Origin of the sequence: Streptomyces sp. CB03238 (genome assembly GCF_002099185.1) — a bacterium.
Lineage (GTDB): Bacteria > Actinomycetota > Actinomycetes > Streptomycetales > Streptomycetaceae > Streptomyces.
In genome coordinates this window covers 288,224-403,566 of sequence record NZ_NBCN01000001.1, presented here as the reverse complement: position 1 = coordinate 403,566, position 115,343 = coordinate 288,224, and the positions used below count along the sequence as shown (strand labels likewise).

General features: G+C 71.8%; 95 protein-coding genes, 3 tRNA genes and 2 pseudogenes (1 of these 100 cut by a window edge). 46 read left to right on the top strand and 54 right to left on the bottom strand.

Features of this window, described 5'->3' with window-relative positions:
• The 11 genes from BKD26_RS01805 to BKD26_RS01755 all read right to left on the bottom strand — a co-directional run.
• A protein-coding gene (locus tag BKD26_RS01805; RefSeq protein ID WP_084894961.1) for a TIGR03960 family B12-binding radical SAM protein crosses the window boundary here: on the bottom strand, positions 1 to 498 show its beginning. The gene continues 1,425 nt to the left of window position 1, outside the view; the window shows 498 of its 1,923 coding nt (coding positions 1-498); it begins with the start codon at positions 496 to 498; its stop codon lies beyond the left edge, outside the window.
• A gap of 59 nt (positions 499 to 557) precedes the next feature.
• Positions 558 to 2,063, bottom strand: coding sequence for a CYTH and CHAD domain-containing protein (locus tag BKD26_RS01800; RefSeq protein WP_084895329.1), 1,506 nt, complete (start codon positions 2,061 to 2,063; stop codon positions 558 to 560).
• 32 nt (positions 2,064 to 2,095) lie between these two features.
• Positions 2,096 to 3,295: a rod shape-determining protein RodA gene (gene rodA, locus BKD26_RS01795; protein ID WP_084894959.1), complete on the bottom strand. Its 1,200-nt coding sequence runs from the start codon at positions 3,293 to 3,295 to the stop codon at positions 2,096 to 2,098.
• Between the two features lie 6 nt (positions 3,296 to 3,301).
• Positions 3,302 to 5,491, bottom strand: coding sequence for a penicillin-binding protein 2 (gene mrdA, locus BKD26_RS01790; protein WP_084894957.1), 2,190 nt, complete (start codon positions 5,489 to 5,491; stop codon positions 3,302 to 3,304).
• 19 nt (positions 5,492 to 5,510) lie between these two features.
• On the bottom strand, positions 5,511 to 6,176 hold the full coding sequence (gene mreD / locus BKD26_RS01785) for a rod shape-determining protein MreD (protein ID WP_084894955.1): 666 nt from the start codon (positions 6,174 to 6,176) through the stop codon (positions 5,511 to 5,513).
• Positions 6,177 to 6,180: 4 nt separating this feature from the next.
• The gene (gene mreC, locus BKD26_RS01780; RefSeq protein ID WP_084894953.1) at positions 6,181 to 7,152 is read right to left on the bottom strand and encodes a rod shape-determining protein MreC; all 972 of its coding nucleotides are present in this window, start codon (positions 7,150 to 7,152) and stop codon (positions 6,181 to 6,183) included.
• 120 nt (positions 7,153 to 7,272) lie between these two features.
• Positions 7,273 to 8,292, bottom strand: coding sequence for a rod shape-determining protein (locus tag BKD26_RS01775; RefSeq protein WP_073751217.1), 1,020 nt, complete (start codon positions 8,290 to 8,292; stop codon positions 7,273 to 7,275).
• A 266-nt stretch (positions 8,293 to 8,558) separates the two neighbouring features.
• Positions 8,559 to 8,972, bottom strand: coding sequence for a nucleoside-diphosphate kinase (gene ndk, locus BKD26_RS01770; protein WP_084894951.1), 414 nt, complete (start codon positions 8,970 to 8,972; stop codon positions 8,559 to 8,561).
• Between the two features lie 619 nt (positions 8,973 to 9,591).
• Complete coding sequence (locus BKD26_RS01765; RefSeq protein ID WP_084894949.1) at positions 9,592 to 9,927, bottom strand: DUF4233 domain-containing protein; 336 nt, start codon at positions 9,925 to 9,927, stop codon at positions 9,592 to 9,594.
• Between the two features lie 8 nt (positions 9,928 to 9,935).
• Entirely contained in the window at positions 9,936 to 11,444 is a 1,509-nt protein-coding gene (locus BKD26_RS01760) for a folylpolyglutamate synthase/dihydrofolate synthase family protein (RefSeq protein ID WP_084894948.1), read from the bottom strand.
• A gap of 92 nt (positions 11,445 to 11,536) precedes the next feature.
• Entirely contained in the window at positions 11,537 to 14,158 is a 2,622-nt protein-coding gene (locus BKD26_RS01755; RefSeq protein ID WP_084894946.1) for a valine--tRNA ligase, read from the bottom strand.
• Positions 14,159 to 14,297: 139 nt separating this feature from the next.
• Between BKD26_RS01755 and BKD26_RS01750 the strand changes: the two genes are divergently transcribed.
• Complete coding sequence (locus BKD26_RS01750; protein ID WP_084894944.1) at positions 14,298 to 15,227, top strand: hypothetical protein; 930 nt, start codon at positions 14,298 to 14,300, stop codon at positions 15,225 to 15,227.
• A gap of 616 nt (positions 15,228 to 15,843) precedes the next feature.
• On the opposite strand, the gene clpX is transcribed toward BKD26_RS01750, so the two are convergent.
• The 5 genes from clpX to BKD26_RS01720 all read right to left on the bottom strand — a co-directional run bounded on the left by clpX (position 15,844) and on the right by BKD26_RS01720 (position 20,530).
• Complete coding sequence (gene clpX, locus BKD26_RS01740; RefSeq protein ID WP_073751205.1) at positions 15,844 to 17,127, bottom strand: ATP-dependent Clp protease ATP-binding subunit ClpX; 1,284 nt, start codon at positions 17,125 to 17,127, stop codon at positions 15,844 to 15,846.
• A 136-nt stretch (positions 17,128 to 17,263) separates the two neighbouring features.
• Positions 17,264 to 17,938, bottom strand: a complete 675-nt coding sequence (locus tag BKD26_RS01735) for an ATP-dependent Clp protease proteolytic subunit (RefSeq protein WP_031070475.1) — start codon at positions 17,936 to 17,938, stop codon at positions 17,264 to 17,266.
• A gap of 48 nt (positions 17,939 to 17,986) precedes the next feature.
• Positions 17,987 to 18,592 carry an ATP-dependent Clp protease proteolytic subunit gene (locus BKD26_RS01730; RefSeq protein WP_179166380.1) on the bottom strand — a complete coding sequence of 202 codons (606 nt, stop codon included), beginning with the start codon at positions 18,590 to 18,592 and terminating at the stop codon, positions 17,987 to 17,989.
• Between the two features lie 291 nt (positions 18,593 to 18,883).
• Entirely contained in the window at positions 18,884 to 20,278 is a 1,395-nt protein-coding gene (tig, locus tag BKD26_RS01725) for a trigger factor (protein ID WP_179166368.1), read from the bottom strand.
• Positions 20,279 to 20,453: 175 nt separating this feature from the next.
• Positions 20,454 to 20,530 (bottom strand) — tRNA-Pro (locus BKD26_RS01720).
• Between the two features lie 133 nt (positions 20,531 to 20,663).
• Between BKD26_RS01720 and BKD26_RS01715 the strand changes: the two genes are divergently transcribed.
• Positions 20,664 to 20,737, top strand: a tRNA-Gly gene (locus tag BKD26_RS01715).
• 86 nt (positions 20,738 to 20,823) lie between these two features.
• Here BKD26_RS01715 and BKD26_RS01710 read toward each other — a convergent pair.
• Positions 20,824 to 21,018 (bottom strand): hypothetical protein, encoded by a 195-nt coding sequence (locus BKD26_RS01710; protein ID WP_073751199.1) that lies wholly within the window; start codon positions 21,016 to 21,018, stop codon positions 20,824 to 20,826.
• Between the two features lie 399 nt (positions 21,019 to 21,417).
• Between BKD26_RS01710 and BKD26_RS01705 the strand changes: the two genes are divergently transcribed.
• The gene (locus BKD26_RS01705; protein ID WP_084894938.1) at positions 21,418 to 22,530 is read left to right on the top strand and encodes an acyltransferase family protein; all 1,113 of its coding nucleotides are present in this window, start codon (positions 21,418 to 21,420) and stop codon (positions 22,528 to 22,530) included.
• Here the strand turns inward: BKD26_RS01705 and BKD26_RS01700 are convergent.
• Positions 22,517 to 22,957: an HD domain-containing protein gene (locus tag BKD26_RS01700; RefSeq protein WP_084894936.1), complete on the bottom strand. Its 441-nt coding sequence runs from the start codon at positions 22,955 to 22,957 to the stop codon at positions 22,517 to 22,519. The two genes, BKD26_RS01705 and BKD26_RS01700, sit on opposite strands and share 14 nt — an antisense overlap.
• Before the next feature lie 13 nt (positions 22,958 to 22,970).
• The gene (locus tag BKD26_RS01695) at positions 22,971 to 24,116 is read right to left on the bottom strand and encodes a PP2C family protein-serine/threonine phosphatase (protein ID WP_084894934.1); all 1,146 of its coding nucleotides are present in this window, start codon (positions 24,114 to 24,116) and stop codon (positions 22,971 to 22,973) included.
• 106 nt (positions 24,117 to 24,222) lie between these two features.
• Between BKD26_RS01695 and BKD26_RS01690 the strand changes: the two genes are divergently transcribed.
• The gene (locus BKD26_RS01690; protein ID WP_084894932.1) at positions 24,223 to 25,452 is read left to right on the top strand and encodes a GNAT family N-acetyltransferase; all 1,230 of its coding nucleotides are present in this window, start codon (positions 24,223 to 24,225) and stop codon (positions 25,450 to 25,452) included.
• Here the strand turns inward: BKD26_RS01690 and BKD26_RS01685 are convergent.
• The gene (locus BKD26_RS01685; RefSeq protein ID WP_084894930.1) at positions 25,440 to 26,249 is read right to left on the bottom strand and encodes a DNA-formamidopyrimidine glycosylase family protein; all 810 of its coding nucleotides are present in this window, start codon (positions 26,247 to 26,249) and stop codon (positions 25,440 to 25,442) included. The genes BKD26_RS01690 and BKD26_RS01685 overlap by 13 nt on opposite strands.
• A 408-nt stretch (positions 26,250 to 26,657) precedes the next feature.
• Entirely contained in the window at positions 26,658 to 27,146 is a 489-nt protein-coding gene (locus BKD26_RS01680; RefSeq protein ID WP_084894928.1) for a ribose-5-phosphate isomerase, read from the bottom strand.
• 149 nt (positions 27,147 to 27,295) lie between these two features.
• On the opposite strand from BKD26_RS01680, the gene BKD26_RS01675 reads away from it, so the two are divergent.
• On the top strand, positions 27,296 to 28,729 hold the full coding sequence (locus BKD26_RS01675) for an amino acid permease (RefSeq protein WP_084894926.1): 1,434 nt from the start codon (positions 27,296 to 27,298) through the stop codon (positions 28,727 to 28,729).
• A gap of 65 nt (positions 28,730 to 28,794) precedes the next feature.
• Positions 28,795 to 30,105 carry an FAD-binding oxidoreductase gene (locus tag BKD26_RS01670; RefSeq protein ID WP_084894924.1) on the top strand — a complete coding sequence of 437 codons (1,311 nt, stop codon included), beginning with the start codon at positions 28,795 to 28,797 and terminating at the stop codon, positions 30,103 to 30,105.
• Here the strand turns inward: BKD26_RS01670 and BKD26_RS01665 are convergent.
• Positions 30,086 to 30,670 (bottom strand): biotin transporter BioY, encoded by a 585-nt coding sequence (locus BKD26_RS01665; RefSeq protein ID WP_084894922.1) that lies wholly within the window; start codon positions 30,668 to 30,670, stop codon positions 30,086 to 30,088. The genes BKD26_RS01670 and BKD26_RS01665 overlap by 20 nt on opposite strands.
• A gap of 251 nt (positions 30,671 to 30,921) precedes the next feature.
• Here BKD26_RS01665 and BKD26_RS01660 point away from each other — a divergent pair, with 251 nt between their 5' ends.
• From BKD26_RS01660 to BKD26_RS01645, 4 genes are all read left to right on the top strand, one after another.
• The gene (locus BKD26_RS01660; protein ID WP_084894920.1) at positions 30,922 to 32,307 is read left to right on the top strand and encodes an amino acid permease; all 1,386 of its coding nucleotides are present in this window, start codon (positions 30,922 to 30,924) and stop codon (positions 32,305 to 32,307) included.
• Positions 32,308 to 32,469: 162 nt separating this feature from the next.
• Positions 32,470 to 33,879 (top strand): amino acid permease, encoded by a 1,410-nt coding sequence (locus tag BKD26_RS01655; protein WP_084895327.1) that lies wholly within the window; start codon positions 32,470 to 32,472, stop codon positions 33,877 to 33,879.
• Between the two features lie 146 nt (positions 33,880 to 34,025).
• Entirely contained in the window at positions 34,026 to 35,099 is a 1,074-nt protein-coding gene (locus BKD26_RS01650) for a glycerophosphodiester phosphodiesterase family protein (protein WP_084894918.1), read from the top strand.
• 78 nt (positions 35,100 to 35,177) lie between these two features.
• Positions 35,178 to 35,822: a superoxide dismutase gene (locus BKD26_RS01645; protein ID WP_084894916.1), complete on the top strand. Its 645-nt coding sequence runs from the start codon at positions 35,178 to 35,180 to the stop codon at positions 35,820 to 35,822.
• 128 nt (positions 35,823 to 35,950) lie between these two features.
• On the opposite strand, the gene BKD26_RS01640 is transcribed toward BKD26_RS01645, so the two are convergent.
• Entirely contained in the window at positions 35,951 to 36,586 is a 636-nt protein-coding gene (locus BKD26_RS01640) for a DsbA family protein (protein ID WP_084894914.1), read from the bottom strand.
• Between the two features lie 146 nt (positions 36,587 to 36,732).
• Here BKD26_RS01640 and pepN (BKD26_RS01635) point away from each other — a divergent pair, with 146 nt between their 5' ends.
• Together pepN (BKD26_RS01635) and BKD26_RS01630 are read left to right on the top strand one after the other, a co-directional pair.
• Positions 36,733 to 39,285, top strand: a complete 2,553-nt coding sequence (pepN, locus tag BKD26_RS01635) for an aminopeptidase N (RefSeq protein WP_084894912.1) — start codon at positions 36,733 to 36,735, stop codon at positions 39,283 to 39,285.
• 330 nt (positions 39,286 to 39,615) lie between these two features.
• Positions 39,616 to 40,596, top strand: a complete 981-nt coding sequence (locus BKD26_RS01630; RefSeq protein ID WP_084894910.1) for a hypothetical protein — start codon at positions 39,616 to 39,618, stop codon at positions 40,594 to 40,596.
• 19 nt (positions 40,597 to 40,615) lie between these two features.
• Here the strand turns inward: BKD26_RS01630 and BKD26_RS01625 are convergent, their stop codons facing one another.
• The 3 genes and pseudogenes from BKD26_RS01625 to BKD26_RS41000 form a co-directional block, all read right to left on the bottom strand.
• Positions 40,616 to 41,758 carry a serine hydrolase domain-containing protein gene (locus tag BKD26_RS01625; RefSeq protein ID WP_084894908.1) on the bottom strand — a complete coding sequence of 381 codons (1,143 nt, stop codon included), beginning with the start codon at positions 41,756 to 41,758 and terminating at the stop codon, positions 40,616 to 40,618.
• Between the two features lie 88 nt (positions 41,759 to 41,846).
• The gene (locus BKD26_RS01620; RefSeq protein ID WP_084894906.1) at positions 41,847 to 42,302 is read right to left on the bottom strand and encodes an NUDIX hydrolase; all 456 of its coding nucleotides are present in this window, start codon (positions 42,300 to 42,302) and stop codon (positions 41,847 to 41,849) included.
• A gap of 199 nt (positions 42,303 to 42,501) precedes the next feature.
• Positions 42,502 to 42,678: pseudogene (locus tag BKD26_RS41000) on the bottom strand (pyridoxamine 5'-phosphate oxidase family protein); the annotation flags it as partial.
• Here BKD26_RS41000 and BKD26_RS40995 point away from each other — a divergent pair.
• From BKD26_RS40995 to BKD26_RS01605, 3 genes and pseudogenes are all read left to right on the top strand, one after another.
• Positions 42,670 to 42,948, top strand: a pseudogene (locus BKD26_RS40995) (CGNR zinc finger domain-containing protein); the annotation flags it as partial. The pseudogenes BKD26_RS41000 and BKD26_RS40995 sit on opposite strands and share 9 nt — an antisense overlap.
• A gap of 196 nt (positions 42,949 to 43,144) precedes the next feature.
• Positions 43,145 to 46,462, top strand: coding sequence for a S8 family serine peptidase (locus BKD26_RS01610; protein WP_107417735.1), 3,318 nt, complete (start codon positions 43,145 to 43,147; stop codon positions 46,460 to 46,462).
• Between the two features lie 177 nt (positions 46,463 to 46,639).
• A complete protein-coding gene (locus BKD26_RS01605) occupies positions 46,640 to 47,656 on the top strand; it encodes an aspartate-semialdehyde dehydrogenase (protein WP_084894900.1) in 1,017 nt (338 codons plus the stop codon).
• Positions 47,657 to 47,687: 31 nt separating this feature from the next.
• Here the strand turns inward: BKD26_RS01605 and BKD26_RS38880 are convergent, their stop codons facing one another.
• The 3 genes from BKD26_RS38880 to BKD26_RS01595 are packed head-to-tail and all read right to left on the bottom strand — an operon-like array spanning position 47,688 to position 48,315.
• Complete coding sequence (locus BKD26_RS38880) at positions 47,688 to 47,837, bottom strand: hypothetical protein (protein ID WP_206603673.1); 150 nt, start codon at positions 47,835 to 47,837, stop codon at positions 47,688 to 47,690.
• Positions 47,834 to 48,163: a helix-turn-helix domain-containing protein gene (locus BKD26_RS01600; protein WP_084894897.1), complete on the bottom strand. Its 330-nt coding sequence runs from the start codon at positions 48,161 to 48,163 to the stop codon at positions 47,834 to 47,836. Before BKD26_RS01600 ends, BKD26_RS38880 begins: the two co-directional genes overlap by 4 nt.
• 11 nt (positions 48,164 to 48,174) lie before the next feature.
• On the bottom strand, positions 48,175 to 48,315 hold the full coding sequence (locus BKD26_RS01595; RefSeq protein WP_084894896.1) for a type II toxin-antitoxin system RelE/ParE family toxin: 141 nt from the start codon (positions 48,313 to 48,315) through the stop codon (positions 48,175 to 48,177).
• 144 nt (positions 48,316 to 48,459) lie between these two features.
• Between BKD26_RS01595 and pepN (BKD26_RS01590) the strand changes: the two genes are divergently transcribed.
• The 6 genes from pepN (BKD26_RS01590) to BKD26_RS01565 all read left to right on the top strand — a co-directional run bounded on the left by pepN (BKD26_RS01590) (position 48,460) and on the right by BKD26_RS01565 (position 55,598).
• Positions 48,460 to 51,018, top strand: a complete 2,559-nt coding sequence (pepN, locus tag BKD26_RS01590; RefSeq protein ID WP_084894894.1) for an aminopeptidase N — start codon at positions 48,460 to 48,462, stop codon at positions 51,016 to 51,018.
• Between the two features lie 178 nt (positions 51,019 to 51,196).
• Positions 51,197 to 52,843, top strand: a complete 1,647-nt coding sequence (locus BKD26_RS01585) for an ATP-binding protein (protein ID WP_084894892.1) — start codon at positions 51,197 to 51,199, stop codon at positions 52,841 to 52,843.
• A complete protein-coding gene (locus BKD26_RS01580) occupies positions 52,840 to 53,247 on the top strand; it encodes a roadblock/LC7 domain-containing protein (protein WP_073751149.1) in 408 nt (135 codons plus the stop codon). Before BKD26_RS01585 ends, BKD26_RS01580 begins: the two co-directional genes overlap by 4 nt.
• On the top strand, positions 53,244 to 53,621 hold the full coding sequence (locus BKD26_RS01575) for a DUF742 domain-containing protein (RefSeq protein WP_084894890.1): 378 nt from the start codon (positions 53,244 to 53,246) through the stop codon (positions 53,619 to 53,621). Before BKD26_RS01580 ends, BKD26_RS01575 begins: the two co-directional genes overlap by 4 nt.
• Positions 53,602 to 54,222: an ATP/GTP-binding protein gene (locus BKD26_RS01570; RefSeq protein ID WP_084894888.1), complete on the top strand. Its 621-nt coding sequence runs from the start codon at positions 53,602 to 53,604 to the stop codon at positions 54,220 to 54,222. The genes BKD26_RS01575 and BKD26_RS01570 overlap by 20 nt, the downstream gene beginning before the upstream one ends.
• The gene (locus tag BKD26_RS01565) at positions 54,219 to 55,598 is read left to right on the top strand and encodes a cytochrome P450 (RefSeq protein WP_084894886.1); all 1,380 of its coding nucleotides are present in this window, start codon (positions 54,219 to 54,221) and stop codon (positions 55,596 to 55,598) included. Before BKD26_RS01570 ends, BKD26_RS01565 begins: the two co-directional genes overlap by 4 nt.
• 13 nt (positions 55,599 to 55,611) lie before the next feature.
• On the opposite strand, the gene BKD26_RS01560 is transcribed toward BKD26_RS01565, so the two are convergent.
• From BKD26_RS01560 to wrbA, 4 genes are all read right to left on the bottom strand, one after another.
• The gene (locus BKD26_RS01560) at positions 55,612 to 56,721 is read right to left on the bottom strand and encodes a hypothetical protein (RefSeq protein WP_084894884.1); all 1,110 of its coding nucleotides are present in this window, start codon (positions 56,719 to 56,721) and stop codon (positions 55,612 to 55,614) included.
• Positions 56,722 to 56,723: 2 nt separating this feature from the next.
• Positions 56,724 to 57,653: a methyltransferase domain-containing protein gene (locus BKD26_RS01555; RefSeq protein ID WP_084894882.1), complete on the bottom strand. Its 930-nt coding sequence runs from the start codon at positions 57,651 to 57,653 to the stop codon at positions 56,724 to 56,726.
• A 260-nt stretch (positions 57,654 to 57,913) separates the two neighbouring features.
• Positions 57,914 to 59,056: an allantoicase gene (alc, locus tag BKD26_RS01550; protein ID WP_084894880.1), complete on the bottom strand. Its 1,143-nt coding sequence runs from the start codon at positions 59,054 to 59,056 to the stop codon at positions 57,914 to 57,916.
• Between the two features lie 48 nt (positions 59,057 to 59,104).
• Entirely contained in the window at positions 59,105 to 59,719 is a 615-nt protein-coding gene (gene wrbA, locus BKD26_RS01545) for an NAD(P)H:quinone oxidoreductase (RefSeq protein ID WP_084894879.1), read from the bottom strand.
• Between the two features lie 140 nt (positions 59,720 to 59,859).
• On the opposite strand from wrbA, the gene BKD26_RS01540 reads away from it, so the two are divergent.
• Positions 59,860 to 60,507 carry a TetR/AcrR family transcriptional regulator gene (locus tag BKD26_RS01540; RefSeq protein ID WP_084894877.1) on the top strand — a complete coding sequence of 216 codons (648 nt, stop codon included), beginning with the start codon at positions 59,860 to 59,862 and terminating at the stop codon, positions 60,505 to 60,507.
• 452 nt (positions 60,508 to 60,959) lie between these two features.
• On the opposite strand, the gene BKD26_RS01535 is transcribed toward BKD26_RS01540, so the two are convergent.
• The gene (locus BKD26_RS01535; RefSeq protein ID WP_084894875.1) at positions 60,960 to 61,862 is read right to left on the bottom strand and encodes a LysR family transcriptional regulator; all 903 of its coding nucleotides are present in this window, start codon (positions 61,860 to 61,862) and stop codon (positions 60,960 to 60,962) included.
• A 179-nt stretch (positions 61,863 to 62,041) separates the two neighbouring features.
• On the opposite strand from BKD26_RS01535, the gene BKD26_RS01530 reads away from it, so the two are divergent.
• Entirely contained in the window at positions 62,042 to 62,515 is a 474-nt protein-coding gene (locus BKD26_RS01530; RefSeq protein ID WP_084894873.1) for a peptidase inhibitor family I36 protein, read from the top strand.
• Between the two features lie 75 nt (positions 62,516 to 62,590).
• Here BKD26_RS01530 and BKD26_RS01525 read toward each other — a convergent pair whose 3' ends face one another.
• On the bottom strand, positions 62,591 to 63,469 hold the full coding sequence (locus tag BKD26_RS01525; RefSeq protein WP_241518519.1) for a DMT family transporter: 879 nt from the start codon (positions 63,467 to 63,469) through the stop codon (positions 62,591 to 62,593).
• A 120-nt stretch (positions 63,470 to 63,589) separates the two neighbouring features.
• Positions 63,590 to 64,516, bottom strand: coding sequence for an EamA family transporter (locus BKD26_RS01520; protein ID WP_084894869.1), 927 nt, complete (start codon positions 64,514 to 64,516; stop codon positions 63,590 to 63,592).
• A gap of 107 nt (positions 64,517 to 64,623) precedes the next feature.
• Here BKD26_RS01520 and BKD26_RS01515 point away from each other — a divergent pair, with 107 nt between their 5' ends.
• Entirely contained in the window at positions 64,624 to 65,139 is a 516-nt protein-coding gene (locus BKD26_RS01515; RefSeq protein ID WP_084894867.1) for a MarR family winged helix-turn-helix transcriptional regulator, read from the top strand.
• 67 nt (positions 65,140 to 65,206) lie between these two features.
• On the opposite strand, the gene BKD26_RS01510 is transcribed toward BKD26_RS01515, so the two are convergent.
• Genes BKD26_RS01510 through BKD26_RS01500 form a run of 3 tightly spaced genes read right to left on the bottom strand, consistent with a single transcriptional unit; the run spans position 65,207 to position 67,908 of the window.
• Positions 65,207 to 65,434: a hypothetical protein gene (locus BKD26_RS01510; RefSeq protein WP_084894865.1), complete on the bottom strand. Its 228-nt coding sequence runs from the start codon at positions 65,432 to 65,434 to the stop codon at positions 65,207 to 65,209.
• A gap of 20 nt (positions 65,435 to 65,454) precedes the next feature.
• Entirely contained in the window at positions 65,455 to 67,638 is a 2,184-nt protein-coding gene (gene malQ, locus BKD26_RS01505) for a 4-alpha-glucanotransferase (protein WP_084894863.1), read from the bottom strand.
• Complete coding sequence (locus BKD26_RS01500; protein WP_084894861.1) at positions 67,639 to 67,908, bottom strand: hypothetical protein; 270 nt, start codon at positions 67,906 to 67,908, stop codon at positions 67,639 to 67,641. It lies immediately after the preceding gene.
• Between the two features lie 280 nt (positions 67,909 to 68,188).
• On the opposite strand from BKD26_RS01500, the gene BKD26_RS01495 reads away from it, so the two are divergent.
• On the top strand, positions 68,189 to 71,125 hold the full coding sequence (locus tag BKD26_RS01495; RefSeq protein WP_084894859.1) for a beta-N-acetylglucosaminidase domain-containing protein: 2,937 nt from the start codon (positions 68,189 to 68,191) through the stop codon (positions 71,123 to 71,125).
• Between the two features lie 202 nt (positions 71,126 to 71,327).
• On the opposite strand, the gene BKD26_RS01490 is transcribed toward BKD26_RS01495, so the two are convergent.
• Positions 71,328 to 71,861 (bottom strand): HNH endonuclease, encoded by a 534-nt coding sequence (locus BKD26_RS01490; protein WP_073751115.1) that lies wholly within the window; start codon positions 71,859 to 71,861, stop codon positions 71,328 to 71,330.
• 219 nt (positions 71,862 to 72,080) lie between these two features.
• Here BKD26_RS01490 and BKD26_RS01485 point away from each other — a divergent pair, with 219 nt between their 5' ends.
• On the top strand, positions 72,081 to 73,160 hold the full coding sequence (locus BKD26_RS01485) for a mechanosensitive ion channel family protein (protein ID WP_241518518.1): 1,080 nt from the start codon (positions 72,081 to 72,083) through the stop codon (positions 73,158 to 73,160).
• Between the two features lie 27 nt (positions 73,161 to 73,187).
• Here BKD26_RS01485 and BKD26_RS01480 read toward each other — a convergent pair whose 3' ends face one another.
• Complete coding sequence (locus BKD26_RS01480) at positions 73,188 to 74,675, bottom strand: UDP-N-acetylmuramoyl-L-alanyl-D-glutamate--2,6-diaminopimelate ligase (protein ID WP_084894857.1); 1,488 nt, start codon at positions 74,673 to 74,675, stop codon at positions 73,188 to 73,190.
• Between the two features lie 412 nt (positions 74,676 to 75,087).
• Here BKD26_RS01480 and BKD26_RS01475 point away from each other — a divergent pair, with 412 nt between their 5' ends.
• The 14 genes from BKD26_RS01475 (at position 75,088) to BKD26_RS01410 (ending at position 93,622) form a co-directional block, all read left to right on the top strand.
• Complete coding sequence (locus BKD26_RS01475; RefSeq protein ID WP_084895323.1) at positions 75,088 to 76,299, top strand: ROK family transcriptional regulator; 1,212 nt, start codon at positions 75,088 to 75,090, stop codon at positions 76,297 to 76,299.
• A 22-nt stretch (positions 76,300 to 76,321) separates the two neighbouring features.
• Positions 76,322 to 77,653 (top strand): ABC transporter substrate-binding protein, encoded by a 1,332-nt coding sequence (locus BKD26_RS01470; protein WP_084894855.1) that lies wholly within the window; start codon positions 76,322 to 76,324, stop codon positions 77,651 to 77,653.
• Complete coding sequence (locus tag BKD26_RS01465) at positions 77,650 to 78,600, top strand: sugar ABC transporter permease (RefSeq protein ID WP_084894853.1); 951 nt, start codon at positions 77,650 to 77,652, stop codon at positions 78,598 to 78,600. Before BKD26_RS01470 ends, BKD26_RS01465 begins: the two co-directional genes overlap by 4 nt.
• Positions 78,601 to 78,605: 5 nt before the next feature.
• Positions 78,606 to 79,487: a carbohydrate ABC transporter permease gene (locus BKD26_RS01460; protein ID WP_084894851.1), complete on the top strand. Its 882-nt coding sequence runs from the start codon at positions 78,606 to 78,608 to the stop codon at positions 79,485 to 79,487.
• Between the two features lie 6 nt (positions 79,488 to 79,493).
• Complete coding sequence (locus BKD26_RS01455; RefSeq protein WP_084894849.1) at positions 79,494 to 80,759, top strand: 6-phospho-beta-glucosidase; 1,266 nt, start codon at positions 79,494 to 79,496, stop codon at positions 80,757 to 80,759.
• Positions 80,750 to 81,724, top strand: coding sequence for a BadF/BadG/BcrA/BcrD ATPase family protein (locus BKD26_RS01450; protein ID WP_084894847.1), 975 nt, complete (start codon positions 80,750 to 80,752; stop codon positions 81,722 to 81,724). Before BKD26_RS01455 ends, BKD26_RS01450 begins: the two co-directional genes overlap by 10 nt.
• Before the next feature lie 51 nt (positions 81,725 to 81,775).
• Positions 81,776 to 82,477, top strand: coding sequence for a phytanoyl-CoA dioxygenase family protein (locus BKD26_RS01445; protein WP_107417718.1), 702 nt, complete (start codon positions 81,776 to 81,778; stop codon positions 82,475 to 82,477).
• A gap of 323 nt (positions 82,478 to 82,800) precedes the next feature.
• On the top strand, positions 82,801 to 84,084 hold the full coding sequence (locus tag BKD26_RS01440) for a hypothetical protein (RefSeq protein ID WP_241518487.1): 1,284 nt from the start codon (positions 82,801 to 82,803) through the stop codon (positions 84,082 to 84,084).
• 17 nt (positions 84,085 to 84,101) lie between these two features.
• Positions 84,102 to 85,130 (top strand): glutamate ABC transporter substrate-binding protein, encoded by a 1,029-nt coding sequence (locus BKD26_RS01435; protein WP_084894843.1) that lies wholly within the window; start codon positions 84,102 to 84,104, stop codon positions 85,128 to 85,130.
• 37 nt (positions 85,131 to 85,167) lie between these two features.
• Complete coding sequence (locus BKD26_RS01430) at positions 85,168 to 86,466, top strand: hypothetical protein (protein WP_084894841.1); 1,299 nt, start codon at positions 85,168 to 85,170, stop codon at positions 86,464 to 86,466.
• Positions 86,463 to 89,135 (top strand): serine/threonine-protein kinase, encoded by a 2,673-nt coding sequence (locus BKD26_RS01425; RefSeq protein WP_084894839.1) that lies wholly within the window; start codon positions 86,463 to 86,465, stop codon positions 89,133 to 89,135. The genes BKD26_RS01430 and BKD26_RS01425 overlap by 4 nt, the downstream gene beginning before the upstream one ends.
• A gap of 3 nt (positions 89,136 to 89,138) precedes the next feature.
• A complete protein-coding gene (locus tag BKD26_RS01420; protein WP_241518479.1) occupies positions 89,139 to 90,779 on the top strand; it encodes a PP2C family serine/threonine-protein phosphatase in 1,641 nt (546 codons plus the stop codon).
• Positions 90,780 to 90,897: 118 nt separating this feature from the next.
• Complete coding sequence (locus BKD26_RS01415) at positions 90,898 to 92,265, top strand: VWA domain-containing protein (protein ID WP_084894835.1); 1,368 nt, start codon at positions 90,898 to 90,900, stop codon at positions 92,263 to 92,265.
• 52 nt (positions 92,266 to 92,317) lie between these two features.
• Positions 92,318 to 93,622: an FHA domain-containing protein gene (locus BKD26_RS01410; RefSeq protein ID WP_084894833.1), complete on the top strand. Its 1,305-nt coding sequence runs from the start codon at positions 92,318 to 92,320 to the stop codon at positions 93,620 to 93,622.
• On the opposite strand, the gene BKD26_RS01405 is transcribed toward BKD26_RS01410, so the two are convergent.
• Positions 93,619 to 94,647, bottom strand: coding sequence for a methyltransferase domain-containing protein (locus BKD26_RS01405; RefSeq protein ID WP_084894831.1), 1,029 nt, complete (start codon positions 94,645 to 94,647; stop codon positions 93,619 to 93,621). The genes BKD26_RS01410 and BKD26_RS01405 overlap by 4 nt on opposite strands.
• 94 nt (positions 94,648 to 94,741) lie before the next feature.
• Between BKD26_RS01405 and BKD26_RS01400 the strand changes: the two genes are divergently transcribed.
• The 3 genes from BKD26_RS01400 to BKD26_RS01390 all read left to right on the top strand — a co-directional run bounded on the left by BKD26_RS01400 (position 94,742) and on the right by BKD26_RS01390 (position 97,924).
• Positions 94,742 to 95,146, top strand: coding sequence for a globin (locus BKD26_RS01400; RefSeq protein ID WP_084894829.1), 405 nt, complete (start codon positions 94,742 to 94,744; stop codon positions 95,144 to 95,146).
• 161 nt (positions 95,147 to 95,307) lie between these two features.
• Positions 95,308 to 95,655: a hypothetical protein gene (locus BKD26_RS01395; protein WP_143608428.1), complete on the top strand. Its 348-nt coding sequence runs from the start codon at positions 95,308 to 95,310 to the stop codon at positions 95,653 to 95,655.
• A gap of 4 nt (positions 95,656 to 95,659) precedes the next feature.
• Positions 95,660 to 97,924 carry a hypothetical protein gene (locus BKD26_RS01390; protein ID WP_143662594.1) on the top strand — a complete coding sequence of 755 codons (2,265 nt, stop codon included), beginning with the start codon at positions 95,660 to 95,662 and terminating at the stop codon, positions 97,922 to 97,924.
• Between the two features lie 364 nt (positions 97,925 to 98,288).
• Here the strand turns inward: BKD26_RS01390 and BKD26_RS01385 are convergent, their stop codons facing one another.
• The 7 genes from BKD26_RS01385 to BKD26_RS01350 all read right to left on the bottom strand — a co-directional run bounded on the left by BKD26_RS01385 (position 98,289) and on the right by BKD26_RS01350 (position 107,217).
• The gene (locus tag BKD26_RS01385) at positions 98,289 to 98,948 is read right to left on the bottom strand and encodes a hypothetical protein (protein WP_084894825.1); all 660 of its coding nucleotides are present in this window, start codon (positions 98,946 to 98,948) and stop codon (positions 98,289 to 98,291) included.
• Positions 98,945 to 99,388: a thioesterase family protein gene (locus BKD26_RS01380; RefSeq protein WP_084894823.1), complete on the bottom strand. Its 444-nt coding sequence runs from the start codon at positions 99,386 to 99,388 to the stop codon at positions 98,945 to 98,947. Before BKD26_RS01380 ends, BKD26_RS01385 begins: the two co-directional genes overlap by 4 nt.
• Before the next feature lie 10 nt (positions 99,389 to 99,398).
• Positions 99,399 to 101,063 carry an energy-dependent translational throttle protein EttA gene (gene ettA, locus BKD26_RS01375; RefSeq protein WP_084894821.1) on the bottom strand — a complete coding sequence of 555 codons (1,665 nt, stop codon included), beginning with the start codon at positions 101,061 to 101,063 and terminating at the stop codon, positions 99,399 to 99,401.
• 480 nt (positions 101,064 to 101,543) lie between these two features.
• Positions 101,544 to 102,974: an LAETG motif-containing sortase-dependent surface protein gene (locus tag BKD26_RS01365; RefSeq protein WP_179166367.1), complete on the bottom strand. Its 1,431-nt coding sequence runs from the start codon at positions 102,972 to 102,974 to the stop codon at positions 101,544 to 101,546.
• A 241-nt stretch (positions 102,975 to 103,215) separates the two neighbouring features.
• Complete coding sequence (locus BKD26_RS01360) at positions 103,216 to 103,689, bottom strand: single-stranded DNA-binding protein (RefSeq protein ID WP_084895321.1); 474 nt, start codon at positions 103,687 to 103,689, stop codon at positions 103,216 to 103,218.
• Between the two features lie 133 nt (positions 103,690 to 103,822).
• Positions 103,823 to 105,622 (bottom strand): YfjP family GTPase, encoded by a 1,800-nt coding sequence (locus BKD26_RS01355; RefSeq protein WP_084894818.1) that lies wholly within the window; start codon positions 105,620 to 105,622, stop codon positions 103,823 to 103,825.
• Positions 105,619 to 107,217 carry a GTPase domain-containing protein gene (locus BKD26_RS01350; RefSeq protein ID WP_084895319.1) on the bottom strand — a complete coding sequence of 533 codons (1,599 nt, stop codon included), beginning with the start codon at positions 107,215 to 107,217 and terminating at the stop codon, positions 105,619 to 105,621. Before BKD26_RS01350 ends, BKD26_RS01355 begins: the two co-directional genes overlap by 4 nt.
• Before the next feature lie 314 nt (positions 107,218 to 107,531).
• Between BKD26_RS01350 and BKD26_RS01345 the strand changes: the two genes are divergently transcribed.
• Together BKD26_RS01345 and BKD26_RS01335 are read left to right on the top strand one after the other, a co-directional pair.
• Positions 107,532 to 107,604 (top strand) — tRNA-Arg (locus tag BKD26_RS01345).
• Positions 107,605 to 108,487: 883 nt separating this feature from the next.
• On the top strand, positions 108,488 to 109,312 hold the full coding sequence (locus BKD26_RS01335; protein WP_241518477.1) for a metallophosphoesterase: 825 nt from the start codon (positions 108,488 to 108,490) through the stop codon (positions 109,310 to 109,312).
• A gap of 17 nt (positions 109,313 to 109,329) precedes the next feature.
• Here BKD26_RS01335 and BKD26_RS01330 read toward each other — a convergent pair whose 3' ends face one another.
• From BKD26_RS01330 to BKD26_RS01320, 3 genes are all read right to left on the bottom strand, one after another.
• The gene (locus BKD26_RS01330) at positions 109,330 to 109,968 is read right to left on the bottom strand and encodes a class F sortase (protein ID WP_084894812.1); all 639 of its coding nucleotides are present in this window, start codon (positions 109,966 to 109,968) and stop codon (positions 109,330 to 109,332) included.
• A 5-nt stretch (positions 109,969 to 109,973) separates the two neighbouring features.
• Positions 109,974 to 110,678 carry a DUF4142 domain-containing protein gene (locus BKD26_RS01325; protein WP_241518475.1) on the bottom strand — a complete coding sequence of 235 codons (705 nt, stop codon included), beginning with the start codon at positions 110,676 to 110,678 and terminating at the stop codon, positions 109,974 to 109,976.
• A 129-nt stretch (positions 110,679 to 110,807) separates the two neighbouring features.
• Positions 110,808 to 111,269: an anthrone oxygenase family protein gene (locus BKD26_RS01320; RefSeq protein ID WP_084894810.1), complete on the bottom strand. Its 462-nt coding sequence runs from the start codon at positions 111,267 to 111,269 to the stop codon at positions 110,808 to 110,810.
• Between the two features lie 371 nt (positions 111,270 to 111,640).
• Here BKD26_RS01320 and BKD26_RS01315 point away from each other — a divergent pair, with 371 nt between their 5' ends.
• Positions 111,641 to 112,279 (top strand): DNA-binding response regulator, encoded by a 639-nt coding sequence (locus BKD26_RS01315; protein ID WP_241518473.1) that lies wholly within the window; start codon positions 111,641 to 111,643, stop codon positions 112,277 to 112,279.
• An 18-nt stretch (positions 112,280 to 112,297) separates the two neighbouring features.
• Here the strand turns inward: BKD26_RS01315 and BKD26_RS01310 are convergent, their stop codons facing one another.
• Together BKD26_RS01310 and BKD26_RS01305 are read right to left on the bottom strand one after the other, a co-directional pair.
• Positions 112,298 to 113,155, bottom strand: a complete 858-nt coding sequence (locus BKD26_RS01310; RefSeq protein WP_179166365.1) for an ABC transporter permease — start codon at positions 113,153 to 113,155, stop codon at positions 112,298 to 112,300.
• Positions 113,152 to 115,343, bottom strand: a 2,192-nt coding sequence (locus BKD26_RS01305) for an ATP-binding cassette domain-containing protein (RefSeq protein ID WP_107417732.1), incomplete at its 5' end; no start/stop codon positions are given. The genes BKD26_RS01305 and BKD26_RS01310, both read right to left, overlap by 4 nt.

The window sequence follows — 115,343 nt, the reverse complement described above, 5'->3', positions numbered from 1 at the left end:
GATCGCGGCGTCGATGAAGTCGGCGATCGGCTCGGGGTTGAAGGCCGCGTGGCCGCCCGCGAGCACGATCGGGTCGTCGAGCGTGCGGTCCGCCGCGTTCAGCGGGATGCCCGCCAGGTCGAGGGCCGTGAGCATGTTGGTGTAGCCCAGCTCGGTGGAGAAGCTCAGCCCGAAGACGTCGAAGGCCTTCACGGGCCGGTGGCTGTCCACGGTGAACTGCGGCACGCCGTGCTCGCGCATCAGCGCTTCGAGGTCGGGCCACACGCTGTACGTACGCTCCGCGAGCACACCCTCGCGCTCGTTGAGTACCTCGTACAGGATCATGACGCCCTGGTTGGGGAGCCCCACCTCGTAGGCGTCGGGGTACATCAGCGCCCAGCGGACGTCGCAGGACTCCCAGGGCTTGACCGTGGAGTTCAGCTCACCGCCGACGTACTGAATGGGCTTCTGCACGTGCGGGAGCAGAGCTTCGAGCTGTGGGAAGACCGACTCGGACATCAGAGACCTTCATGAGCTGGCAGGGGGCGACTCTCAAGCGTACCCCGGTGCGTCGGCGGTCAGAGCCGACGCAGTTTCCCGGGGACCGCCTTCGCCCAGACCTTCGGCAGCTCCCGTTCGCGCTCGGCCGCCCGCGCCTCCTCCTGGCCGTACAGCAGGCCCCAGGTGAAGGCGGTCTCCCCTGCCGCGTAGGCCTTGATGGCGAGGTCGCGGAGGGTGTCGCGGGCGACGACGCTGTCCTGGTGGTCGCCGAGGACCTGCTGTACGGCCTTCACCCGCTTGACGAACCGTTTCGCGGGCTTGCCGAGCACGGGCGCGGCGGCCTCGGCCGCGTACCGGGCGCGTTTGGCGGCCTTGCGGGCCTCGTGCATGGCCACGTCACGGTCGTGGCCGGCGGGCAGGGCGAGCGCGCGGTCGATACGGACCGCGAGCCGCTCGTAGTCCTTCAGGATCGCCCGGGGCAGCACGGCGGTGGCGTCCTTTCCGGCGGCGGGGCGCAGCGGCGGGTCGGCGAGCAGGGCGTCGAGGGAGTCCAGGAGGGCGGTGTAGCGCTCGCTGTCGAGGACGGCGAGGGTGCGGCCGCGTGATCCGGCGCGGCCGGCGCCGGCCCAGGCGCGGAGGCGGCCTCGGACCGGGCCGAGGAGCAGCGTGACGGGCAGGGCGTCGATGCGGGCGGTGAGCCGTTCGGCGAGGACCTCCTGGTCGCGGTCGACGCCGAGTTCGCGGGCCAGCCATTTCAGCTCGTCGGCGACGGGGCCGGTGGCGGCCGGATCCAGGATCTTCCGGTACGTACGGAAGGCGCTGCGCAGGCGGCGGGTGGCGACGCGCATCCGGTGGACGGAGTCGGGCAGGTCGCGGCGTACGGCGGCGTCGTAGGTGACCAGCTCGTCGGCCTGTTCGCGCAGGTGGGCGAGGATGCGGGCGCCGGCGGTGCCGTCCGGCTCCGGGGCCGCCGCCGGTCGCCATCCGGTGTCGGTGAGCGCCTTGGCCAGCTTGGACGCCGAACCGGAGGGCTTCAGGCCCTTCTTGCGGAGCCGTTTGTGCACGGTGTCGAGGAACGCGGGGTCGCCGCCGTCGGCGAGCTCGACCTCGATCTCGGTCCACTCGACGGTGCCGCCGTCCCCGCCCGCGAGGCGCTCCGCGCGGACCGTGTCGGTGCTCGCCTCGGCGAGCAGGGCGCCCTCGGCGTCGACGAGGTGGCGTACGTCGCGGTGGGAGCGGAGCCGTACCAGCGGGACGAGCGCGGCGCCCCGGGTCCTGGCGTGGACCAGCGCCGCCAGGGAACGCGGCACGTCGTCCTCCAGCGGGGCACGGATCTCGTCGCGTGTCCCGGGCGAGACGGGCAGCTTCAGGTGCCAGCCGGCGTCGTCGCCTCCGGTGCGGCGGCGCAGCGTGATGGACGCGGCGGCCAGGCGGAGGTCCTCGGTGTCGTAGTAGACGGCGTCCAGCTCGGCGACGCCCTGGTCGACGACGGCCGCGACGCCCCGTACTCCGGTGAGGTCCGGGAGCCGGGTCTCGGGGCCGGCTTCGTACTTCCGCTCGATCTCGCGCTTCGTGTCCGCCATCATTCGCATCCAGATACCCCGTCGCACCCGGTCTATGCGGCGAGTGGCCGTTGCACTCTGATCGACTGGAGCAGTCCGATCGCCACCCAGACCGCGAACATCGACGATCCTCCGTACGACACGAACGGCAGCGGCAGGCCCGCGACGGGCATGATGCCGAGCGTCATGCCGATGTTCTCGAAGGACTGGAACGCGAACCAGGCGATGATCCCGGCGGCGACGATCGTGCCGTACAGCTCGGTCGTCTCGCGGGCGATCCGGCAGGCGCGCCACAGCACGACGCCCAGCAGCGCGATGATCGTGGCCCCGCCGATGAAGCCGAGTTCCTCGCCGGCGACGGTGTAGATGAAGTCGGTCTGCTGCTCGGGGACGAACTGCCCGGTGGTCTGGTGGCCGTTGAACAGCCCCGCCCCGTACAGCCCGCCGGAACCGATGGCGATGCGCGCCTGGTTGGTGTTGTAGCCGGCGCCCGCCGGGTCGAGTTCGGGGTTGGCGAAGGCGGCGAACCGGTTGATCTGGTACTGGTCGAGCACGCCCAGCGCGGCGACGGCCACCGCGCCGATGACGCCCGCGCCGATGAGCCCGAAGATCCACCGGTTGGAGGCTCCGGAGGCGAGCAGCACGCCCAGCACGATGACGACCATGACCATCACCGAGCCGAGGTCGGGCATCAGCATGACGATGACCATCGGTACGACGGCGATGACGAGGGACTTGGCGACCGTGCGGTGGTCGGGGTGGACCTGGTCGCCGGCGTCGACCTTGGCGGCCAGCAGCATCGCCATGCCCAGGATGATCGTGATCTTCACGAACTCGGAGGGCTGGAGCGAGAACCCGCCGCCGATCACGATCCACGCGTGCGCGCCGTTGATGGTCGCGCCGAGCGGGGTGAGGACGAGCAGGACGAGCACCACCGACAGTCCGTACAGCACCGGCACCGCGCCGCGCAGGGTGCGGTGGCCGAGCCAGATGGTGCCGACCATCAGGGCGATGCCGATGCCGGTGTTGAGGACGTGACGGAAGAGGAAGTAGTACGGGTCGCCCTGGTTGAGCTCGGTGCGGTTGCGGGTGGCGGACCAGACCAGGAGCGAGCCGAGGAAGGACAGCGCGATCGAGGAGAACAGCAGCGGCCAGTCGAGCCGGCGCACCATCGAGTCGCGGGCGGTGAGCCTGCCCCAGGCGCCGCGGTCGGGCGCGTAGCGGGAGACGGAGAAGTTGTTGGTTCCGGCCATCGTGGGTCAGTCCCTCCAGACCGGGGGCGGGCCCGCGAGCTGCTGCTCCCCGTCGCCATGCTGGGCCGGGTCGACCTTCTGGGAGTTGGGGTCGTACGGCTTGACGACCGGCGCGTCGATGGTGCCGTCCGGCTGGATCTTGGGCAGCTCCTTCTGCGGCTGGGGCAGCAGAGCACGCTTGAGGTCCTGGTTGCCCTCGTCGTCGAGGCCGTAGAGGGCGTCGTAGATGTTGCGTACGGCGGGGCCGGAGGCGCCGGAGCCCGTACCGCCCTGGGAGATCGTCATGACGATCGTGTAGTCGTCGGTGTAGGTCGCGAACCACGAGGTGGTCTGCTTGCCGTAGACCTGGGCGGTGCCGGTCTTCGCCCGCATCGGGATCTTGTCCTGCGGCCAGCCGCCGAACCGCCAGGCGGCGGTGCCGCCGGGCTCGACGACGGAGCGCAGGCCCTTGTCGAGGTCGCTGATGGTCTCGGCGTCGACCGGCAGCCTGCCGTGGGACCTGGGCTTGATCTCCTCGATCCTCTTGCCGTCGGGGCTGATCACGGCCTTGCCGATGGTGGGGTTGTGGAGGGTGCCGCCGTTGCTGATGGCGGCGTAGGCGGTGGCCAGCTGGACGGGGGTGATGAGCACGTCTCCCTGGCCGATGGCGAAGTTGATGCTGTCGAAGGCCTTCAGCTGGTTGCCTTCGAGGCAGCTCTCATAGGCGATCTGCTCGACGTAGCTGCCGCCCTTCTTGCCCTGCTTGCACCAGGAGTCCTTGTTGGCTTCCCAGAAGGACTGCTTCCAGTGGCGGTCGGGGATGCGGCCCTTGACCTCGTTCGGCAGGTCGATGCCGGTCTCGGAGCCGAAGCCGAAGTCGTGCGCGGTCCGGTAGAACCAGTCGTTGGCGTTCTTCTTCGGCTTGAGGCCGCCGTCGCGCTGCCACTCCTCGTGGCCGAGACGGTAGAAGACGGTGTTGCAGGAGAACTTCAGGGCGTCGCCGAGGGAGATGGGGCCGTGCCCCTTGGACTCGAAGTTCGCGAAGCTCCGGCCGCCGAGGCTGTAGGAGCTGCTGCAGTTGTAGCGGCCGTCGAAGGGGTTGCCGGCCCGCACGGCCGCGCTCGCCGACACCACCTTGAACACGGAGCCGGCCGGTGCCTGGCCCTGGATGGCCCGGTTGAGCAGCGGGTAGTTGGACTTCTTGTCGGTGAGCTGGGCGTATTCCTTGCCGGAGATGCCGCCGATCCAGACGTTGGGGTCGTAGTCGGGCTGGGAGGCCATCGCGACGACGCGGCCGGTCTTGGACTCCATGACGACGACGGCGCCCGCGTCGGCCTTGTACGGGCGGCCGGTGATCTTGTCGGTCTCCTTCCGGACGGTCTTCATCGCCTGGTGGAGCTCGTACTCGGCGACCGCCTGCACGCGCGCGTCGATGGACGTGACGACGTTGGAGCCGGGCCTGCCCGGGTCGCTCTCCGCCTCGCCGAGGACCCGGCCCAGGTTGTCGACCTCGTAGCGGGTCACCCCGGCCTTGCCGCGCAGCGCCTTGTCGTACGTACGCTCCAGGCCGGAGCGGCCGACCATGTCGGAGCGGAGGAACGGCGAGTCGCTGTCCTTGGCCTCCTCGATCTCCTCGTCGGTGACGGGTGAGAGGTAGCCGAGGACCTGCGCGGTGCGGGCGCCGCCGGGCGCGGTGTAGCGGCGTACGGCGGTGGGTTCGGCGGTGATGCCGGGGAAGTCCTCGGCGCGCTCACGGATCTGGAGGGCCTGCTGGGTGGTGGCCTCGTCGGTGACGGGGATCGGCTGGAAGGGCGAGCCGTTCCAGCAGGGCTGGGGCGTCTCGGAGTCGCAGAGGCGGACCTTGTCCATGACGTCCCTGGGCTTCATGCCCAGGACGCCGGCCAGCCGGGTCAGGACGCCCTTGCCGTCGTCCTTCATCTTCAGCAGCTCGGTACGGGAGGCGGAGACCACGAGGCGGGTCTCGTTGTCGGCGAGGGGGACGCCCCGGGCGTCGAGGATGGAGCCGCGCACGGCGGGCTGGACGACCTGCTGGACGTGGTTGTTCTTCGCCTCGTCGGTGTACTCCTTGCCCTGCCGGATCTGGAGGTACCAGAGGCGGCCGCCGAGGGTGAGGAGCAGGGAGAAGACCAGGACCTGGATGACGATGAGCCGGATCTGGACCCTGGGGGTCCGGCCGGTCTCGGGGATGTTGCTCATGACGCGGTGGCCCCCTCGGTCACAGTCGCTTGACGCCCTTGATGCGCCCGGCCCGTGCCGCCCGGTTGCGGGCGGCCTTCATGCGCAGTACGCCGCGCTGCTCGCCGATCCTGAGGCCGGTGCCGTTCGCCATGAACCCCGAGGCGACGTCGGTGCCGGCGCTCGTGGACTCGGCGAGGGGATCGTTCTCGGCGCGTCTGGCGAGGGCCATGATCAGCGGGACGGTGAACGGCGCGAGGAGCAGGTCGTAGATCACGGCGGTGATCAGCAGGGAGACCAGGCCGACGTGGCGGGCGGCGGTGTCGCCGACGAGGGCGCCGACACCCGCGTACAGCAGCGTCGAGCCGACGGCCGCGACGACCACCATGACCATGGGGCCGGTGGCGGAGCGCAGCTGGCCGTTCTCCGGCTTGGCGAGGCCGACGAGGTAGCCGATGACGCACAGGACCAGGGCGTACCGCCCGGCGGCGTGGTCGGCGGGCGGGGCGAGGTCGGCGAGGAGGCCGGCGCCGAAGCCGATGAGGGCGCCGCTGACGTGCCCGTACACCAGGGCGAGGCCGACGACGACGAGCAGGAGGATGTCCGGGACGGCGCCGGGCAGCTGGAGGCGGGCCAGGATCGAGACCTGGACGACGAGGGCGACGACGACGAGGGTCGTGGACAGCAGGATCCGGTTGAAGCGCATGGTCTTACTCCACCCCCGGTTCGTCGGCCGGTCCGCTCGGCGGGCCACTGGGCGAGCCGCTCGGCGCCCCGGTCGGGGACGGGGTCACCGTGACGGTGACGGTCGGCTCCGGCGTGGGCTTGGGCGGCAGGACGGTGTCGCGGGGGTCGGTGCGCGGAGCCTGGACGACGACGCCGACGATGTCGAGCTTGCTGAAGCCGACATACGGGCGTACGAAGATGTTCCGCGTGAGGTTGCCGGTGGAGGGGTCCACGCGGATGACCTCGCCGACCGGGACGCCCGGCACGAACGGCTTGTCGGCCCGCGAGCCGAAGGTGACCAGCCGGTCGCCGGGCTTGACCTTGGCCTTGCCGTTGAGGAGCTGCACGGACAGCGGGCGGTCGCCCTGACCGGTGGCGAAGCCCAGCTCGTCGGATTTCTCCATGCGGGTGCCGACGGTGAAGTCCGGGTCGCTGGCCAGGAGCACGGTGGCGGTGCTGGGGCCGACGGTGGTGACGCGGCCGACGAGCCCGTCCCCGTTGATCACCGTCATGTCCCGCTTGATGCCGTCGTTGGAGCCGGCGTCGATGGTGACCGTCCAGGAGAAGCCCTGGGCGGCTCCTATGGCGATGACCTCGGCCGCCTTGATGCCGTACTGGCCGGCGCCGGCCTTCTTCAGCAGGTTGTCGAGTTCGCGTACACGGCTGCGGTTGCGGTCGTCGCTGCCGAGTTTCGCCTTGAGCGCGGCGTTCTCCCGCTCCAGCTGCGCGATGCGGTTGTGGCGGTCGCCCGAGTCCCGTACGGCCGCGATGGCGTTGCCGACCGGGTTGACGGCGGACGCGACGCTGTTCTCCACCGGGCCGAAGACAGTGGCGGCTGCCCGTCGGGCGCCGTCGACGGGTGACTCCTCACCGCCGCGGATGTCCACCGTGATCAGCGCGAACGCGATGGCTACCAGCAGCACCAGGAGCAGCCGGCTCTCTCGTGTGTCCCTCACGTGGGGCGGCCGTGCCTTCCTCGTAGGAATGATTGTGCCGTTATACCAACCGGGTCGACCGGATCAACGATCAGCCGTACGGGTCTGGCAGCACCCGTACGGCTGACCTCTGGGGTTGTGCTATCTGCGCGGCTGGGCGTCCAGCACCTGCTGGAGCGCCTCGAACTCCTCGACGCACTTGCCGGAGCCGAGCGCCACCGAGTCCAGCGGGTCCTCGGCGATGTGGATCGGCATACCGGTCTCCCGGCGCAACCGCTCGTCGAGGCCGCGCAGCAGGGCGCCGCCGCCGGTGAGGACGATGCCCCGGTCCATCACGTCGCCGGACAGCTCCGGCGGGCACTTGTCGAGGGTCGTCTTCACCGCGTCGACGATCGCGTTCACCGGCTCCTCGATGGCCTTGCGGACCTCGGCGGCCGAGATGACGACCGTCTTGGGCAGCCCGGAGACCAGGTCCCGGCCGCGGATCTCGGTGTGCTCGTCGGTGTCGAGGTCGTACGCCGAACCGATGGTGATCTTGATCTGTTCGGCGGTCCGCTCACCGAGGAGGAGGCTGTACTCCTTCTTGATGTGCTGGATGATCGCATTGTCCAGCTCGTCGCCGGCCACCCGGATGGACTGTGCCGTGACGATTCCGCCGAGCGAGATGACGGCGACCTCGGTGGTACCGCCACCGATGTCGACGACCATGTTGCCGGTGGCCTCGTGGACCGGGAGGCCGGAGCCGATGGCGGCGGCCATGGGCTCCTCGATGATGTGCACCTGGCGGGCACCCGCCTGAGTGGACGCCTCGATGACCGCGCGGCGCTCGACGCCGGTGATGCCGGACGGCACACAGACGACGACCCGCGGGCGGGCGAGGTAGCGGCGCTTGTGGATCTTGAGGATGAAGTAGCGGAGCATCCGCTCCGTGATCTCGAAGTCGGCGATCACGCCGTCCTTCAGCGGCCGGACGGCCACGATGTTGCCGGGAGTCCGGCCGATCATCTTCTTCGCTTCGGCGCCGACCGCCAGGATGCCGCCGGTGTTGGTGTTGATCGCGACGACGGACGGCTCGTTGAGGACGATGCCGCGACCCCTCACGTACACCAGCGTGTTGGCGGTCCCGAGGTCGACAGCCATGTCACGGCCGATGAACGACATTGAGTTCCCCTTGTTTCCCATGAGGATGCGTCGGGCCTTCCCAATTAGAGCGTTGACGGCTTCTCAGGTCGGCGAGGTGGGTGGTGTGGCGAGGAGATTCACATCGTAGTCCCGCCTGCGCGGACACGGCGCGGTGGCCCGCCTCTGTATGAGTGATGACGAAGTGTCGGAGCGATGCGTTCCCGCTCATGGCGTTCATATGCCGAAGGGCGACCGAAATTCCATCGGTCGCCCCAGGTCATGAGCGCTGTATGGCTGACAGCCGGTCAGGAAATGCCGGGGAAGAAAATCTTCAGTTCCCGAATGGCGGACTCTTCGGAGTCCGAGGCGTGGATCAGGTTCTCCCGGACGATGGTGCCGAAATCACCACGGATGGACCCAGGCGCTGCGGCGATCGGGTCGGTCGGTCCCGCCAGCTGGCGTACACCCTCGATGACCCGCTCACCCTCGACCACCAGCGCGACGACCGGCCCGGACGACATGAACGCGACCAGCGGCTCGTAGAACGGCTTGCCCTTGTGCTCGCCGTAGTGCTGCTCCAGCGTGTCCTGGTCCAGGTGGCGCAGCTCCAGCGCGGTGATGGCCCAGCCGGCCTTGCGCTCGATACGACCGATGATCTCGCCGATCAGGCCACGGCGTACGGCGTCGGGCTTGAGAAGGACGAGCGTGCGCTGGCTCATGTGTAACGGCTCCTTGCAGGCATACGTGTGCGGTGAGCTGAGGCTACAGGGGCCATACGCCGGTACGGCACCGGGTCCCGCGTTCCCCGGTGCGGTGCACCCGCGCGGGGCGAGCCCGTGCCGGGCGAGCCCGTCGGGGGCGGCCCCGCGCCCCGGAACGCCCGTGCAGCCCGTGCCGGGGTGCCCCGGGGGTGGGCCCGGCGCGGGGGCGTGCCGTTGGGGTCCGCTCCGGGGGTCGTGTCCTGGGCTCTCCTTCGCAAGCTCAGTCGTTTTACGCCCAGAACACGACCCACTGCGCGTCCCCCCTCCGGGGCCAGCCCGCGCCCGCTGGGGAGGCGCCCCCCAGGGCGCGAACGCCAGCCGGTGCCCACGAACGGTCGTCGGCCCGCGCGGCGCGAAGCTGCCGTGCCCCGGGGGCGTGGGGGCGCCAGCCCCCACGTATAACCCCCCTCCCGCGCCAGGGGGCCCGGGGCGGAGCCCCGGTTTCGGGAAGGGGCGGGGTGGGGGACACAACACCGGCACCAGCCACCCACGCGGCGCGAAGCCGCCGCGCCCCGGTGGGCGTGGGGGCGTCAGCCCCCGCCTACCCCCACCGGGGGTCCGGGGGCACAGCCACCGGTTACTGCGGCTGGGCCGCCCATTCGGCCTTGGCTTCGTCGATCTTGCGGCCGAAGTGGACCGACGCCCACCACAGCCCCGCGAACACCGCGCCCAGGAAGAACATCACCGGCACGATGAAGCCGCTCACGATCAGCGCCACCTGCAGCGCCCAGCCGAGCTGTATCCCACCCGGTCGGGTGATCATGCCGCAGAGCAGCACGCTCAGGGCCATGAGGACACCGCACACCGTCCAGACCGTGCCCATCGTCAGGCTGTCGTCCTTCATGGCCACCAGCCCGGCGAAGCCGATCACGAAGAACTCGCCGATCAGCGTGGACGCGCAGAGCGTACGCATCAGAAACCTCAGCCCTTCCCCAGCAGCAGCCGGGCCTCGCCGACCGTGATCACCGAACCCGTCACGAGGACGCCCGCGCCCGCGAACTCGTCCTCCTCCTCCGCCAGCGTGATCGCCGCCTCCAGCGCGTCGTCCAGGCGCGGCTCGACCACCACCCGGTCGTCGCCGAAGACCTCGACGGCGATCGCCGCCAGCTCGTCCGCGTCCATCGCGCGGTGGCTGGAGTTACGCGTGACGACGACCTCCGCGAAGATCGGCTCGAACGCCTCCAGCAGGCCCCGGACGTCCTTGTCGCCGCTCGTGCCGACGACCCCGACCAGCCGTGAGAAGCCGAACGCCTCGCTGATGGCCTCGGCCGCGGCACGCGCGCCCGCCGGGTTGTGCGCCGCGTCCAGCACCACGGTCGGGCTGCGCCGCACCACCTCCAGGCGGCCCGGCGAGACCACCGAGGCGAACGCCTGGCGGATCCGGTCCACGTCCAGCGTGCGGGCCTCCTGGGCACCCACGCCGAAGAACGCCTCCACCGCCGCCAGCGCCACCGCCGCGTTGTGCGCCTGGTGCGCGCCGTACAGCGGCAGGAAGATCTCCTCGTACTCGCCGCCCAGCCCGCGCAGCGTCAGCAGCTGCCCGCCCACCGCGACCTCGCGTGAGACGACGCCGAACTCCATCCCCTCGCGGGCCACCGTCGCGTCGGCCTCGACGGCCTTCTTCAGCATCACCTGCGCCGCGTCCACCGGCTGCTGCGCCAGGATGACGGTGGCGCCCTGCTTGATGATCCCGGCCTTCTCACCGGCGATCTCGCCGGGCGTCGTGCCGAGGCGGTCCGTGTGGTCCAGGTCGATGGGGGTGACGACGGCGACGTCGCCGTCGATCACGTTCGTCGCGTCCCAGCTGCCGCCCATGCCGACCTCGACGACCGCCACGTCGACGGGCGCGTCGGCGAACGCCGCGTACGCCATACCGGTGAGGACCTCGAAGAAGGACAGCCGGTACTCCTGGGAGGTGTCGACCATCTCCACGTACGGCTTGATGTCCTGGTACGTCTCGATGAACCGCTCGGCGCTGATCGGCGCGCCGTCCAGGCTGATCCGCTCGGTGATCGACTGCACGTGCGGCGAGGTGTACCGCCCGGTGCGCAGGTCGAACGCGCTCAGCAGCGCCTCGATCATCCGGGCCGTGGACGTCTTGCCGTTGGTGCCCGTGATGTGGATCGAGGGGTACGCGCGCTGCGGCTCTCCCAGCACGTCCATCAGCGCCGCGATCCGCGTCACCGACGGCTCCAGCTTGGTCTCGCCCCAGCGGGTGGCGAGCTCCTGCTCCACCTCCCGCAGCGCCTTGTCCACCTCCGGGTCGGCGGGCCGCGCGGGCACGGCCTCGGTGGCCGGGGGCGGGCCGGCCTGCGCACGCAACGTACGGCTGCCGGCCTCGATCACCGCCAGGTCGGGGTCTCGGTCGGTCTCGGCTTCCACGATCTCGTCGAAGTCGTCGCTGTCGCTGGACGGGGGCTGCTCACTCACAGGGCCAGTCTACGGAGCACCACCGACAGCGGCCGGACCGGTGCCGTACGGCGGGGGTGCGGGGCACGCGCCCCACGCCCCCGCCGTACGGCTCACGCCTCGGGGAGGTTCGCCAGCTGGTTCTCGATACGGGCGATGTCCTCGTCCGCCTTCGCCAGGCGCTTACGGATCTTCTCGACGACCTGGTCCGGCGCCTTGGCGAGGAACGCCTCGTTGCCGAGCTTGGCGTGGGCCTGCTGGCGCTCCTTCTCGGCGGCGGCCAGGTCCTTCGCGAGGCGCTTGCGCTCCGCCGCCACGTCGATGGTGCCCGACAGGTCGAGCGCGACCGTGGCGCCCGCGACCGGCAGGGAGGCGGTGGCGTGGAAGCCCTCGCCCTCCGGCTGGAGGCGCAGCAGCTGGCGGATGGCCGCCTCGTGCGGCGCCAGCGCCGTACCGTCCAGGTCCAGGCGGGCCGGGACCTTCTGGCCGGGCTGGAGGCCCTGGTCGGAGCGGAAGCGGCGGACCTCGGTGACGACCCGCTGGACCAGCTCGATTTCGCGCTCGGCGGCCTCGTCACGGAAGCCGCTGTCCTTGGGCCAGTCGGCGACGACGAGGGACTCCCCGCCCGTGAGCGAGGTCCACAGCGTCTCGGTGACGAACGGGACCACCGGGTGCAGCAGCCGCAGCGTCACGTCCAGGACCTCGCCCAGGACGCGGGCTGAGACCTCGGCGGGCTCGCCGCCGCCGAAGAACGTGGTCTTCGACAGCTCGACGTACCAGTCGAAGACCTCGTCCCACGCGAAGTGGTAGAGCGTGTCCGAGAGCTTCGCGAACTCGAAGTCGTCGTAGTACGCGTCGACTTCGGCGACCGTGGCGTTGAGGCGCGACAGGATCCACCGGTCCGTGGCGGACATCTGGGACGGCTCGGGCAACGGGCCGTCCACCGTCGCGCCGTTCATCAGCGCGAAGCGGGTGGCGTTCCAGATCTTGTTGGCGAAGTTGCGGGACGCCTGGACCCAGTCCTCGCCGATCGGGACGTCGGTGCCGGGGTTGGCGCCGCGGGCGAGGGTGAAGCGGACGGCGTCGGAGCCGTACGCGTCCATCCAGTCCAGCGGGTCGACGACGTTGCCGAAGGACTTCGACATCTTCTTGCCGCGCTCGTCACGGACCAGGCCGGTCAGGGCGATGGTCTTGAACGGGACTTCGCCGTCCATCGCGTACAGGCCGAACATCATCATCCGGGCGACCCAGAAGAAGATGATGTCGTGGCCGGTGAGGAGGACGTCGGTGGAGTAGAACTTCTCCAGGTCCGGCGTCCGCTCCGGCCAGCCCAGCGTGGAGAACGGCCACAGGCCGGAGGAGAACCAGGTGTCCAGGACGTCGGTGTCCTGCGTCCAGCCCTCGCCGGTGGGTGCCTCGTCGTCCGGTCCGACGCAGACGACCTCGCCGTGCGGCCCGTACCAGACGGGGATGCGGTGGCCCCACCACAGCTGGCGCGAGATGCACCAGTCGTGCATGTTGTCGACCCAGTCGAAGTACCGCTTCGACATGTCCTCCGGGTGGATCTTCACCCGGCCGTCGCGGACCGCGTCACCGGCGGCCTGGGCGAGCGGGCCGACCTTGACCCACCACTGCATCGACAGGCGCGGCTCGATGGTGGTCTTGCAGCGCGAGCAGTGGCCGACGGAGTGGACGTACGGCCGCTTCTCGGCGACGATCCGGCCCTGCGAACGCAGCGCGCCGACGACGGCGCTGCGCGCCTCGAACCGGTCCAGGCCCTGGAAGGGGCCGTGGACGGTGATGACGCCGCGCTCGTCCATGATGGTCAGGGACTCCAGGCCGTGGCGCTGGCCGATCGCGAAGTCGTTCGGGTCGTGCGCGGGCGTCACCTTGACCGCGCCGGTGCCGAACTCGGGGTCGACGTGCGTGTCGGCGACGACGGGGATCCTACGGTCGGTCAGCGGCAGCTTGATGCGCTTGCCGACGAGGTGCTTGTACCGCTCGTCGTCCGGGTGGACGGCGACCGCGGTGTCACCGAGCATCGTCTCGGCGCGGGTCGTCGCGACGACGAGGGTCTCGTCGCCCTCGCCGTACTGGATGGAGACGAGCTCGCCGTCGTCCTCCTGGTACTCCACCTCGATGTCCGAGATGGCGGTCAGGCAGCGCGGGCACCAGTTGATGATGCGCTCGGCGCGGTAGATCAGCTCGTCGTCGTAGAGCTTCTTGAAGATGGTCTGGACGGCCTTGGACAGGCCCTCGTCCATGGTGAACCGCTCACGCGACCAGTCGACGCCGTCGCCCAGGCGGCGCATCTGGCCGAGGATCTTGCCGCCGTACTCCTCCTTCCACTGCCAGACGCGCTCGACGAACTCCTCGCGGCCCAGGTCGTGGCGGGATTTGCCCTCCTCGGCGAGCTGCTGCTCGACCTTGTTCTGGGTGGCGATGCCGGCGTGGTCCATGCCGGGCAGCCACAGCGACTCGTAGCCCTGCATCCGCTTGCGGCGGGTGAGGGCGTCCATGAGCGTGTGCTGGAAGGCGTGGCCCAGGTGGAGGCTGCCGGTGACGTTCGGCGGCGGGATGACGATGGTGTACGGAGGCTTCTCGCTCTTCGCGTCGGCCGTGAAGTAACCGCGCTCTACCCAGCGCTCGTACAGCTTCCCCTCTACCTCGGCCGGCGCGTACTGGGTCGGCAGTTCGGGGACGGATGCTGGCTGCTGCTGAGTGTTCTCGGTCACGGGCCCAGTTTAGAGGTGTCACAGGCCCGTACTGAAACGGGATTGTTCGGTAACGGTTGTGCCCCCCGCCGTCCCGCGCGGCATGGGTTTCGGCCAGGATGTGAGGAACGCATAAGCATTCGGATGGGGGAACCCCTTAATGAGTTACAACCAGCCGGGCCCGTACGGCGGACAGCCCCAGCAGCCCGGACCGTACGGTCAGCCGGGCCCTTACGGCCAGCAACCGCAGGCGCCCCAGCCCGGCTACGGCTACCCCCAGCAGGCCCCGCCCCCGCAGGGCGTGCCGCAGCAGGGTTACGGCTACCCGCAGCAGCCCGGCCCCTACGGCCAGCCCCCGCAGCAGCCCCCCTACGGCGCCGGCCCCGGCGCCTACCCCCCGCCCCCGCCGCCGGCCCCGAAGAAGAAGACGGGCTGGATCATCGGCGCGGTCGCGGTGGTCGCGGCGATCGGCGTGGGCGCGTACTTCGTGTTCGGGGGCGGCGCGGGCGCCGACATCGCGGACGACGGCCCGCACAAGCTGGTGACGCCGGAGACGGTGCTCGGCGAGTACAAGAAGGACCCGAACAACACGGGTGACGGTATGACCAAGGACGACCTCAAGGACGCTGAGAAGTGGGGCGTCAAGAACGCCAAGTCCGTCGGCGCCGCGTGGCAGGTCAAGAACGAAAGCAACCCGCTCGCGGGCAAGATGCTCAACTTCCAGGGCGTGTACGGAGAGATCGCGGACCCGGAGAAGGTCATCGACGCGATGTTCGCTTACATGCAGGAGGAGTCCAAGAAGGAAGCCGACGGACCGCAGATGGTCGGCAGCCCGAAGGCCTACGAGCCCGCCGAGCTGTCGGGCGCCGTCTTGAAGTGCCAGGAGGCAGTGGTCAAGGCCGAGGAGGGGTCCACCGACCCCGGGCCGAAGGAGATGCGCATGCAGATGTGCGTCTGGGGTGACCACAGCACGCTCGGCTGGACGTTGCCGATGAACATGTCGGACATCATGACCGGCAAGGCCACGTCGGCGGACGAGGCTGCGAGCCTCACCGCCAAGCTCCGCAAGGAAGTCCGCGTCAAGGCCTGACCCTGACAACACGGAAGGGTGCCGAGTAGGTTGCGGAAAGTGCTCGGCACCCTTCAGTCATGCCGTCGGCCCCACAGACCGCCATGGCTCATGTGGTACGGCACTGCGTCCTCTGCACCACTTCGGACGCTGCTAGGGCAAACAGGCAGCGGTCGCGTCTGTCGGCCTGACACCGATCCCGACAAGCTTCGCCTGGCAGATGACATGGCTACCAAATCTGGAGTAGCTGCACCCAGCCTTGATCTGGGGCCCGATCACGTAGCGGCCGGTGCTCCGCAAGTAGCTCTCGCAGGAAGCCGGGCTGGCCTGCGCAGGTGCGGCCGCCACCAGAGGGATAAAGCCCGCCGCCACGGTCACACACACGGCCATCGAGATTCGTTTCAATCTCACGCGTTTCTCTCTTTCGCCATATGACCTGGTCATTCCCTACCTGGACGCAAGTAGATCACCTGCGACATGGCTGTCCTAGAGAAGATCGTGAACATGGCTCGTTCCCTACTCACTGGCTCACCAACGCGGCCAGAAGAGCCGGGCGTCGGCTAGACCACGGTGACCACCAAAAAGGGGTGCCCCGGCCAACTCGATTGGCGAGGCACCCCTTTCGCGTGCGTATGCGCTACGCGGACTTCTCGTGGCGGCCGGGGTCCTTGACGACCCTGGGGACCAGCGTGGGGTTGACGTTGTTGTGGACGACGTCCTCGGTGATGACGACGCGGGCCACGTCCTTGCGGGAGGGGACCTCGTACATCACGGACATGAGGACCTCTTCCATGATGGCGCGCAGGCCGCGCGCGCCCGTACCGCGGAGGATGGCCTGGTCGGCGATGGCTTCCAGGGCGGGGCGGTCGAAGTCCAGTTCCACGCCGTCGAGTTCGAAGAGGCGCTGGTACTGCTTGACCAGCGCGTTGCGGGGCTCGACGAGGATCTTCAGCAGGGCCTCGCGGTCCAGGTTGTGGACCGAGGTGATGACCGGGAGGCGGCCGATGAACTCGGGGATCATCCCGAACTTCACCAGGTCCTCCGGCATGACCTCCTGGAACTGGTCGCTCGCCTCGATCTCCCGCTTCGAGCGGATCGTCGCGCCGAAGCCGATGCCCTTGGCGCCCGCCCGGGATTCGATGATCTTCTCCAGGCCGGCGAAGGCACCGCCCACGATGAACAGCACGTTCGTCGTGTCGATCTGGATGAACTCCTGGTGCGGGTGCTTGCGGCCGCCCTGCGGGGGGACCGAGGCGGTGGTGCCCTCGAGGATTTTGAGGAGGGCCTGCTGGACGCCCTCGCCCGACACATCCCGTGTGATCGACGGGTTTTCGCTCTTACGGGCGACCTTGTCGATCTCGTCGATGTAGATGATGCCCGTCTCGGCCTTCTTGACGTCGTAGTCGGCGGCCTGGATGAGCTTCAGCAGGATGTTCTCGACGTCCTCGCCCACATACCCGGCCTCCGTCAGCGCCGTCGCGTCGGCGATGGCGAAGGGGACGTTGAGCATCCGGGCCAGGGTCTGGGCCAGCAGCGTCTTACCTGAGCCCGTGGGGCCCAGCAACAGGATGTTGGACTTGGCGAGTTCGATCGCGTCGTCCCGGCCCGCACCGCCGCCGTTCTCGCCGGCCTGGACGCGCTTGTAGTGGTTGTACACCGCCACGGAGAGGGCCTTCTTGGCCGGCTCCTGGCCGACGACGTACCCCTCCAGGAACTCGTAGATCTCGCGCGGCTTGGGGAGTTCCTCCCAGCGGACCTCGCTCGTCTCCGCGAGCTCCTCTTCGATGATCTCGTTGCAGAGGTCGATGCACTCGTCGCAGATGTACACACCGGGGCCTGCGATGAGCTTCTTCACCTGCTTCTGGCTCTTTCCGCAGAACGAGCACTTGAGCAGGTCGCCGCCATCACCGATGCGTGCCACGAGGTGCTTCCCCTTCGCCTGGGAGCGGCTTGGTTCAGCCGGCTCCTGGTGCCTCATATCCGACGGTACCTTGCCGGGGCCCTCGTTCGGGCCCCCCTTGGCACGGTTCACACCGTGCCAAGGGAAGGTGGGGCCGTCAGGCTGCCGCCGCGGCGGTGCTCTTGCGGGTGGAGACGATCTGGTCCACCAGGCCGTACGCCAGGGCGTCCTCGGCCGTGAGGATCTTGTCGCGCTCGATGTCGTCGCGGATCTTCTCGATCGGCTGGGTGGAGTGCTTGGCCAGCATCTCCTCCAGCTGCGTACGCATACGCAGGATCTCGTTGGCCGCGATCTCCAGGTCGGAGAGCTGCTCGCGGCCCGTACCGCCGGACGGCTGGTGGATCAGCACGCGCGCGTTGGGCAGGGCCATCCGCTTGCCGGGGGTGCCGGCGGCCAGCAGCACGGCCGCGGCGGACGCCGCCTGGCCCATGCAGACCGTCTGGATGTCCGGCTTCACGAACTGCATCGTGTCGTAGATGGCGGTCAGCGCGGTGAAGGAGCCACCGGGGCTGTTGATGTAGATGGAGATGTCGCGGTCCGGGTCCATCGACTCCAGGCACAGCAGCTGCGCCATGACGTCGTTGGCGGAGGCGTCGTCGATCTGCACGCCGAGGAAGATCACGCGCTCCTCGAAGAGCTTCGCGTACGGGTCGTACTCGCGCACGCCCTGGGAGGTGCGCTCGACGAAGCGGGGGACGACGTACCGGTTGTCCACCTGCGGGCCGGTGTAGAGGCCGCTCGCGGAGAAGTTGCTCATGTGGGTGTTCACCATCCTGGTGGCGTTCGGCGGGCTGGGGGTGGGGGCGTACGGCGCGTCGGCTCAGGCGCCGGTGCCGCCACCGCCCGGAACGCCCGCGGCGGCAGACATGATGTCGTCGATCAGGCCGTACTCCTTGGCCTCCTCGGCGGTGAACCAGCGGTCGCGGTCACCGTCGCGGATGATCGTCTCGACGGTCTGGCCGGAGTGGCGCGCGGTGATCTCGGCCATGCGCTTCTTCGTGCGGAGAAGGTACTCGGCCTGGATCTTGATGTCCGATGCGGTACCGCCGATGCCGGCGGAGCCCTGGTGCATCAGGATGTCGGTGTTCGGCAGCGCGAAGCGCTTGCCGGCGCTGCCGCCGGTGAGCAGGAACTGGCCCATGGAGGCCGCCATGCCCATACCGATGGTGACGACGTCGTTCGGGATGTACTGCATGGTGTCGTAGATCGCCATGCCGGCCGTCACCGAGCCGCCCGGGCTGTTGATGTAGAGGTAGATGTCCTTGTCCGGGTCGGCGGCAAGGAGCAGCATCTGCGAAGTGATCTTGTTCGCGATCTCGTCGTCGACCTGCTGGCCGAGGAAGATGATCCGCTCGCCGAGCAGCCGGTTGTAGACATGGTCGCCGAGGCCACCACCGATGGACGGCTCACCCGCGGCGTAAGGCATCAGATTCGTCACGTATCCACCTGCTCGTCTCTGACGGCTCCGGCCGTCTCAGCGTGTTGCGTACTGGGGGCGGGTAATGGCCTGCCCTCGTATTCATGGACCCTAACGCGCAGGTCGGACAACGCCATCCCGGTTCCCGAACTGTTCGCTGGGAGCGCAAGGTAGTTGGGCCGACAAGGGCAGGGCGGGGCCGGGCCGGGCCCGCTCCGGGCCCGTACGGCGACGGGCCCGACCGCACGGGGGTGCGGATCGGGCCCGTCGGACCGTTCATGCCGGGGTCGGGGCCGGGGCTCAGGCCTCGGTCTTGCCCTCGCCCTTGTCCTCGGACTCCTCGGCGGAGGCCTCGACCTTCTCGGCGGTCTCGTCGGCCTCGTCCTCGTCGTCCAGCTCGACCGGCTCACCGTTGGTGTCGACGACCTTGGCGGCCTCGACGACGACCGCGAGGGCCTTGCCGCGGGCGACCTCGCCGACGAGCATCGGCACCTGGCCGCCCTCGACGACGGCCTTGGCGAACTGGTCGGGGCTCATGCCGGAGGAGGCCGCGCGCCGCATGAGGTGCTCGGTGAGCTCCTCCTGGTTGACGTTGAGCTTCTCCTTGTTGACCAGCTCGTCCAGGATGAACTGGGTCTTGATGCCCTTGACCGCCTGCTCGCGGGTCTCGGCCTCGAACTCCTCGAGGGTCTTGCCCTGGAGCTCCAGGTACTTCTCGATGGACAGACCCATCTGGCCGAGCTGGTGGTGCTCGAGGTTGTGCTTGCGGGTGTTGACCTCGTCCTCGAGGAGCTTCTCGGGGATCGGCACCTCGGCCAGCTTCAGCAGCTCGTCCAGGACGCGCTCCTGGGCCTGGGTGGCCTGGTCGTACTGCTTCATGTTCTCGAGGCGCTTGCGGCTGTCGGCCTTCAGCTCCTCGAGGGTGTCGAACTCGGACGCCATCTGGGCGAAGTCGTCGTCGAGCTCGGGCAGCTCACGGGCGGCGACCTGGGTGACCTTGACGGTGACCTCGGCCTCCTTGCCCTCGGCGGAGCCGCCCTTCAGCTCCGAGGTGAAGGTGGCCTCGCCGCCGGCCTCCAGGCCGGTCACGGCCTCGTCGATGCCGTCGAGGAGCTCACCGGAGCCGATCGTGTACTGCACGCCACTGGCGACACCGTCCGGGAGGACCTCGCCGTCGACCTTGGCCTCCAGGTCGATCGTGACGACGTCGCCCTCGGCGGCGGCGCGCTCGACCGGGTTGGTGGAGGCGAAGCGCTCCCGCAGCTGCTCCACGGACTTCTCGACGTCCTCGTCGGTGACCTCGACGGCGTCGACGGTGACCTCGATGCCGGAGTAGTCCGGGATCTCGATGGTCGGGCGGATGTCGACCTCGGCGGTGAAGGCCAGCAGCTCGCCGTCCTTCAGCTCGGTGATGTCGACCTCGGGCTGGCCCAGCGGGTTGACGTCGGCCTCGTTGACGGCCTCGGTGTAGAACTTCGGGAGGGCGTCGTTGACGGCCTCCTCCAGCACCGCACCACGGCCGAACCGCTGGTCGATGACACGAGCCGGGATCTTGCCCTTGCGGAAGCCCTTGACCGTGACCTGCTGGTTGATCTTCTTGTACGCCGCGTCGAGGCTGTCCTTGAGCTCCTCGAAGGGCACCTCGACAGTGAGCCGAACCCGGGTCGGGTTCAGGGTCTCCACGGCGCTCTTCACGGTTCGGTCTCCTTGGTGGCTGATTCTTGGATTCTGCCGGTGCCGCTTGCAGGCGGTTCCGGCCGATTCGGCCCGGTCAGAGAGACACACGGGCACGCAGCTTGCATAGTAACCGCAAGCGGGATGAGGCCCACAATGTGATCTTGGTTGCGCACGTGATCCGGCGCTTGTGGTGTGGTCGGGGTGGCGGGATTTGAACCCACGGCCTTCCGCTCCCAAAGCGGACGCGCTACCAAGCTGCGCCACACCCCGTCGGTGCGACACGTAGGGTACATGCCCCACGGCGGTGCGTCGGCACGTTTAAGGGGTGTGCGACGACCGGGCGCGACCCGCTACGATGACGATGCGTTCGTGCCGCGGTCCTGTGACCCGCGGTGCGTTGCTTGCGGGCGTAGCTCAATGGTAGAGCCCTAGTCTTCCAAACTAGCTACGCGGGTTCGATTCCCGTCGCCCGCTCCATCCGGCCACGGCCCGGTGGGAGGCTCGGTGAGCTTCCCCCGGGCCGTTGTCGCGTTCTCAGCCCATCCGCGCCTGTCGGCAAAGGATCAGAAACTGATCTGGTTGATGGTGGCCGCGATCGAGTCGAGGAAGCGCTGTATCGACGGCGCCATGCCGGACGAGGCGAGGAAGAAGCCGAAGAGGACGGCGACTATCGCGGGGCCCGCTTTGAGGGAGCCGCCGCGGATCAACACCACGAGGATGATCGCCAACAGCAGCACCACAGACAGTGAAATGGCCACAACTGATCACACACCCTCGGTCGGTCCGCCTTGCCGGCCCCGGGGTGCGCGGCCCGGCGCCCCCCGTTCGCTCCATCGTGCCACCAACATCCCCACGTGTGAGGGCCGCTGACACATCGTTCACACAAGCACGCGCCGCGGCGATGACCGGCCGGGGCGGCGGACGGAAAAGCAGACTACGAATTCAATGCGATCGTTTCGCGTCACACACAGAGTGGTCACAGGAAATTCGCAGCGTGTCCGGTGAGTAATTCTCCGTCAAAGACAGCGTGGCGATATGCCCCATTTAAGGGGGATTAATTGGGGCATAGGTGGCGGTTGCGGGTGGTGTCAGATACGAATACGGGGGCCGCACAGCGGGTTTTACGAATTGCCGGAGGCGTCGCTAGGGTGCCTCAAATGTTCCAGGCTCCGCATGGAAATCAGCAGGCCCTGCTCCCGCCGGTCCGGGAGCCCGAGACCACCACGAGCACCCGCGAGCGCGGGACGGACAGACCCGGCCGGGACGCGTTCTTCGACAACGCCAAGTACCTGGCGATCGTGCTCGTGGCCGTGGCGCACGCGTGGGAGCCGGTCATGGACGGCAGCCGGGCGACGCGGGCGCTCTACATGTTCGTCTACACCTTCCACATGCCGGCGTTCATCGTGATCTCCGGCTACTTCTCGCGGAGCTTCACCGGACGGCCCGACCAGCTGAAGCGCCTGGTCACCGGTCTCGTCGTGCCGTACCTGGTCTTCGAGGTGGCGTACTCGCTCTACCGGCGCTGGTACGGCGGCACCCCGGACCAGGCCATCAGCCTGACCGACCCGATCTACCTCACCTGGTTCCTCATCGCGCTGTTCGTCTGGCGGCTGTCCACGCCCCTGTGGCGCACCATCCGCCACCCGCTGCCCGTCGCCCTGGTCATCGCCGCGCTCGGCTCGCTCACCCCCGGCATCGGCCAGGACCTGGACCTCCAGCGGGTGCTGCAGTTCCTGCCGTTCTTCGTCCTGGGCCTGTCGCTGAAGCCCGAGCACTTCCAGCTCCTGAGGCGCCGGGCGGCACGGCTGCTCGCCGTACCGGTCGCGCTGGGCGCGCTGGCGTTCACGTACTGGATCGCGCCGGACATCCGGATGAGCTGGTTCTACCGCTCCACCAGCGCCGAGGAGCTGGACGCGCCCTGGTGGGCGGGGCCGGTCATGACGGTCTCGCTGTTCGGCTGCGCCCTGGTGCTCACCGCGGCGTTCCTCGCCTGGGTGCCGCGCCGGCGGACCTGGTTCACCGTCCTCGGGGCGGGCACCATCTGCGGCTACCTGCTGCACGGGTTCCTGGTGAAGGGCATGGAGTACTGGGCGCTCGTCCCGGCGTACGACCTCGACACGCCCCTCGGGCGGGTCGTCGTCACGGTGGTGTTCGCCGCCGCGGTGACCGCGATGTGCACCCCGCCGGTGCGGCGGGCGCTGCGGTGGGTGACCGAGCCGAAGATGGAGTGGGCGTTCCGGCGGGACCCCGCCGAACTCACGCGTCGCTGAGGCCCAGCAGGGCGCGGGTCCTCGCGTACTTGGCCGTCAGCCGGGCCCGGGTCGCCTCGTTCAGGACGGCGAGGCGGTCCGGGTCGGCGTTGTGCGCCAGGTCGGCCTCCTTGACGAGGCGGGCGCCCGGCACGGCCAGGACGCGGGCGGTGTACGCCTCCAGGTCCTCGCCCGGCCGCTTGGTGAGCGCCAGCACCATGTCCTTGACCGCCTGCGGCAGCGCCGCGCCCCGGAGCCACTCCTCGGACAGCCGGTCGTCCTCCACGGCGTCGTGCAGCCACGCCGCGGCGACCTGCTCGTCGCTGCCGCCCCGGGCCCGTACCCCGTCCGCGACCGCCTGGAGGTGCTCGGCGTAGGGGCGGCCCGCCTTGTCGGTCTGGCCCGCGTGGGCCTCGCGGGCGATCGCCTCGGTCTCGGCGAGAGTCAACAAGAGCTACCCCTTACGCGTCACGGGTGATGAGCAGCAGCGCCCGGTCGTCGTTGACGTCCTTCGCGCACGCCTCGATCAGGTGCCAGGCCGCGCCCTCGAAGCCGGTGGAGACATAGCGGTCGGCCTCGCCGGTGAGCCGGTCGATACCCTCGGCGATGTCCCGGTCCGCCGCCTCGACCAGGCCGTCGGTGAACAGCATCAGGACGTCACCGGGCCGCAGCGAGCCCTTGACCGGGTGGAACTCGGCACGGTCGTACACACCCAGCAGCGGGCCCTCGCCGGACTTCTCCTCCCACCGGCCGCTGCCCGCGTGCAGCTGGAGCGCCGGGAGGTGGCCCGCCGACAGCAGCTCGTAGTCGCCCGATTCGAGGTCGAGGACCAGGTGGATGGAGGTCGCGAAGCCCTCGTCCCAGTCCTGGCGCAGCAGGTAGCCGTTGGCGGCCGGCAGGAAGCCGTGCGGCGGCAGCGAGCCGAGCAGCCCGCCGAAGGCGCCGGACAGCAGCAGGGCGCGGGATCCCGCGTCCATGCCCTTGCCGGACACGTCGGTCAGGACGACCTCCAGGGTGCGGCCGCCGTTGGTGCGGGCCGCGACGACGAAGTCGCCCGAGAAGGACTGACCGCCCGCCGGGCGCAGCGCCATCTCGTGGTGCCAGCCCTTGGGCAGCCCGGGCAGGGCGCTCTGCACCCGGATGCGTTCGCGCAGGTCGAACAGCATGGTGCCGCCGCGCCGCCACGGCACGCCCACCCGCGCCCGGAACTGGGCTATCAGCAGCCCGAACAGCCCGCACGCGGCCACCACCAGGACGGTGCCGGGCGTGACGCGGGCCGCGCCCTCGGTGTACGGGCCGAGGATGGCGGACTCGACGATCAGGGCGCCGGCGGCCGCCGCGTACAGGCCGAGCAGGCTGGCCGGGCGCAGCAGCAGGCCGCCCGCCACGATGGGCAGGACGAGCGCGGCGGGCGCGGCCCACACGGGGGTGGCGACGGTGAGGAGCGTGATCGCCGGGATGGTGAGCAGCAGGCCCACCAGGGCGATCCAGTCGGAGCCGTCGCCGCGGAAGTAGTCGACGCCGGATTTGCGCAGGCCGACTTTGACCCGGCGTGCGTTCTTCCGCATCCGGGCCAGGTACGCGTCCATTCGTGCGCTGCGGGCCATTGGCCTGGACCCTATCCACCCGGTGGGGCCCCGTGCAGGGGGACCCCTGTGACATTGCGTTCGGAATTGGGTCGCCGCGGTGGCTCGTGCCTGATACGCATGGCATATGACGACAGACTTACGGGTGCTCCGGTCGGCCGAATGGGACCACTGGTACGGGCAGTTGGAGCTGGCTTTCGGCGGCGTGGCGGAGGCCCCGCAGGAGCGGGAGCTGTGGGACGCCCTCACCGAGCGTGAGCGCTCGATCGGCGTCTGGGACGGGGACGTGTGCGTCGGTACGGCCGGGGCGTTCTCGTTCCGGCTGTCCGTGCCGGGCGGCGCTGTGGTGCCGGCGGCGGGCGTGACGATGGTGAGCGTGGCGTCGACGCACCGGCGGCGCGGGATCCTCACGTCGATGATGCGGCGCCAGCTCGACGACGTATTCGCGTGGGGTGAGCCGCTGGCCGTGCTGACGGCGTCGGAACCGGCCATTTACGGGCGGTTCGGTTACGGCATCGCCACCAGGCAGCTGCGCGCGGAGATCGATACGTCCCGGGTGCGGCTGTCCGTACCGGAGGGGACGGATGACGTAGCGCTGCGGCTCGTGGCGCCCGCGGAGGCGAGCGCCGCGTGCGAGGCGGTGTACGCGCGGCTGGTCCCCGGCCGGCCGGGGATGCTGGCCCGCCGGCCGGGCTGGGAGCGGCTGCCGCTGCTGGACCCTCCGGAGGAGCGGGGCGGCGGGTCGCCGCTCCAGTGCGTGCTGGCCGAGCGGGACGGCGAGACCGTGGGTTTCGCGCTGTACAGCACCAAGCCGGAGTGGGAGGCGGCGGGCCCGAAGGGCACGGTGCGGCTGCGGCACATGGGGGCGCTGGACCCGGCGGCGTACGCGGCGGTGTGGCGGTTCCTGTTCGGGATCGACCTGATGTCGACGCTCCAGGTTCACAACCGTCCGGTGGACGACCCCTGGCAGCACCTGGTCTCCGACGTCCGGCGCTGCAACCTGCGCGTGCAGGACGGGCTGCACGTACGCCTCGTGGACCTGCCCGCGGCGCTGGAAGCTCGCACGTACCAGGCGCCGGTGGACGTGGTGTTGGCGGTGGACGACGCCTTCTGCCCGTGGAACACGGGGCGTTGGCGGCTGTCGGGCGACACCAAGGGCGCGACGTGCGCGCGTACGGAGGACCCGGCGGACCTCTCCTTGTCGGTACGGGAGCTGGGCGCGGCGTACCTGGGCGGGGTGTCACTGGCGTCGCTGGCCGGTGCGGGTCTGGTGCGGGAGGTGCGCCAGGGTGCCCTGGCCGAGGCCTCCCTGGCCTTCGGCTCACCGGTGGCGCCCTGGCTGCCTCACGGCTTCTGACAGGCGGGGCACCAGAAGAGGTTGCGGGCGGCGAGACCGGCGGTGCGGATCTCGCCGCCACAGATGTGGCAGGGCAGGTGGGCCCGGCGGTAGACGTACACCTCGCCGCCGTGGTCGTCCACCCGCGGCGGGCGGCCCATGGCCTCGGGGGTGTGCTCGGGGCGGACGGTGTCGATGCGGTTGTTGCGCACGCCCTCGCGCATCAGCGCGACGAGGTCGGCCCAGATGGCGTCCCACTGCGCCCGGGTGAGGTCCTTGCCCGCGCGGTAGGGGTCGATGCCGTGCCGGAAGAGGACCTCGGCACGGTAGACGTTGCCGACGCCCGCGATGACCTTCTGGTCCATGAGCAGGGCGGCGATGGTGGTGCGGCTCCTGGAGACCCGCCGCCACGCCCTGTCGGGGTCGTCGCCGTTTCGCAGCGGGTCGGGCCCCAGCCGCTCGTGTATCGCCCGCTTCTCCGGATCGGTGATCAGGGCGCAGGTGGTGGGCCCGCGGAGGTCGGCGTAGTGCGCGTGGTTGACCAGCCGCAGGCGTACGGTCTCCGTGGGCGGCGGCGCGGGGGTCGTACCGAAGCCGAGCTTGCCGAAGAGCCCGAGGTGGATGTGCACCCAGCCGCTGTCCGCGAACCCGAGGAACAGGTGCTTGCCGTGCGCGTCGACGGTGTGGAGGACCTGGCCGTCGAGGAGTGCGGCGCTGTCGGAGAACTTGCCCTGGGGGCTGGTCACGCGGACGGCGTGGCCGCCGAAGCGGGCGAGGTGCTCCTCGGCGAGGCGGTGGATCGTATGCCCTTCGGGCATGGCGTCGCTTCTCCTACAGTGTTCGTCGACGAACCGGCCTGCATCCGGCAGACGGCCGCGCCGGGGGCGCCCCCGAGAAGGGCACCGCCCCTTCGGGCACCGCCCCTTCGGGCACCGAGCAAGGGCACCGCCCCGTTCCGTTGTGCCCACCCGCTCCTCCCCCTAGGACTTCGTCCTGGGGGGACCCCCAGCGGAACGACTGCCCACAACGGGGAAGGGACAGCGAGCCCCCACGGGGCGACCGCCACAACCGGGAAGGGACAGCGAGCCCCCGGCGGGACGACCGCCCACAACCGGGAAGGGCAGGGGCCCGCCCCGCGGAGCGACCGCCCACAACGGAAGCGGGGCGGAGGCCCACAACGGGGCGCCGGCGGGGTGGACGTCCGCAACGGGGGCGCGCCTAGGCGGTCAGGGCTGCTGGGGGTGGTGGGGCGGGATCGGGGGGAGCTCGCCGGTGGTCTCGTACGCCGAGAGCATCTCGATGCGGCGGGTGTGACGCTCCTCACCCGAGTACGGGGTGTTGAGGAAGGTCTCCACGAACTTCGTGGACTCCTCCACGGAGTGCATCCGGCCGCCGATGGCGACGACGTTCGCGTTGTTGTGCTCGCGGCCGAGCGCGGCGGTCTGCTCGCTCCAGGCCAGCGCCGCCCGCACGCCCTTCACCTTGTTCGCGGCGATCTGCTCGCCGTTGCCGGAGCCGCCGATCACGATGCCCAGGCTGTCCGGGTCCGCGGCGGTCTTCTCGGCCGCGCGGAGGCAGAACGGCGGGTAGTCGTCCTGGGCGTCGTAGATGTGGGGGCCGCAGTCGACGGGCTCGTGGCCGTGGGCCTTGAGCCACTCGACGAGGTGGTTCTTGAGTTCGAAGCCGGCATGGTCGGAGCCGAGGTACACGCGCATGGGTCCGAGTGTGGCACGCACGGCACGGGGCAGCTGTCAGCGGGGCCCGCGTATCACGATCCGGAATCGGGTCTTTCGGCACGTCCGGGTCTCGTGTTTGCATGCACGGGCTCGTAACCCGAGTGCCGCACAGACGTAAGGAATCGTCCATGACGACGCAGTCGACCCTGCCGAAGGAAGGCGGAGCGACCGGAGAACCCGGTACTTCGCAGGCCCCCGACGGTCTCAAGTCGGGGCTCAAGAACCGCCACCTTTCCATGATCGCCATCGGTGGAGTGATCGGCGCCGGTCTGTTCGTCGGGTCCTCCGGCGGCATCGCCAAGGCCGGCCCGGCCATCCTCATCTCGTACGCCCTCGTCGGCGCGCTGGTCGTGTTCGTGATGCGGATGCTCGGCGAGATGGCGGCCGCGAGCCCCAACTCGGGCTCGTTCTCCGCGTACGCCGACCGCGCGCTCGGCCGCTGGGCGGGCTTCTCGATCGGCTGGCTGTACTGGTTCTTCTGGGTGGTGGTGCTGGCGGTCGAGGCGACCGCGGGTGCGGTGATCCTGGAGAGCTGGATCCCGGCCGTGCCGCAGTGGGCCTGGGCGCTGATCGTCATGGTGGTGCTGACGGCGACGAACCTGGTCTCCGTCTCCTCCTACGGCGAGTTCGAGTTCTGGTTCGCGGGCATCAAGGTCGTCGCCATCGGCGCGTTCGTGGTCGTCGGCCTGCTGGCGGTGTTCGGCTTCCTGCCCGGCTCCGACAACCCCGGCGCGGGCTTCGCCCACCTCACCGACACCGGCGGCTTCTTCCCGAACGGTGCCGGCGCCATCCTCACCGGCGTACTGATGGTCGTCTTCTCCTTCATGGGCAGCGAGATCGTCACGCTGGCCGCCGGTGAGTCGGAGGACCCGCGCCGCGCGGTCACCAAGGCCACCAACAGCGTGATCTGGCGCATCGCCGTCTTCTACCTGGGCTCGATCTTCGTCGTCCTCACCCTCCTGCCCTGGAACGACGAGTCGATCGTCAAGAAGGGCTCGTACGTGGCGGCCCTGGACTCCATCGGCATCCCGCACGCCGGCCAGATCATGAACGTGATCGTCCTGACGGCCGTGCTGTCCTGCCTGAACTCGGGCCTGTACACGGCTTCCCGTATGGCGTTCTCGCTGGGTGAGCGTGGAGACGCGCCGAAGGCGTTCGCCAAGGCCAATGCCAAGGGCGTGCCGACGGCGGCCATCTGGGCGTCGGTGGCCTTCGGCTTCATCGCCGTCTACTTCAACTACGCGTTCAAGGACACGGTCTTCGAATTCCTGCTGAGCTCCTCCGGCGCGGTCGCCCTGTTCGTCTGGCTGGTGATCTGCTTCACCCAGCTGCGGATGCGCGGGATCCTGCTGCGCGAGGCGCCCGAGAAGGTGACGGTGAGGATGTGGCTCTTCCCGTACCTGACGTGGGTGACCGCCGCGGTGATCACCTTCGTGCTGGCCTACATGGTCTACGACAAGGACAACCGCGAGGTCGCGCTGGCTTCGATCGCGGTCGCGGCCGTCGTCGTGAGTATCGGTGTCGCACGGGAACGGATGCGCAAGGCGCGGCTGAATAGCTGACGGTTCCTGTCAGGTATAGGCGAAAGGCTCTCCGTACACCACCGAGTGAACGGAGGGCCTTTTCCATGATCACGTACCGTTCCGGCGACACCGGGTACGCCACCGAACTCGCCGGGTTCCAGACCGGTTTCGCGCTGCGGCCGGACCTGGTCGTCGCGGCGGCGGGCGCCAGCGACGTACGCCGGGCCGTCGCGTACGCCGCCGAGCGCGGCCTGCCGGTCGGCGTCCAGGCCACCGGGCACGGGCTGCCCGGGGCGGCGGAGGGCGGCGTCCTGGTCTCCACGCGCCGCATGGACGGCGTACGGGTCGACGCGGAGGCGCGCACCGCCCGGATCGAGGCGGGCGTCCGCTGGGGGCGGGTCGTCGAGGCGGCCGCGCCGTACGGGCTGGCGCCCCTGAGCGGGTCCGCGCCGGGCGTGGGCGCCGTCTCGTACACGCTGGGCGGCGGGCTGGGCGTCCTCTCGCGGGAGTTCGGGTACGCCGCCGACCATGTGCGCGCCCTGGACGTGGTGACGGCCGACGGGGAGCTGCGCCACGTCACGGCGGAGACGGAGCCCGAGCTGTACGGGGCGCTGCTCGGCGGCGGGCACGCGCTCGGCGTCGTCACCGCGATGGAGGTGGGCCTGGTGCCGGTGGCCCGGCTGTACGGCGGGTCGCTGATGTTCGAGGGCGGGCTGGTCGACGAGGTGGTGCGGACGTATCTGGAATGGACGCGGACCGTGCCGGACACGCTGACCTCGGGCCTGAGCGTGATGGTCTTCCCCGACGTCCCGTTCGTGCCCGCGCGGCTGCGGGGCCGGTACACCGCGTCCATCCGCGTGGCGTACAGCGGGAGCGCGGCGGAGGGCGAGCGGCTGGTGGAGCCGCTGCGGGCCATCGGCCCCTCCGTGCAGGACACACTGCGGGAGATGCCGTACACCGAGTCGGCGACGGTCCACAGCGACCCTGAGCAGCCGCACGCGTACTACGGGGACAACGTGATGGCGCGTGAGCTGTCCGTCGCGGATGCCCGGCGGCTGCTGGCGCTGACGGGGCCGGAGTCCCCGGTGTGGACGGTGACGCAGGTCAGGCACCTGGGCGGGGCGCTGGCCAAGGACCACCCCCATGCCGTGCCGCACCGCGACGCGCGGTTCCTGGTGCAGGTGCTGTCGGGGCTGGACGGCACGGATCTGCCTGCCGTACGGGCGTTGTACGGGGAGGTGTTCGCGGCGCTCGCGCCGGTGACGCTCGGCCGGTCGCTCAACTTCTGCTTCGGCGGCGGGGACAGGGCGGGGCTCTACGACCCGGAGACGCAGAAGAGGCTCGCGCGGGTCAAGGAGCAGTACGACCCGGCGAACCTCTTCAGCAGGAACTACGTCAGCCCTTGCGGCCGATGACCTTCCACGCCGTGGGCAGCAGGCCCATCGCGAGGGCCGCCTTCAACGCGTCGCCGATCAGGAACGGCACCAGGCCGGCCGTCACCGCCTGCGACAGCGTCATGCCGGTCGCCAGGGCGAGGTAGGGCACGCCGACCGCGTAGATGATGAGGGAGCCGAGCGCCATGGTGCCCGCCATGCGCGGGACGGAGCGGTCGGCGCCGCGCCGCGCGAGGGCGCCGACGACGGTGGCGGCGAGCAGCATGCCGAGGATGTAGCCGAAGGACGGCATCGCGTACCCGGACGTCGCCTGGGCGAACCACGGCACGCCGGCCATGCCCGCCACCGCGTACAGCGCGAGGGAGAGGAAGCCGAGGCGGGCGCCGAGGGCGGTGCCGACGAGCAGGGCGGCGAAGGTCTGTCCGGAGACCGGGACCGGCGAGCCGGGGACCGGCACGGCGATCTGGGCGGCGATGCCGGTGAGCGCGGCGCCGCCGGCCACGAGCGCGATGTCGCGCACACGGCTGGATGGCAGGAGGTCGGCCAGGACCACTCCGGTACGGGCGGGGGCGGCGGCGGTGCTCATCGGGACTCCGGCGAGGGTGAGGGCAGTCGGGACCTGCTGACCGTAGCCCACGAGTGAACGACCGATCACCGTCCGCCGACCACAAAGCGGCTGACGGAGCGTTGGTGGGGTTCGCACAAAGAGGCGGGGATATGCCTCGGTCGGCGTGACGCTCGTCACTGGGGAGGTCGAGTGGAGGGTCCCTTTTGCGCCGGGGGCCGGTCTACGGAGAGACTGTGGGGTCCTTCCAAATACCTGAGAGTACGAGCGCCATGCACGACGCCCCGCCCACGCCGCTCGCCCCGGCGCCCGAGCCCCTGTCGCACGGGCTGAAGCAGCGGCACCTGACGATGCTCGGCCTGGGCGGGGTGATCGGCGCCGGGCTGTTCGTCGGCTCGGGCGCCGGGATCGCGGTCGCCGGGCCGGGGATCGTCCTGTCGTATCTGATCGCGGGCGCGCTCGCGATGCTGATCATGCGGATGCTCGGGGAGATGTCGGCGGCGATGCCCGCGTCGGGCGCCTTCTCGGTGCACGCGGAGCGGGCGCTGGGGCGGTGGGCAGGGTTCTCGGTCGGCTGGCTGTACTGGTTCCTGCTGGTGGTCGTGCTGGCGGTGGAGGCGACGGGCGCGGCACGGATCGCCAACGGCTGGGCGCCGGCGGTTCCGCAGTGGACCTGGGTGCTGGTCTTCATGGTGGTGTTCACGGCCGCCAACCTGGCGGCGGTGAAGAACTTCGGTGAGTTCGAGTTCTGGTTCGCGGCGCTGAAGGTCGGCGCGATCGTGCTGTTCCTGGCCCTGGGTGTGCTGGCGGTCGTCGGATGGCTGCCGGACACGCAGCCGGTGGGGCTCGCGAACCTCACCGGGCAGGGTGGTTTCCTGCCGAACGGCTGGGACGGGGTCGTCTCCGGGGTGCTCGCGGTGGTGTTCGCGTTCGGCGGGCTGGAGGTCGTGACGATCGCCGCCGCCGAGTCGGAGGACCCGGCGCGCAATGTGGCGCGGGCGGTGCGCAGCGCGGTGTGGCGGATCCTCTTCTTCTACGTCGGTTCGATGCTGGTCGTCGTGACGCTGCTGCCGTGGACGTCGATGGAGCCGGGGCAGAGCCCGTACGTCGCGGTGCTGGACGCGATCGGGGTGCCGGCCGCCGGGCAGATCATGAACGTGGTCGTGTTCGTGGCGCTGCTGTCGGCGCTCAACGCCAATCTGTACGGCGCGTCCCGGATGGTGTTCTCGCTCGCGGAGCGCGGCGAGGCGCCGAAGGGACTGCTGGCGGTGTCGGGCGGTGGGGTGCCGCGCAGGGCGGTGCTGGCGTCGGTGGCGTTCGGCTTCGTCTCCGTACTGCTCAACCTGAAGTGGCCGGACTCGGTGTTCCTGTACCTGCTGAACGCGGTCGGGGCCGTCCTGCTGTTCGTCTGGGGCCTGATCGCGGTGTCGCAGCTGCGGCTCCGGCGGCGTATCGAGCGCGAGGCGCCGGAGAAGCTGAGCTTGAGGATGTGGGGCTTCCCGTGGCTGACGTGGGCGGCGCTGGCGGCCATGGCGGCGGTGCTGGTGCTGATGCTGCTGGACGACGGGTCGCGGCCGCAGGTGCTGTGGTCGGCGGCGGCGACCGGGGCGGTACTGGTGGTGGCGTGGGTGCGGGAGTTGCGTACCCGACCCGCGTGATGATTGTGTAGGTGACCCTTCACATTGTGTGAGCACCGTGTCCGTATAGCGGGCGGATGTTCCCTGTGAGCGGTGTGCCCGCCCAGACTGTGGGCCGCGCCCGGACTCGTCGGGTCGCACACGCACCCGCACCCCGTCTCAGCTACTGAACAGGGCATGCCCATGTCTCGGACCTCCGCGCCCGCCGACTCGACACCGGTCGAGCCGGCGCCGGTCGACGCGCCGCTCTCGCACGGCCTCAAGCAACGCCATCTGTCGATGATCGCCCTCGGCGGCGTCATCGGCGCCGGGCTGTTCGTCGGCTCCGGCCAGGCCATCGCGGCCGCCGGTCCGTCGATCATCCTCGCGTACGCGATCTCCGGCGCCCTCGTCATGCTGGTGATGCGCATGCTGGGCGAGATGTCGGCCGCCAACCCGGCCTCCGGCTCGTTCTCGGTGCACTCCGAGCGGGCCATCGGCCCGTGGGCGGGCTTCACGGCCGGCTGGTCCTTCTGGTTCCTGCTGTGCGTGGCGGTCGGCCTGGAGGGCATGGGCGCCGCGCAGATCATGGTGAGCTGGTTCCCCGGCACCCCGGAGTGGGCGTGGGTGGCCCTGTTCATGACGCTGTTCTGCGGCACGAACCTCGCGGCCGTGAAGAACTTCGGTGAGTTCGAGTTCTGGTTCGCCGCCCTCAAGGTCGGCGCGATCGTGCTCTTCCTGGGCATCGGCGTGCTGGCCATCGCGGGCGTGCTGCCCGGCACCGACTCCCCCGGCGCCACCCACCTCACCGGCCACGGCGGCTTCATGCCCAACGGCACCGAGGGACTGATCGTCGGCCTGCTCGCCTCCGTCTTCGCGTACGGCGGTCTGGAGACGGTCACTATCGCCGCCGCCGAGTCCGAGCACCCGGTCCAGGGCGTCGCCAAGGCCGTCCGTACGGCGATGTGGCGGATCGCGATCTTCTACGTCGGTTCGATGGCCGTCGTCGTCACCCTGCTGCCCTGGACGCACGAGTCGGTCGCCGACAAGGGCCCGTACGTCGCCACGCTGGACTTCCTGGGCATCCCGGCCGCCGGCCAGATCATGAACGTCGTCGTGCTGGTCGCCCTGCTCTCGGCGATGAACGCCAACATCTACGGCGCCTCGCGCATGGCCTGCTCCCTGGTGGCGCGCGGCATGGGCCCGAAGCTGCTCGGGCAGGTCTCCGGCGGGGTGCCCCGCATCGCGGTGCTGGCGTCGTCCGTGTTCGGCTTCGTGTGCGTGCTGCTCAGCTACTGGCGGCCCGACGACCTGTTCGCCTGGCTGCTCAACATGATCGGCGCGATCATCCTGGTGGTGTGGTTCTTCATCGCCGTCTCACAGCTGCTGCTGCGCCGCCGGCTGGAGCGCGAGGCACCCGAGAAGCTGGTCGTGAAGATGTGGCTGTACCCGTACCTGACGTGGGTGGCGCTGGCCGGTATGGCGGCGGTGTTCGTCCTGATGGCGCGCGACGCGGGCACCCGTGAGCAGCTGTACTACACGGGCGGTCTGACGCTGTTCCTGGCCGCCGTCGGGTTCGTCCGGCAGAAGCTGGTGGCGGGGTGGTCCGCCTGATCCGTCTTGTGGCGGGAGCCCCGGCGCGTCGTGCGCCGGGGCTCCTTCCGTTTGTGTGGTCCGGTGCGGTACGGGGGGTGAAAACCGCCCGCACAGCGGGTGAAGTGGCCTGGGCGCGCCCTGTCGTGCCCTTACCGTCCGGGCCCATGAGACGTCGCTCGGTACTCCTCGCGGCGGGCGCGACCGCCGCCGGCACTTCCGTATCCGCCACCACGTCCGTATCCGCCACTCCCGCCCATGCGGCGGCCGTCGCCCCCGGGCCGGTGGTGATCGGCCACCGGGGCGCGGCCGGCTGGCGCCCCGAACACACCGCCGCCTCCTACACGTTCGCCGTCGAGACCGGCGCCGACTGGATCGAGCCGGACCTCGTCCCCACCAGGGACCACCACCTCGTGGTGCGCCACGAGAACGAGATCTCGGGCACCACGGACGTCGCCCGGCACCCCGAGTTCGCCGGGCGCCGCGCCACGAAGATCGTCGACGGGCGGACCGTCACCGGCTGGTTCACCGAGGACTTCACACTCGCGGAGCTGAAGACCCTGCGGGCGGTCGAACGCCTCCCCCTCGTACGGAACAGGAACACCGTCTTCGACGGGCGCCAGCCGGTGCTGACCTTCCAGGAGGTCGTCGATCTCGCCCGCCTGCTGTCCCGGCGCCACGGCCGGACCGTCGCCGTCTTCCCCGAGACCAAGCACCCGTCGTACTTCCGCTCCCTGGGCCTGCCCCTGGAGCCGGTCCTCGCGGCTCTCGTCCGCCGCAACCGGCTCGGCCCGCGCGAGTGCGTGATCCAGTCCTTCGAGCCCTCCAGCCTGCTGCGGCTCGCCGAGGAGCGGCTGCGCGTCCCGCTCTGGCAGGCCCTCGGCACCAGTGGCGGCCCGTACGGGCATCCCCTGACGTACCGGGACATGATGACCCCGGCGGGGCTGCGCGCGATCGCCGGGTACGCGCAGTGGATCGGCCCCGACAAGTCGTCCCTGGTGCCGCCGCCAGGCCTCCTCGCTGACGCCCACGCGGCGGGGCTGAAGGTCGGCGCGTACACCTTCCGCGCCGAGAACCAGTACCTCCCGGCGGAGCTGCGGCGCGGCACCGACCCCAACGCCTTCGGGGACGCCTTCGCCGAGTACGCCCGCCACTTCACGCTCGGGGTGGACGCGGTGGTGACCGACTTCCCGGACCTGGCGGTGATCGCCAGGGACTCGCGTCCTAGGACGAAGGGCTGATCAACTCGCGGGCTTGATGCTGTTAGCCTGCAGTTGCATATAGTTCGCAATAAGCAGCAGCAGTCGGAGGGCTCGGACATGGCGATCTACACACTTCCTGAACTTCCGTACGACTACGCGGAGCTCGAGCCGGTCATCAACCCGCAGATCATCGAGCTGCACCACGACAAGCACCACGCCGCCTACGTCAAGGGCGCCAACGACACCCTGGAGCAGCTGGAAGAGGCGCGCGACAAGGAGCAGTGGGGCTCGATCAACGGCCTGGAGAAGAACCTCGCGTTCCACCTCTCCGGCCACATCCTGCACTCCATCTACTGGCACAACATGACCGGCAAGAAGAACGGCGGCGGTGGCGAGCCGCTGGCGGCGGACGGCGTGGGCGAGCTCGCGGACGCGATCGCCGCGTCCTTCGGCTCCTTCGCCAAGTTCAAGACGCAGCTGTCCAAGGCCGCCGCGACCACCCAGGGCTCGGGCTGGGGCGTCCTGGCGTACGAGCCGGTCAGCGGCCGCCTCATCGTCGAGCAGGTCTACGACCACCAGGGCAACGTCGGTCAGGGCTCGGTGCCGATCCTGGTCTTCGACGCCTGGGAGCACGCCTTCTACCTCCAGTACAAGAACCAGAAGGTGGACTTCATCGAGGCGATGTGGGAGGTCGTCAACTGGCAGGACGTGGCCAAGCGTTACGCCCAGGCCAAGGACCGCACGCCGCTGATCGCGCCCTGAGCCGGGCGCGCTGAGACGACCTGCTCGTGATCGTCTTCTCAACCTTCACCGGGCAGGCGGATGAAGGAAGGCCCCCTGCGAGGACGTGACTCGCAGGGGGCCTTCCCTGGTTGCGATGCGTATCGGGGTCAGCTGAAATCGGGGCCCTGGGTGCGGGTGCGCTTGATCTCGTAGAAGCCGGGGATCGACGCCACCATCAGCGTGCCGTCCCACAGCTTGGCCGCCTCCTCGCCCTTGGGGGCGGGGGTGACGACCGGGCCGAAGAAGGCGATCTGCTCGCCGTCCGGGCCGGGCACCGCGATGACCGGGGTGCCGACCTCCTGGCCGACCTTGGTGATGCCCTCGTTGTGGGAGGCGCGCAGCTCGGCGTCGTACGTGTCCTTGCCGGCGTACTCGGCGAGGGAGACCGGCAGGCCGACGTCCTCCAGCGCCTCGCGGATCGCCGTGTGGGTGGGGCCCTCGCCCTTGTTGTGGAAGCGGGTGCCGAGCGCGGTGTAGAGCTTGCCGACGACCTCGTCGCCGTGCAGCTGCTGGGCGGCGATGACGACCCGGACCGGGCCCCACGCCTGGGTCTCCAGCATCTCCCGGTACTCCTCCGGGACCTGGTCCAGCTTGTCCTCGTTGAGGACGGCGAGGCTCATCACGTGCCAGCGCACGTCGACCGGGCGGACCTTCTCCACCTCCAGCATCCAGCGGGAGGTCATCCACGCCCACGGACACAGGGGGTCGAACCAGAAGTCGGCGGTGGTCCTGCTCTCGGACATGTCACTCCTCGTGGTCTGTGCTGGTGGTCGTGCCTGATCGTCCCCGGCACAACACCCGGGGGTGCACGGACATTCCCTTGTGCCGCCTGTCAGTGGCGCGTGGGAGGATCGCTCCTGTCACAACGAGCCACGAAGGAGTGCCGCCCGTGCCCGGTGAGAATCTGTCCCGCGACGAGGCCCGTGAGCGGGCCGACCTGCTGTCCGTCGACGGGTACGAGGTCGCGCTCGATCTGCGGTCCGCCGTAGGGGAGAGCGAGTCCGAGCGGCGTACGTTCCGTTCGGTGACGACGATCCGGTTCCGCTGTGTCGCGCCCGGTTCCGCCACCTTCGTGGACCTGATCGCCCCATCGGTGAACGCGGTCACGCTCAACGGGCGGGAGCTGGACCCGGCGGCCGTCTTCGACGGCTCCCGGATCGCGCTGGACGGCCTCGCGGACGAGAACGTGCTGGTGGTGGACGCCCAGTGCGCCTACAGCCGCACCGGTGAGGGGATGCACCGGTTCGTCGACCCGGAGGACGGCGAGGTCTACCTCTACACGCAGTACGAGCCGGCCGACGCGCGGCGCGTGTTCGCCAACTTCGAGCAGCCCGACCTGAAGGCGCCGTACCGCTTCGAGGTGACGGCCCCCGAGGGCTGGACGGTGTGGAGCAACGGGGCGGAGGAGTCGCGCGAGGGCGGAGTGTGGCGGTTCGCCGGGACGGCGCCGATCTCGACGTACATCACGTGTGTCGTGGCCGGTCCGTACCACTGTGTGAGGGACACCTACCGGCGCGGTGAGCTGGAGATCCCACTGGGCGCGATGTGCCGCAAGAGCCTGGCGAAGCACTTCGACGCGGACGACGTCTTCCTCGTCACCAAGCAGGGCTTCGACTTCTTCCACGACAACTTCGACTACCCGTACCCCTTCGGGAAGTACGACCAGGCGTTCGTGCCGGAGTACAACCTGGGCGCCATGGAGAACCCGGGGATGGTGACCTTCCGCGAGGAGTACATCTACCGGGGCAAGGTGACGCAGGCGGCGTACGAGCGCCGGGCGAACGTCATCCTGCACGAGATGGCGCACATGTGGTTCGGCGACCTGGTCACCATGAAGTGGTGGGACGACCTGTGGCTGAAGGAGTCCTTCGCGGACTTCATGGGCTCCTTCTCGCTGGCCGAGGCGACCCGCTTCACCAACAGCTGGGTGACCTTCGCCAACAACCGCAAGGCGTGGGCGTACCGTGCGGACCAGCTGCCCTCCACCCATCCGATCACGGCCGACATCCGTGACCTGGAGGACGCCAAGCTGAACTTCGACGGGATCACATACGCCAAGGGCGCGGCCGTGCTCAAGCAGCTGGTGGCGTACGCGGGGCGGGAGGCGTTCCTGGAGGGCGCCCGCCGGTACTTCAAGCGGCACGCGTACGGGAACACGCGCCTGGGCGACCTGCTGTCGGTGCTGGAGGAGACGTCCGGGCGGGACATGAAGGCGTGGTCCCGGTCGTGGCTGGAGACGTCGGGGGTCAACGCCCTGACGCCGGTGGTCACGTACGACGCGGACGGCGGCCGTGTCGCGGAGCTGGTCGTGGAGCAGGAGGGCGGGGAGCCGCGTCCGCACCGGGCGGCGGTGGGGCTGTACCGGCTGTCGGACGACGGGGAGCTGGTGCGGTACGCCCGCGCGGAGGTGGACGTCACCGGTGCGCGGACGGTGGTGGCGGAACTGGCGGGCCAGGAACGCCCGGCGCTGGTGCTGGTCAACGACGACGACCTCACGTACTGCAAGGTCCGCTTCGACGAGGACTCGCTGGCCACACTGCGGGCGCACCTGGGCGACCTGAGGGACCCGCTCGCGCGGGCGCTGTGCTGGTCGGCGCTGTGGAACCTGACGCGGGACGCGCTGATGCCGGCGCGGGACTTCGTGGGTCTGGTGCTGGCGTTCGCGGGGCGCGAGTCGGACATCGGTGTGCTCCAGATGCTGCACGCCTGGGCGCGGTCCGCGCTGGTGCACTACGCGGCGCCGGCGTGGCGCGAGGAGGGTGGCCGGCTGCTGGCCGAGGGCGCGCTGCGGGAGCTGCGGGCGGCGGAGCCGGGCAGTGAGCACCAGCTGACGTGGGCACGGTTCTTCGCGGCGACGGCCACGAGCGACGCGGACTTCCGGCTGCTGGAGGGGCTGCTGGACGGCACGGAGAAGATCGACGGTCTGGACGTGGACCAGGAGCTGCGCTGGTCGTTCCTGGAGCCGCTGGCCGCGCACGGCCGGGCCGACGAGGCGGCGATCGCGGCGGAGCTGGCGCGCGACGACACGGCGTCGGGCAAGCGCCACCAGGTGCGCTGCCTGGCGGCCCGCCCGTCGGAGGCGGTCAAGGCACAGGCGTGGGCGCAGGTCGTCGAGTCGGACGCCCTGTCGAACGCGCTGGTGGAGGCGACGATCGCGGGCTTCGGCCAGCCGTCGCAGCGGGCGCTGATCGCTCCGTACGCGCCGAAGTACTTCGCGGCGATCGAGCGGGTGTGGACCGAGCGGTCCATCCAGATCGGCATGGACGTGGTGCGAGGCCTGTTCCCGTCCCTCCAGGACGACCCCGCCACGCTGGAGGCCACCGACGCCTGGCTCGCCGCCCACGAGTCGGCCGCGCCCGCCCTGCGCCGCCTGGTCCTGGAGTCCCGCGACGACCTGGCCCGCGCCCTGCGCGCCCAGGCGTGCGACGCGTCGGCGCCCTGACGGACCCGGGGGCCGGGCGGGGCCGCCCGTCGCGGGGCGCACCGCCACCCGCGAAGCCCGGCGCCGGGCGCGGGTTGACGGGCCGGGCGCCGCGCCGGTCAGGGACGTGTGCGCCAAGCACCGCGCGGGCCGGGCGCCGGATGGGGATTCGCGCGGCCGTTCCATGGGCGGGCGGCTGTCCGAGTAGAGGGCGCCGCACCAGGTCGGGGGCATGATCGGAGCCCCTGATCGGCAGTCGAACGTCCGTACTTTAGGACGGGGTTGTCCCGGATTGTCGACGGACGTGTAACAGCGGTTAGCGGCGGGCCGGTTGGCGGGAAACCCCGGGGCATGACGAACACCCCGCTCTCCCCCCGCCCCTTGTCCCACCTGGCCGACGACCGGCGCCGGGTACTGTCCGCCGCGCAGTTGCGGGCGCACGGTGTGTCCGCCGCCGAGGTCGGCGCGCAGTGCCGGGCCGGTGGGCCCTGGCAGCAGTTCCTGCCGGGGGTGTACCTGCTGCACCCCGGCCCGCCCACCAGCGAGGAGCGGCTGCACGCGGCCCTGCTGTACGCCGACCGGCAGCCGTCCGAAGCGATGATCACCGGGCCGGCCGCGCTCGCGCTGTACCGCTTCGCGGCCGCTCCGCCGCTGCTGTCGCTGGACCGCATCGACGTCCTGGTGCCGCGCACCCGGCGGCTGCGCTCCACCGGGTGCGTACGGATCGTGCGTACGCACGAGATGCCGAGGCCGGTGGAGGTGACCGGCCTGCCGGTCGCCCCGGTGGCCCGTGCGCTGGCGGACGCCGTCGCGCAGATCGGTGACGCCCCCACCGTACGCCGGCTGCTGACCGAGGCCGTGCGCGGCGGGCACTGCGAACCGGCGGTGGTGGTACGGGAGTTGAACCGGCTCCGGCTGCTGACGCGGCCGCACGTCGTGGACGCCGTGGACTCGCTGCTCGCCGAGGGGCGGGCACTGGCCGAGGACCGGCTGTACGAGATGGTGCGCACCCAGGGCCTGCCCGAGCCGCTGTGGAACGTCGACCTCCGGCTGCCGGGCGGTCCGCACCTGGGTGGCGTGGACGCGTACTGGCCCGACCACGCCGTCGCCGTCGAGCTCGACACCCGCGCGCCGCGCCAGGACGACGACACGCTGTGGACGGAGTACACCGCCAAGCGGGAGCACATGGAGCGGCTCGGGATCACCGTCGTCCACATCACGCCCCGCAAGCTCCGCGACGCCCTGGAGCAGCAGGCGGTCGTGGTGCGTACGGCGCTGATGGCGGCCGGGGACCGCGCCCCGGCCGCCTATGTCGTCGTCCTCCCGCGGTAGACGGGGCAGGCCGGGCAGGTCAGCCGCAGAACTCGGCCTCGACGACCTGCTGGGTGTCGCCGGCCCAGTCACCGTTGACGTTCAACGCCAGCGAGTGCTGCCCGTCCCGGGTGGCCACCATGCCCGAACCGGAGCCGTGGATGCCCCCGCTGTGCCCCCACACCTCCTTGCCGCAGCTCAGTTTCTCCACCATGACGCCCAGGCCGTAGCGGGTGTTCGGCACCTCTTCCCCGATTGGGACCGTCGCGGTCATCTCCTTCATCTCCCGGGGCGGCAGCAGCTTGCCCGTCATGAGCGCGCGGACGAACCGCTGCAGGTCCGCCGAGTTGGAGATCATCTCGCCGGCCGATCCGGCGACGGTCGGGCTCATCTCGGTGACGTCGTGGATCTCGGCGTCCGGACCGGCGAAGAGCCGCGAGTACGCCCGGCCGCTCGGCTTCGGCATCGTCACGTCCGTGCCCGGGACGCTGGTGGCGCGCAGCTTCAGGGGCCGGAGGATGCGGCGTTCGACCTCCTTCCCGTACGGCCGGCCCGTGACCTTCTCGATCACCATTCCGGCGAGGAGGTAGTTGGTGTTGGAGTAGTTCCAGTCGGTGCCCGGGGCGAAGTCGGGCCGGTGTGTCATCGCGATGGCCACCATCTGGCGCGGTGTCCAGGTGTCGTAGCGGTGCTGGAGGAAGTCGGGGCCGAAGACCTTCTCCCGGAAGCCGGGGTCCGAGGTGATGTCGTAGACCCCGCTGGTGTGGTTGAGCACCTGGCGCAGCGTGATGCTCCGGCCGTCGTGGCCATGGCCGCGCACGACGCCCGGCAGCCACCGCTCGACGGTGTCGTCGAGGTCGAGGCGGCCTTCGGCCTGGAGTTGCAGCAGGACGGTCGCGACGAACGGCTTGGTGATGGAGCCGATGCGGTAGCGGTCCTGCGGCAGGCGCGGGCGGCCGGTGGTGCGGTCGGCGACGCCCGCGGTGCCGTTCCAGGTGCCGTCGCGGTCCTGGGCCTGGGCGAGCACGCCTGGCACGCCCGCCCGGACGAGGTCGTCGATGGCCGTCTGGGTGGCCCGGTGACGGTCCCCGGTCCGTTCCCCGGCCGTGGCGGGTGCGGTGAAGGCGGTGGCGGCGAGTGCTGCGGCCACCACCGCCGCGGGCAGTGCCTTGCGTACGGACATGTCGGATCCCTCCGCGCGACGTGTGGTCACGGGGCAGGACTCCGGCGGTGCGTGGCGCGTTGCCCGGCCGGGTTCCGTTGAGCGGGTTTCAGCCGTTGCGCGTGAGGCGCCCGGCGGCGGGCCGCTCACGCCACAGCCGCAGCCCGGTGTCGACGACTCCGACGCGTACGAGGGAGGGTACGGCGTCCAGCGGGTGCCAGGCGGCCAGGTCGGTGGAGCCGCCGACCTCGGGGCGCAGCTCCCCGCCGGTGATCCGGCCTTCGTAGAGGATCCGCAGAGCGTGGAAGTCGGTGACGCCGCCGAGCCGGCGGGTGTAGCGGCGCCGTATGGAGTCGACGCCGAGGAGGGCGGTCATTTGGGCGCGGTAGCCGGTCTCTTCCTCCACTTCCCGTACGACGGTGTCGAGGGGGTCCTCCCCGTGGTCCATGCCGCCGCCGGGCAGGGTCCACTCCTTGGTGCCGTCGTCGGCGGTGCCCCGGGCCAGCAGGATGTGGTCGTCCCGTACGCACACGGCGTAGGCCGCGACTCTCAACCTCTCGTTCATGCGCCGAGGTTAGACGGGCAGGTCCGGGTTCGCCGGTGAGTATTCGGGCGCGGACCAGCGCAAGGGGGCTCGCTCCCTCGCTCTCCACGACGCGGCCGACGGTGAACCGGACGGTGCGGCCCCGGCCGTCGTACGGAGTGCGGGCGGTTCCGGTGAGCTGGAGGGTGGTGCCGGTGCTCCAGTCGAGGAAGAGCAGTCCGGCGCGGGCGTCGGCCTCCAGGCTGCCGAGGGTGAGGAACATCGCGTTGCCGGCGTAGTCGCGCCAGCTCAGTTCGGTGGGCGAGGCGACCGTCACGAAGCCGGGGTTGCCGCCCCGGTGGCTGGCGTCGGCGCCGTGCCCCGGGGCGACCGTGGCGATGAAGAAGGTGTCGACCACGGCCGCATCCGCGCCACGCTCACCCCGGAAGGCCCGGGCGAGGAACCGGAGTTCGCCGACCCGGCCCGGGGCCCGGCCTGGGTGGCCGCCCGCGACTACCTGCACCTGCTGCGCACCGCGCCCGACCGGATCCGGGCCTGCGCCCACGAGGCGTGCGTCCTGCACTTCTTCGACACCTCGCGCAACGGCACGCGCCGCTGGTGCTCCATGGCGGTGTGCGGCAACCGCGCGAAGGCGTCCCGCCACTACGCACGCACCAAAGAGGCCTGAAAAGCTGAACACTCAACTACATATGGGGCATTGAGCCCGCTTCGTTCCTCATGGCGTACATCCCGCAGTGGCGGATGTACGCCATGACCGCATCCAGGCCTTCGGCAACCCTCCACAAAGCCCGGTCACTTACGAAAGGGTGAGCGGTCATCCGGCACCGAATTCCGGACTGTCTCTTTCACCAACAGGGATGCTGATGACCACCCCCGAACCCCAGGGCTCCATACCAGGGAGCTCGACCCCCGGGCACAGACGCGCGGCCCGCGTGGCCGCCGCCGCAGGCCTGGTGGCCGCCCTCGTCGCGGCCGGCACCGCCCCCGCCCTCGCCGCCGACGACCCGGCGAACCCCGCACCCCCCAAGCCCGCCCCCTCGTCCCCCACCGCGGACAAGCTGGGCTCGGCCGACTCCGAGCGGCTGGCCGAGGCGGAGGCCACGGGCCAGAAGACCGTCACCGTCATGGTGGCCACCGCGCCCGGCCGGACCGAGCAGGTCGCCGAGCAGTTGGGCGACGTCACGGGTGCCACGGTCGGCACCACGTACGACAAGCTCGGCTACGTCCGCGCCACCCTGCCCACCGCGAAGGCCGGGTCCGCGCTCGACCAGGCCGCGAAGCTGCCGTCCGTCCAGGGCATCGACCTGCAGTACGAGATCAAGCTGGAGGACCCGTCACCCGACGCGGGCACGTCCGCCGCACGGGAGGGAGCCACGGCCGGTACGGCCACCACGTATCCGGGTCCGAACGCCAAGACGCCCGCGAGGAACCCGTACAACCCGTCCTTCGAGACGGGCGCGGTCGACTTCGTGAAGAAGTACCCCAAGGCCGACGGCCGGGGCGTGACCATCGGCATCCTGGACTCCGGAGTCGACCTCGACCACCCGGCGCTCCAGAAGACCACCACCGGTGAGCGCAAGATCACCGACTGGGTCACCGCCACCCACCCCGTCACGGACGGAGACGGCACCTGGCGCCGGATGAACGTGGCCGTGGAGGGGCCCACGTTCACCGCCGACGGGCGCACCTTCACCGCTCCGGCCGGCAAGCACGCCTACAGCCGGTTCGCCGAAGCCGTCACGCGCGGCGGCGACATGGCCGGCGACCTCAACCGGGACGGTGACACCACCGACGCGTGGGGCGTGCTGTACGACGCGGCCGCCGGTACCGTCCGGGTCGACCTGAACGACAACGCCGACTTCACCGACGACGTGGCGATGAAGCCGTACAAGGACGGCTTCCAGATCGGCCACTTCGGTACGGACAACCCGGCGACCGAGGTCGTCGAGCGCATCCCGTTCGTGGTCGAGATCCGCAAGGACGTCGTCTACAACGCGAACGGCGACAAGGCCGACTACGTCAACATCGGCGTCGTCAACTCCGACCACGGCTCGCACGTCGCCGGCATCACCGCCGCCAACGGGCTGTTCGGCGGGAAGATGAACGGCGCGGCGCCCGGCGCCAAGCTCGTCTCCTCGCGCGCGTGCACCTGGTCGGGCGGCTGCACCAACACCGCGCTGACCGAGGGCATGGCGGACCTCGTCATCAACCGTGGCGTGGACATCATCAACATGTCCATCGGCGGTCTGCCGGCGCTCAACTCCGGTGACAACGCGCGCGCCGAGCTGTACGGCCGGCTCATCGACACCTACGGCGTCCAGCTGGTCATCTCCGCCGGCAACTCCGGCCCCGGCATCAACACGATCGGCGACCCCGGCCTGGCCGACAAGGTCGTCTCGGTCGGCGCGGCCATCTCCAAGGAGACCTGGGCCGCCAACTACAACTCGGTCGTCGAGAAGAAGTACGCCATGTTCCCCTTCTCCTCGCGCGGCCCGCGTGAGGACGGCGGCTTCACCCCGACGATCTCCGCGCCCGGCTCGGCGGTCAACACCATCCCGCTGTGGATGGCGGGTGCGGGGGTGCCCGAGACCAGCTACAAGCTGCCCGCCGGGTACGGGATGCTCAACGGCACCTCGATGTCCTCGCCGCAGGCGGCGGGCGCGAGCGCGCTGCTGATCTCGGCCGCCAAGCAGCGGAAGACCGAGCTGTCGCCGCTGACCCTGCGTACCGCGCTGACCAGCACCGCGAACCGCATCTCCGGTGTCGCCGCGCACGAGCAGGGCTCCGGCCTCATCGACGTCGTGGACGCCTGGGAGTCGATCGAGGACGGCGCGACCGCGCACGAGTACAAGGTCGCCGCCCCCGTCGACACCGCGCTGGACCAGCACCTGACGAAGCCCGGCACGGGCATCTACGACCGTGAGGGCGGCCTGAAAGCCGGCCAGAAGAAGGTGTACGACGTCACCATCACGCGCACGACCGGCCCGGACCGGCCGGTCGAGCACGAGCTGGACCTGAAGTACAACGACGGCACCTTCCGCATCCTCGGCGACGACGAGGTGGACCTGCCGCTGAACAAGCCGGTCACCGTCAAGGTGCAGGCCAAGCCCGGCTCCGCGGGCGTGCACAGCGCGATCGTGGAGGCGGACGACGAGGACACCGAGGGCGTCGACAAGCAGATCCTCGCCACCGTGGTCGTCTCGCAGGACCTCGCGAAGGCGCCGTACACCTTCTCGGCGAGCGGCAGCGTGCAGCGCAACAGCCACACGTCGTACTTCGTGACCGTGCCCGAGGGCGCCAAGGCGCTGGAGGTCGCGATCGGCGGGCTGAAGGAGAAGAGCCAGACCCGGTTCATCTCCATCCACCCGTACGGCGTGCCGTCCGAGAGCACCGCGTCGAACGTCTGCTACCCGCACTACAACCCGGCCAACACCTGCCGCCCCGACGCGCGCTCGTACGCCGACCCGACGCCGGGCGTCTGGGAGATCGAGGTCGAGGCGCGCCGTACGTCGCCGCACCTGGACAACCCGTACACGCTGGACGTGTCGGTGCTCGGCGCGGCCTTCGACCCGGCCGTGCGGACGGTCCCGGAGGCGAAGATCGGCACGCCGGCCGCGGTCGACTGGACGGTCACCAACACCTTCGCGGCGATCAACGGGAAGCTGAAGGGCGGCTCGCTCGGCTCCGCGAAGGTCGCCACGCCGACGATCAAGAACCACGAGTCGCAGACCAGCACGGTGGTGGTCGGTGAGGGCGTCGAGCGCCTCGACGTCGTGATCGGCAACACCTCCGACAAGGGCGCCGACCTGGACCTGACCGTCCTGAAGGACGGCAAGGTCGTCGGGCAGGCCGCGGACGGTGACTCCGAGGAGTCGGTCTCGGTGGCGAAGCCCGCGCCGGGGACGTACACGATCGTCGTCGACGGGTACGCGGTGCCGGCCGGGACGACCACGTACGACTACAAGGACGTGTACTTCTCGTCCTCGCTCGGCACGCTCAGGGTCGACGAGTCCAAGCCCGTCACCCTGGCGAGCGGCGCGTCCGCGCAGGTCACGGCCGAGGTGCTGGTGAACGGCGCGGCCCCCGAGGGCCGGCAGTTCTTCGGCGAGGTGTCGCTGCTGACGGCGCGCGGCACGGCCGCGGGCACGGGCAGCGTCGTGATCGGCAAGGTCACTCCGTAGCACTGTACGTACGGTGAGTGAGGGCGGGCGTCGGACGTGGGCGCCCGCCCTTTCCGTCACCGTGCGTGCTGCTTCTCACGTCCCGGACAATGAATTGGACAAGCCGGGCCAGGTGATACGCATCATGGGTGCGGCACCCAGGCCGCCAGGCCCGTAAGCACGTACGGAGGAGTCCCCGTGAAGGTCGGAATCGTCGGAGCCACCGGTCAGGTCGGCACGGTCATGCGCAAGATCCTTGCCGAACGCAACTTTCCGGTCGACGAGCTGCGGCTGTTCGCCTCCGCCCGTTCGGCGGGCTCCGTCCTGGACGGGGTGACCGTCGAGGACGCCTCCACGGCCGACTACACCGGCCTGGACATCGTGCTCTTCTCGGCCGGTGGCGCCACCTCCCGGGCGCTCGCCGAGAAGGTCGCCTCGCAGGGTGCCGTGGTGATCGACAACTCCTCCGCCTGGCGCCGGGACCCCGAGGTGCCGCTGGTGGTCTCCGAGGTGAACCCCCACGCGATCAAGGACCGCCCCAAGGGGATCATCGCCAACCCGAACTGCACCACCATGGCCGCCATGCCGGTGCTCAAGCCGCTCCACCAGGAGGCGGGCCTGACCGCCCTGGTCGCCACCACCTACCAGGCCGTCTCCGGCTCGGGCCTGGCGGGCGTCGCGGAGCTGGACGGCCAGGTCAAGGCCGTCGCGGAGAAGGCCGCCGAGCTCACCCACGACGGTGAGGCCGTGGCGTACCCGGAGCCGGGCGTCTACAAGCGCCCGATCGCCTTCAACGTGCTGCCGCTGGCCGGCGCGATCGTGGACGACGGCTCCTTCGAGACGGACGAGGAGCAGAAGCTCCGCAACGAGTCCCGCAAGATCCTGGAGATCCCGGACCTCAAGGTGTCCGGCACGTGCGTGCGCGTCCCGGTCTTCTCCGGCCACTCCCTCCAGGTCAACGCCCGCTTCGAGCGCCCGATCAGCGTGGAGCGCGCCTACGAGCTGCTGAAGGACGCCGAGGGCGTGGAGCTCTCCGAGATCCCCACCCCGCTCCAGGCGGCCGGCAAGGACGCGTCCTTCGTGGGCCGCATCCGGGTCGACGAGACCGTCGAGAACGGCCTCGCGCTGTTCCTCTCCAACGACAACCTCCGCAAGGGCGCCGCGCTGAACGCGGTGCAGATCGCGGAGCTGGTGGCGGCGGAGCTCAAGGGCTGACCCGGTTGGCCGCGAGGAGGGGTGGACGCGTCTACGACGTCCACCCCTCCTCGTCGTCAAGGCCGTCTGCCACGGTGGCGTCCCAGAAGCGGGCGTCCTCGCTCTCGTCCCATTCGGCGAAAGCCTCCATGTATTGCCGTTCCAGTTCGGACGGGCAGGTTCCCTCACTGTCGCCCGTCATGCGACCTTCACCGTGACATCGCCCCGCCGGACGACCACGGACACCTCGCCCCCGAGTGCGGCCGCATAGGCGCGCAACACGTCCAGGCTGTCGACCTGCCCGTGCTCGATCTGGGACACACGAGCCTGGCTGACGCCCAGCGACGCGGCGACATCGGCCTGAGTCAGACCGGCTGAGCGGCGGAGCCCGGCGAGTTCGTGCCCTCGAACGCGTGCGGTGTTCTCGGCGCGCACCCGGGCTCTCTGGTCCTCGGCTTCGGGCGTACCGAGCCACGGCTGGCGCTCCATGGCCTCGGCGCGCGCCTCGCGCCACGAACGCCCCTTCACCTGGCGCCTCCTCATTCCTCTCTCGACGCATACTGCTCGTACCGCTTCTCGGCAACCGGGATGTTCGCCTGGTACCAGTGATTCCACTGGCCCGACTTGTCTCCTGCCACCAAGATCACCGCCTTTCGGTCCGCGTCGAAGACGAACAGCATCCGCACTTCCGAGCGTCCTATCGGGCTCAATGGCCAGCCGATCGGGTGATGCAGCGCAGAAGAGGTCCCTGACAATCCCGTGCCATGGAGTCGACGTCCCGTGGAAGGATGACCGGAAACGTCACACAACGAGGAGATGACCGGGTGCCTGGCACGAACCTGACCCGTGAAGAGGCCCAGCGGCGGGCCGAGCTGCTGACCGTGGACTCGTACGAGGTCGACCTCGATCTCAGTGGCGCGCAGGAGGGCGGCACCTACCGGTCCGTGACCACCGTGCGCTTCGACTCCGCCGAGGAGGGTGCGGAGACCTTCATCGACCTGGTCGCCCCGGCCGTGCACAAGGTCACCCTGAACGGTCACGCGCTGGACGTCGCGGCCGTCTTCCGGGACTCGCGGATCAAGCTGAAGCACCTGAAGCAGGGGCGCAACGAGCTGACGGTCGTCGCGGACTGCGCGTACACGAACACCGGCGAGGGCCTGCACAAGTTCGTCGACCCGGTCGACGACCAGGCGTACCTCTACACCCAGTTCGAGGTGCCGGACGCGCGGCGGGTTTTCGCGAGCTTCGAGCAGCCGGACCTGAAGGCGACGTTCCAGTTCACCGTGAAGGCGCCGGCCGGCTGGACCGTCGTCTCGAACTCGCCGACGCCGGAGCCGAAGGACGACGTCTGGGTCTTCGAGCCGACGCCGCGCATCTCCACGTACGTCACGGCCCTGATCGTCGGCCCGTACCACTCGGTGCACAGCACGTACGAGAAGGACGGGCAGGTCGTGCCGCTGGGCATCTACTGCCGTCCGTCGCTCGCCGAGTACCTGGACGCGGACGCGATCTTCGAGGTGACGCGGCAGGGCTTCGACTGGTTCCAGGAGAAGTTCGACTACGCGTACCCCTTCGCCAAGTACGACCAGCTGTTCGTGCCGGAGTTCAACGCGGGCGCGATGGAGAACGCGGGCGCGGTGACCATCCGCGACCAGTACGTCTTCCGCTCGAAGGTGACGGACGCGGCGTACGAGACGCGCGCCGAGACCATCCTGCACGAGCTGGCGCACATGTGGTTCGGCGACCTGGTCACCATGGAGTGGTGGAACGACCTGTGGCTGAACGAGTCGTTCGCCACGTACACCTCGATCGCCTGCCAGGCCGCCGCGCCGGGCTCGCGCTGGCCGCAGTCGTGGACGACGTTCGCGAACTCGATGAAGACCTGGGCGTACCGGCAGGACCAGCTGCCGTCCACGCACCCGATCATGGCCGAGATCCGCGACCTGGACGACGTCCTGGTCAACTTCGACGGCATCACGTACGCCAAGGGCGCCTCCGTGCTGAAGCAGCTGGTGGCGTATGTCGGTGAGGACGCCTTCTTCCGGGGCGTGCAGGCGTACTTCAAGCGGCACGCGTACGGCAACACGCGCCTGTCGGACCTGCTGGGCGCGCTGGAGGAGACCTCCGGTCGTGACCTGAGGACCTGGTCGAAGGCGTGGCTGGAAACGGCCGGTATCAACATCCTGCGCCCGGAGATCGAGGTCGACGGGGACGGCGTCGTCACCTCGTTCGCGGTGCGCCAGGAGGCCCCGGCGCTGCCGGCCGGTGCGAAGGGCGAGCCCGTGCTGCGGCCGCACCGGATCGCGATCGGCCTGTACGAGCTCCAGGGCGGCAAGCTGGTCCGTACCGACCGGGTCGAGCTGGACGTGGACGGTGCCCTCACCGACGTACCGCAGCTGGTGGGCAAAGCCCGTCCGGCGGTGGTGCTGCTCAACGACGACGACCTGTCGTACGCGAAGGTCCGCCTGGACGAGGTGTCCCTGGAGAACGTCACCGAGCACCTGGGCGACTTCACCGAGTCGCTGCCGCGCGCCCTGTGCTGGGCGTCGGCCTGGGACATGACGCGGGACGCCGAGCTGGCCACGCACGCGTACCTGGAGCTGGTGCTGTCCGGCATCGCGAAGGAGTCGGACATCGGCGTGGTGCAGTCCCTGCACCGGCAGGTGAAGCTGGCGCTGGACCTGTACGCGGCGCCCGAGCGGCGCGAGGCGGCACTGGCGCGCTGGACGGAGGCGACGCTGGCGCACCTGCGCACCGCCGAGCCGGGCAGCGACCACCAGCTGGCGTGGGCGCGGGCGTTCGCGGCGACCGCGCGTACGCCGCAGCAGCTGGACCTGCTGACGGGTCTGCTGGAGGGCACGGAGACGATCGAGGGCCTGGTCGTCGACACCGAGCTGCGCTGGGCGTTCGTGGAGCGGCTGGCGGCCACGGGCGTGTACGGCGAGGAGGAGATCGCCGCCGAGTACGAGCGGGACCGGACGGCGGCCGGTGAGCGGCACGCGGCGACCGCGCGGGCGGCGCGGCCGACGGAGGAGGCCAAGGCCGAGGCCTGGGCGTCCGTGGTCGAGTCGGACAAGCTCCCGAACGCCGTGCAGGAGGCGGTGATCGGCGGGTTCGTCCAGACCGACCAGCGCGAGCTGCTGGCCCCGTACACGGAGAAGTACTTCGCGGCGGTCAAGGGTGTGTGGGAGTCTCGCTCGCACGAGATGGCCCAGCAGATCGCGGTCGGGCTCTACCCGGTGCTCCAGGTGTCGCAGGAGACGCTGGACGCGACGGACGTCTGGCTGGCGAGCGCCGAGCCGAACGCGGCGCTGCGGCGGCTGGTGTCGGAGTCGCGGGCGGGCATCGAGCGCGCGCTGCGGGCGCAGGCGGCTGACCTGTAGGAACGGCTGTTCGCGGACGCCCCGGATCCCATTGGGTCCGGGGCGTCTTTTTTTTGCAACTCGCCTGTCACGTCCACATCATGACCCGTTGTCAAGACTCATGCACGGAACCGATAAGCTTTCGGGCCGTTGCGTCCTTGTCATTTGATCTTTCGTTTTCGATCGTTTGAGGGTTTTGATGGTTCGACTGGGATCGTCGCCCGGAAGTCCAGGGCCCGCCTCACCCGCCCTATGGGCGTTGCCCGCCATCGTGATCGCAGCGGGCACCGCCGTCGCCGCGGCCCTGGTCTCGGCGCCGGCCCGCACCCCGGTCGCCTGGCTCGGGGCCGCCGCCTTCGTCGCGGTCGCCCTCTCCTGCGGTACGGCCGCCCGGCGCGGCAGAGAGCTGGCGGGCCTCCGGGCCACGGTGGCCGGACAGCGAACGGCCCTCGCACGGCAGGAGGCCGAGACGGTACGGCTCGCCGACACGCTGCTGCCGGACGTCGTGGGGCGGCTGCGCAAGGGGGAGTTCCCCGAGGACGTCCTCGCCTCGCTGGAGGCCCCCGACGCGTACGAACCCGGGCTCACCCCCGAGTTCCGGGCCGCCCACCTGGCGGTGCTGCGCTCGGTGCTGGACGCCGTGGTCGCCGAGGAGGACCTGCGCGAGTCGGCGCAGCGGGCCTTTGTGAACATCGCCCGCCGCGTCCAGGCCATCGTGCACCAACAGGCCCAGGAACTCCGGGACATGGAGGACCGGCACGGCCGCAGCCCCAGCGTCTTCGGCGACCTGCTGCGGCTGGACCACGGCACCGCGCTGATCGGCCGGCTCGCCGACTCCATCGCCGTGCTCGGCGGTGCCCGGCCCGGCCGCCAGTGGAGCAGGGCCGTGCCGCTCTACAGCGTGCTGCGCGGCGCGATGTCGCGGATCATCGACTACCAGCGCGTCGAGCTGCACTCGGTCTCCGAGGTCGCCGTCGTCGGCCCCGCCGTCGAACCCCTCATCCACGCGCTGGCCGAGCTACTGGACAACGCCACCCGCTACTCCCCGCCGCAGACCAAGGTCCACCTGACCGCCGTGGACGTGAACGCGGGCATCGCCATCGAGATCGAGGACGGCGGCGTGAGCATGAGCGAGGAGGCCCGGGGCAGGGCCGAGCGGATGCTGCGCCAGGCCCAGCAGGGCATCGACCTCAACGACCTGGGCGAGACGCCGCGCCTGGGGCTCGCCGTGGTGGGCCGGCTGTCGCAGGCGTACAACTTCCAGGTCTCGCTGCGGTCCTCCGCGTACGGCGGTGTCCGTGCCGTCCTCGTCGTGCCGCAGGACCTGATCACCACCACCTCGGCCGCGACGGGCCTCGCCCACGGCATCGGCACCTCCTCCGGGCCGCGTGGAGCCCTGGCACCGGCGGAGCGGGAGGAGGCGCGGGGCGAGGCGCGGGAGGCGGCCGGGCCGCGTTCCGCTTCGGGTACCGGTGCCGGTACCGGTACCGGTTCCGCTTCGGGTTCCGCTTCCGGGCCCGGCCCCGACGCGCCCGTCGTGGCCGAACGGACCCCGAGCGGGCTGCCGCAGCGGCGCCGCAAGACGAGGGTCACGGCTCCGGCGCCCGAGCCGGCCGCGTCCGCCGCCACGGCACAGACCACGACACAGACCACGGGCACCACGGGCACCACGGGCACCACCACGACCACCCGGACCGCCACGACCGAACCGGAGCCCGCACCCGAGGTGCAGCCCGGTATGTGGCTGGCCGCCTTCCAGAGCGGCCTGTCCGGTGAACGCCAGACCGGCGCAGACCAGAACAGCGACGCCTCGCCGGCCTCGGCGAGCAAGGGGGAACAGCCATGAGTCAGCAGCGGCCCGATATGGACTGGATGCTCAAGGACCTGGCCGAGAGCGTTCCGCAGACCCGCCATGTCATCGTTCTCTCCGCCGACGGCCTGCGCATGGCGCAGTACGGCGCCGAGACCGACACCGCCGACCGGCTGGCCGCCGCCTGCGCCGGACTGCAGAGCCTCGCGGGCGCGGTCGCCGCCGAACTCCCGCACAGCGAGGGCCGGATGAGGCTCGTCGTGATCGAGATGGACGGCGGCTTCTTCTACCTGATGGCGGCCGGCGCCGGGGCGTACCTGGCCGTCCTGGCCGACGAGGGCGTCGACGCGGGACTGATGGGTCAGCGGATGCGCGACCTGGTGGCGCGGATCGGAGAGCATCTGAGCAGCCCGCCCCGCCGCGACGGGCAGCCAGCGTGAGGGACCCGGATCACCCGCGCGGTGAAGGCCACGCCTGGGAGGACCACAGCCCCGAGCGGCTCTACGTGATCACCGGTGGCCGCAGCGGTTCATTAGGGTCCGCTCCGCTCGACCTGGTCACCCTGATCGTGGCCAGGTCGGGGCCCAGGCCCGGTATGCAGCCGGAGCACGCGGCGATCATGCGGATGTGCCAGGCTCCGCTGTCGGTGGCCGAGATCTCCGCGTACCTCTCCCTGCCGGTGAGCGTGGTGACCGTCCTGGTCGGCGACCTGCTCACGGACGGACACCTGCTGGCACGCGCGCCCGTCGCCCCCGCCGAACTCCCCGACCTGGCATTGATTGAGGCAGTGATCGATGGACTTCAGAAGCTCTGAGCCACCCGCCGGGCCGCGCCACGAGGACGCCCTGCCGGCGACGGCCACCGCCGCGGTGAAGGTGGTGATCGTCGGCGGCTTCGGGGTGGGAAAGACCACCCTGGTCGGTTCGGTGAGCGAAATCCGGCCACTGACCACCGAGGAGACGATGACCCAGGCCGGGGTCGGCGTCGACGATACGGCGGGCGTGGAGCGCAAGACCTCCACCACCGTGGCCATGGACTTCGGCCGGATCAGCATCAACGACGAGCTGGTGCTGTACCTCTTCGGCACGCCCGGCCAGGAGCGGTTCTGGTTCCTGTGGCGGGGGTTGTTCGAGGGGGCGCTGGGCGCGGTGGTGCTGGTCGACACCCGTCGCCTGGAGGTCAGCTTCGATGTGATCGGCAGGCTGGAGGAGCGCGGCGTTCCGTTCGTGGTCGCCGTCAACTCCTTCCCCGACGCGCCCGAGCACCCCCTGGAGGAGCTGCGGAGCGCCCTCGATCTGCCCGAGTCGGTGCCGATCGTCGTGTGCGACGCCCGGCGGCGCGACTCCAGCCGTGACGTCCTGATGGCCCTGATGCGCTACCTGCACTCCCTCGCCGTGACCCCGGAGGCATCGTGACCACTCCACCGTCCCCCGCCGGCCCACCACCGGGCTGCCCCGCGCACCGGCTGTACGGCCCCGAGGCCGAGGCCGACCCGATGGGCCTGTACGAGAAGCTGCGCGCCGAACACGGCAGCGTCGCCCCCGTCCTCGTCCACGGCGACCTGCCGGCCTGGCTGGTGCTGGGGCACCGGGAGAACCTGGACGTGGCGCGTACGCCGTCGCGGTTCTCCCGCGATCCGCGCACGTGGCGCGACATGCGGGAGGGAAACGTCCCGGCCGACCATCCCCTGACCCCGATGACGGCATGGCAGCCGGTGTGCCACTTCGTCGACGGTGAGGAGCACCAGCGGCTGCGCCGGGCGGTGACCGAGTCCCTGGAGCGCTTCGACCGGCGCGGCGTACGCCGCTATGTGAAGCGCTTCGCCGACCAGTTGATCGACGGTTTCGCCGAAGCGAGCCGCGCGGATCTCGTCGCGAACTTCGCCGAGCCGCTGCCGATGCTGGTGATGACCCAGCTGGTCGGCGCGCCGGAGTCGTACGGGCCGCGTCTCGTCGAGGCGGCCCGCGACATGATCCAGGGCACGGCGACGGCCGTCTCCAGCAACGAGTACGTCACGGTGGTGCTGCGGGAGCTGGTCTCGCGCAAGAAGGCCGTGCCCGGCCGCGACTTCACGTCCTGGCTGCTGGAGCACTCCACGGCGCTCAGCGACGAGGAGGTCATCGAGCATCTGCGGCTGGTGCTGATCGCGGCCTTCGAGTCGACCGCCAATCTGATCGCGAACACGCTGCGGATGGTGCTCACGGACCGTCGCTTCCGCGCGAACCTGTCCGGCGGCCATATGACGCTCCCCGACGCGCTGGAGCAGGTGCTGTGGGACGAGCCGCCGTTCACCACGATCCTGGGGCGGTGGGCCACCGGCGACACCCAGCTGGGCGGCCGGCAGATCAGGGCCGGCGACATGCTCCTGCTGGGTCTGGCCGCCGGCAACGTCGATCCGGACATCCGGCCGGACCTCACACTTCCCGTGCACGGCAACCGCTCCCACCTGGCCTTCAGCAGCGGCCCCCACGAGTGCCCCGGCCAGGACATCGGCCGGGCCATCGCCGACACGGGCATCGACACGCTGCTGTCCCGGCTGCCCGACCTGGAGCTGGCGGTCCCGGAGGAGGATCTGCGCTGGCGGTCGTCGCTGATGTCCCGGCACCTGGTGGCCCTTCCCGTGACGTTCACGCCTCGCGGGGCCACGGTCACCACGGCCGCTCCCGGCTCCGGTGCCGGCGCCTCGCAGCCGCTGCCCGACGCGGTGACCGCGCCGGCCCCTTCCGGCCCCGTGGAGGACGGCGCCCGGGGCCGGGCGTCCTGGTGGAGCCGCCTGCTGGGGCGCCGCTGAGCGGTGCCGGCGGTCAGCCGTCGAGCTGCTGCCACCACCAGGCGATGGCGGGGACGGGCGGTGGCCCGGCGCTCGGGTCGCTGGGGGTGTCCCGCCAGGTGATGTCGTACGAAGCCCCTTCGACGGGTAGGGCGTTGCGGTTGCGGGGGCTGGTGTAACGCGGCGCCCTGTTGTGGTACTCGGCGTCGCCGGCGATCCAGTGCTCCAGCGAGCGGAGGTAGTGGCGCAACTGGTCGTCGGCGTCCCGTGCGATCTGGTCGCGCAGCCGGACGAAGAGCGTCACCGCGCGGTCGCGTAGCCGGCTCGCGAGGGGCAGCGCCTCTTGGGGCGTACAGCCGTGGTGGCGGGCGAGGACATTGAGCAGGTTCTGTTCCCAGGGCTCCTGGTGGTCCTCCTTGTTGTACGAGAAGAAGTCGTTGTCGCAGCTCACGACGAAGCCGGCGGCGTCGGTGAGGGCCTGGACGGGCGCCGAGTAGAGCACGTCGGCCGGGACGTCGATGCCGTTCGCCACGTCGCACCAGGTGAGGGTGAAGCGGGTGCCGTTGACGGACATCCGCATGGCGGCGAAGTCGTTGAGGCCGGGCATGACGTGCCGCTCGGCGTGGGCGGTCTGCCAGGCCGCGCCGAAGACCCAGTCCCTGATGCCCTCGGTGAACCGGCGTAGCTGGAAGGGTGTGAGCATCGTCCGCGTACGGGTGATCAGGTCTTCCAGCGCGGCGGTGTGCGGCCCTGGGGGGAGCAGACCCGAGCCCGGTGCCTCGACGGCGCGCATGAGCCGGGCTCCGTGGTCGGCGATGGCCGCCGTCCGGGCGGCGGTCGCACCGGAGTCCTGCCAGTCATCGGTGGCGAACGCCCAGTAGTTCCACTCGGTGAACAGCAGCATCGGCTCGACGTCCCCGTACGGGATGATCCGGCTGGTGAAGTCGGCGCTGTGGGTGGCCAGGCCCCAGGCGCGCTCGGTGGCGTCCGGGTAGATGCCGAACTCGTCGATCCACGCGATGGCCCGCTCTTCGAGCTCGGCCGCCTTGGGGTGGATGAGGCCCTTGTCGAACGGGCAGTAGAACGGCGGCAGGCGCCAGCCGATCCGGGACGGGGGCGCGTCCTTGGCGTACACGGGTGGCATCGTCAGCTGCCCCCGCCCAGGCGGAAGAGGAGCAGCCGGGTCTCCATGGCGTGGTCCCGCCAGATGCGGAACAGCTTGCCGTGCGTGATCGTGGACTCCTGGAGACGCTCCCGGGACCAGGCGGTCCTCTCCTTGGAGCCGGCCTGGCCGGTGCCGCGCTCGACGCGTTCCAGCTCGGCCGTGTTCCAGGCCATGGACTGGACCCAGAACTCGGCGACCCGGTCGGTGACGTCCTCGTCCTGTTCGAGTTCAAAGCCGGCCGCCTCGGCGGCCACGATGTACTCGGTGAGGGTGCCGAGCCGGGTCTTGTAGTAGCCGTCGATGAAATCGGTCCACTCGGGGCGGCAGACGAAGTGTTCCTGGATCCCGAACCAGCCTCCCGGCTTCAGGGCCTTGGCGACCACCTGGAAGAGCCGCTCGCGGTCCATGTAGCCGGAGCTCTCGTTGGCGTAGGCGGCGTCGTACTTGCGCCGGGTGGTGAAGTCGTGGATGTCGCCGAGGACGGGGGTGACGCGGCCGGCGACGCCGGCCCGGCGGGCGAAGTCCTGGATGAGCGGGACGTGTTCGCCGGTGACGGTGATGCCGGTGACCTTGGTGCCGTGTTCCTGGGCCCAGTAGAGCGATCCGCCGCCGACCCCGCAGCCGACGTCGAGGAGCTTGCCGGGCGGGGTGGCGTACGCGCCCCAGCTGCGGGCCGCGTGCGCGACGATCGCCTCCTGGGACTCGACTATGCGACGCTTGAGCACCCGCTGGGAGACGGTGGTGTTGGGGGTGGCACCCGGGGCGAACAGCCCTACGTGGAAGTGGACGCGGGGCCCCGGCCCGTACTTGTGGAGGATGTCAGCGGTCTTGCGGCTGTAGTAGAGCGGAACCTGCGCCTGGTCGAAGGCCTGGCCATCAGTGGTCGGCTGAATGACGAGGTTGCTGTCCATCGGTTCTCCGGTCCTGCGGTCATGTGGGGGTGTTCATCGGCCGCCCCACTCTGCCCAGAAGTGACTGAAAAAAGTCCTCAGTCACTCAGTGTTTGAGCATACTCACGCGCAAAAGGGCCACATTCTGCGCGAGTTGACCTGACAGAACCGGAACGAGGGGCGCCCTCCCCTGTGGGGCGCCCCTCGGTCGGCCGGGACGTGGTGAAGCCCGCCCGGCGGGTGGGCGATCGGTGCGCGGCCGCCCGCCGGGCGGAGGCCGGTCAGCCGTTCAGCTCGGCCCAGCGGGCGCGCAGCGCGGCCGCGCCCTCGTCGGTGAGCGAACCGTGCAGGCGCATCCGGGCGATGCCGCCGTCCGGGAAGGCGTCGAGCCGGACGTGGGTGGCGACGGCCTGCTCGGGCAGCGTGAACCGGTGCAGGGTGTCGGGCTGGAGCCGGGTGCGCGGGATGATCTCGAACCACTCGCCGCCCTCGCCGTCGCGGCCCTGGAGGGCGATCCAGCCGGCGGAGTTGCCCTTGAGGTACGCGGTGTCGATCTCGACGGCCCGGATGGCGCCCTGGGCGGCGAGCCGGAAGCGCACCCAGTCGTTGGTGCCGCGCACCCGGCGGCGGCGGTTCTCCCAGCCGTCGTCCATCTTGCGGGAGGTGCCGGGCAGGATGATCTGGGTGGGCGAGGAGTAGAACTTGTCCGACGCGTCCTCGTACGCCCCGCCGTTGAGTACGGAGGCGAGGTCGATCGTGCCGAGCAGCTCCAGCCACTCGGGGTCGGGCACGACCTCGCCGTGGACGCGGAGGCGGGCGATGCCGCCGTCGGGGTGCTGGCACAGCCGCAGGTGGGTGAAGCGGCGTTCGGCGCTGATCTCGAAGCCGTTGGCGGCGTGGCCGCGTACGGGGGTGGGCGGGACGAGCTCCTCCCACTTCACGTCGTCGGCGAGCAGCTGCTCGGGGCTGGGCGAGCCGGGGACGGAGGTGGCCTGGATGGACACGCGCTGCGGGTAGTTGCCGCGGAAGTGGGCGGTGTCGACCACGATGCCGCGGATGACGCCGGGGGCGCCGAGGCGGACGATCGCCCAGTCGTGGTCCTCGGGGGCCGGGAAGGGGTTCTCGGCGTCGGTGCCGCGCCGGCGGCGGGTCTCCCAGCCGTCCATGATCTTGCCCTTGTGCCCGAAGTGCTCCGGGTCGAACACGGCGCGCTCACGGACCAGGAGGTTCTCGCGCTCGGCGAAGAACTCGTCGTTGGCGGCGACGACTCCGGCGCCGAGGCGGCGGTCGGCCAGGTCGACCAGCTCGGTGAACGGGAAGTCACCGGCGCGGTAGTCGGCGTAGGGGTCACCGCCGCCGTAGGGCGCGGCGTCGTTGGCGTGCGGGTCCTGGTCCGGGCCGGTGAGGCTGGCGTCGAAGGTCATGCACCGACTCTCCCGCCGCCGGACCGGTCAGGTCCAGTGGAAGTTTCTTCACTGGCCGTTAAGTCCAGCTGAAAGGAGCCGGGCGGTGATGCCGGCCAGCCGTCGCCCCTGGTAGCGGGCGGCGTCGAGCACCTCGTCGCCGGGGGCGCCGGCGGCGGAGGCGTGGGCCGTGCCGTAGGGGTTGCCGCCCGCCGCGTACACCGCCGGGTCGGTGAAGCCGGGGGACACGATCAGCGAGCCCCAGTGGTGGAAGGTGTTGTAGAGCGCGAGCAGCGTGGACTCGTTGCCGCCGTGCGTGTTGGCGGCGCTGACGAAGCCGGTGGCGGGCTTGTCGACGAAGGCGCCCTGCTGCCACAGCCCGCCGGTGGTGTCGAGGAACTGCTTGAGCTGCGAGGACACATTGCCGTACCGGGTCGGCGTACCGAAGGCGTAGGCGTCGGCCCAGGAGAGGTCGTCGAGCGTCGCCACCTCCACGTGCCGCGTGGCGTCGATGTGTTCGCGCCACGTCGGCAGGGAGTCGATGGCCGCGTCCGGCGCCAGCTCGGGCACCCGGCGGAGGCGCACCTCGGCGCCGGCCTTCTCGGCGCCCTCGGCGACGGCCTCGGCGAGGGTGTGGACGTTGCCGGTGGCGGAGTAGTAGATGACGGCGATCTTGGGAGACATGGCGCGAACCCCTTCGGGAGACACTGAGCGGATTATTATCCGCTTGCTGGCGAGACCGAGTTAAGCGGATAGAAATCCGACTGGCAAGGGATTCGGAGAAGAATCGGATAGCTATCCGTTACGGGGGTTATGCTGGAAGCATGGACCAGCCGCAGCCGCCGCGCGCCCACCTCCCGCTCGCGGGCGGACCTACCGCGGAGCGCGCAGGACGCCCCCTCCGCGCCGAGCGCGCGGACGCCGCCGACAACCGCCGCCGGATCCTGGAGGCGGCCGCGCGGATCGTCGCCGAGAAGGGCCCGGGCGCGCTGACGATGAACGCGGTCGCGCACGAGACCGGCATCGGCGTGGGCACGGTCTACCGCCGCTTCGGGGACGTCGCCCAGCTGCTCTTCGCGCTCCTCGACGAGCGGGAGAAGCAGTTCCAGGAGGCGTTCATGACCGGCCCGCCGCCGCTGGGCCCGGACGCCCCGCCCCTCGAGCGGCTGCGCGCCTTCCTGCACGCCCTTGCCGACCGCGTCACCGACCAGCTGGACATGATGCTCGCGGCGGAGGCGGCCGCGCCGAGCGCCCGCTACAGCAGCGGCGCGTACGCGACCATGCACACACACGTGACGGTGCTCGTCACCCGCATCCGCCCGGAGGCCGACGCGTCCCTGCTGGCCCACATGCTGCTCGCCCCGTTCATGCCGAGCCTGATGAACCATCTGACGCGGGACAGCGCGCGAACGGTCGACCAGATCAAGGCCGCCGCCGACACCCTGCTCCTTGGCCTCGCCCAGCCCCGCTGACCCACCTCCGGGCGCCTCCGCCGCCCCCTCAAGCCCGCCGCCCGCCCACCGGCCCCACGGCCCCGGCGCCCCGCGGTCCGACGCCCCGGCCGCCCGTAGGCCCAGCGGCCTCGCCTGCTCAGGGCCCCGACGGTCCCCGCGACGCCAGCCACCTCAGCCGCCCTTGCGGCCCGGCGGCCCGGAGACCGCTGACCCCGTGGGTCCAGCAACCCCGGCCACCCGGCCCCCCGGCGGCCCCTCGCCCCCGGCGGCCCCGGAGTTCCGCGGGCCGTCGCCCCCGCGGGCCCGGCACACCACGGCCACCCGAGTCCCCGGCGGTCCCGGCGGCCCCAACGCCCGGCCCGCCCCGGCGACCCCGGAGGTCCGCCGCCCTCAGCGACCCGGGAGGACCGCCCCGGCGGCCGTTGGGGGGCACGTCGGTCACGGGGCCGCGTCCGGGCGGCCCACGGCGGTTACCGCCGTGCCGCCACTTCCCGCAGCGCTGCCAGCAGCCGGGAGACGGCAGGGGCGGACTCCGCGCCGCGGCGCACCGCCGCCACGACATGGCGGCGCGGCTGGTCGGCCTCCAGGACCCGCATCACCACGCCCGAGGCACGTTCGGCGGCCGCCATGCGCGGCACCAGCGCGATGCCCATCCCGGCCTCCACCATCGCCAGGATCGCCGTCCACCCGGCGGCCGAGTGCGCCTGTTCCGGCACGAACCCGGCCGCCTCGCACGCCGCCCTGGTGATCTCCGACCAGGGGCCACTGCCGCCGAAGATCCACCGTTCCCCCGACAGGTCGGCCAGCCGCAGCCCCGGCGCCCCCGCCAGCGCGTGCCCCGCCGGAAGGGCCACGTCCAGCGGGTCCGCCAGCAGCGGTACGCGGCTGAACTTGGGGTCCCGGGCGGTCGGGGCGTGCGCCGCCAGGGAGAGCGCCAGGTCCACCTGCCCGGCCGACAGCAGCTCGTACGCCTCGGCGGCCTCGGCCTCCCGCACCCGCACCTCCAGGCCCGGGTGCGCGGTGCGCAGCCGCAGCACGGCCGGCACGACCAGCGCGGGCACCGCGGTGGAGAACGCCCCCACCCGCACCTCGCCCGCCTCGCCCTGGAGGTACCCGGCCAACTCGGCGTCGGCCCGCTCCAGTTGCGCGAACACCACCTCGGTGTGACGCAGTACCAGCTGTGCCGCGTCCGTGAGCCGCACCCGCCGCCCGTGCGCCTCCAGCAGCCGCACCCCGAGCTGCTTGGAGAGGTTGGTCAGCTGCTGCGACACGGCCGAAGGGGTCATCAGCAACGCCTCCGCGGTCGCGGTCACCGTGCCCCGGTCGCGCAGGGTGCGGAGGATCTGGAGCTTCTTGATGTCCCACTCGGTCATGCCCCGCAACCTACACAAGGATTTTTCCGGCCTTCCTCGCCCAAGGAGGGCCTTTGGCGTCTCCAGGACATCGGAGGCGATACCGGTTGCCGGGCGCCATTGCCGACATGGAGACTCCTTGGCATGCCCGGCGCAAGAGCGTGGGCATCCGGCACCGCACTCCGTAGAAGGAAATCCACATGGCGCTGCGCAAGTTGACCGCCGCCCTGGTCGCGGTCATGGCTCTTCTCGCCACGACGCTCGGGCTCTCCGCCACCGCGACCGCCGCGACCGGCGGGGGCGACCGGCAGGACGCCACCGTCCGGGCGGTGACGACGGACCCGGGAGACGACGGCAAGGACGATGGCAAGGACGGCAAGGACGACGACGGCCGCGGCAACGTACTGAAGAACGCCCGCGCCGACTGCCCGGCCCAGCACTTCTGCATGTTCACCGGCACCAACTTCACCGGCGCCCAGTTCAACCTCTACCGGTGCGGCACGTACGCGCTGGAGAACTGGACCGGGAACGGCTCCTGGATCAACAACCAGACCCCCGGAACCCGGGCCCGCTTCCTGGACCGGAACCGGAACACGATCTTCACCACGCCGGGCGCGTACTCCGCGAGCGCCGGCCACAACTGGAATCCGGTCTGGTACGTCGTGCCCTGCTGACCGCCTCGTCGCACATGCCCGTGAGGGCCTCGCCCCGCCGCCCGACCACCGGCGGGGTGAGGCCCTCACGCCCGTTCACCGCCCCCTGGCCGTCCCGAGGACCACACCGCCCAGGATCAGCCCCATGCACAGGAACTGCAGCGGCCCCATCGCCTCGTCGATCAGCGCCCAGGACAACAGCGCCACGCACACCGGCTGGAGGTAGTACACGACTCCCGCGCGGGCCGCGCCGATCAGCGCGATCGCCTTGTTCCAGGCGAAGAAGGCGAGGGCGGAGGAGAATACCCCGACGTACAGCAGCGGGCCGACGGTCCCGGCCGTGGGCTCGAACCCGCCCTGCGCGGCGAGGCTGATCCCGTACACCGGCAGCAGCATCAGCGCGCCGAGCACGAAGGTGGCGAAGAGGAAGGCCGGTCCGCCCAGTTCGGCCGGCCGCCGCTTGAGCAGGGCACTGTACGAGGCGAAGCAGACCGCGGCGGCCACGATCCACAGGTCCCCGGCGGCCAGGTCCGGCACCAGGGAGCCCTTGCCGACCAGGAGCAGTACGCCCGCACAGGCGATCAGCATGCCGGTCAGGCGGCGCGGGCCGAGCCGGGCGCCGCCGATCCTCTCGTACACCGCCATCAGGACGGGGGACGCGGCCATGACCATGCCCATGGTGCCGGCGGAGGTGGTGAGGCCGGCCTGGTTGACGAGGGTGTTGTAGACGGTGACGCCGAGCAGCGAGGCGAGGGCGACGAAGCCGAGGTGACGGCGGATCATATGCCGCTGGTGCCAGGCCTGGCGGGCGGCGAAGGGGGCGACGGCGAGGATCGCGACGACCCACCGCCAGAAGGCGGCCTGGACGGGTGGGACGGAGTCGTGGAGGGCCCGGGAGGTCACGAAGCTGCCCGACCAGACGACCGTCGCGACGACCGCGAGGAGCAGGCCGAGGCCGGAGGCCCGGACGACCACTCCTCTCCCGGTCGTCGGCTCGTCGAGCTCAGGGAGCTCATCGGTACGGACGTGGTCCAGGACTGCCACGGTTATCCCTTGCCTCTCTCCCCGCCAGGGGATCTCGGTCGGTTGCGGGATCTACCGTCGCACCGCCACACCACTTAGGTCCATCGAAACTTTCTCACCCATTTCTTCAGAAATTGTGAACGGTTGGCGGGGCGTCCACTGTCCGACGAGTGTCGCCCCGAAGGCGATCACCATCCCGGCCAACTGGACCGGCCCCAGGGTCTGACCGAGCGCCGCCCACCCGATGACGGCCGCGGTGATCGGCGAGAGCGGCCCGAGGAGCGTGACGGAGGTCGCGGTCAGCCGCTCGATACCGCGGAACCAGAGCCAGTACGCGACGGCGGTGTTGGCGAGCGCGAGGTACGCGTAGCCCGCGACGCCCCGCCCGTCGAGGGCCGGCGGCGCGCCCTCCACCAGGAAGGCGACGGGTGCGATCAGGAGGCCGCCCGCGCTGAGCTGCCAGCCGGTCAGCACCAGCGGACCGACACCCTCGGGGCGGCCCCACCGCTTGGTGAGCACCGTGCCCGCCGACATGGCGGCCGCGGAGGCGAGCCCGGCGGCCACGCCTACGAGGTCGAACGCCGCGCCCGCCTTGAGCACGACGAGGCCGACCCCGAACGCGGCGGCGACGGCGGCGAGCAGGGACCGCGCGCTGGGCCGGTCGCCCAGCAGCAGGGCGGCGAGCCCGACGACGAAGAGCGGCCCGACCGAGCCGACGACGGCGGCCACACCGCCCGGCAGGCGGTATGCCGCCAGGAACAGCAGCGGGAAGAACGCCCCGATGTTCAGCGCCCCCAGAACCGCCGACTTCCACCACCAGGCGCCGCGCGGCAGCGTCCGGGTGAGCGCCAGCAGCGCCAGCCCGGCGGGCAGCGCGCGCATCAGCCCGGTGAACAACGGCCGGTCGGGCGGCAGGAACTCAGTGGTGACGGCGTAGGTGGAGCCCCACGAGACGGGCGCGAGGGCGGTGAGACCTATGACGGCGGCCTTGCGGGACATCGGGCCATCCCCCTTCAAGTAGCTTGGCAGTAAGTAGCTTAGCGCTAAGCAACTTACTTGCAAGCATCTTTCTTGCGAACGAGGGATACGGAGTTCAGACTGCCGCCATGACCTCCTCGACACCCCGGCCCCAGGACCCCGTCGACGCGATCACCGCCCAGTGGGCTGTCGTACGCCCTGACCTAGACACCGTTCCGATGGCGGTCTACGGGCGGATCTACCGGCTGAGCAGCGCCATGGCCGCCCGCATGGACAAGGCGTACGCGCCCTTCGGCATCTCACGCGGTGAGTTCGACGTGCTGGCGACGCTGCGGCGCTCGGGCGAGCCGTACACGCTCTCCCCGCGCGAGCTCTCGGCGACGCTCATGCTGACGACGGGCGGCATGACGGGGCGGCTGGACAAGCTGGAGCGGGCCGGGCTGCTGAGCCGCAGCCCCGATCCGCACGACCGGCGCGGCCTGCGGGTGACGCTCAGCGCACGCGGGCGCGAGCTGGTGGACGAGGCCGTGACGGCCGGGCTCGCGGTCCAGCGGGAGGCCCTGGAGGCGGCCCTGGACGCCCAGGAAGCCGAACAGCTGGCGGGCCTGCTGCGCAAGCTGCTAGCGGCGACGGGCGGCGCGTGAAGCGCGCGAAGGCGCTGCCCGGCGGGGTGTCCCGCCGGGCAGCGCCTTCGGAAAGAGGAGGAGGTCCTCAGACCTTCTTGGACTTGTCGAGCACCATGACCAGGCCCGCGATCACCGCGAACAGCACGATCGGGGCGGCGACGTACAGGCCGAGGGTCTCGGCCAGGCTCAGGCCGGGACCCGGGTCGTCACCGTCGTCGCGGGTGAGCGCGAGCGCGGGGGACGACATGAGCAGCATCATCAGCGTCGTACCGGCCGCGACGGCGCCGGTGCGCAGGGCGTTCTTCTTGTCCACGGTGCAAACGTAGCGAACGACTAAAGGCCCCGCGCGTCCGGGGGTGCCGTAGACGGGCGCAGGACGTCCATCAGGGCGTGCAGGCGCGGTGAGACGGCCAGCTCCTCCAGGGTGACGGGGCGGCCCTCGGCGTCGGCGATCGGCAGCCGCCAGTTCGGGTACTGGTCCCAGGTTCCGGGCAGGTTCTGCGGGCGGCGGTCGCCCACCGCGTCCGGGAGCCAGACGCCGGCCATCCGGGCGGGGGTGCGGCGCAGGAAGCGGTAGACCGCGCGGATCTCGGCCTCCTCGTCGCGCGGCCCCTCCTCCAGCAGGCCCAGCGTGCGCAGGTACGCCAGCCACTCGGCGACCTCCTCGGCGTCCTCGGCCCGCTCCTCCTCCAGGGTGCGGGTGAGCAGCCCCAGCCGGTGGCGCAGCTCCACGTGCTCGCCGGTCAGCCGTGCGGCGGTGGACGGCAGGTCGTGCGTCGTCGCGGTGGCCACGCAGTCGGCCCGCCAGGTCCCGGGCGGCAGCGGCCGCCGCGTGCCCTCCCAGTCCCGCTCGAACCACAGCACGGACGTGCCGAGGACACCGCGCCGCTGGAGGGATTCCCGTACGCCGGGTTCGACCGTGCCGAGGTCCTCGCCGATCACGACGGCGCCCGCGCGGTGGGCCTCCAGGGCGAGGATCGCGAGCATGGCGTCGGCGTCGTACCGGACGTACGTCCCCTCCGTCGGCTCCCGGCCCTCGGGCACCCACCAGAGCCGGAACAGGCCCATGACGTGGTCGATGCGCAGCGCGCCCGCGTGCCGCAGCAGGCCGCGCAGCAGGTCCCGGTAGGGGGCGTAGCCGGAGGCGGCCAGCGCGTCGGGGCGCCAGGGCGGCAGGCCCCAGTCCTGGCCGCGCGCGTTGAACGCGTCCGGCGGGGCGCCGACCGACATCCCGGCGGCGAACGCGTCTCCTTGCGCCCACGCATCGGCGCCGTCCGGGTGCACACCGACCGCGAGGTCGTGGACGATCCCGACGGCCATGCCCGCCTCCCGGGCGGCCCGCGCGGTGGCGGCGAGCTGCTCGTCGGTGAGCCAGGCGAGCCGGCAGTGGAAGTCGACCCGGTCGGCCAGCTCGTCCCGCTCCCGCGCGGTGGCGGCCGAGCGCGGGTCGCGAAGGCCCTCGGGCCACTGCCGCCGGTCGGAGCCGTACCGCTCGGCGAACGCGCACCAGGTGGCGTGGTCGAGCAGCGCCTGGCCCCGCTCGGCGCGGAACCGGCGCAGCGCGGCCTGCCGCCCGGGGCCCAGCGGCACGCGCCACAGCAGCTCCAGAGCCTGCCGCTTGAGCACCCACACCGCGTCGCGGTCGATCAGCTCGCCCTTGCGCAGCACCCCTTCGCGCAGCTCGGCCGCGCGCCCGGTGAGGGCGTCCAGCTCGGCGCGCTCCTCGGCGCTCAGGTGCGCGCGCACGTACGCGTACTCGGGGACGTCCTCGATCCGCAGGTGGACCGGGTCCGGGAAGCGCCGCGAGGAGGGCCGGTACGGGGACGGGTCGGTGGGCGTCCCGGGAACGGCCGCGTGCAACGGGTTGACCTGGACGAACCCCGCTCCCAGGTCCCGCCCGGCCCAGTCGGCCAGCTCCCGGAGGTCCCCGAGGTCGCCCATGCCCCAGGACCGCGTGGACAGCAGCGAGTACAGCTGGACCAGCACCCCGTAGCCCCGCCCGGAGGGCTGCGGCACGCGCGCGGGGGCCACGACGAGCGTGCTGTGCGCGGTGCGCCCGTCGCGCGCCCGGGCCTGGAGCCGGTGCACGCCCAGCGGCAGCCTGGCCCAGCGGGGCGTGCCGGAGATCTCGTCGCCGTGCTCGGTGGTGATCCGCACGTCGGTGCCCGGCGGGAGCGCCGCGAGCGGGCGCGGCAGCTCGGGCGGCCGGCCCTGGCGTGGCGCGTCCTCGGGCGGCCGGCCCTGGCGCGGTGCATCCTCGTGCAGCCGGCCCTGGCGCGGTGCGTCCTCGGGCGGGCCGTCGCGCCACAGGACCAGCGTCGGCGGGAGGAGCCGGGCGTCCCTGGCCGCCTCGGTGGCGGCCAGGGACGCGCGCAGCGCCTCCGGCGTGGCGGCGTCGACGTCCAGGGCGGCGAGGACCTCCACCACCGTGGCGTCGGGGACCGGGACGGTGACGCCCGCGGACGGGGAGTACGCGGTGGCGACACCGTGCAGCGCGGCGAGCCGGGCAAGGGTCATTCAGGCTCCTGGGGACTCCGGTCCGCCGGCCGTGCGGTGCGCGGTCGGCTCGCTGGTCAGGGGGGTGAAGTCGGTGAGTGCGGGTTCGCTGGTCAGGGGCGCGGCGTCGGCGAGCGGCGGCTCGCTGGTCAGCGGGGTGCCGGCGGCGGGCAGCCCGGTGAGGGGGCAGTAGCCGGGGCCGAGGCCGGTGGCCGGCGGGTCGGAGACGGGTGCGGGGCCCGGGACCTGTTTGGAGAGGGCGGTGAGCAGGAGCTGGGCGGACGCGGCCATGGTGGCCTCCCTGTGGAGGTGACAGTGGGACACAGCAGCCCTACCCAGTGGGCGGCCACACATCCGTACAACGTGGCGTCGGTCACATGGCGTTCCCGTGACGGGAGTTGAACCGCACCCGCGCCCCGGTAGGCAAATACGACACAACGGCCACGCACATTGACACCTTCGGCGAGTCGGTGGTGGGCTCGAAACCGACCGGTTCAGCCACCGTTCCGGCCACCGTCCCAGCCACCGGCAAAGCTACTCGCAGAACAACGAAAGACGAGGGGAGACGCGCGTGCAGTTCGGGCGCTTCGGCCGCGGAAAGCGGACCGCGACGGCCGTCGCCGTCGCCGTGATCGGCGGCCTGCTGGGCGGCGCTCCCGGCGCCCTGGCCGCGCCCGGCGGGCCAGGCTCCCCCACCACCACCGTGCCCGAGCGGGACGGCGCCGCGCTGCCCCCGGTGTGGCCGCGCCCGCAGTCCCTCCGGCCGGCCGGCACGGCGGTGCCGCTGGGCGACGAGGTGACGCTCCTCGCGGGCGAGGGCGCCGACCCGTACGCCCTGACGGCGCTGGAGGGCGTCCTGCGCGACGCCGGCGTACGCACCGTGTACACCGGGCGCGACGGCCGCGGGCCGGTCGTGCTGGTGGGCGGCACCGGCGCGCAGAACGCCTTGCGCGCCCTGCGCGCGCCCGAGAGCGGCGACCTGCCGTCCGGCGGCTACCGCATCGCCACGGGCCGGTACGAGGGCCGCGACACGGTCGCCGTGGACGGCGTCGGCAAGGACGGGCTGTTCCACGCCGTCCAGACGCTGCGCCAGCTCATAGCCGAGGACCGGACCGTACCCGGCGTCCTCGTGCGCGACTGGCCCGGGACCGCCGTGCGCGGCCTGACGGAAGGTTTCTACGGCCGCCCCTGGAGCCACCAACAGCGGCTCGCCCAGTTCGACTTCATGGGCCGCACCAAGCAGAACCGGTACCTCTACGCCCCCGGCGACGACCCGTACCGCCAGACCCAGTGGCGCGAGCCCTACCCGGCCGACCGGCGGGCCGAGTTCCGCGAGCTGGCCGACCGGGCCCGGCGCAACCACGTGACGCTCGCGTGGGCCGTGTCGCCCGCCCAGTCGATGTGCCTGGCCTCCGAGGACGACCTGACGGCGCTCAAGCGCAAGATCGACGCGATGTACGCGCTCGGTGTGCGCGCCTTCCAGGTGCAGTTCCAGGACGCCTCCTACGACGAGTGGCACTGCTCCAGGGACGCGGACGCCTTCGGCTCGGGCCCCGCCTCGGCGGCCCGGGCCCACGCGCGCGTGGCGACGGAACTGGCGCGGCACCTGGCCGGCCGGTACCCGGACGCGGAGCCGCTGACGCTGATGCCGACCGAGTACTACCAGGACGGCACCACCGACTACCGCACGGCGCTCGCCGCGGAGCTGGACGACCGGGTGCAGGTGGCGTGGACGGGGGTCGGGGTCGTCCCCCGTACGATCACCGGCCGCGAACTGGCGGGCGCGCGGGACGCGTTCGGGCACCCGCTGGTCACCATGGACAACTATCCGGTCAACGACTACGCGCAGGACCGGATCTTCCTGGGCCCGTACATGGGCCGCGAGCCGGCCGTCGCGGCCGGTTCCGCCGCGCTGCTGGCCAACGCGATGGAGCAGGCCGCCGCCTCCCGCATCCCCGTCTTCACCGCCGCCGACTACGCCTGGAACCCCAAGGGCTACCGTCCCGCCGAGTCCTGGCACGCGGCCCTGAACGACCTGGCGGGCGGCGACCCGAAGGCCCGTGAGGCGCTGCACGCCCTCGCCGGCAACGACGCCTCCTCGATCCTCAGCCGCACCGAGTCGGCGTACCTCCGTCCGCTGCTGGCCGGCTTCTGGCGTACGCGCGCCAGTACGACGGCGGACGCGGCGGCCCGGGACCGGGCGGCGCGCGAACTGCGGGCGGCGTTCACCGTGATGCGCGAGGCGCCCGGGCGGCTGACGGGCACGGCGGACGGCCTCCTGGACGACGAGGTACGGCCGTGGCTGGAGCAGCTGGCGCGCTACGGGCGCGCCGGCGAGGCGGCCGTGGACATGCTCCAGGCGCAGGCGCGGGGCGACGGGGCGGGCGCCTGGCGGGCCTCGCTGGACCTGGAGCCGCTACGGGCGGAGCTGGCGGCGAGCCCGGTCACGGTGGGCGAGGGCGTGCTGGACCCGTTCCTGGCGCGGGCCGTCACGGAGGCGGCGCGGTGGACGGGCGCGTCGCGCGAGGCGGGCACCGTGGAGCGTGAGAACGGGGCGTACACGGTGCGCCTGGACCGGGCCCGGCCCCTGGACACGGTCACCGCGATGACGGCGCCGGGGGCCCACCCCGTGAACGGCTCCGTCGAGGCGCACGTACCCGGCGAGGGCTGGCGGCGGCTGGGCGCCCTGTCGGGGAGCGGCTGGACCCAGGCGGCCGCGCGGGGCCTGGCCGCCGACGCCGTACGGATCACCTGGACCGGGCGGTCCCCCGGCGTCCGGGCCCTGGTCCCCTGGTTCGCCGACGAACCGCAGGCCCGCCTGGAGCTGCCGCACGCCGAGACGGACGCGGTGATCGGCGGCGCCCCGCGCCGGGTGAACGCGGTGCTGGCCGCCCAGCGGCCCGGCGAGGTGCACGGCGCGCTGACGGCCAAGGCCCCGAAGGGGCTGAAGGTGACCGTCCCGAAGCAGACGGTCGTCCCGCGCGGCCTGGCCGCCACCGTCCCGGTCGACATCACCGTCCCGGCGGGCACCCCGGCGGGCGACTACCAGGTGCCGCTGTCCTTCGCCGGCCAGGAGCGCACACTCACCGTGCGGGCCTACCCGGCGACGGGCGGCCCCGATCTGGCCCGTACCGCCAAGGCCTCCTCATCGGGCGACGAGACCCCCGACTTCCCCGCGTCGGCCGCGACCGACGGCGACCCGGCCACCCGCTGGTCGTCCCCGGCGGAGGACGGCGCCTGGTGGCAGCTGGAGCTGGCGCAGCCGGTCCGGCTCGGCCAGGTCGTCCTGCACTGGCAGGACGCGTACGCGGCGAAGTACCGCATCCAGGTGTCGGCGGACGGCCGCACCTGGCGCACGGCGGCGACCGTGAAGGACGGGAAGGGCGGCCGCGAGGCAATCCGGATGGACGCCCCGGGCACCCGCTTCGTCCGCGTCCAGGGCGACGCGCGGGCGACCGAGTACGGCTACTCGCTGTTCACGGTCGAGGCCTACGCGGTGACGCCGTGACGCCGTGACGTGTGCCTTCGGCGAGTGAGGCGAAGTGGGGTCCCCCCGCCGAAGGCAGGGGGAGCGACGGTGTCGAAAGGGAGAACGCGCAAAGGCCCCCGAGGTACGAGGGGGTCGAGCGGGGGCACCTCCCACGCCCGAAGGGCGTAGGGGGAGATCGACCGTCGACACCGGCTGAGGCGCCCCGTAGCCGAACCGAGCCCTAAGAAACGCGATCGATCCGGGCCATGGCGTCGTCCGCGCCGTACGGCTGCAAGTAGGGCAGCCAGCGCGGGTCCCTGTGCCCGGTCCCGATGATGCGCCAGGCCAGGCCGGTCGGCGGGGCGGGTTGCTGGTGGAGTCGCCAGCCCAGCTCCCGCAGGTGCCGGTCGGCCTTGACGTGGTTGCAGCGGCGGCAGGCCGCCACCACGTTCTCCCAGGCGTGCTGTCCGCCGCGGCTTCGCGGCACGACGTGGTCGACGCTGGTTGCGACGCCACCGCAGTACATGCAACGCCCGCCGTCGCGGGCGAAGAGGGCTTTGCGGGTCAGAGGAACGGGCCCCCGGTAGGGGACCCGTACGAACCGCTTCAGGCGGACCACGCTGGGTGCGGCGATGGCACGGGTAGCGCTGTGCATGAAGGCGCCGGATTCCTCGAGGCAGATGGCCTTGTTCTCGAGGACGAGGACGAGCGCGCGGCGGAGCGGTACGACGCCGAGGGGCTCGTACGACGCGTTGAGGACCAGGACATGCGGCACGGATGCCTCCTATTACGCCGGCGGCGCGTGGCTCGCGCCGGGACGATCTGCTCTCAGTCTCTCCTCATGCCAGGTCGAAGCGCCACCACGTACCGGTAACGGGCCCGAAGTGTTTTCGACCACACCCCGATCATCCCCGGATGAGACGCAGCTCTCCCTCGAACATGGCAACGAACCACCCCCGATGCGCCGTTAATGTAATTGGTCCGCTTGTCCATCCTGGAGGTTCCCGCCGTGCTCTGGTCCGCCGTTCCGGCTGCCGGCCCCACACCCGCGCCGGTGTCGCTCGACGAAGCCGCCAAGCAGGCCGGTGCGGCCGCCGGCTGGGTGGAACAGAACTGGTCCACCTGGTTGAGCACCGGTCTGCGCATCCTGCTGATCCTGCTCGTGGCCGTGGTGCTGCGGCACCTCGTCCGCCGGGCGCTGACCAAGCTGATCGAGCGCATGAACCGCAGCGCCCAGGCGGTCGAGGGCTCCGCCCTGGGCGGCCTCCTGGTGAACGCGGAGCGCCGCCGGCAGCGCTCGGAGGCCATCGGATCGGTCCTCCGCTCGGTCGCCTCCTTCCTGATCATGGGCACCGCCGGCCTGATGGTCCTCGGCGCCTTCAACGTCAACCTGGCGCCGCTGCTCGCCTCGGCCGGTGTCGCCGGTGTCGCCATCGGTTTCGGCGCCCGCAACCTGGTCACCGACTTCCTCTCGGGCGTTTTCATGATCCTTGAGGACCAGTACGGGGTCGGTGACTCGGTCGACGCGGGGGTCGCCTCCGGCGAGGTGATCGAGGTCGGCCTGCGCGTGACGAAGCTGCGCGGCGACAACGGTGAGATCTGGTACGTCCGCAACGGCGAGATCAAGCGGATCGGCAACCTGAGCCAGGGCTGGTCCACGGCGACGGTCGACGTGACGGTCCGCCCGACCGAGGACCTGGACCAGGTCCGCGCGGTGATCACCGAGGTCGGCGAAGCCATGGCCAAGGAGGAGCCCTGGAACGAGCGCCTATGGGGCCCGGTCGAGGTGCTGGGCCTCAACGAGGTGCTGCTGGATTCCATGACGGTCCGGCTCTCGGCCAAGACCATGCCGGGCAAGTCCCTGGGCGTGGAGCGCGAGCTGCGCTGGCGCATCAAGCGGGCCTTCGACGAGGTCGGCATCCGCATCGTGGGCGGCCTGCCCGCGGCGCCGCAGGAGGACGCCGCCGCGAACCCGGCGGCCGCCATGGCGCCCCCGTCCGCCTTCGCCTCCGCCACCTCTCCCCAGTCGGTCGCGGCGACGCCGCTGACGCCGCCGCCGAACCTGACCAAGTAGCGCCGTTCGAAGCAGCGTCCCCGGGCCCTAGACCCCGGCGAGCTCCCGCACGGTCGCCATGTCGCTGAACGGCAGCAGCTGGTCGCCGACGATCTGGTGCGGCTCGCTCCCCTTGCCGGCGACCAGGACGACGTCGTCCGGGCCCGCGGCGGACAGGGCGAAGGCGATGGCGTCACGGCGGTCGGGGCACCGTTCGAACGGTGTGCCGGTCGCCGCCAGGCCGGGCGCGATCTGGTCCAGGATCGCCCCCGGATCCTCGTCGCGGGGGTTGTCCGAGGTGAGGACGCACAGGTCGGAGTGGATCCCGGCGATCCTGCCCATGTCGGCCCGCTTGGTGGTGTCGCGGTCCCCGCCGCACCCGAAGACGGTGATGACCCGGCCGCGGGCGAAGCCGCGGATGGTGGTCAGGACCTTGTCCAGGGAGTCCGGTGAGTGAGCGTAGTCGACGATCACCGACGTACCGCCGGGGGTACGGAAGCGCTCGAACCGGCCCGGCACGGGCGGCATCTGGTCGAGCGCGCCGACCAGCCCGCGCAGATCGTGTCCCAGGATGTGGCAGGCCGCCACGGTGGCGAGCGCGTTGGACACGGAGAACCGTCCCGGGACCGGGATGCTCGCCGGATACGCGCGCCCACCGTGGTGCAGCGTGAACCGTGTGCCGGTGGCGTCCACCACGAGGTCGGTGGCCCGGTAGTCGGCGTCGGCGTCGATGGCGTACGTGGTCACCTCGCCCGGCATCATCATCATGATCCCGGCGCCTACGGGGTCGTCGGCGTTGACCACCGCGTACCGGCACAGGCCCTGGAACAGGCGCAGCTTGGCGTCCCGGTAGTTCGCCATCGTGCCGTGATCGTCCAGGTGGTCCTGGGTCAGGTTGGTGAAGACCCCGACGTCGATGAACGTCCGGTCCACCCGGTGCGTGAGCAGGCCCATGGAGGTGGCCTCCAGCACCACGCTGCCGACCCCGCGGTCGCGCATGCATCCCAGCAGGTACTGCAGGTCCGGCGACTCGGGTGTGGACAGGACCGACCGCGGCATCGGGATCAGCTGGTCGCCGATCCGGCTGCCGGCCGTTCCGATGACCCCCACCTTGGCGCCCTCCGAGATACGCAGCACCGACTCGACCATGTACGACACGGACGTCTTGCCGTTGGTGCCGGTGATCGCCACCATGTCCATCCCGCGCCCCGGCTCCCCGAAGTAGCGGGACGCGACGGCCGCGCCCGCCGCCCGGGTGTCCGGCACCCGCACGGCGCACACATCGGCGGGCGACGCCCACACCGACTCGGGCAGCTCCGGCGCCGTACCGTCCACGAGCACCGCGGCCGCCCCGCGCGCGAGGGCCGGCGCCACGGACCCGGGGCCGCCCTCGCGGTGCCCGGGGACGGCGATGAACAGCGACCCGGGCGTCACCCGGTCGGTGTCGAAGGTCGGCACCCCGGTGATCCACGTCTTCTCCGGATCACCCCGCAGCACATGGTGCTCCTGCCCGGCCAGCAGTTCGCTCAGCTTCACGATGATCCCTTCGACGGTGGCTCGGCCCCGTCGTGCGGCTGTCGCCATGCGGCAGCGCCGGCGGTGCGCCGGAAGCTGCGGTGATGAGGTGATGCGGTGATGCGGTGATGAGGTGGAACTGCGGACACGGTCCGGCTGTATCCGGACGGAACACTCAGCCCGCGATCGAAAGCCGCTGGAAGATCGTCAGCCGTCGGCCGGCGACAGCACGGAGGTGGCCTGCCGCAGGCACTGCCTCATGGCGCTCGTCCGGCCCATGGTCGGAGTGTACGTCGGCCCGGGCACCGCGGAATCCGCCACTTCGGGCGGCGGGACGCCATAGGGTCTTGACGGGGTCCTGACATGCGCCTTACCGTCTGGCCACTCCAACTGGAAAGTTTCCTAACAGTGTGAGGGGCAGGTGCATCCCGTCGTGGCCGGAACCTCCGGAAACACGCCCGGCACCCCGCGTGTGCTGCGGGCCATGAACGACCGGGCCGCGCTCGATCTGCTGCTGGAGCACGGGCCCCTGTCCCGGACCCGGATCGGCAAGCTGACCGGGCTGTCGAAGCCGACCGCCTCGCAGCTGCTGGCGCGGCTGGAGGCGGCCGGGCTGGTCGTGGCGACCGGGACGACGGAGGGGCGGCCGGGGCCGAACGCCCAGCTGTACGCCGTCAACGCGCGCGCCGCGTACGCCGCCGGGCTGGACGTGAACCCCCGGCGCATCCGCGCGGCCGTCGCCGACGTGACGGGGGCGGTGGCCGGCGAGTTCGAGCTGGCCACGCCCGGGCGGCCCGCCGACGGCGTCGTACGGCAGGTGACGGAGGCGCTGGACGGGGCCGTGAAGGCGGCCGGGATCACGCGGGGCGAGGTGCACCGGCTGGTGATCGGGACGCCGGGCGCGTTCGATCCGTCGACCGGGCGGCTGCGGTACGCCTCCCACCTGCCCGGCTGGCACTCCCCCACGCTGCTGGACGAGCTGGCGGCCGCGCTGCCCATGCCGGTCGAGTACGAGAACGACGTGAACCTGGTGGCGGTGGCCGAGCAGCGGCTCGGGGCGGCCCGGGGGCACGAGGACTTCGTCCTGCTGTGGAACGAGGAGGGCCTGGGCGCCGCGCTCGTGCTCGGCGGACGGCTGCACCGCGGGTTCACCGGGGGCGCCGGCGAGGTCGGCTTCCTGCCCGTGCCGGGCGCGCCGCTGGTGCGGCACGTCACCAAGGCGAACAGCGGCGGCTTCCAGGAGCTGGCCGGCGCCCAGGTGCTGCCCCGGCTGGCGCGCGAGTACGGCGTCGAGGACATCCCGCGCGGGGAGTACGCGGAGGTCGCCGCCGAGCTCCTCCGGCGAGCCGCGCACGCCGCCTCCGGCCCGTACCCGAGGCTCCTCGACGCCTTCGCGACCGGTCTCGCCACCGGTCTGGCCTCCCTGGTCGCCGTCCTCGACCCCGAGCTGGTGGTGCTGTCCGGCGAGGTGATCGTCGCCGGTGGCGAGCCGCTGCGCGAGCGCGTCCAGGCCGAGCTCGCCGAGCTGGCCGCCTCCCGGCCACGGCTCGTCATCGGCGGCGTACGGCAGCACCCGGTGCTGCGCGGTGCGCTGGAGAGCGCGCTGGCCGCCACGCGCGACGACGTCTTCGACACCTCTCGCTGAAGAAGAATCAGGAGACACCGGTATGAACCGCAGAACCGTCTTCGCCTCGCTCGCCTCGGCCGCCGCCATAGCCCTGCTCACCTCCGCCTGTACCGGCTCGGCCGGGGCCGGCGCGGGCGACGACCCGAACGCCGAGGTGACGCTGACCTTCTGGCACGGCTGGTCGGCGCCGAACGAGGTGAAGGCGATCGACGCCACCATCAAGCGGTTCGAGGACGCCCACCCCGACATCACGGTGAAGGCCGTCCCCAACATCACCGACGACAAGATCCAGCAGGCGCTGCGCGCCGGCGGCTCCAACGCCCCGGACGTCGTGTCGTCGTTCACGACCGACAACGTGGGCAAGTTCTGCTCCTCCGGCGCCTTCGCCGACCTGAAGCCGTTCATCGAGAAGTCCGGGATCGACCTGGAGAAGACGTTCCCGAAACCGCGCCTGGACTACACCCAGTTCCAGGGCAGGCGCTGCGCGCTGCCGCTGCTGGGCGACGCGTACGGGCTGTACTACAACAAGGACGCCTTCAAGGAGGCGGGTGTCACGGCGCCGCCGAAGACGTGGAGCGAGTTCGACGAGGTCGCCCAGAAGCTGACGAAGCCGAAGGGCGACTCGTACGAGCGGCTCGGCTTCATGCCCACCTTCCACGGGTACGAGTCGACCCCGGGCCATCTGGTCGCGCAGTGGAGCCCGGCGTACTTCGACGAGCACGGCAGGTCGAACATCGCCAAGGACCCGGCCTTCGCCGCCATGTTCACCTGGCAGAAGAACCTGATCGGCAAGCTGGGCGGGTTCGAGAAGCTGGAGAAGTACCGCAGCACCTTCGGTGACGAGTGGGGCGCCAAGCACCCGTTCCACACCGGTCAGGTCGCCATGCAGCTCGACGGCGAGTGGCGGCTGGGCATGGCCACCGACGCCAAGGTGCCCTTCGAGGTCGGCGTCGCGCCGCTGCCGGTCCCCGACGACCAGGCCGCCGACTACGGCAAGGGCTACCTGTCCGGGACGATCGTGGGCATCGCCTCCACCAGCGCGAAGCAGAACGCCGCCTGGGAGCTGGTGAAGTACCTGACCACCGACACCGACGCGGTGGTGGACTTCGCCAATGAGCTGCGCAACGTCCCCTCCACCCACGCCGCGCTCGCCTCGCCGAAGCTGAAACTGGACCCGCGCTTCACGACGTTCCTGGACATCGCCCGCCACCCGAAGTCCAACACCACCCCCGCGTCCGTCAACGGCGGCGCCTACCAGGTCACCCTCCAGGAGTCCGGTTACCTGTACGAGGCGGGGAAGGTGGCCGACCTCAAGGCCGGGCTGGAGAAGACGGCCGCACAGATCGACACGGACCTCGAGAAGGCGAAGTGACGCCCCACACCGTCCGCGCCCTCCGGGCGAAGCGCACCCGCGGCGCGCTGCGTACCGTCGCCTTCCTCTCCCCCTGGCTGGTCGGCTTCAGCGTCTTCTTCGCCTACCCGCTCCTCGCGACCGTGTACTTCTCGTTCATGAAGTACGACGGGTTCAAGGCGCCCGTCTTCAACGGCCTGGAGAACTGGACGTATGTCTTCGCCGACTATCCGGCCTTCTGGCCGTCGATGGCGAACACGCTGTGGCTGGTGGTCGTCATGGTCACCTGCCGGGTCGTCTTCGGGCTCGGCGTCGGGCTGCTGATCACGAGGATCAAGACGGGGGCGGGGGTGTTCCGGACCCTGTTCTACCTGCCCTACCTGGCCCCGCCCGTGGCCGCCACCCTCGGCTTCGTCTTCCTCCTCAACCCCGGTACGGGCCCGGTCAACACGATCCTCGCCGACCTGGGGCTGCCGGCCCCCGGCTGGTTCACCGACCCGGCCTGGTCCAAGCCCGCGCTGACCATGCTCGCGGTGTGGGGCGTCGGCGACCTGATGGTCATCTTCATGGCCGCGCTGCTCGACGTACCGAAGGAGCAGTACGAGGCGGCGGAGCTGGACGGCGCGTCGGCCTGGCAGCGCTTCCGGTACGTCACCCTCCCCAACATTTCCCCGATCGTGATGTTCGCCGTGGTCACCGGGGTCATCCAGACCATGCAGTACTACACGCAGCCCCTGGTGGCCGGGAAGGTCGCCTCCGGGATCATCGGCAACAGCGGGCAGCAGTTCGAGCCGGGCTACCCGGAGAAGTCGACGCTGACCCTGCCGCAGCTCGTCCACAACCTCGGCTTCCAGCGTTTCGACTACGGATCGGCGTGCGTCGTCGCCCTGGTGCTGTTCGCGCTCGCCATGGCCTTCACGGCGCTGCTGATGCGGCGGCGCGGCGGTCTCGTACAGGTGGGTGGCTGACCGCCATGACCTATGTGCTGGAATCGCCACTGAAGGTCACGCCGGCCGCGCGCACGGCCCGCCGCAAGGCGGTGCTGCACTGGATCGCCGTGCACACGCTGGGTGTGGCGGCCGCGCTGTTCTTCGTGCTGCCGTTCGTCTTCCTCTTCCTCACCTCGCTGATGAGCGACCAGCAGGCCCTCACCCGCGACCTCACCCCCGACAGCTGGGAGTGGGGCAACTACCGGCGGGTGTTCGATACCCCCGGCTTCCTGACGTGGTGGAAGAACACCCTCTTGTACGCCGGCCTCGGAACGCTGCTGACGGTCCTCTCCTCCGTCCCGGTCGCGTACGCACTGGCGAAGTTCCGCTTCCGGGGGCAGCGGCTCGCGCTGATGCTGGTGATCTCGATGATGATGCTGCCACCCCAGGTGGTCATCATCCCGATGTACCTGTTCTGGGCGAAGCAGATGGATCTGTCCGGCTCGCTGTGGCCGCTGATCATCCCGATGGCGTTCGGTGACGCGTTCTCCATCTTCCTGCTGCGGCAGTTCCTCCTCACTGTCCCCAACGAGTACCTGGACGCGGCGAAGGTCGACGGCTGCGGCGAGCTGCGCACACTCGTCCGGGTGGTTTTGCCGATGGCGAAGCCGGGCATCGCGGCTGTCGCGCTGTTCCAGTTCTTCTATGCCTGGAACGACTACTTCGGACCGCAGATCTACGCCTCGGAGAACCCCGCCGCGTGGACGCTGAGTTACGGCCTGGAGTCCTTCAAGGGCGCGCACCACACCGACTGGAATCTGACCATGGCCGCGACCGTGCTGGTCATGGCCCCGGTGATCCTCGTCTTCTTCTTCGCCCAGAAGGCATTCGTCGAGGGCGTCACGCTGACCGGAGTGAAGGGCTAGAAGGCTATGAAGCTGGCTGTTGTGGGGGGCGGCTCCACCTACACCCCCGAGCTGGTCGACGGGTTCGCGCGGCTGCGCGACACCCTCCCGATCAGTGAACTGGTCCTCGTCGACCCGGCCACCGAGCGCCTGGACCTGGTCGGCGGGCTGGCCCGGCGGATCTTCGCCAAGCAGGGGCACCCGGGCCTGGTGACCACCACCTCCGACCTGGACGCCGGTGTCGACGGCGCCGACGCCGTCCTGCTTCAGCTGCGCGTGGGCGGACAGGCGGCCCGGCAGCAGGACGAGACGTGGCCGCTGGAGTGCGGCTGCGTGGGTCAGGAGACGACCGGCGCGGGCGGGCTCGCCAAGGCGCTGCGGACGGTGCCGGTGGTGCTGGACATCGCCGAGCGCGTACGCCGGTCCAACCCGCGCGCGTGGATCATCGACTTCACCAACCCGGTCGGGATCGTGACGCGCGCGCTGCTCCAGGCCGGTCACCGGGCCGTCGGGCTGTGCAATGTGGCGATCGGCTTCCAGCGGAAGTTCGCCACGCTGCTGGACGTCACGCCGGACGCGGTGCACCTGGACCACGTCGGGCTCAATCACCTGACGTGGGAGCGGGGCGTACGGCTGGGAGGGCCGGACGGCGCGGACGTCCTGCCGCAGCTGCTGGCCGAGCACGGGGACGCCATCGCCGACGGCCTGCGGCTGCCGCGCGCCGTGCTGGACCGGCTGGGCGTCGTTCCGTCGTACTACCTGCGGTACTTCTACGCGCACGACGAGGTGGTGCGCGAGCTGGGCACCAAGCCCTCGCGGGCGGCGGAAGTGGCCGCCATGGAGCGGGAGCTGCTGGAGATGTACGGCGACCCGGCGCTGGACGAGAAGCCCGAGCTGCTGGCCAAGCGGGGCGGCGCCTTCTACTCGGAGGCGGCGGTGGACCTGGCGGCGGCACTGCTGGGGGGTTCCGGTCCGGGGGTGCAGGTGGTCAACACGTACAACAAGGGGACGCTGCCCTTCCTGCCGGACGACGCGGTGATCGAGGTGCAGGCGACGGTGGACCCCTCCGGTGCCTCGCCCCTGGCCGTGCCGGAGCTGGACCCGCTGTACGCGGGGCTCGTCGCGCATGTGACCGCGTACGAGGAGCTGGCGCTGGAGGCCGCGCTGCGCGGCGGGCGTGACCGGGTGTTCAAGGCGCTGCTGGCGCACCCGCTGACCGGCCAGTACGCGGCTGCCGAGGGGCTGACCGACCGGTTGATCGCGCACAACCGGGAGCACCTGGCGTGGGCGTGACTCCTTGGGTGCTCGCGATCGACGCGGGCAACAGCAAGTCCGACGTGGCATTCGTCGGTGAGGACGGCTCGGTCCTCGCCTCGGCCCGCGGGCCCGGCTTCCAGCCGCAGCGGGTGGGGGCCGGGGCGGCGTTCGACGGGCTGGCGTCCACGATCGGCGACGCGCTGGCGTCGGCGGGCCTCGTCATCGACGGCGTACGGCATGTGTCGGCCTGTCTGGCGGGCGCCGACTTCCCCTCGGAGGAGGCCGAGCTGGCGGCCGCCCTGCACGCGCGCGCGTGGGGGCGGACGGTGCAGGTGCGCAACGACACGTTCGCGATCCTGCGGGCCGGTGTGGACGAGCCCCGGGGCGTCGCCGTGGTGTGCGGCGCGGGTATCAACTGCGTGGGCATGCTGCCGGACGGGCGCACCGCCCGCTTCCCGTCGGTCGGCCGGATCTCCGGTGACTGGGGCGGGGGTTCGGGGCTCGCGGAGGAGGCGATGTGGTTCGCGGCCCGGGCGGAGGACGGGCGCGGTGAGCTCACGGAGCTGGCCCGGGCGCTTCCGGCGCATTTTGGGCTGGGTTCGGTGTATGCGCTGGTCGAGGCGCTGCACCTGGGGCGGATCCCGGCCGGGCGGCGGCACGAGCTGACGCCGGTGCTGTTCGCGGCGAGCGCGGCGGGCGACCCGGTCGCGCGGTCGGTCGTGGAGCGGCAGGCGGAGGAGGTCGTCGCCCTGGCAACGGTCGCCCTGGACCGGCTGGATCTGCTGGACGAGGAGGTTCCGGTGCTGCTGGGCGGCAGCGTCCTGGCGGCCCGGCACCCGCAGCTGAACGGGCGGATCACCGAACTACTGGCGGTCAAGGCGCCGAAGGCCGCCGTCCGTGTGGTGACCGAGCCCCCGGTCCTGGGCGCCGCGCTGCTGGGCCTGGACGACGCGGGGGCGGCCGAGGAGGCCCGGGCGCGGGTGCGGGCGCACTACGCGTGACTGCCGGAAATCCGGGTGCGTCGTCCATGCCCCGCTTGTCACGATCGGGGCATGGACGATGTGGACATGCGTGAACGGTTCGAAGCGGACGGATTCGTGAAGCTGGAAGGAGCCTTTCCGGAGGACCTCGCGGCCGAGTGCGCCGCGCTGCTGTGGAAGGAGACCGGCTGCGACCCGGACGATCCGGCGACGTGGACGAAGCCGGTGCACTGGGTGTGGGGCATGGGGCAGGAGCCGTTCCGGCGGGCGGCCAACACCCCGGTGCTGCATGACGCGTTCGACCGGCTGGTCGGACCGGGGCGGTGGGTGCCGCGGACGGCCCTCGGGTCGTTCCCGCTGCGGTTCCCGCACGAGGAGGAGCCGGACGACGCGGGGTGGCACATCGAGGGCAGCTACCTGCCGGACGGGCCGGCCGCCGAGCTGGGCTACCACGCCAACCACCGGTCGCGGGGCCGCGCGCTGCTGATGCTGTTCCTGTTCAGCGAGGTCGGCGAGGCGGACGCGCCGACCCGTGTCCGGGTCGGCTCGCACCACGACATGCCGGCGGTGCTGGAGCCGTACGGGGAGGAAGGCGCGCCGATCATGCGGATCGGGGCGGCGATCGACGCGGCGTCGCGCCACCGCGAGGTCGTGTACGCGACGGGGCGGCCGGGCGATGTGTACCTGTGCCACCCGTTCCTGGTGCACGCGGCGCAGCCGCACCACGGGACGCGGCCCCGTTTCATGGCGCAGCCGGCGCTGGAGCCCCGCTGACGTCCGTGGAGGGGAACCGATCGGGGCCGGGCGGCGTATACAGAGTGGGGGGATCGAGGGGTGGTGCGAGCGGGGCGGCGGCACGACGGCGGGCACGATAAGAACAAGATCGAGTCAAGCCTGGTGTGAATACCGGCCCCTTTGGCCATACTGCGGTGAGCGACCGAGGGGGAGGTCACGTGACATACGCACCGGATGCGCCGGCTGTGCCGAGCGCGCCACCGGCGTCCGGCGCGCCACCGGCGCCGGGCGCGCCCGTTGTGCCGCCACCACCGCCGCCGCCCGCGGGGCCGCCCGCCGGGCGGGGGGCGTGGGCCGAGGGGTTGGCGCGGCTGCGTGCCGCGGCGACGACGGAGCCGGGGCGGCTGCGGATTCTGGGTGCCGTACTGGCCGTGCTGGTCGTGGCGTTCGGGGCGGTCACCGCGCTGGAGGTCTCCGACCGGGCGGCGGCGGCCGACGACGTGGTGAGCCGCAGCCAGCCGCTGAGCGCGGACGCGGCGGACATCTACCGCTCTCTCGCGGACGCCGACACGGCGGCGGCGAGCGGCTTCCTGGCCGGCGCCCAGGAGCCCGCCGGTGTGCGCGAGCGGTACGAGCAGGACATCACCACCGCCTCACGGCTGCTCATCAAGGCCGCGGCGAGCACGGACAGTTCCTCGCAGTCCGCCCGTGACATCGCCACCCTCAATGAGCACCTGCCGCGCTACACGGGCCTGATAGAGCGCGCCCGCGCGGCCAACCGGCAGGGTCTGCCGCTGGGCGGCGCGTATCTGCGGTACGCCAACCAGCAGATGAGCACCCAGCTGCTGCCCGCCGCCGAGCGGCTGTACGAGGCGGAGACCGCGCGGCTCGACCGGGACGACCGGGACGCCCGTGTGTGGCCGTTCCTGTCGCTCGGCCTGGGCGTCGCGGTCCTGGCCGCCCTCCTGTGGGCGCAGCGCCGCTCGTACCTGCGGACGAACCGGGTGTTCAACCAGGGGCTGCTGGCCGCCACCGCCGCGTCCACGGTGGTGTTGCTGTGGCTCGCGGTCGGGCACACGGTGGCGCGGGCGCAGCTGAACGAGGCCAAGGTGCACGGCCAGAATTCGCTCAAGGTGCTGAACGAGGCACGGATCAACTCCCTGAAGGCCCGCGCCAACGAGAACCTGACCCTGGTGGCCCGCGGTGCGGTGCTGACCGCGGACGGCAAGAGCGACAAGTACGAGACCGACTACGGCACCGGCATGGGCAGACTGACCACCGCGCTGGAAGAGGCGGACCGGCTCGCCGACGACAGCGCGGGCGACGAGCCGGTCTCGGTCGCCGCGCGGGCGGTGGCCGAGTGGAAGAAGCGGCACAAGGACGCCCGTGACACGGACAACAGCGGCGACTACAAGGGCGCGCTGGCCAAGGTGATCGGCCCCGAGAACTCCACCGGGGAGTCCTTCGACGACGTGGACGCGGCGCTGGAGAAAGCCCTGGACCATGAGCAGGGCGAGTTCACCCGGGCCGCCGAGGACGGGCGCGGCGCGCTGACCGGCCTGCCGGTCGGGGCGGGCGCCCTGGCCATGGTGGGCGCGGCCGCGGCCATCATGGGCATCAACCGCAGACTGTCGGAGTACCGGTGAGGGCGAGGGGAGGCACGATGAAGGACAACGACGACGCGGCGGCGCGGCCGGCCGGCCGGACCGCCGGGCGGTGGCGCGGGTGGGGCGGGGTCGCGGCGATGGCCGCCGCGTGCGGGCTGACCGCCGCGCTGACCCTGGTGCCGCTGTCGCGGAGCGACCTGGGCTCCTCCGAGGTGTCCGGCGCGGGCAGCGCCCTGCCGGCCAAGGCCGACACGTGCAAGGACCCGGAGGCCTCCCTCCCGCCGTCGGCCGCCGACGGGCCGTCCATCGACGCCATCAAGACGCGCGGCAAACTGATCGTCGGTGTGGACCAGAACAGTTACCGGTGGGGGTACCGCGACCCGGCGAACGGCAGGCTGGAAGGTTTCGACATCGACCTCGCGCGGGCCATCGCCGAGGACATCCTCGGCAGCCGGGACGCCGTCGTCTTCCGCGCCATCCCCACCAACCAGCGGATCGCCGCCCTGGAGAACGGCACCGTCGACCTGGTGGTGCGGACGATGACGATCAACTGCAGCCGCATCAAGCAGGTCGCCTTCTCCACCGCCTACTTCCAGGCCGGGCAGCAGGTCCTCGCCCCGGAGGGCTCCACGGTCAAGGGGTACGACTCCTCCCTCAAGGGCAAGAGGGTCTGCTCGGCCGAGGGTTCCACCGCCTACGAGGCGCTGGAGAGGAAGTCGTTCGGCGCCGTCTTCCAGGACGCGCACGACGGAAAGCCGGAGGACGAGGACATCCTCACCGTGCCCAACCAGCTGGACTGCCTGGTGCGGCTCCAGATGGGCGAGGTCGACGCGGTCGTGACGGACAACGCCCTCGCCGCCGGCCAGGCCGCCCAGGACCCGGCCGTCGAGCTGAAGGGCGAGCCGTTCACGACGGAGTACTACGGCGTCGCCGCCAAGCTCGGCAACGACGACCTGGTGCGGCGGGTCAACCAGGTGCTCGTCGACTACCGCAAGGGACCCTGGAAGAAGGCGTACGACACCTGGCTGAGCTCCGTCCTGCCCGGCATAACCGGGCCGCCGGCGCCGAAGTACCGGACCAACTGACCCGCATGTCTGGCGTGTACGAGTGGAGAGGTGATCGATGGGCGTCACGGGACCCCCTGGGCCGGTGATGGACCGGGACGAGGTGGACCGTGCGCTGGCGCGGCTCGGGGCGGAGCACAAGGCGGTCGAGGACTCGCTGCTCGCCCTCCAGGACCACGCGGGCCGCCGGCTCCTCGAAGGCGCCGAGCTGACCGGCACGACCAAGGACCGCTGGGCCACCACCGAGCAGACGATCACCCTGCTGTGGACGTACTTCGACGCGTACACCGCCGCGTTGGACGAGGCGCGTGAGGTGCGCGCCCGGCGCCGGTGGCCCGGCCGCGAGGAGCTGGCCGAGCTGACGGAGCGGCTGCGCGGCGAGAGCGTGACCGTGTCGGGCACGCCGGCCACGTCGGGCACGCCGGGCATGTCGGCCAAGCTGGCCGAGCGGTTCACGCTGGAGCGGCTGGTGGACCGGATGAACGAGCTGTACGCGAGCTCGCTCGACATGGTGGTGACGGCGGACGCGGTGTGGTCCGCGCTGCCCGCGCGGATAGACCTGCTGGCGGCCGAGCTGAACCGCACCCGTTCACTGGCGCACTCGGTGGGTGTACGCCCCGGGGAACACCCGGCCGGGGACGACCTGGAGTCCATCACGCACGAGCTGGCGACGCTGCGGGCGCAGGTGGTGACCGATCCGATGGCGTTCTGGCGCCCGGCGGCGGGCAGTTCGGCGCCCGGTGGCGGGCGGCCGGACACCGACCGGTACGACAGGGCGGCCCGCGCGCTGGAGGACGTACGCCGCGAGATCGAGGCGGTGCTCCAGGTCCGGCAGGACTCGGAGGCACGGCTGCTGCGGCTGCGGGACGTCCTGTCGCGCGCCGACCGTACGCTCGCCGAGGCGCGGGCGGCCCGGGGTGAGGTGCTGGCGAAGATCGCCGCCTCGGAGGTGCCGGTGGTGAGCGGCCCGCCGACCGCCCTGCAGGAGCGGCTGGCGGCGGCCGCCGAGTACCGGCGGCACGCCCAGTGGCACCGGCTGTCGCCGCTGCTGGAGGCGCTGGAGCGGGAGGCCGAGGACGAGCTGCTGCGGGCGCGCGAGCAGTTGACGGCGGTCACCGCTCCGCTCGCGGTCCGGGCGGAGCTGCGCGGCCGGCTCGACGCGTACAAGGCGAAGGTGGCCCGGCACGGCATGGCGGAGGATTCGCTGCTGATCGAGCGGTACGACGCGGCGCGCCGGATGCTGTGGAGCGCTCCGTGCGACCTGCGGGTCGCCGAGCAGGCGGTGCTGCGCTATCAGCAGGCGGCCGCCGAGGCGCTGTCGGGGGCGGGGCCCGTGGACCGTAGGGGGAGCCAGTGAAGACGTGTCAGCGGCCCGGTTGTGAGGGCTCGTACGAGGACATGGGCGGCGGTGAGCTGTACTGCGACACCTGCGGTCTGGCGCCCGTCGTCTCGCCGACCGGCCTGGTGTCGTCCCCGCCGACGGGGATCGCGGGCGGCGGGAAGGGCGGGTCCGGGAGCAGTTCGCGCTCCTCGTCACGGTCGTCCCGGTCGTCGCGCTCCTCCCGGTCGTCGACGTCCCGGCGCTCGGTGTCCGGGCGGCTGTCCCGGTCGGTGTCGGGCGGGACGGGGTCGTCCCGGTCCGTGTCGGTGCGCAGTTCCGGGTCGTCGACCGGCCAGTCGGGGCGGGGCAGGCTGGGCGCGGGGCTGGTGTCGATCCCGGCCGTGCCGCGCCCCGACCCCCGGTCGGTGGTCATGGCGAACCCGGAAGTACCGGAGCGGAAGCGATTCTGCTCGCGGTCCGACTGCGGGGCGCCGGTGGGACGGGCGCGCGGTGACCGGCCGGGGCGTACGGAGGGGTTCTGCACCAAGTGCGGGCACCCGTACTCCTTCGTACCGAAGCTGCGCGCGGGAGACATCGTGCACGGCCAGTACGAGGTGGCCGGGTGCCTGGCGCACGGCGGGCTGGGCTGGGTCTACCTCGCCGTGGACCGGGCGGTGTCCGACCGGTGGGTGGTCCTCAAGGGCCTGCTGGACACCGGTGACCAGGACGCGATGGCGGCGGCGATCTCTGAGCGCCGGTTCCTCGCGGAGATCGAGCACTCCAACATCGTGCGCATCTACAACTTCGTGGAGCACCTGGACCAGCGGACGGGCTCCCTCGACGGCTACATCGTCATGGAGTACGTCGGCGGCAAGTCGCTGAAGGACATCGCCAACGAGCGGCGCGGACCGGACGGGCGGCGCGACCCGCTGCCGGTCGAGCAGGCGTGCGCGTACGGCATCGAGGCGCTGGAGGCGCTCGGGCACCTGCACAGCCGGAACCTGCTGTACTGCGACTTCAAGGTCGACAACGCGATCCAGACCGAGGACCAGCTGAAGCTGATCGACATGGGCGCCGTGCGCAGGATGGACGACGACGAGTCGGCCATCTACGGCACGGTCGGCTACCAGGCGCCGGAGGTGGCGGAGGTCGGCCCGTCGGTCGCGTCCGACCTGTACACGGTGGCGCGGACGCTGGCGGTCCTGACGTTCGACTTCCAGGGGTACACGAACGTGTTCGTGGACTCCCTGCCCGATCCGGGCAACATCGAGGTGTTCCGGACGTACGAGTCGTTCTACCGGCTGCTGGTGCGGGCGACCGACCCGGACCCGGCGCGCCGGTTCGCCTCGGCCGAGGAGATGGCCGAGCAGCTGACGGGCGTACTGCGGGAGGTGGTGGCCCTCCAGACGGGCCGTCCGCGCCCGGCCCTGTCGACACTGTTCGGCCCGGAACTGCGCGTGACGGACACGCGGTTGTTCGCCGAGGCGGACGGCGACGTGTCGGCGCTGGGCGCCAGGGAGGTCCCGAAGGGCCTCGGCCTGTTCGGCCGCGGGCGCGGTGTCGCGCGGCCGGGTACGGGAACGGGCGGGCCGGCGGCGGTGGCCGGAGCGGCCCCGGTGGGTGTTCCGGCGGCCGTGGGTGGGCCTCCCCCGGTGGGTGGCCCGGCGGCGGCCGCGCCCGGGGCGTACGCGCCTGGGACGTACGCGCCCGTCGCGGCCCCGGCGGCCGCCGTCCCCGGCCCGCGTACGGAGCCGATGGGCGCCGCCGCCGTCACGCCGCTGCTCGCCCCGCTCGACGCCCGCGCCACAGCGCTCGCGCTGCCCGTGCCGCACGTCGACGCCGGTGACCCGAACGCCGGGTTCCTGGCCGGGCTCATGGCGTCCGCGCCCGCCGAGCTGATCGCCGCCCTGCACACCGCGCCGACCGGTTCGCTGGAATTGCGGCTGCGCGAGCTGCGCGCCCGCCTCGAAATGGGCGAACTGGGCTCGGCGGCCCGGGCGCTGGCGACCCTGGAGGCCCAGCATCCCGACGACTGGCGGGTGGTCTGGTACCACGGGATCGCGTCCCTGGCGACGGGCGACAACGAGAACGCCGCGCTGTCGTTCGACGCGATCTACGACGCGTTCCCCGGCGAGCCGGCACCCAAGCTGGCGCTGGGCGTCTGCGCCGAGGTGCTGGGCCAGCTGGACAACGCGGCCGAGTACTACCGCCTGGTGTGGGCGACGGACCCGAGCTACGTGAGCGCCGCGTTCGGCCTGGCGAGGGTCCAGTTGGCCGCGGGTGACCGGGGCGGTGCCGTCCGCACGCTGGAGTCGGTGCCGGAGGCGTCGATCCACTACACGGCCGCGCGCGTGGCGGCCGTACGGGCCCGGCTGCGGCGCCGCTCCGCGCGGGAGCCGCTGATCGGCGACCTGACGGCAGCGGCCGACCAGGTGTCCGCGCTACAGCAGTTCGGGCTGGACGCGGTGCGCCGCGAACAGTTGTCCACAGAGGTGCTGGGCAAGGCCCTGGACTGGGTACTCTCCGGTAGTCCCGGAGCGGGGACCGCACGGACCCCGCTGCTGGGCAGCGAACTGGACGAGCGCGGCCTGCGCTTCGGACTGGAACGCTCCTACCGGGTACTCGCCCGGCTCGCTCAGCGCGGCGAGGAGAGGATCGACATGGTGGAGCGGGCGAACCGCTTCCGCCCCCGGACATGGGTGTGAATGATGTCGCAGATGCACCAGCTGTCCGCCTGTCCCAGCTGCGAGGAGCCGCTGGAGTCGGGTGACCTGTTCTGCGGTGCGTGCGGGTACGACCTGTCGGCCGTACCGGCACCGCCGCAGGACCGTCCGACCATCGCCATGGGCACCCCGGTGGGCGGCGCGGCATGGCCCGCCGCGCCGGCCGGCCCCGGGCAGGACCAGGCGCGTCCCGCGGCCGCGGCGCAGTCGCCCGGCGACCTGCCGGGCCGTGACCCGGCCGGGGAGGAACTGCCCACGGGCCCTTCGGCGGTACGGTTCGACGCCCGCGCCGGGGATGCCGACGCCATGGGCGCCCCCGCCACGGACACCGTCGGCGACTTCGAGCTCCCGGCTCCCGAGCGGGCAGGGGCGGCACCCGGGGCCGTCGGCGAGCCGGGGCACGCGCCGGGAGCCGCGCCCCCGCAGGGGGCGAGCGCCGAGCCCGCGTACAGCGCCGGAGCATGGCCGTGGAGTAGGACGGCGCCCTTGCCGGAGCCCGCGTCGACGTACGAGACGTCGCCTTCGTCGGGTCCCGCGCCTGCGCCCACGCCTACGCCCACGCCCGGTAACGCGGCCGGGCCGGAGGCCGCCCCAGACGTACCAGGGACCGGGACGGGCGGGCCGGAAGGCGTACCGGACGCCTCCGGGGCGCCTGATCCGCGGGCGGTGGAGCACGCGACGACTCCGCCGGCCGGGACCAGGCTGTGCGTGGCCTGCCGGGCGGGGCACGTGGATCCGGACGGGTACTGCGAGAACTGCGGGCACGCCCAGCCGCGTGAGCGTGACCACCTGGAGGAGGAGCTGGGCGCGGTCGCCGCCGTGAGCGACCGAGGGCTGCGTCACCACCGCAACGAGGACGCGTTCGCCGTGTCCTCGACGGCCCTGCCGGACGGTTCACCGGCCGTCGTCGCGATCGTGTGCGACGGGGTGTCGTCGGCGACCCGCCCCGACGAGGCGTCGGCGGCCGCCGCGGCCGCCGCCAACGAGTCGCTGTTGGCGGCCCTCCCGCGCGGTACGCATCCGCAGGCGGCGATGCACGACGCGATCGTCGCCGCCGCCGAGGCGGTCAACGCCCTCGCGGGCGACGACGGCCAGGACGCGGCGGCCATGGAGCACGACCCGCACCACCACCAGAACGCCCCGGCCTGCACGCTCGTCGGCGCGGTCGTCGCGAGCGGCCTGCTGGTGGTCGGCTGGGTGGGCGACAGCCGCGCCTACTGGGTGCCGGACGACCGCAGCGGCCCGCCCGCCCGGCTCACCGAGGACGACTCGTGGGCCGCGCAGATGGTCGCGGCGGGCCTGATGAACGAGGCCGAGGCGTACGCGGACGAACGCGCCCACGCCATCACCGGCTGGCTGGGAGCCGACGCGTACGAACTGGAGCCGCACACGGCCGCGTTCAAGCCGGACCGCCCCGGTGTGGTCGTGGTGTGCACGGACGGCCTGTGGAACTACGCGGAGGCCGCCGAGGACATGGCGCGGGTCGTACCGCCCGACGCGGCGGGGCGGCCGCTGCACAGCGCCCAGGTCCTCGTGGGACACGCGCTCGACGGCGGCGGGCACGACAACGTAACAGTGGCCGTCGTGCCGTTCGCCATGGCGCCCCAAGGGGCAGGATCGGCCTGACCGTTTCGCCCGACGAGTCCGACGAGTCCGACGAGTCCGACGAGTCCGACGACCAACCTCCCATCCCCTTCTGTCTGTTGTGTGCGTGCGTCAGTCCGCGTCCTGAGGAGCCGATCAGATGGCGAACTTCTCCAAGTCGAACGTGCCGCAGTTCTCGGTGGACGTGTACCAGAACGAGTACCTGCCGGAGGGCGGGCGCGAGGTCAACGCGATCGTCACGGTCACCTCGACGGGCGGCGGCACCAGCGGCGGGGTGCCACTGACCGGGGCGTCCCTCTCCCCCTCGTACATACCGGGACGCGCGCCGACCGCCGCCGTCGTCATCATGGTCGACTGCTCCGGCTCCATGGACTACCCGCCGACCAAGATGCGCAACGCGCGTGACGCCACGGCCGCCGCGATCGACACCCTGCGCGACGGCGTCACCTTCGCGGTGGTCGCCGGCACCCACGTCGCGAACGAGGTCTACCCGGGCGGCGGCCGGCTGGCCACCGCCGACGCGCGCACCCGCGCCGGGGCGAAGGACGCGCTGCGCAAGCTGAGCGCGGGCGGCGGCACCGCGATCGGTACCTGGCTGACGCTCGCCGACCGGCTGCTGGCGTCCGCCGACGTACCGATCCGGCACGGCATCCTGCTCACCGACGGCCGCAACGAGCACGAGTCCCCGGAGGACCTGCGGGCGGCCCTCGACGCCTGCGCCGGCCGCTTCACCTGTGACGCCCGCGGCGTCGGTACCGACTGGGAGGTCAAGGAGGTCACGGGGATCGCCTCGGCGCTGCTCGGTACGGCGGACATCGTCGCCGATCCCACGGGCCTGGCCGCGGACTTCACGCGGATGATGGAGCACGCGATGGGCAAGGAGGTCGCGGACGTGAGCCTCCGCCTCTGGACCCCGGTCGGGGTGGAGATCGTTTTCGTGAAGCAGGTGGCGCCGACGGTGGAGGAGCTGACGGACCGGCGTACGGAGGCGGGGCCCCGGGCCGGTGACTATCCGACCGGCTCGTGGGGCGACGAGTCCCGCGACTATCACGTGTGCGTCCGGGTGCCGGAGGCCGGTATCGGCCAGGAGATGCTCGCGGCCCGCGTCTCCCTCGTCCTGCCCGACCCGGCGGGCGGCACCCCGCAGACCCTGTCGCAGGGTCTGGTGCGGGCGGTGTGGACGGACGACATGGCGGCCTCCACCTCCATCAACCCCCAGGTCGCGCACTACACGGGCCAGGCCGAACTGGCACAAGTCATCCAACAGGGGCTGGATGCCCGCAAGTCCGGCGATTTCGACGGCGCGACGGCGAAACTCGGCCGCGCCGTGCAGTTGGCTGCCGCTTCCGGGAACACGGATACCGCGAAACTCCTTTCGAAGGTGGTGGACGTCGTCGACGCGGCGACAGGTACTGTGCGACTGAAGGCGAAGGTCGCGGAAGCGGACGAGATGACACTCGAGACGCGCTCCACCAAGACCGTTCGCGTCAAGAGCGTCAAGAAATAGGTCACGATCTGCTCGGCCTGCGGGCCGGATGAGGAGAGGGGGAAGCGCCGACATGCCGACCTGCCCGAACGGACACCAGTCGGGTTCCGACGACTGGTGCGAGGTCTGCGGCCATCGCATGGCCGGGGCGGGCGCGCCTGCGGGTGCCGTTCCGCCGCCTCCTCCGCCCCCGCCGCCGCCGCCCGCGTACGGCTACCCGGGCCCGGGCGGGCCGCCTCCCCGGCCCGGCGGCTTCCCGGGTGGTGACCCGAACGCCACCGCCCAGGCGGAGCTGTGCCCGCAGTGCCGCACTCCGCGCGAGGCCATGGCGCCGTTCTGCGAGGAGTGCCGGTGGAACTTCCTCACCAATACGGCGACTTCGTACACGCCCCTGGCACCGCCGCAGGGTGGCCCCGGCGGCCCCCCGCCCGGGCTGAACCTGCCGCCCGGCTTCCAGTCCCAGCCGCCGTCGCAGCCTCAGGCACCGCGCCCGCCGGACCCGTACGAGTACCAGAGCTCCCGTCCGTCGCAGATGAACCGCCCGGCCGAGCCGCTGCCGCCCGAGCCGTCCACACCCCGGCGACCGCCGCAGGGCCCGCCGCCGGTTCCCCAGGCGTTCCAGCAGCCGCCCGGCCCGCCGCGGCCGCCGCAGGCGTTCCAGCAGCCGGGCCCGCCGCCCCCGCCGCAGCCCCGGCCGACCGACGGGGGCGGGGACGACTGGATGCTGCCGCCGCCCTCGCAACCGCAGGCCCAGCCCCCGGCCCGCCCGGAGCAGCCGGAGCGCCCCCGGGAACCCGGACCGCAGGGACACCAGCAACCGCAGGGACACCAGGGACCGCACGGACCACAGGGACCGAATTCGCCCCAAGGCACCCACAGCCCCCAAGGCTCGCAAGGGCCCCACGGCCCCCAGCCGCCCCACGCGCCGCAGCCGCCCCACTCACCCCAGCCCCCGCAGTACCAGGCGGCGCCCGCCGGGTGGACGGCGGTCGTCGCGCCCGACCGTGAGTACTTCATGGCGATGATGCAGCGCAGCGGCCCCGAGGCGGCGGGCCTCAACCTGCCCGCGTACTCCCCGGAGCAGCGGCTGTCGCTGTCCGGCAACCAGATCAGCATCGGCCGCCGGCGGCACTCGACGGGCGAGTCCCCGGACATCGACCTGTCCGTGCCGCCGGAGGACCCGGGCGTCTCGCACCACCATGCCGTGCTGGTGCAGCAGCCGGACGGCTCCTGGGCGGTCGTCGACCAGAACTCCACCAACGGCACCACGCTCAACGGCGCCGAGGACCCGATCCAGCCCTATGTCCCCGTCCCGCTCAAGGACGGCGACCGGGTCCATGTGGGCGCCTGGACGACGATCACCATCCGTCGCGGCTAGGGAGCAGGTGACCCCAGGGGCCAGCTGTAGGGCCCCTCGGGCTCGTCCAGCCACGCCCACTGGTGCTCGCCGCTGACCGTCACGCCGAACCGTTCCCGCGCGGGGCGCCGCTCGCGCTGCCACAGCGAGTACGCCTCGTGCGGGTCCAGGCTGCCCGCGGTGAGCGTCAGCAGGAAGCGGAACAGCTCGTTGTCGGTCGCGCGCCGGGGCAGCCCGCCCGTGTGCACCACCGGCGCGGGCGAGCCCCCGCCGCCACCGCGCAGCGGCACGAAGTACGCGGACGTGTGCAGGAACCGGCCCTCCGCGTGCTCGGCGTCCCGCACCCGCAGCCGGATGAGCCCCGTGGACAGCGGCGCCAGGATGCGTGCGCCCGGCCGGCACTGCGCGAGCCACTCGGGCGGTACGGAGGCCACGGCGCAGGTCGCGATGACCGCGTCGAACGGCGCCCGCCACGGGCAGCCGCGCGCCCCGTCACCGGTGACCACGACCGGGTGGTAGCCCGCCGCCGCCAGGTGGGCGCGGGCCGCCTCCGTGATGTCCTCGTCCAGGTCGACAGTCGTCACCCGCTCGTCGCCCAGCCGGTGCGCCAGGAGCGCCGCGTTGTACCCCGTTCCGGCGCCGATCTCCAGGACGCTGTCCCCGTCCCGTACCTCCAGCGCGTGCAGCATTCCGGCCATCAGGGACGGCTGGCTGGCGGACGAGACCAGTTCCCCGTCCCGTACGTGCGTGGCGAGCGGCCGGTCCAGATAGGCGCCTTCCAGCCACCGCCTCCGACAGTCCGGATCGGGGTCCTCGCACCACAGCCGCTCGTACCCGCCCTCCCCCGAGCTCTCGGCTTCGCTCGAGCAGGGGGCACCCCCACCCCCGATGTAGAAGTACGGCACGAACAGGTGCCGTGGCACCTGCTCGAACGCCGCCCGCCAGGCCGGGTCCTGAAGGTCCCCGCCTGCGGCGATCTCCCGCACGAGTTCGCGCCGCGCCTCGGCGGCGGCCTCGGCGAACGGATCCTCTCGCTGTGTGCGCATATCTCCACTTTGCTGCTCGCGGCGGTGGGAGGCGAGCATCCCGCGGGGTCCTAGGGCCCGGGTCCTCGGCCGGTCCGTCTGAGACGATGGAGTCGTGAATGAGATCCCGCGCGGCACGCTTCAGGAGCAGACCTTCTACGAGCAGGTCGGCGGCGAGGCTACCTTCCGGCGCCTCGTCCAACGGTTCTACGAGGGGGTCGCGGAGGACCCCCTGCTGCGGCCGATGTACCCGGAGGAGGACCTGGGACCGGCCGAGGAGCGGCTGGTGCTGTTCCTGATGCAGTACTGGGGCGGCCCGCGCACCTACAGCGACAACCGCGGCCACCCCCGGCTCCGGATGCGCCACGCGCCCTTCACCGTGGACCGCGCGGCGCACGACGCCTGGCTGAAGCACATGCGGGCGGCGGTGGACGAGCTCGGCCTGTCCGAGGAGCACGAGCAGACGCTGTGGAACTACCTGACGTACGCCGCGGCGTCGATGGTGAACACCCCCGACTGAGCCGATTCACGCTCCGTGACGGGCAAGTGACAGAAAAGGTTCCGGCCAACTCTGCCGCACCCGGCCCCCACGGCCGCCCTCCACCCCCTAAGTTCACAGCCGCAACACATCGAACGGGCATCCGCAATCGGCGGGTGCCCCTCGTCTTGTGGAGGTTCAACGTGCGACGGAGGACCATGCGGCTGGGTGCCGTGGCGATCGCGACGGTGACGGCGCTGCTCGGGGCCGGTACCGCCTTCGGCGACACCTTCTACGTCTACGAGGGCGAGGACTTCGGCTACATCGGCAGGGACCACAAGTACGCCGGGGTCTGCGACCGGGAGGCCGACGGCTTCAACGTCTACGTCAACTTCAAGCGGACCACGCCGGACACCGTGGTGCGCATGGAGGAGACGAACGGCTACTGCAAGACCTCCACGACCGGTACGTACTCGATCTACACGATGCAGACGTGCGAGAACCGCCCGCTCGTGTCGGACGCGTGCTCCGGCTGGAAGCGGCACCCCTGACGTCATGACCGCACCCACTGCGAGGGTCGCCGGGCCGGCCCGCGGCCCGGCACGCCCCGGCGGCCGCACCCGTCGGCGTGATCCGCGACGGGGCGTCCGGGCGCTGTGCCTGGCGCTCGCCGCGATGGCGGCGGCGCTGCTGGTGTGGGGCGTGCAGGCGGTCCACGCCGTGTACGAGGGACGGGAGGCGCGCATCTCGGCGCGGATGCCCGTGCCCGCCGCCCCCGGCGCACGCCCGGCCCTACGGTGGGCGCAGAGCGACGACACCTGGCGCGGGCGGAGCTTCTCGGTGGTCTCCATCGAGCCCGTCGCCCCCTCCGCTCCCCTCCCGCCCGGACTGCCCCGATGGCCGGAACGGGGCGAGGCGTTCGTGTCACCGGCGCTGCTCGACACCATGCCGGCCGCCGCCACCCGGTTCGGCGGGCTCGCGGGCACGGTGGCGGAGGAGGGTCTGGCCGATGCGGGCGAGCTCTTCGTGTACGTCCGCCCGCCGGCCGGCGTACGGATCGAGGGGTACGCGACGACCCTCGGCGTCGCCCGTTTCGGGGCGGAGCGGCCGGCGGACCCGGCGTACTTCCTCAGCCAGTCGTTCGACCGGCCGGAGAGCGACCTGCGCTGGCTGCTGGTGCCCCAGATCGGGCTGCCCGTCGCCGTCCTGCTCGTCGTCGCGTCCCAGCTCGGGGCCGGGCGGCGTGAGCGGCGGCTCGCGGTGCTGTACGCGCTCGGCGACACCGGGCGTACCGTACGCGCGAGGATCGCGGCCGGGGAGTGCGTGGGCCCGCTCGCCGCCGGCACCGTCCTCGCTGGCGTACCGCTCGCGGCCCTCACCCTGACCGGCGTACGGCTGCCGCTGACCGGGTACGAGGTGTCGGCCGCCGATCTGGCGCCGCTGCGGTGGCAGTTCCCGCTCACGCTGGCCCTCGTGTGGGCGGCCCTGTGCCTGCTGTTCGCCGCGCTGTGCCTGCTGTTCGGTGCGCCGCACCGGTGGGTACGCCCCGCCTGGTCGAGGCGGCCCGGGTCCGCGCGAGCCGGCTCCGCACCGCCCCGGCCCGCGCGGCCCGCGCGGCCCGCGCCGTCGGCCTGGCCCGGTGTCGTATGCGGGATCGGCGCGCTGGCCGTGGTCTCCGGGGCGGCGGCGGGGCAGGCGACGGGCGTCCGGCTCTTCGTGCTGGGCACGGCCCTGATGCTCACCGGGCTGCCGTCGCTCCTGGGGCGGGCGGCGGCCCGGGTCTCCGCCCGGCTGACCGGACGCGGCACCGCGAGCGCGGCGCGGCTGGTCGGCGGGCGCTGGGCGGCCGCCCATCCCTCGGTGTTCGCCCGGGCGGCCGCGGCCCTCGTCGTCATGCCGGCGCTGGCCGCCCAGGCCCTGGTGATGGTGACCGACCAGACGAACGCGGCCCGGAACGCCGCCGTGCTCGGCGAACGGCTGGACGACCGGCTCCTGGAGGTCTACAGCGCGCCCACGAACGAGCGGGCGCACGCCCGGTTCGCGGCCGCGCTGGCCCCGGAGGACCGGCTGCTGCGGGTGGTGTCCGGCTCCGGCCGACCCGTACTGCGCGGTGACTGCCGCGACCTGGCCGCCCTCGGAACCATGCGCTCCTGCCCGCGCGAGCGGGCCGTACCGGCGCACGACGTCTACCGGGAGCGCACGCCCCGTACCGAGGCACTGCGCTGGGTGGGCTTCGGCCCGGTCCACGTGCAGGCGTCCGCCACCCGGGCGCACCTGCTCGAGGAACAGGGCGCCTTCGTCGTCCTGACGACCGGGCCGGGAGGACGCGAACGCATCGAGCGGGCCGCGCACGCGACGCTGCCGCTGCCGCACGTGGGCGCTCCCGGGGAGGCCCACGTCGTCGGTGCCGAGGCCCGCGCGCGTCTCGCCGACTGGGTGGTCCTCGTGGCGGCCGTCGGGTTCCTGCTGTTCGCACTCGCGGGGGCGGCCGGGTTGCTGCACGCGTTCCTCGACCGGGCCGACGAACTGCGGCCGTCGGCCGCGTACACCTCGGGCGCCGGTTTTCCTCTGCGGGTGGCGTGGTGGGGCATGGGCGTTCCGATGGGGTGCGCGCTGGGGTTGGCCTCGCTGGTCGCGGCGCTGCTCGCCGCGGTGAACCTCGGTTTCCTGTCCCCGTCCGGGAGTTCACCGCTCGCTCTGCTCGGCGGCGGGCCGGCGGTGGCGGCCGCGCTGTGCGCGGCGGCGACGGTCGCGGGCGGGTGGCTGACCGCCCGCCATGACGGGGCGGCGTACGCAGGGCGGTCTTCCGACGCCGGATAACGAACCCGCAAGCGGTTAATCGGGCCGGGTGCCCCCTCTGAAAGCACGTGTTGCACATGACCATGCCGTGCCGAACGAGCCCGCGCGGTGGTCTCCCGCGAGTACGCGACCCTGGACCGGGCAGGCCGTCTCCAGCTTGGAGCTCGGGCCACGGGCCACGGGCACCGGGCACCGGGCACCGGGCACCGGCCTGTTCGGGCTCGGGTCGTGAGCCACGGACACCGGCGCCGCGGGTCCGGGCCCGGCACGGTCACCGTGCCGACGCACTGGTCGTGCCGAGCCCGAGGCGGGAACCGGGACGGGGACGGGGCGGCCCTCCGCCGGGCGGCCGTATCAGTCCGCCGTGACCGTCACCGCGCCCGTATCAGACCGCCGTGACGGTCAGTCCCGTCCCCAGCCCCGCCTTGCGGACCGCGATCGATCCGTACGGGGTACGCAGCCGCAGCCATGACCCGGCCGCGAGCAGAGCCACCGGCACGTCGTGCGGGGGCAGGAAGCCCAGCGACTGGGCGGCGTGCACGGCGCGCAGCGGCAGGCCGGTCGAGCCGATCGTCCGGGACCAGATGTCGCGGCCGATCCGGTCGCGCTCCGCGCGCGTGCGGCGCTCGGCGGGCAACTCTCCGTCCCGCGCACGGAATTCGGCCACCGCCGCGGCGACCGCCCCGCGCAGCCCGGCGACGTCCGGGAGGCCGGGAACCTCCTGCCAGCCGCCGCGCGGGGGCAGGACGCCCGCCCAGGGCGGACCGGTGACGGGGGCGGGCACCATGGCCTTGCCCGCCGACTCCTCGATGCCCTCCAGGAGTTGCCCCGCGGACACGGTGACGTCCAGCGGCGCGTCGTCCAGGAGCGCCGCCGTCCGGATGGCCAGCACCTCGAAGGACGCCGGCCGTCCGAACACGGCCAGGGCCCCGCCACCCGCCTGGAGGCGGACGGCGGCGGCCCGGTCGTAGTGGATCAGCCGGGCCAGAAAGGCCGCGAGGTCGGCCGCCTCCCTGGCGTCGGCGAAGTGCAGCGGCGGCGTCATGCGGCCGCAGGCTCCCCGTGCATGCCGTCGTCGACGTACTCCTCGAGGAACGACCGCTCCTCCGCCGTGATGCGGCGCGGACGCTGGGCCTCCAGGTCGAACGGCACGACGACCGTCGAGGCGCGCACGTACACCTGGGCAGAGCCTTCGGCGTCCTTGATCTCGTACGCGATCGTCAGCGACGCCGCGCCGATCTTCGTGACCCACGACTCGATGATCACCGGCTCGTGCCGGTGGACCAGCGGCCGTACGTAGTCGATCTCATGCCGGGCCACGACGGACCCGCCGGAGAACGACGGCGAGCCGTTCCCCGGCGCCAGCCGGAACATGAAGTCGATCCGCGCCTCCTCCAGATAGCGGAGGAAGACGACGTTGTTGACGTGCCCGAAGGCGTCCATGTCCGACCAGCGCAGGGGACAACGGTAGATATGACGAGCCACTGCCGCTGCCTCAGCCCCGGGTCAGCTTCTTGTACGTGGCGCGGTGCGGCCGCGCCGCGTCCGGGCCGAGGCGCTCGATCTTGTTCTTCTCGTACGACTCGAAGTTGCCCTCGAACCAGAACCACTTGGAGTCGCCCTCGTACGCCAGGATGTGCGTGGCAACCCGGTCGAGGAACCAGCGGTCGTGGGAGACGACCACGGCCGCGCCCGGGAACTCCAGCAGCGCGTTCTCCAGCGACGACAGGGTCTCGACGTCGAGGTCGTTGGTCGGCTCGTCAAGGAGCAGCAGGTTGCCGCCCTGCTTGAGGGTCAGCGCCAGGTTGAGGCGGTTGCGCTCACCGCCGGACAGGACGCCGGCCGGCTTCTGCTGGTCCGGCCCCTTGAAGCCGAACGCGGAGACGTACGCCCGCGACGGCATCTCGACCTGGCCGACGTTGATGTAGTCGAGCTCGTCCGAGACGACCGCCCACAGCGTCTTCTTCGGGTCGATGTTGGCGCGGCTCTGGTCGACGTAGGAGATCTTGACGGTCTCACCGACCTTGATGGAGCCGGAGTCCGGCTCCTCCAGGCCCTGGATCATCTTGAACAGCGTGGTCTTGCCGGCGCCGTTCGGGCCGATGACGCCGACGATGCCGTTGCGCGGCAGGGAGAAGCTCAGGTCGTCGATGAGGACCTTCTCGCCGAACGCCTTGTTGAGGTTCTCGACCTCGACGACAACGCTGCCCAGGCGCGGGCCCGGCGGGATCTGGATCTCCTCGAAGTCCAGCTTCCGCATCTTGTCGGCCTCGGCGGCCATCTCCTCGTACCGGGCGAGACGGGCCTTGGACTTGGCCTGCCGCCCCTTGGCGTTGGAGCGGACCCACTCGAGCTCTTCCTTGAGCCGCTTGGCGCGCTTTGCGTCCTTCTGGCCCTCGACCTTGAGGCGGGCCTGCTTGGTCTCCAGGTACTTGGAGTAGTTGCCCTCGTAGGGGTAGGCGCGGCCGCGGTCGAGCTCGAGGATCCACTCGGCGACGTTGTCGAGGAAGTACCGGTCGTGGGTGATGGCGACGACGGTGCCGGCGTACTTGGCGAGGTGCTGCTCCAGCCACTGCACGGACTCGGCGTCCAGGTGGTTGGTGGGCTCGTCGAGCAGCAGCAGGTCGGGGGCCTCCAGCAGCAGCTTGCAGAGCGCGACGCGGCGCTTCTCGCCACCGGAGAGGTTGGTGACGGGCCAGTCGCCGGGCGGGCAGCCGAGGGCGTCCATGGCCTGCTCGAGCTGGGCGTCCAGGTCCCACGCGTTGGCGTGGTCGAGCTGCTCCTGGAGCTTGCCCATCTCCTCCATCAGCTCGTCGGTGTAGTTGGTCGCCATCTCCTCGGCGATCGCGTTGAACCGGTCGAGCTTGCCCTTGATCTCGGCGACACCGTCCTGGACGTTCTCCAGGACCGTCTTCTCCTCGTCCAGCGGCGGCTCCTGCAGCAGGATCCCGACCGTGTACCCGGGCGACAGGAACGCGTCACCGTTGGAGGGCTGCTCCAGACCGGCCATGATCTTGAGCACGGTCGACTTACCGGCGCCGTTCGGGCCGACCACACCGATCTTCGCACCGGGCAGGAAGCTCAGCGTCACGTCATCGAGGATGACCTTGTCGCCGTGCGCCTTGCGCGTCTTGCGCATCGTGTAGATGTACTCAGCCAAGAGAAACCGTCCGGCAGTCCGAGAGTGGGCAGATACACCCCATCTTGCCTGACGTCCACCCCGCGAAGGAAACCAGTAAGGCCTCCGGCGCCCGACCGCGCCCCTCGGCACCCCGCGCCGGTGACGGAACCGTCACACCCGGTGTGCCCCACCCGCGCACCAGCCTCCCGGACTCCGATCCCGCCCCGTGCTGTCCGATCCGCCGGGCCGGCCGCCCGGTCCGCCCGGACCGTCCGATCCCCCCGGGCCACCCGGATCGCCCGATCCGCCTGGGCCCCCGGACCACCCGGACCTCCCGGTCCGCCCGGTCCGCCTCGGTCCGCCCGGGCCGCCCACCCCCGCCCGGGCCGTCGTGTCGCCGCCGGGGCCGTCGTGTCGCCGCCGGGGGACCGGGACCGCGCCCGCGTAGGCACGCGATTCCGGGCCCCCCGGCGCGGCGGCAGCGGCCGGGCGTCAGGGGCGTACCGCTCGCGTGCGACGTCAGTCGTCCGCGCCGGGGTCCTTCTTCCTGCGGAGGAGGACGACGGCCGCCCCACCGATCACCACCATCGCCACGGCTATGCCCGCGATCATGGGGGTGGCGCTGGACGCGCCGGTTTCGGCGAGGTCCGGACCGTCATCCATCGCGCCGGCGCCGGCCGAAGTGCCGCCGACCGAGAGGGGGCTGGGCTGGGTGCCCTGCTGGCCGGTCATGGTGGTGGCCGTGCTGCCGGAGGTCCGGCAGTCGAGGACTCCCGTGAACGTCTTCCTGAAGCCGCCGGGCCCGGTGATCGTGAAGTCGTACGACTGGTCCTCGGCGACCGGGATGGTCACCGTCCGGGACTCGCCGGCCTGGATGGCGTGGGTGGAACCCATGAGTTCGAAGCTGAACGCGGCGTCGCCCCGGTTGGTGGCGGTGACGTCCACGCCGCCCTCGGCGCAGTTCTTCCTGGCCGAGAGCGCCGGGATGGCGCCCGTCGTGGCCCACGTGGCGGTGGCGGTGGCGGAGACGGTCGACTCACTGGAACCGGCCAGGATCTGCGTCTGACTCTTGGTCACGCCGGCGAACGCCCGGCCGACCGGCACGGAGGTGCTGGCCTGCACGGTCAGGGCGGCGGAGCCGTCGGCGGCCTTGGCGGGGACGTCGAAGTAGAGCCGGCTGCCGTCGGTCGCCGAGGTGACCGGCTTGCCGTTCCTGTCGGTGACCTTGATACCGCTGGCGGCCGCGTCGGCGGGCGGGGTCACCGAGACGCGGCCGGCGTCGGTGCGCACGGTCACCGGGCCGAGCCTCGTTCCGGCCGGACCCGAGACGGCACTGGGCTCCAGGCTGAGCGACGCCCTGGGCTCCGCGACGTTCTCGGCCTCCTTCTCCAGCCAGTCGGCGAGCTTCTCGGCCGCCGGGTCGAGCGCCTGCACCTGCGCGTTGTCCGAGTACCGCCAGATCGCGACCTGGGTGCCGGCGGCCGCGGTCCCGGCGGTCAGCGGTCCCGTACCGGCGTCCTCGGCCAGCCCCACCAGGTCGTCGACCTGCGGGTAGGAGTGCTGGAGGATCCAGCGGATCCGGCCCGCGTCCTTGTTCCCGCCGAGCGAGGTCTGGTCCCAGGAGGTCTCCAGGTACCTGGCCTTCTCCTGGGTGGGGTTGTGAAGATCGATGCAGTACGTCTTCAGGGTCCCGCCCCCGTCGACGGTCATCTCGAACAGGCCGGCGGGGATCTCCTGCTTCTCGCCGTCGACACGGAGGACCGCCTGGCCGAAGGTGGTCAGCCCGTTGAGGGTGGCGGCGGCACCGCCCTGGTGCTGTGGCGCCTCGTCGGCCGCGGCGGCGGACGCCCCGGCTATGAACCCTCCGGCGACCAGACCGGAGGTCACGACCGCGGCGAGAAGACGGGCGGGACGCCTTCTCCCCCTCCGTACAGAAAACCCAGCAAACACAGAATTCCCCTCCGGGCGAGACTTTTCGCGTGTGGCGCGTGGGGGGAGTGCCTCGCCTGCCGACTCAAGTGCCCCGTGAGTACCCGGGAATCCTAGAGAGGCGACCCTGCACAGTCCCCTGTCATACCGTCAGACAACCATTCCGACTCGGAATCGTTATCGCGAACCCGGCTTCACGAGGCATGCGCTCGCCGAATCTCCACATCGGCACACCGGACCGTATCCCTTCCCTGACGTACCGTCACGGCACCAGCTCCACCGGCCGATCCACCGCACCGCCCCCTCCGCCTCCCCCTCCGGCTCCGCCTCCGCCCGCGTCGTGCACGGCCCCCGGCCGGTCCGCCGAGCGCGGCTCCCCCTTCATCACCCTCCGGAACGCGGAGGTCCCGCGCGTCAGGTCGTGTCCCACCGCCGACGCGTCGATGTCCACGAACGTCCTGCGCTGACCGTCCCAGTCCTCCTCCCGCACCTTCAGCCGTCCGTGCACCACCAGCGGGTCACCGACCGACACCGACGCGGCCAGATTCGCGCCGAGCGCCCGCCATGCGCTCACCGTGTAGAAACTCGTATGCCCGTCGACCCAGCCCGCCTTCTCCCGGTCCCAGCGGCGCGCGGTCGCCGCGAACCGGAATTTCGCCACGCCTCCCGCCGCCGTGTCGCGGTAATCGACGCTCGTCGCGACATTGCCCACAACCGTCACCATCGTGTCGTTCATGACACCCACCCCTCGCGGTCCTCCTGCTGACTGAGCCCATGCTGGCCCGCCCGCCGAAATCCCGCTCGGCCCTGTGGACGAGCCCCCGTTTGTGCACAACTCCGCCATCCGCAAGGGGGACACCCACCAGGCGTCACACCCGCCGCAGCCCCGTCCCCGCCCCCATCCGCACGACCGCCGCCGCGACACCCGGCCCTCCGCCCTCCCCGCGCCCACGCGCCACATGGGCGTACCGCTCGCGCACCTCCCGGTACCGCATCAGCTCCGCGGCGATCGGGTCCAGCACCATCGCCCGCCCGCACCCCGCCGCCGCCTCCCGCAGCCGGCGCTCGGTCTCCTGCCCGTACCGCCGGGCGGGCCCCCGGGCCGCCGCCGCGCACGCCCACTCGACGAGCGGCCCGCCGACGATGCCGGCCAGCATGATCAGGACCGGCGGGACGAGCCCCGGCTCCAGTACGCCGACGATCTGGCCGACCAGCCACAGGGCGCCGTAGAACTGGAGCAGCGTCATGGCCGCCTGGGCCAGTACGGCCGCCGGCCACCACGCGGGCCGGGGCGGCCGCCCGCCCGCCTGCGGCACCCCCACCGACACCGCCAGCTCGTCCAGCGCCTCCGGCAGCCCGCGCGCCCCGCGTACCGCCGCCTCGCGCACCGCCTGCGCCCACGGCACCGGAAGCCCGCGCGCCGCCTCTCCCGCCACCACCCGCACGGCCTGCTCGACGCGCTGGCGGGCCGTCAGCTCGTCCTCCGCCGCCACCGTGGCCTCCGGCTGGGCACCCTCCTCCGCACTCGCCCCGCCCGCCTGCGTACGCATCCGCTCGTACCAGCGCCACAGCCGCAGCCACGGCGTCCCGCACGCCCGTCCCGCGTTGCGCCGCCATTCGCGTTCCGCCGCCTCCCCGGCGGCCCGCGCGCCGACGGCGACCGCGAGCCGCGCGCCGAAGTCCTCGCGGGAACGTTCGCCGAGCCCGGGGTGCCCGTCCGCCACGTACACCGGGCGCAGCCGGGCGGCCGCCGCGTCGACGTCCGCCGACAGGCGCCGCTCGGCGGCGCTGCGGCCCTGTACGAACGCCCCGAGCACCTCGCGCAGTTCCCCCACGCCCTCCCCCGTGAGCGCCGACACGGCGAGCACCGTGGCACCGGGTTCACCGTGCTCGCCGAGCGCCATCCCGTCCTCGTCGAGCAGCCGCCGCAGATCGTCCAGCACCTGGTGGGCGGCCTCACCCGGCAGCCGGTCGACCTGGTTGAGGACCACGAACGTCACCTCGGCGTGCCCGGCGAGCGGCCGCAAGTACCGCTCGTGGAGCGCCGCGTCCGCGTACTTCTCCGGGTCGACGACCCAGATGACCGCGTCCACCAGGGCCAGCACCCGGTCGACCTGCTTGCGGTGCGTGGTGACCGCCGAGTCGTGGTCGGGCAGGTCGACCAGGACCAGGCCCTGCAACGCCTCGTCACCGACCCCGCCCGCCAGCGGCCGGCGCCGCAGCCGTCCCGGGATGGCGAGCCGGTCCAGGAGCCCGGCCGCGCCCTCGGACCAGGTGCAGGCGATGGGCGCGGCCGTGGTGGGCCTCCGCAGCCCGGTCTCCGACACCGGAACCCCTGCCAGCGCGTTGATCAATGTCGACTTGCCGCTCCCCGTGGGCCCGGCGATCGCGACGACGGTGTGCCGCGACGACAGCCGCTGACGTGCCGCGGCCTCGTCCAGTACCCGCCCGGCCTCGGCGAGGGTGTCGCCGTCCAGCCGGGTCCTGGACAGCCCCACGAGCTCCCGCAGGGCGTCCAGCCGCGCCCGCAGCGTCCCGGCGTACGCCTCACCGATCGGTACGTGCGGCTCGTCCGTCAGCGGCCCGCCGGCCACCTCCGCCTGTTCCTGTACGCGGCGGGCGATCAGTCCGTCGTCCCAGCGTTCGTCAACGGCGCTCACCGCCGTCACCTCTCCTTCTGCAGTCGGGACAGCGCGGCGATGAGCTCGGCCTGTGGCTCGGGGGTCACGTCGAGGGCCCGGAGGGGTTCCAGCCGCCGGGCCCGCTCCTCGTTCAGTACGCGATCGATGTACGTGGTCACCAACTCGCCGCCCCGGTCGCGCAGCCGCAGGGCGCCCTGGGCGCCGAGCAGTTCGGCGAGCCGTTCACCGGCGGTGCGCGCCCTGCGCCCGCCGAGCAGCGCGGCCGCGAGGAGGGCCGCCGCCGTCTCGGCGTCCGGGGCGGCGGCCCGGTCCATCCGCCGTACCTCGTCCTCGGCCAGCTCCTCCAGGACGCGCCGCCAGCGCCGTACGGCCATCCCGATCCGTTCGCCGGTCTCCCGGTCCGGCCCGGTCGTCGACGCCCTGGTGCCCCCGTCCAGCGCCCGGGCGGCCGGTTCGCGCCGCCATGATTCCCGTACGTGGTCGTCGGCGGCGGCGACGGCGCACTGGAGCAGGGCGGTCAGGGACTCGGCGAGGGAGTCCAGCAGTTCGGTGGCCGAGCAGTCGCGGGGGTAGCCGCGCCAGCGGGTGCGGGCGTCGCCGGCGAGGACGGCACCGCGCCGCAGCTCGCTGCGCACCCGCTCGCCCTCCCGCTGGTACGCCGCCTGGACGGCGCCGGTCAGCCGTACGGCGGCGGCGTACTGCGCGGCGACGGCGCCGGCCAGCTCCGGCATCCGTGCGTTCAGCGAGTCGATCACCCCGCGGGCCGTGCGCCCGACGGTCTGCTGCCGGGCGGCGGGGTCCTGGGCGCGGTGCGCGAGCCAGGCGCGCAGGGGCGCGACGGCGGTGTCGGGCAGCAGGCCGCTGCCGCCGCCCGCCGACTCGGGCAGCTCGGGGATGGTGAACCGGGGCACCTCGCCCAGCCCGGCGCGGATGAGGAGCGCCTCGTACTGCCGGGACACCTCGTTGATCACCTGGTGGGGCACCCGGTCGAGGACGGTGACGAGCGTGGCGTCGTACTCCTTGGCGGTACGCAGCAGGTGCCACGGCACGGCGTCCGCGTACCGTGAGGCGGTGGTGACCATCACCCACACGTCGGCGGCGCAGATCAGCTCGGCGGCCAGCTCGCGGCTCTCGACGACGAGCGAGTCGATGTCGGGCGCGTCGAGCAGCGCGAGCCCGCGCGGAACGGTGTCGGCGGTCTCGACCCGCAGCGCCCGCTCCTCGACCCCGTCCCCGTCCCCCTCCCCGCCCTCGGGCGTCCACACCCGGGTGAGCTGCGGCAGCACCCGCATCCCGGCGAACCAGTGGTGATCGTCGGGGTGGCAGACGAGGACGGGCGTCCGGGTGGTGGGCCTGAGCACCCCGGCCTCACTGACCCGCCGCCCGACGAGCGAGTTGACGAGCGTCGACTTCCCCGCCCCGGTGGACCCCCCGACGACCGCGAGCAGCGGCGCTTCGGGCTCCTTCAGGCGGGGCACCAGATAGTCATCGAGCTGCGCGAGCAACTCGGCCCGCGTCTGCCGCGCCCGTGGCGCACCCGGCAGGGGCAGTGGAAGACGCACGGCGGCGACACGGTCGCGCAGGGCGGAGAGTGCGTCGATGAGCTGAGGCCGTACGTCCAAGGTCACCACATGCGAAGAATGCCCAATTTCATGACCTTTTTGAAGCGTATGGCGCTCTCTGCGCGCCGATCGGACACTCGGGACAGACGGGACGAGTGGGGCGCAGGCATAACGAGTACACAACACCCGAGGCGGGAGACGCGAAAAGCGCTGCGGAAATCGCACCTGCCTGCGATTATCGGTTCGCTTCACTGAACCTCCACATCGTGCCACGCAGGTGAAGCGACCGGGCCAAGGTGATCGGAGCCCTATCCTTGTCCCCGGCATGGTCACGGACCACCCAGCAGGGGCTCCAGGCCACAAGGCCACCACCGGCCCCCGTAGCTCAGTGGATAGAGCAGGCGCCTTCTAAGCGCTTGGCCGCAGGTTCGAGTCCTGCCGGGGGCGCACCGCCCGGCCCTCCTCCAGGGAGGGCTTTTTGCCGGTCACGGCGCCCCGGCGGACGGGGCGCAGCGGACACGTAAGCCCCGGACCGGGCCGCGCTCGAACGATCACGCGGATGGGTCCGCCCGACGTCACCACCCTCCGCGCCGATGAGGCCCCCCTTCGGCCCCACTGGCCGTTGCGGTGCGGGCAGACGTCCGGCGCGGACGTCAGGGGGCGGTCAGCTCGGTGGACGGAAGCAACCCGACCGCTCCAGTCAGCCCGCAGCTTCCTTCATCGCTCTTCAAGTGACATCACCCCCAATGCCGCAACTGGCGTACAACAACGCAGTTGTTCCGGGCGCTCGTCAGGACCTCACCAGAAGGGATCGCCTGGTCATGCGGTATGTCACACGTCTCACCGCCGCTCTCGCCGCTGCGGGAACTCTCAGCCAGTGCCACCACATCACGAAGTGAGCTCGTTCATGAGAGAACAAGAGAGGCACGTTCAGGACCCCGAGGGTGAAAGGCGACGACGCCAGGGGGGCATCGCCGCATTCCTGGTGGGCCTTGTCGCAACACTCGCCTTCTTCGCCTTTTCCCCGGGGCTGCCGCACGTCATCGACTGGGGCGCCATTCTGGTATCCCTCGCCGTGGGCGGACTTGCCCGATGGGCCTGGCAGTCCTGGAGGACAAGGACGGCCGAGAGGAGGGCCGAGCGTATGTGACCGTTCATGTCCGGGCCTGTCGTCGAAACCACCGACGACGAGCGGTGCCTAGGCCCCGGGTGCGGGAACTCGGGCGGGTGCCCCGCGCGTTGTGGTGACTCCGCGACCGGGCAGGTGGGCCGGTTCCGACGCCGGTCCGTCATGTCGTTCCGTCCCCGCACGTCCCTTCCGGAGGTACAGGTGTCGTTGCTCGCCATCAGTGATCTGCATGTGCGGCATGAGGACAACCGGAGCATCGTCGAGGGTCTGCGGCCCCGGTCGGAGGACGACTGGCTGCTGATAGCCGGCGACGTCGGCGAGCTGACCACGGACATCACCTGGGCCCTCACCCTGCTGCGCGACCGCTTCCGCACCGTGGTGTGGGCGCCGGGCAACCACGAGTTGTGGACCGTGCCGGAGGACCCCGTACAGGACCGTGGCGTGCGGCGGTACGAGCACCTGGTGGCGCTGTGCCGGGGGCTCGGGGTCCTCACGCCCGAGGATCCGTACCCCGTCTGGGAGGGGCCCGACGGCCCGGTCGTCGTGGCGCCGCTGTTCCTGCTGTACGACTACACGTTCCGCCCCGCCGGGACGGTGACCGAGGAGCAGGCCCTGGAGGTGGCGCACCGGGAGGGCGTGGTGTGCACGGACGAGTTCCTGCTGCACCCCGACCCCCACCCCGGCCGGGCCGCCTGGTGCCGGGAGCGGGTGAGGATCACCGAGGAGCGGCTGGCGGCCCTCGACCCAGGCCTGCCCACGGTGCTCGTCAACCACTATCCGCTGGTGCGCGACCCCACGTACGTCCTGCGCCATCCCGAGTTCGCCCTGTGGTGCGGCACCGAGGCGACCGCCGACTGGCACCGCCGTTTCCGGGCCCGGGCCGTGGTCTACGGGCACCTGCACATCCCGCGTACGACCTGGCACGACGGCGTGCCGTTCCATGAGGTGTCCGTCGGCTACCCGCGCGAGTGGCGCCCACGGCCGGTGCGTCCGGACCTGTCCGTGGTGCTTCCCGGCCGGGTCTGACGGAGCGCCTTCACGCGCTACGAGACCGGCTCCCCGTAGAGGACCAAATTCTCGGCGTACGCGTGCGCGTCGGGGTCGAAGTCGCCGGCGCACGTGACCAGGGCCAGGCGGGCGGTGCCCCGGGTGGTGAACAGGTCCTGAGGCAGGGCCTTCTTGGGGTGGGTGCGGCGGGCCACGATGCGGTACGTGTGGCGTGTGCCGTCCGCCGTCGTGACCTGGGCGCGGGTGCCCATGGGCACGTCGTGGAGGGCCTCGAAGGGGCCCGCGCCCTCCTCGGCCGAGTCGAGGTGCCCGGCCAGCAGGACGGTGCCGTGCGCGGCGCCGGGGGGTGCGCCGAGGGCCCACCAGCCCAGCCGCCTGGGGGACGGCGGCACGGCCATGACGCCGGTGGCGTCGGCGGTGACCGGGTCGATGGGTGTCGTACGGAGATGGCCCGGGATGGTGAGGGACACGGGCGGTGAGGACGCCCACGGGCTGCCGGTGCCGGCGGTCGGGGGCGCCGCGGCCGCCCCTGGCAGGGTGCCCGTGTCCGGCGCCCGCGCGGGAGCCGGGAAGAACGGGAAGAGGTACGCCACGACCGCCACGGCGACCGCCGCGAGCCCGGCCCGGACCAGCGCGCGGTCCGGACCGGGCTCGGTACGCGGCCAGGCGCGCATCGGCGTCAGCGGTTGTCGTTGCGACGGATGCGGGCCGCGGCCCAGAACGCACCGGCGGCGACCAGGACACCGCCGACCGCCACCGCGGGTACGGCGAGGACGACCGGGACGTCGGCCGCCAGGGCGTTCGCGGCCTGGCCGCCGTTGCCGGCGTGGATCCGCTTCGGCGCCGCGGCGGCGTGGCACTCGCCGCCGCGCACCATGTCCAGGTGCATGGCGACGACCGGGCGTGCGGCCTTGGCGGCGACGGTCACCTGGGCGTTCTTGCCGTTGGTGATCTGGTTGTCGATCCGCGCCAGGGTCTTCTCATGGGCGGCGGCCTGGGCGTCGAGCCAGGCCTTGTCATAGGCCTTGGTGCCCGCCTTGGCCATGACCTCGGCGAGCGTGTCCTGCTGTTCCTTCGAGGGCGCGACGGGCAGGTCGACGCCCAGCTTGTCGGCGAGGGCCTTGGTGTCCGCGTCGAGCTTGGTGTGGTCGCGGACGAGCACCTTGCCCACGTGCTTCACGCAGTCGGTGGTGGCGTTCTTCTGGGCGTCCTTCCCCGCCGCGATCTCGGTCAGGTTCCCTTGGTGGGAGGCGCGCAGGAAGCCGGCGTCGGTGGCGAGGGAGGAGCCGTCGGCGGGTGCCGTGGCGAAGGCGGGCCCGGCGGATATACCGGTCAGGGCGAGACAGGTGAAGGCCGTGGCGGCCCAGCGGTGGGTGCGGGTCACGATTGGTCGTCCGTTTCTCGTCGGTCGCTTGGTGACCCTCACGTACGAGGGTCACGTGACCATCCGGACACGGAGCGGAGCCGGGCGCCACTCGCCGTACTGCAAACAGTGCACACCCGGTCGGGTGAGTCAGGTGAGCGAGGCGGTCACCAGCAGGGCGAAGGACGCCGTGATCAGCAGCGTACGGAGCAGATGGAGGGCGTTCCAGCGGGACTCGAAGGCCTGGCGTACGGAGGCGGCGTCGCTGCCCTCCGAGGCGGCCAGCGCGTTGTTGAGCGGGATGTTCCCGGCCACGGTGACCAGATGGTTGAGCACCGCGCACACCAGACCGGCGAGAATCAGCCACCGCTGACTGTGCGACCGGTCCTCGACCGGTACGGCGAGGGCCAGGGCCGGGAACACCACGAGGCCCGCGAAGACGGCCAGGAACACCGCGCGGGGCACGTACTCGTTGATGCGCCGCATGACCGTCACGAACTGCTCGTCCGTCAGCCTGGCCAGCGCGGGCATGACGCCGGTCAGGAAGATCAGCATGAAGCCCGCGTACAGGCCGGTGGAGATGACCGCGAGGGCGAGCAACAGCGTCGGCATGCGGCCATCATGGCAGCCGGTCACGCGTGGCGTCAGTGCTTGAGGCCGCCGGCCCGGCGGATCGATTCGGCCGGGGAACCGGTCCGTGCCGGGCGCGCAGCTCGATGTGGGCGGGCAACTGGTCTGCGGCAACGCGGAGCGCCCCGTGAGGCAAAGCGCAGGGGTTGGCTTGGACTCGCCAACCGCCGATCCGGGTCTTGTCACCGTGCGGAGTCACATGCGTACATGGAGTTGCGTACGTTCCAAGGGGATGGCGGGGGTGGTCAGCCGTGGCGAACGTTCCGGGCTCTGTGCTCGGCCGGGCGGCTTTAGTGGAGACGTCACCGGCGCGTGCCGCGCCGCCGCAGGCGCCGCGACCGGCCGGTCAGCCCGTGCGCGGTACGAGACAGATCGGCGCGACGCTCGCCGCGCTGGCCGAATCGGCCCGCCGTGAGCTGCTGACCTTCGACGATCCGGCCGCCTGCCTGGGCCTGTCGATCCCGGCGCCCTTCCTGGAGCTCGCAGGCAGCTGCGTGCGCACAGCGACCGAACGGGTCCGTACGGTACGCCAGATCGTGCCACGTCACGCGCTGTCCAGGGTCGTCGCCTCCGACGTCCTGGGGGCGGCGCGGCTGCCGGGCCGGGCCAGGCTGACGGAATCCATCCCCTTCAAGATGATCGTCGTGGACCGTACGGTCGCCGCCATCCCCCTCGACCTCGAACTGCTCTACAACGGGCTGCTGCTGATCCGCGACCCGGTCGTGGTCCACGCCCTCGTGCGGGCCCATCACGCCTGGTGGGAGGCGGGCGAGGAGGTCCCGTCGCGGCCGGACCCGCCCGGGGCGCTGCCCACGCATCTGCGGCCGGTGCTGGAGGCCCTGCTGGCCGGCCTCACCGACGAGACGGCCGCCGCGCGGCTGGGGATATCGGGGCGTACGTACAGCCGGCGCGTGGGGGAGCTGCTCGCGGCGCTGGGCACGACGAGCCGCTTCCGGGCGGGAGCGGAAGCGGCTCGTCGCGGCTGGCTGTGAGGACCGGGGCACACGGTCCTACGACACGATGTCCTTACGGGCGAACCCCCGAAAGGCCAGGGCGAACAGAACCAGGGCGTACGTCACGGACACCGCCGCCCCCTTGAGCATGCCGCCCCACTCCAACTGCGGCTGGAGCGCGTCCGCCCAGGCGAACTGCCAGTGCGCGGGCAGGAAGTCACGCCACGATCCGAGTGCCGTCACCGCGTCCAGCACATTGCCGATGATCGTCAGACCGACCGCGCCGCCGACCGCGCCGAGCGGGGCGTCCGTCCTGGTCGACAGCCAGAAAGCGAGACCCGCCGTGACCAGTTGGGAGACGAAGATGAACGCCACGACGAGCGCGAGGCGCGGCACCGTGTCACCCGTGGCCAGGGAGCCGCCCGTGGGCAGCTCCAGCGGCCCCCAGCCGTACGCGACCGTGCCCGCCGCCAGCGCCACCACCGGCAGCAGCAGCATCGCGGCCGCGCTGAACCCGAGTGCCACGGCCAGCTTCGACCACAGCAGCCGGGCGCGCGGCACGGGCGCGGCGAGCAGATAGCGGAGGGAGGACCAACTGGCCTCGGACGCCACCGTGTCGCCGCAGAACAGCGCCACCGGCACCACCAGCAGGAACCCGGCCGAGACGAACAGGCACGTGGCGGCGAAGTTGGCACCGGAGGCGGTCGCCGTGTCCATCAGGGTGATCCGGTCGTTGCCGCGTCCGTCCGGTGTGCCGCCGATCGCGAAGGCGGCGATCAGCACGAAGGGCAGGGCGGCCAGGACCGCGCCCATGACGAGGGTGCGGCGGCGCTTGAGCTGGCGTACGGCTTCGACGCGCAGCGGCAGGGTGTGCCCGGCCCGGTAGCCGGGCGCGGACTGGAGCAGTGCGCTCACGCGGATCCTCCTCCGATCAGGGTGAGGAACGCGTCCTCCAGGCGGCGGTGTGGGCCCACACCGGTCAACGGCACGTCCAGCCGGACGAGTTCGGCGATCAAAACGGTGGCGGTCGCGCCGTCCAGCCGTACCAGCAGGCCGCCGTCCGTGCGTACCGCCGAGCCGATGCCGGGCAGGGCGCCGACCTTGTCGACCAGCGGGTCCGGCACGTCACCGGCGGTCGTCACCAGCAGCGTGTCGCCCGCGCCGGTGATCTCCGCGACCGGGCCCGCCTGGACGAGCCGGCCACGGTCCATGACCACCAGGTGCGTGCACGACTGCTCGACCTCCGAGAGGAGGTGGGACGAGACGATGACGGTCCGGCCCCCGGCCGCGTACCGGATCATCACGTCCCGCATCTCGCGGATCTGTGGCGGGTCCAGTCCGTTGGTCGGTTCGTCGAGGATGAGGAGGTCCGGCAGGCCGAGCATGGCCTGGGCGATGGCGAGCCGCTGCCGCATGCCCTGCGAGTACGTGCGGACCGCGCGGGCCAGGGCGTCGCCGAGACCGGCGATCTCCAGGGCCTCGTCGATGTGGGCGTCCTCGGTGGGGCGGCCGGTGGCCCGCCAGTACAGCTCCAGGTTCTCGCGTCCCGACAGGTGCGGCAGGAAGCCCGCGCCCTCGACGAACGCACCCACCCGGGACAGGACCGGCGCGCCCGGCCTGATCGCGTGCCCGAACACCCGGATCTCCCCGTCGTCGGGGGTGATCAGGCCCATGAGCATACGAAGGGTGGTGGTCTTCCCGGCGCCGTTCGGCCCGAGGAGCCCGAGGACCTGCCCCTTCTCGACCCGGAAGGACAGCTCCCGTACCGCGTACCGGTCGGCGGACTTGGCGTACTTCTTCGTCAGTCCGGTGATCTGGAGCGGTACGTCGGCGAGTTCGGGATCGGGTGCGGGCGCGGTGGTGCGGCGGCGGGCGGTGAGCAGCAGGACGGCGGCGACCAGGGCGCCGGCCGCCGGGAGGCCCCACACCCACCAGGGCAGGCCGGTGGCCTCGGTGCGTACGCCGGGCGCGGTCGGTACGGACAGGCCGCCCGTCACGCCGACGGTGTACGTCGCCGGGGTCGCCGGGGAGGCGTAGCCGAGGTCGGTCGCGGCGAGGACGAGGCGCAGCCGGTGCCCCGCCTCCACCTCGTGGTCGATGGCGGGCAGCGTCAGCTCGACGGCCTTGCCGTTCTGCGCGCCCCCGACGCGGACGGGGGTGACGAGCTGGGCGGGCAGCACCTGTTGGCGGCCGTCGGGGCCGACGTCGTACACCTTGCCGAAGAGGACCGCCTCGCCGGTGTCGGAGGAAACGGTGACCCGAACGGTGGGCGAGCCGGTGATGCGCAGCGGCTCGGTGAGCGGCTGAGACTCGAACCGGGCGTGCTGTCCCGGGAAGTCGAGCGACAGGCCGACCCCGAGCGACGACAGCTGGGACAGTCCCCCGCCGACCCCCGGTACGGCGGAGATGGCGGGCGGGGTGGCCCCGGCAGGGTTACGGAAGGTCTGCGGCCGGCCGGCGCCGGTGAGCGGGATGGTCTGCTCGCCGCTGCGCAGGCCGGGGTAGCTGTCGCCGGTGGCGCCGCGCAGCTGGGCCTGCCCGTCGGTCGAGTCGACCCCGCCGGTGCGGCTGACCCGGAAGGCCGGACCGGTACCGGCGCCGGTGTCCTCCTTGAGGTACCGGTCGAACCAGGCGCCGATGCGCGCCTCGACGCGCTCGGTCTCCCGGTCGCCGCCGTCATGCCCGCCGGCGATCCAGTCGACGGCGACGGGTGCGCCGTTGGAGCGGATGGCCTTGGCCATGGCGTCGGCGTGCGACAGCGGGAAGAGCGAGTCGGCCTGCCCCTGCACGATGAGGGCGGGCACCTTGATGCGGTCGCCGACGGCGGACGGGCTGCGCGCTGCGAGCAGCGCCCGGGCGGCGGCGTCCGGTTTCCCGGCGACGGCCACCCGCTCGTACATCGCACACAGCACGTCCTGGAACGGCCCACAGGCGGCCACGTCGGCGCCATCGGCCGGACGGCGCGCTCCGGGTCCGGCGGGCGCGCCCGACGGCGCGGCACCGGCCGCCGCGTTCGGAGGCCCGGCGTCCGCCCCGCCCCGCGCGGCCGTCGGGGCGGTGGCGGCCGCCCCGGCCTCCGGGGCCGCGACGCCCGACGGGGCCG

Excerpts from the sequence above, each read along its gene's own strand:
- BKD26_RS01580 (WP_073751149.1), top strand. The coding sequence starts at position 52,840 with ATGAGTCAGCAGCGGCCCGATATGGACTGGATGCTCAAGGACCTGGCC.
- BKD26_RS01570 (WP_084894888.1), top strand. The coding sequence starts at position 53,602 with ATGGACTTCAGAAGCTCTGAGCCACCCGCCGGGCCGCGCCACGAGGAC.
- BKD26_RS01765 (WP_084894949.1), bottom strand. The coding sequence starts at position 9,927 with ATGCGTACGCTCTGCGCGTCCACGCTGATCGGCGAGTTCTTCGTGATC.
- BKD26_RS01320 (WP_084894810.1), bottom strand. The coding sequence starts at position 111,269 with ATGCCGACGCTGTTGCTCGCCCTCGCGGTCATCTCCACCGGCCTGTAC.
- BKD26_RS38880 (WP_206603673.1), bottom strand. The coding sequence starts at position 47,837 with ATGACGGGCGACAGTGAGGGAACCTGCCCGTCCGAACTGGAACGGCAA.
- BKD26_RS01665 (WP_084894922.1), bottom strand. The coding sequence starts at position 30,670 with ATGAGCACCGCCGCCGCCCCCGCCCGTACCGGAGTGGTCCTGGCCGAC.
- BKD26_RS01535 (WP_084894875.1), bottom strand. The coding sequence starts at position 61,862 with ATGACCGAGTGGGACATCAAGAAGCTCCAGATCCTCCGCACCCTGCGC.
- BKD26_RS01445 (WP_107417718.1), top strand. The coding sequence starts at position 81,776 with ATGGACGATGTGGACATGCGTGAACGGTTCGAAGCGGACGGATTCGTG.
- BKD26_RS01750 (WP_084894944.1), top strand. The coding sequence starts at position 14,298 with ATGAGTTACAACCAGCCGGGCCCGTACGGCGGACAGCCCCAGCAGCCC.
- BKD26_RS01690 (WP_084894932.1), top strand. The coding sequence starts at position 24,223 with ATGACGACAGACTTACGGGTGCTCCGGTCGGCCGAATGGGACCACTGG.
- BKD26_RS01405 (WP_084894831.1), bottom strand. The coding sequence starts at position 94,647 with ATGCGCACACAGCGAGAGGATCCGTTCGCCGAGGCCGCCGCCGAGGCG.
- BKD26_RS01680 (WP_084894928.1), bottom strand. The coding sequence starts at position 27,146 with ATGCGCGTGTACCTCGGCTCCGACCATGCCGGCTTCGAACTCAAGAAC.
- BKD26_RS01555 (WP_084894882.1), bottom strand. The coding sequence starts at position 57,653 with ATGGACAGCAACCTCGTCATTCAGCCGACCACTGATGGCCAGGCCTTC.
- ndk (WP_084894951.1), bottom strand. The coding sequence starts at position 8,972 with ATGAGCCAGCGCACGCTCGTCCTTCTCAAGCCCGACGCCGTACGCCGT.
- BKD26_RS01540 (WP_084894877.1), top strand. The coding sequence starts at position 59,860 with ATGGACCAGCCGCAGCCGCCGCGCGCCCACCTCCCGCTCGCGGGCGGA.
- BKD26_RS01460 (WP_084894851.1), top strand. The coding sequence starts at position 78,606 with ATGACCTATGTGCTGGAATCGCCACTGAAGGTCACGCCGGCCGCGCGC.
- BKD26_RS01730 (WP_179166380.1), bottom strand. The coding sequence starts at position 18,592 with ATGCCTTACGCCGCGGGTGAGCCGTCCATCGGTGGTGGCCTCGGCGAC.
- mrdA (WP_084894957.1), bottom strand. The coding sequence starts at position 5,491 with ATGAGCAACATCCCCGAGACCGGCCGGACCCCCAGGGTCCAGATCCGG.
- BKD26_RS01410 (WP_084894833.1), top strand. The coding sequence starts at position 92,318 with ATGCCGACCTGCCCGAACGGACACCAGTCGGGTTCCGACGACTGGTGC.
- BKD26_RS01625 (WP_084894908.1), bottom strand. The coding sequence starts at position 41,758 with ATGTCCGTACGCAAGGCACTGCCCGCGGCGGTGGTGGCCGCAGCACTC.
- BKD26_RS01530 (WP_084894873.1), top strand. The coding sequence starts at position 62,042 with ATGGCGCTGCGCAAGTTGACCGCCGCCCTGGTCGCGGTCATGGCTCTT.
- BKD26_RS01670 (WP_084894924.1), top strand. The coding sequence starts at position 28,795 with ATGATCACGTACCGTTCCGGCGACACCGGGTACGCCACCGAACTCGCC.
- BKD26_RS01500 (WP_084894861.1), bottom strand. The coding sequence starts at position 67,908 with ATGGCCGCGTCCGCCCAGCTCCTGCTCACCGCCCTCTCCAAACAGGTC.
- BKD26_RS01330 (WP_084894812.1), bottom strand. The coding sequence starts at position 109,968 with ATGCGCGCCTGGCCGCGTACCGAGCCCGGTCCGGACCGCGCGCTGGTC.
- BKD26_RS01390 (WP_143662594.1), top strand. The coding sequence starts at position 95,660 with ATGACCGCACCCACTGCGAGGGTCGCCGGGCCGGCCCGCGGCCCGGCA.
- BKD26_RS01470 (WP_084894855.1), top strand. The coding sequence starts at position 76,322 with ATGAACCGCAGAACCGTCTTCGCCTCGCTCGCCTCGGCCGCCGCCATA.
- BKD26_RS01685 (WP_084894930.1), bottom strand. The coding sequence starts at position 26,249 with ATGCCCGAAGGGCATACGATCCACCGCCTCGCCGAGGAGCACCTCGCC.
- BKD26_RS01650 (WP_084894918.1), top strand. The coding sequence starts at position 34,026 with ATGAGACGTCGCTCGGTACTCCTCGCGGCGGGCGCGACCGCCGCCGGC.
- BKD26_RS01775 (WP_073751217.1), bottom strand. The coding sequence starts at position 8,292 with ATGTCGTTCATCGGCCGTGACATGGCTGTCGACCTCGGGACCGCCAAC.
- BKD26_RS01800 (WP_084895329.1), bottom strand. The coding sequence starts at position 2,063 with ATGGCGGACACGAAGCGCGAGATCGAGCGGAAGTACGAAGCCGGCCCC.
- BKD26_RS01645 (WP_084894916.1), top strand. The coding sequence starts at position 35,178 with ATGGCGATCTACACACTTCCTGAACTTCCGTACGACTACGCGGAGCTC.
- mreD (WP_084894955.1), bottom strand. The coding sequence starts at position 6,176 with ATGCGCTTCAACCGGATCCTGCTGTCCACGACCCTCGTCGTCGTCGCC.
- BKD26_RS01415 (WP_084894835.1), top strand. The coding sequence starts at position 90,898 with ATGGCGAACTTCTCCAAGTCGAACGTGCCGCAGTTCTCGGTGGACGTG.
- BKD26_RS01520 (WP_084894869.1), bottom strand. The coding sequence starts at position 64,516 with ATGTCCCGCAAGGCCGCCGTCATAGGTCTCACCGCCCTCGCGCCCGTC.
- alc (WP_084894880.1), bottom strand. The coding sequence starts at position 59,056 with ATGACCTTCGACGCCAGCCTCACCGGCCCGGACCAGGACCCGCACGCC.
- wrbA (WP_084894879.1), bottom strand. The coding sequence starts at position 59,719 with ATGTCTCCCAAGATCGCCGTCATCTACTACTCCGCCACCGGCAACGTC.
- BKD26_RS01435 (WP_084894843.1), top strand. The coding sequence starts at position 84,102 with ATGAAGGACAACGACGACGCGGCGGCGCGGCCGGCCGGCCGGACCGCC.
- BKD26_RS01515 (WP_084894867.1), top strand. The coding sequence starts at position 64,624 with ATGACCTCCTCGACACCCCGGCCCCAGGACCCCGTCGACGCGATCACC.
- BKD26_RS01430 (WP_084894841.1), top strand. The coding sequence starts at position 85,168 with ATGGGCGTCACGGGACCCCCTGGGCCGGTGATGGACCGGGACGAGGTG.
- BKD26_RS01735 (WP_031070475.1), bottom strand. The coding sequence starts at position 17,938 with ATGGTGAACACCCACATGAGCAACTTCTCCGCGAGCGGCCTCTACACC.
- BKD26_RS01695 (WP_084894934.1), bottom strand. The coding sequence starts at position 24,116 with ATGGCCCGCAGCGCACGAATGGACGCGTACCTGGCCCGGATGCGGAAG.
- BKD26_RS01705 (WP_084894938.1), top strand. The coding sequence starts at position 21,418 with ATGTTCCAGGCTCCGCATGGAAATCAGCAGGCCCTGCTCCCGCCGGTC.
- BKD26_RS01655 (WP_084895327.1), top strand. The coding sequence starts at position 32,470 with ATGTCTCGGACCTCCGCGCCCGCCGACTCGACACCGGTCGAGCCGGCG.
- BKD26_RS01420 (WP_241518479.1), top strand. The coding sequence starts at position 89,139 with ATGTCGCAGATGCACCAGCTGTCCGCCTGTCCCAGCTGCGAGGAGCCG.
- rodA (WP_084894959.1), bottom strand. The coding sequence starts at position 3,295 with ATGGCCGGAACCAACAACTTCTCCGTCTCCCGCTACGCGCCCGACCGC.
- BKD26_RS01385 (WP_084894825.1), bottom strand. The coding sequence starts at position 98,948 with ATGACGCCGCCGCTGCACTTCGCCGACGCCAGGGAGGCGGCCGACCTC.
- BKD26_RS01595 (WP_084894896.1), bottom strand. The coding sequence starts at position 48,315 with ATGCTGTTCGTCTTCGACGCGGACCGAAAGGCGGTGATCTTGGTGGCA.
- BKD26_RS01660 (WP_084894920.1), top strand. The coding sequence starts at position 30,922 with ATGCACGACGCCCCGCCCACGCCGCTCGCCCCGGCGCCCGAGCCCCTG.
- BKD26_RS01640 (WP_084894914.1), bottom strand. The coding sequence starts at position 36,586 with ATGTCCGAGAGCAGGACCACCGCCGACTTCTGGTTCGACCCCCTGTGT.
- BKD26_RS01360 (WP_084895321.1), bottom strand. The coding sequence starts at position 103,689 with ATGAACGACACGATGGTGACGGTTGTGGGCAATGTCGCGACGAGCGTC.
- malQ (WP_084894863.1), bottom strand. The coding sequence starts at position 67,638 with ATGACCCTTGCCCGGCTCGCCGCGCTGCACGGTGTCGCCACCGCGTAC.
- BKD26_RS01620 (WP_084894906.1), bottom strand. The coding sequence starts at position 42,302 with ATGAACGAGAGGTTGAGAGTCGCGGCCTACGCCGTGTGCGTACGGGAC.
- BKD26_RS01560 (WP_084894884.1), bottom strand. The coding sequence starts at position 56,721 with ATGCCACCCGTGTACGCCAAGGACGCGCCCCCGTCCCGGATCGGCTGG.
- BKD26_RS01455 (WP_084894849.1), top strand. The coding sequence starts at position 79,494 with ATGAAGCTGGCTGTTGTGGGGGGCGGCTCCACCTACACCCCCGAGCTG.
- BKD26_RS01610 (WP_107417735.1), top strand. The coding sequence starts at position 43,145 with ATGACCACCCCCGAACCCCAGGGCTCCATACCAGGGAGCTCGACCCCC.
- BKD26_RS01675 (WP_084894926.1), top strand. The coding sequence starts at position 27,296 with ATGACGACGCAGTCGACCCTGCCGAAGGAAGGCGGAGCGACCGGAGAA.
- BKD26_RS01585 (WP_084894892.1), top strand. The coding sequence starts at position 51,197 with ATGGTTCGACTGGGATCGTCGCCCGGAAGTCCAGGGCCCGCCTCACCC.
- BKD26_RS01630 (WP_084894910.1), top strand. The coding sequence starts at position 39,616 with ATGACGAACACCCCGCTCTCCCCCCGCCCCTTGTCCCACCTGGCCGAC.